The sequence below is a fragment of the Corynebacterium sp. H130 genome, from assembly GCF_037572395.1.
Taxonomy (GTDB): domain Bacteria; phylum Actinomycetota; class Actinomycetes; order Mycobacteriales; family Mycobacteriaceae; genus Corynebacterium.
The window spans coordinates 518,040-630,267 of sequence record NZ_JBBHLA010000001.1 but is presented as its reverse complement, the minus strand read 5'-3'; the positions used below and the strand labels follow the sequence as shown (position 1 = coordinate 630,267).

General features: G+C 58.3%; 113 protein-coding genes and 2 tRNA genes (2 of these 115 only partly in view). 60 read left to right on the top strand and 55 right to left on the bottom strand.

The annotated features are described in order from the left end of the window. Positions 1 to 284 carry the 5' portion of an SAF domain-containing protein gene (locus tag WG939_RS03095; RefSeq protein WP_339982344.1) on the bottom strand. 343 nt of this gene lie to the left of the window's left edge, so only the first 284 of its 627 coding nucleotides appear in the window; its start codon is at positions 282 to 284; its stop codon lies beyond the left edge, outside the window. Between the two features lie 2 nt (positions 285 to 286). Then, positions 287 to 892 carry a 5-formyltetrahydrofolate cyclo-ligase gene (locus tag WG939_RS03090; protein ID WP_339982342.1) on the bottom strand — a complete coding sequence of 202 codons (606 nt, stop codon included), beginning with the start codon at positions 890 to 892 and terminating at the stop codon, positions 287 to 289. A gap of 74 nt (positions 893 to 966) precedes the next feature. Here WG939_RS03090 and WG939_RS03085 point away from each other — a divergent pair, with 74 nt between their 5' ends. The 6 genes from WG939_RS03085 to WG939_RS03060 all read left to right on the top strand — a co-directional run bounded on the left by WG939_RS03085 (position 967) and on the right by WG939_RS03060 (position 6,186). Continuing rightward, the gene (locus tag WG939_RS03085) at positions 967 to 1,878 is read left to right on the top strand and encodes a UTP--glucose-1-phosphate uridylyltransferase (RefSeq protein ID WP_339982339.1); all 912 of its coding nucleotides are present in this window, start codon (positions 967 to 969) and stop codon (positions 1,876 to 1,878) included. A gap of 33 nt (positions 1,879 to 1,911) precedes the next feature. Next, positions 1,912 to 3,198: a molybdotransferase-like divisome protein Glp gene (glp, locus tag WG939_RS03080; RefSeq protein WP_339982336.1), complete on the top strand. Its 1,287-nt coding sequence runs from the start codon at positions 1,912 to 1,914 to the stop codon at positions 3,196 to 3,198. A gap of 5 nt (positions 3,199 to 3,203) precedes the next feature. Continuing rightward, entirely contained in the window at positions 3,204 to 3,896 is a 693-nt protein-coding gene (locus WG939_RS03075) for a GNAT family N-acetyltransferase (protein WP_339982332.1), read from the top strand. A gap of 101 nt (positions 3,897 to 3,997) precedes the next feature. Further along, positions 3,998 to 5,053, top strand: a complete 1,056-nt coding sequence (sepX, locus tag WG939_RS03070; protein ID WP_339982330.1) for a divisome protein SepX/GlpR — start codon at positions 3,998 to 4,000, stop codon at positions 5,051 to 5,053. Positions 5,054 to 5,071: 18 nt separating this feature from the next. After that, positions 5,072 to 5,473 (top strand): DoxX family protein, encoded by a 402-nt coding sequence (locus WG939_RS03065; protein WP_339982328.1) that lies wholly within the window; start codon positions 5,072 to 5,074, stop codon positions 5,471 to 5,473. Continuing rightward, positions 5,473 to 6,186, top strand: a complete 714-nt coding sequence (locus tag WG939_RS03060) for a zf-HC2 domain-containing protein (RefSeq protein ID WP_339982325.1) — start codon at positions 5,473 to 5,475, stop codon at positions 6,184 to 6,186. The genes WG939_RS03065 and WG939_RS03060 overlap by 1 nt, the downstream gene beginning before the upstream one ends. 57 nt (positions 6,187 to 6,243) lie before the next feature. Here WG939_RS03060 and WG939_RS03055 read toward each other — a convergent pair whose 3' ends face one another. Beyond that, positions 6,244 to 7,782 carry a dolichyl-phosphate-mannose--protein mannosyltransferase gene (locus WG939_RS03055; RefSeq protein WP_339982641.1) on the bottom strand — a complete coding sequence of 513 codons (1,539 nt, stop codon included), beginning with the start codon at positions 7,780 to 7,782 and terminating at the stop codon, positions 6,244 to 6,246. Between the two features lie 92 nt (positions 7,783 to 7,874). On the opposite strand from WG939_RS03055, the gene rsmI reads away from it, so the two are divergent. From rsmI to WG939_RS03020, 7 genes are all read left to right on the top strand, one after another. After that, on the top strand, positions 7,875 to 8,717 hold the full coding sequence (rsmI, locus tag WG939_RS03050) for a 16S rRNA (cytidine(1402)-2'-O)-methyltransferase (RefSeq protein WP_339982322.1): 843 nt from the start codon (positions 7,875 to 7,877) through the stop codon (positions 8,715 to 8,717). A gap of 159 nt (positions 8,718 to 8,876) precedes the next feature. After that, positions 8,877 to 10,646, top strand: coding sequence for a BCCT family transporter (locus tag WG939_RS03045; protein WP_445227855.1), 1,770 nt, complete (start codon positions 8,877 to 8,879; stop codon positions 10,644 to 10,646). A 44-nt stretch (positions 10,647 to 10,690) separates the two neighbouring features. Then, positions 10,691 to 12,529, top strand: coding sequence for a methionine--tRNA ligase (gene metG, locus WG939_RS03040; protein ID WP_339982320.1), 1,839 nt, complete (start codon positions 10,691 to 10,693; stop codon positions 12,527 to 12,529). A 307-nt stretch (positions 12,530 to 12,836) separates the two neighbouring features. Next, the gene (locus WG939_RS03035; protein ID WP_339982318.1) at positions 12,837 to 13,676 is read left to right on the top strand and encodes a TatD family hydrolase; all 840 of its coding nucleotides are present in this window, start codon (positions 12,837 to 12,839) and stop codon (positions 13,674 to 13,676) included. Positions 13,677 to 13,872: 196 nt separating this feature from the next. After that, positions 13,873 to 15,015, top strand: a complete 1,143-nt coding sequence (locus tag WG939_RS03030; RefSeq protein WP_339982315.1) for a transglycosylase family protein — start codon at positions 13,873 to 13,875, stop codon at positions 15,013 to 15,015. 36 nt (positions 15,016 to 15,051) lie between these two features. Beyond that, positions 15,052 to 15,924, top strand: a complete 873-nt coding sequence (gene rsmA, locus WG939_RS03025) for a 16S rRNA (adenine(1518)-N(6)/adenine(1519)-N(6))-dimethyltransferase RsmA (protein WP_339982312.1) — start codon at positions 15,052 to 15,054, stop codon at positions 15,922 to 15,924. Further along, positions 15,925 to 16,845 (top strand): 4-(cytidine 5'-diphospho)-2-C-methyl-D-erythritol kinase, encoded by a 921-nt coding sequence (locus WG939_RS03020; RefSeq protein ID WP_339982309.1) that lies wholly within the window; start codon positions 15,925 to 15,927, stop codon positions 16,843 to 16,845. Here WG939_RS03020 and WG939_RS03015 read toward each other — a convergent pair. After that, the gene (locus tag WG939_RS03015) at positions 16,842 to 18,107 is read right to left on the bottom strand and encodes a hypothetical protein (RefSeq protein WP_339982306.1); all 1,266 of its coding nucleotides are present in this window, start codon (positions 18,105 to 18,107) and stop codon (positions 16,842 to 16,844) included. The two genes, WG939_RS03020 and WG939_RS03015, sit on opposite strands and share 4 nt — an antisense overlap. 64 nt (positions 18,108 to 18,171) lie before the next feature. Between WG939_RS03015 and WG939_RS03010 the strand changes: the two genes are divergently transcribed. Further along, positions 18,172 to 19,965, top strand: a complete 1,794-nt coding sequence (locus WG939_RS03010; protein ID WP_339982304.1) for an ABC-F family ATP-binding cassette domain-containing protein — start codon at positions 18,172 to 18,174, stop codon at positions 19,963 to 19,965. 62 nt (positions 19,966 to 20,027) lie between these two features. Here WG939_RS03010 and WG939_RS03005 read toward each other — a convergent pair whose 3' ends face one another. Both WG939_RS03005 and WG939_RS03000 read right to left on the bottom strand, forming a co-directional pair. Further along, on the bottom strand, positions 20,028 to 20,225 hold the full coding sequence (locus WG939_RS03005) for a hypothetical protein (protein WP_339982302.1): 198 nt from the start codon (positions 20,223 to 20,225) through the stop codon (positions 20,028 to 20,030). A gap of 86 nt (positions 20,226 to 20,311) precedes the next feature. Next, complete coding sequence (locus tag WG939_RS03000) at positions 20,312 to 21,046, bottom strand: Ltp family lipoprotein (protein WP_339982300.1); 735 nt, start codon at positions 21,044 to 21,046, stop codon at positions 20,312 to 20,314. A gap of 202 nt (positions 21,047 to 21,248) precedes the next feature. Here WG939_RS03000 and WG939_RS02995 point away from each other — a divergent pair, with 202 nt between their 5' ends. The 4 genes from WG939_RS02995 to WG939_RS02980 all read left to right on the top strand — a co-directional run bounded on the left by WG939_RS02995 (position 21,249) and on the right by WG939_RS02980 (position 24,700). Continuing rightward, the gene (locus WG939_RS02995) at positions 21,249 to 21,575 is read left to right on the top strand and encodes a putative quinol monooxygenase (protein ID WP_339982298.1); all 327 of its coding nucleotides are present in this window, start codon (positions 21,249 to 21,251) and stop codon (positions 21,573 to 21,575) included. 36 nt (positions 21,576 to 21,611) lie between these two features. Then, positions 21,612 to 22,463, top strand: coding sequence for a polyphosphate kinase 2 (gene ppk2 / locus WG939_RS02990; protein ID WP_339982296.1), 852 nt, complete (start codon positions 21,612 to 21,614; stop codon positions 22,461 to 22,463). Positions 22,464 to 22,579: 116 nt separating this feature from the next. Beyond that, positions 22,580 to 23,641 (top strand): 3-hydroxyisobutyryl-CoA hydrolase, encoded by a 1,062-nt coding sequence (locus tag WG939_RS02985; protein WP_339982293.1) that lies wholly within the window; start codon positions 22,580 to 22,582, stop codon positions 23,639 to 23,641. Between the two features lie 21 nt (positions 23,642 to 23,662). Next, the gene (locus WG939_RS02980) at positions 23,663 to 24,700 is read left to right on the top strand and encodes a 3-hydroxyisobutyryl-CoA hydrolase (RefSeq protein ID WP_339982290.1); all 1,038 of its coding nucleotides are present in this window, start codon (positions 23,663 to 23,665) and stop codon (positions 24,698 to 24,700) included. On the opposite strand, the gene WG939_RS02975 is transcribed toward WG939_RS02980, so the two are convergent. Next, positions 24,686 to 25,726: a DUF6882 domain-containing protein gene (locus WG939_RS02975; protein ID WP_339982287.1), complete on the bottom strand. Its 1,041-nt coding sequence runs from the start codon at positions 25,724 to 25,726 to the stop codon at positions 24,686 to 24,688. The genes WG939_RS02980 and WG939_RS02975 overlap by 15 nt on opposite strands. 56 nt (positions 25,727 to 25,782) lie before the next feature. Between WG939_RS02975 and WG939_RS02970 the strand changes: the two genes are divergently transcribed. Next, positions 25,783 to 26,499 carry a DUF1648 domain-containing protein gene (locus WG939_RS02970; RefSeq protein WP_339982284.1) on the top strand — a complete coding sequence of 239 codons (717 nt, stop codon included), beginning with the start codon at positions 25,783 to 25,785 and terminating at the stop codon, positions 26,497 to 26,499. Between the two features lie 15 nt (positions 26,500 to 26,514). Next, positions 26,515 to 27,168, top strand: coding sequence for a hypothetical protein (locus tag WG939_RS02965; RefSeq protein WP_339982282.1), 654 nt, complete (start codon positions 26,515 to 26,517; stop codon positions 27,166 to 27,168). 8 nt (positions 27,169 to 27,176) lie between these two features. Here WG939_RS02965 and WG939_RS02960 read toward each other — a convergent pair whose 3' ends face one another. Continuing rightward, positions 27,177 to 29,348 carry an MMPL family transporter gene (locus WG939_RS02960; protein ID WP_339982279.1) on the bottom strand — a complete coding sequence of 724 codons (2,172 nt, stop codon included), beginning with the start codon at positions 29,346 to 29,348 and terminating at the stop codon, positions 27,177 to 27,179. Between the two features lie 77 nt (positions 29,349 to 29,425). Further along, positions 29,426 to 31,060: a peptide chain release factor 3 gene (locus WG939_RS02955; RefSeq protein WP_339982276.1), complete on the bottom strand. Its 1,635-nt coding sequence runs from the start codon at positions 31,058 to 31,060 to the stop codon at positions 29,426 to 29,428. Positions 31,061 to 31,080: 20 nt separating this feature from the next. Between WG939_RS02955 and WG939_RS02950 the strand changes: the two genes are divergently transcribed. Then, the gene (locus tag WG939_RS02950; protein WP_339982273.1) at positions 31,081 to 32,070 is read left to right on the top strand and encodes an NAD(P)H-dependent flavin oxidoreductase; all 990 of its coding nucleotides are present in this window, start codon (positions 31,081 to 31,083) and stop codon (positions 32,068 to 32,070) included. A gap of 69 nt (positions 32,071 to 32,139) precedes the next feature. Continuing rightward, positions 32,140 to 33,591 carry a glyceraldehyde-3-phosphate dehydrogenase gene (locus WG939_RS02945; RefSeq protein WP_339982270.1) on the top strand — a complete coding sequence of 484 codons (1,452 nt, stop codon included), beginning with the start codon at positions 32,140 to 32,142 and terminating at the stop codon, positions 33,589 to 33,591. 130 nt (positions 33,592 to 33,721) lie between these two features. On the opposite strand, the gene pth is transcribed toward WG939_RS02945, so the two are convergent. From pth to WG939_RS02895, 10 genes are all read right to left on the bottom strand, one after another. Continuing rightward, positions 33,722 to 34,300: an aminoacyl-tRNA hydrolase gene (gene pth, locus WG939_RS02940; RefSeq protein WP_339982267.1), complete on the bottom strand. Its 579-nt coding sequence runs from the start codon at positions 34,298 to 34,300 to the stop codon at positions 33,722 to 33,724. Between the two features lie 223 nt (positions 34,301 to 34,523). Continuing rightward, positions 34,524 to 35,159, bottom strand: a complete 636-nt coding sequence (locus WG939_RS02935) for a 50S ribosomal protein L25/general stress protein Ctc (protein ID WP_339982264.1) — start codon at positions 35,157 to 35,159, stop codon at positions 34,524 to 34,526. 156 nt (positions 35,160 to 35,315) lie between these two features. Then, positions 35,316 to 36,287 carry an LLM class flavin-dependent oxidoreductase gene (locus WG939_RS02930; RefSeq protein ID WP_339982636.1) on the bottom strand — a complete coding sequence of 324 codons (972 nt, stop codon included), beginning with the start codon at positions 36,285 to 36,287 and terminating at the stop codon, positions 35,316 to 35,318. Positions 36,288 to 36,488: 201 nt separating this feature from the next. After that, entirely contained in the window at positions 36,489 to 37,466 is a 978-nt protein-coding gene (locus WG939_RS02925; RefSeq protein WP_339982261.1) for a ribose-phosphate diphosphokinase, read from the bottom strand. An 11-nt stretch (positions 37,467 to 37,477) separates the two neighbouring features. Beyond that, positions 37,478 to 38,932 carry a bifunctional UDP-N-acetylglucosamine diphosphorylase/glucosamine-1-phosphate N-acetyltransferase GlmU gene (glmU, locus tag WG939_RS02920; RefSeq protein ID WP_339982259.1) on the bottom strand — a complete coding sequence of 485 codons (1,455 nt, stop codon included), beginning with the start codon at positions 38,930 to 38,932 and terminating at the stop codon, positions 37,478 to 37,480. Positions 38,933 to 39,038: 106 nt separating this feature from the next. Then, a complete protein-coding gene (locus WG939_RS02915; protein ID WP_339982257.1) occupies positions 39,039 to 39,308 on the bottom strand; it encodes a hypothetical protein in 270 nt (89 codons plus the stop codon). 156 nt (positions 39,309 to 39,464) lie between these two features. Then, entirely contained in the window at positions 39,465 to 40,673 is a 1,209-nt protein-coding gene (locus tag WG939_RS02910; RefSeq protein WP_339982254.1) for an MFS transporter, read from the bottom strand. Positions 40,674 to 40,746: 73 nt separating this feature from the next. Further along, entirely contained in the window at positions 40,747 to 41,547 is an 801-nt protein-coding gene (locus WG939_RS02905) for a carboxypeptidase-like regulatory domain-containing protein (RefSeq protein WP_339982251.1), read from the bottom strand. Positions 41,548 to 41,811: 264 nt separating this feature from the next. Then, positions 41,812 to 42,516: a hypothetical protein gene (locus WG939_RS02900; RefSeq protein ID WP_339982249.1), complete on the bottom strand. Its 705-nt coding sequence runs from the start codon at positions 42,514 to 42,516 to the stop codon at positions 41,812 to 41,814. Positions 42,517 to 43,049: 533 nt separating this feature from the next. After that, positions 43,050 to 43,121, bottom strand: a tRNA-Gln gene (locus WG939_RS02895). Positions 43,122 to 43,200: 79 nt separating this feature from the next. On the opposite strand from WG939_RS02895, the gene WG939_RS02890 reads away from it, so the two are divergent. Together WG939_RS02890 and mfd are read left to right on the top strand one after the other, a co-directional pair. Continuing rightward, positions 43,201 to 43,806, top strand: a complete 606-nt coding sequence (locus tag WG939_RS02890; protein WP_339982247.1) for a TetR/AcrR family transcriptional regulator — start codon at positions 43,201 to 43,203, stop codon at positions 43,804 to 43,806. A gap of 17 nt (positions 43,807 to 43,823) precedes the next feature. Further along, a complete protein-coding gene (gene mfd / locus WG939_RS02885) occupies positions 43,824 to 47,411 on the top strand; it encodes a transcription-repair coupling factor (protein WP_339982634.1) in 3,588 nt (1,195 codons plus the stop codon). Between the two features lie 25 nt (positions 47,412 to 47,436). Here mfd and WG939_RS02880 read toward each other — a convergent pair whose 3' ends face one another. After that, complete coding sequence (locus WG939_RS02880; RefSeq protein WP_339982244.1) at positions 47,437 to 47,862, bottom strand: hypothetical protein; 426 nt, start codon at positions 47,860 to 47,862, stop codon at positions 47,437 to 47,439. Positions 47,863 to 47,910: 48 nt separating this feature from the next. After that, positions 47,911 to 49,434 carry an amino acid permease gene (locus WG939_RS02875; RefSeq protein ID WP_339982242.1) on the bottom strand — a complete coding sequence of 508 codons (1,524 nt, stop codon included), beginning with the start codon at positions 49,432 to 49,434 and terminating at the stop codon, positions 47,911 to 47,913. 154 nt (positions 49,435 to 49,588) lie between these two features. Between WG939_RS02875 and WG939_RS02870 the strand changes: the two genes are divergently transcribed. Next, on the top strand, positions 49,589 to 50,023 hold the full coding sequence (locus WG939_RS02870) for a MazG nucleotide pyrophosphohydrolase domain-containing protein (RefSeq protein WP_339982240.1): 435 nt from the start codon (positions 49,589 to 49,591) through the stop codon (positions 50,021 to 50,023). A gap of 25 nt (positions 50,024 to 50,048) precedes the next feature. Here the strand turns inward: WG939_RS02870 and WG939_RS02865 are convergent, their stop codons facing one another. Next, a complete protein-coding gene (locus WG939_RS02865) occupies positions 50,049 to 50,429 on the bottom strand; it encodes a hypothetical protein (RefSeq protein ID WP_339982237.1) in 381 nt (126 codons plus the stop codon). A gap of 126 nt (positions 50,430 to 50,555) precedes the next feature. Between WG939_RS02865 and WG939_RS02860 the strand changes: the two genes are divergently transcribed. The 6 genes from WG939_RS02860 (at position 50,556) to WG939_RS02835 (ending at position 55,408) form a co-directional block, all read left to right on the top strand. After that, complete coding sequence (locus WG939_RS02860) at positions 50,556 to 51,344, top strand: lytic transglycosylase domain-containing protein (protein WP_339982234.1); 789 nt, start codon at positions 50,556 to 50,558, stop codon at positions 51,342 to 51,344. Between the two features lie 113 nt (positions 51,345 to 51,457). Then, positions 51,458 to 52,732, top strand: coding sequence for a phosphopyruvate hydratase (eno, locus tag WG939_RS02855; protein ID WP_339982231.1), 1,275 nt, complete (start codon positions 51,458 to 51,460; stop codon positions 52,730 to 52,732). A gap of 464 nt (positions 52,733 to 53,196) precedes the next feature. Then, positions 53,197 to 53,736, top strand: a complete 540-nt coding sequence (locus WG939_RS02850; protein ID WP_339982229.1) for an FtsB family cell division protein — start codon at positions 53,197 to 53,199, stop codon at positions 53,734 to 53,736. Positions 53,737 to 53,748: 12 nt separating this feature from the next. Continuing rightward, entirely contained in the window at positions 53,749 to 54,303 is a 555-nt protein-coding gene (locus tag WG939_RS02845) for a DUF501 domain-containing protein (protein ID WP_339982227.1), read from the top strand. After that, a complete protein-coding gene (locus WG939_RS02840) occupies positions 54,304 to 55,254 on the top strand; it encodes a Ppx/GppA phosphatase family protein (RefSeq protein ID WP_339982225.1) in 951 nt (316 codons plus the stop codon). A gap of 80 nt (positions 55,255 to 55,334) precedes the next feature. Further along, a tRNA-Leu gene (locus tag WG939_RS02835) sits at positions 55,335 to 55,408 on the top strand. 27 nt (positions 55,409 to 55,435) lie between these two features. Here the strand turns inward: WG939_RS02835 and WG939_RS02830 are convergent. Both WG939_RS02830 and WG939_RS02825 read right to left on the bottom strand, forming a co-directional pair. After that, on the bottom strand, positions 55,436 to 55,981 hold the full coding sequence (locus WG939_RS02830; RefSeq protein ID WP_339982222.1) for a hypothetical protein: 546 nt from the start codon (positions 55,979 to 55,981) through the stop codon (positions 55,436 to 55,438). A gap of 197 nt (positions 55,982 to 56,178) precedes the next feature. Beyond that, positions 56,179 to 56,490 (bottom strand): TM2 domain-containing protein, encoded by a 312-nt coding sequence (locus WG939_RS02825; protein ID WP_339982220.1) that lies wholly within the window; start codon positions 56,488 to 56,490, stop codon positions 56,179 to 56,181. Between the two features lie 176 nt (positions 56,491 to 56,666). Between WG939_RS02825 and WG939_RS02820 the strand changes: the two genes are divergently transcribed. Then, positions 56,667 to 57,503: a Bax inhibitor-1/YccA family protein gene (locus tag WG939_RS02820; RefSeq protein WP_339982217.1), complete on the top strand. Its 837-nt coding sequence runs from the start codon at positions 56,667 to 56,669 to the stop codon at positions 57,501 to 57,503. A gap of 51 nt (positions 57,504 to 57,554) precedes the next feature. Here WG939_RS02820 and WG939_RS02815 read toward each other — a convergent pair whose 3' ends face one another. Genes WG939_RS02815 through WG939_RS02805 form a run of 3 tightly spaced genes read right to left on the bottom strand, consistent with a single transcriptional unit; the run spans position 57,555 to position 58,932 of the window. Then, positions 57,555 to 57,935 carry a hypothetical protein gene (locus WG939_RS02815; protein WP_339982214.1) on the bottom strand — a complete coding sequence of 127 codons (381 nt, stop codon included), beginning with the start codon at positions 57,933 to 57,935 and terminating at the stop codon, positions 57,555 to 57,557. Positions 57,936 to 57,941: 6 nt separating this feature from the next. Continuing rightward, positions 57,942 to 58,466 carry a transcription elongation factor GreA gene (greA, locus tag WG939_RS02810; protein ID WP_339982212.1) on the bottom strand — a complete coding sequence of 175 codons (525 nt, stop codon included), beginning with the start codon at positions 58,464 to 58,466 and terminating at the stop codon, positions 57,942 to 57,944. A gap of 52 nt (positions 58,467 to 58,518) precedes the next feature. Then, entirely contained in the window at positions 58,519 to 58,932 is a 414-nt protein-coding gene (locus WG939_RS02805) for a DUF4307 domain-containing protein (protein WP_339982210.1), read from the bottom strand. Between the two features lie 131 nt (positions 58,933 to 59,063). Between WG939_RS02805 and mca the strand changes: the two genes are divergently transcribed. From mca to WG939_RS02775, 6 genes are all read left to right on the top strand, one after another. Next, a complete protein-coding gene (mca, locus tag WG939_RS02800) occupies positions 59,064 to 59,927 on the top strand; it encodes a mycothiol conjugate amidase Mca (RefSeq protein WP_339982632.1) in 864 nt (287 codons plus the stop codon). Between the two features lie 27 nt (positions 59,928 to 59,954). Then, the gene (locus tag WG939_RS02795; RefSeq protein ID WP_339982630.1) at positions 59,955 to 60,206 is read left to right on the top strand and encodes a hypothetical protein; all 252 of its coding nucleotides are present in this window, start codon (positions 59,955 to 59,957) and stop codon (positions 60,204 to 60,206) included. A 244-nt stretch (positions 60,207 to 60,450) separates the two neighbouring features. Continuing rightward, complete coding sequence (locus WG939_RS02790) at positions 60,451 to 61,497, top strand: YibE/F family protein (protein ID WP_339982208.1); 1,047 nt, start codon at positions 60,451 to 60,453, stop codon at positions 61,495 to 61,497. 197 nt (positions 61,498 to 61,694) lie between these two features. Next, positions 61,695 to 62,798: a 3-deoxy-7-phosphoheptulonate synthase gene (locus WG939_RS02785; protein WP_339982206.1), complete on the top strand. Its 1,104-nt coding sequence runs from the start codon at positions 61,695 to 61,697 to the stop codon at positions 62,796 to 62,798. A gap of 5 nt (positions 62,799 to 62,803) precedes the next feature. Next, positions 62,804 to 63,574 (top strand): isoprenyl transferase, encoded by a 771-nt coding sequence (locus WG939_RS02780; protein ID WP_339982204.1) that lies wholly within the window; start codon positions 62,804 to 62,806, stop codon positions 63,572 to 63,574. 6 nt (positions 63,575 to 63,580) lie between these two features. Further along, complete coding sequence (locus WG939_RS02775; protein WP_339982201.1) at positions 63,581 to 64,087, top strand: flavodoxin domain-containing protein; 507 nt, start codon at positions 63,581 to 63,583, stop codon at positions 64,085 to 64,087. On the opposite strand, the gene coaA is transcribed toward WG939_RS02775, so the two are convergent. Further along, on the bottom strand, positions 64,084 to 65,028 hold the full coding sequence (gene coaA, locus WG939_RS02770) for a type I pantothenate kinase (RefSeq protein WP_339982199.1): 945 nt from the start codon (positions 65,026 to 65,028) through the stop codon (positions 64,084 to 64,086). The genes WG939_RS02775 and coaA overlap by 4 nt on opposite strands. Positions 65,029 to 65,177: 149 nt before the next feature. Here coaA and glyA point away from each other — a divergent pair, with 149 nt between their 5' ends. Then, positions 65,178 to 66,476, top strand: a complete 1,299-nt coding sequence (glyA, locus tag WG939_RS02765) for a serine hydroxymethyltransferase (RefSeq protein WP_339982196.1) — start codon at positions 65,178 to 65,180, stop codon at positions 66,474 to 66,476. Between the two features lie 188 nt (positions 66,477 to 66,664). On the opposite strand, the gene WG939_RS02760 is transcribed toward glyA, so the two are convergent. Then, a complete protein-coding gene (locus WG939_RS02760; RefSeq protein WP_339982194.1) occupies positions 66,665 to 67,033 on the bottom strand; it encodes a DUF5997 family protein in 369 nt (122 codons plus the stop codon). 24 nt (positions 67,034 to 67,057) lie between these two features. Here WG939_RS02760 and WG939_RS02755 point away from each other — a divergent pair, with 24 nt between their 5' ends. The 5 genes from WG939_RS02755 (at position 67,058) to WG939_RS02735 (ending at position 73,028) form a co-directional block, all read left to right on the top strand. Continuing rightward, complete coding sequence (locus WG939_RS02755) at positions 67,058 to 67,717, top strand: substrate-binding domain-containing protein (RefSeq protein ID WP_339982191.1); 660 nt, start codon at positions 67,058 to 67,060, stop codon at positions 67,715 to 67,717. A gap of 216 nt (positions 67,718 to 67,933) precedes the next feature. Next, a complete protein-coding gene (locus WG939_RS02750) occupies positions 67,934 to 69,301 on the top strand; it encodes a PhoH family protein (RefSeq protein WP_339982188.1) in 1,368 nt (455 codons plus the stop codon). 136 nt (positions 69,302 to 69,437) lie between these two features. Next, complete coding sequence (locus tag WG939_RS02745) at positions 69,438 to 71,027, top strand: HlyD family efflux transporter periplasmic adaptor subunit (protein ID WP_339982186.1); 1,590 nt, start codon at positions 69,438 to 69,440, stop codon at positions 71,025 to 71,027. Positions 71,028 to 71,031: 4 nt separating this feature from the next. Beyond that, positions 71,032 to 71,721, top strand: coding sequence for an ABC transporter ATP-binding protein (locus WG939_RS02740; RefSeq protein WP_339982184.1), 690 nt, complete (start codon positions 71,032 to 71,034; stop codon positions 71,719 to 71,721). Further along, a complete protein-coding gene (locus tag WG939_RS02735) occupies positions 71,718 to 73,028 on the top strand; it encodes an ABC transporter permease (protein ID WP_339982182.1) in 1,311 nt (436 codons plus the stop codon). The genes WG939_RS02740 and WG939_RS02735 overlap by 4 nt, the downstream gene beginning before the upstream one ends. 43 nt (positions 73,029 to 73,071) lie before the next feature. Here WG939_RS02735 and WG939_RS02730 read toward each other — a convergent pair whose 3' ends face one another. The 7 genes from WG939_RS02730 to WG939_RS02700 all read right to left on the bottom strand — a co-directional run bounded on the left by WG939_RS02730 (position 73,072) and on the right by WG939_RS02700 (position 80,386). Next, positions 73,072 to 74,637, bottom strand: coding sequence for an MDR family MFS transporter (locus tag WG939_RS02730; RefSeq protein ID WP_339982180.1), 1,566 nt, complete (start codon positions 74,635 to 74,637; stop codon positions 73,072 to 73,074). Beyond that, a complete protein-coding gene (locus WG939_RS02725) occupies positions 74,638 to 76,167 on the bottom strand; it encodes an MDR family MFS transporter (protein WP_339982178.1) in 1,530 nt (509 codons plus the stop codon). Next, the gene (locus tag WG939_RS02720) at positions 76,164 to 76,811 is read right to left on the bottom strand and encodes a TetR family transcriptional regulator (protein WP_339982176.1); all 648 of its coding nucleotides are present in this window, start codon (positions 76,809 to 76,811) and stop codon (positions 76,164 to 76,166) included. Before WG939_RS02720 ends, WG939_RS02725 begins: the two co-directional genes overlap by 4 nt. Positions 76,812 to 76,900: 89 nt before the next feature. Next, positions 76,901 to 77,782, bottom strand: a complete 882-nt coding sequence (locus tag WG939_RS02715; protein ID WP_339982174.1) for a 5-oxoprolinase subunit C family protein — start codon at positions 77,780 to 77,782, stop codon at positions 76,901 to 76,903. Then, positions 77,782 to 78,405, bottom strand: a complete 624-nt coding sequence (locus WG939_RS02710; protein WP_339982172.1) for a 5-oxoprolinase subunit B family protein — start codon at positions 78,403 to 78,405, stop codon at positions 77,782 to 77,784. Before WG939_RS02710 ends, WG939_RS02715 begins: the two co-directional genes overlap by 1 nt. Beyond that, complete coding sequence (locus WG939_RS02705) at positions 78,395 to 79,147, bottom strand: LamB/YcsF family protein (RefSeq protein ID WP_339982169.1); 753 nt, start codon at positions 79,145 to 79,147, stop codon at positions 78,395 to 78,397. The genes WG939_RS02710 and WG939_RS02705 overlap by 11 nt, the downstream gene beginning before the upstream one ends. A 27-nt stretch (positions 79,148 to 79,174) precedes the next feature. After that, positions 79,175 to 80,386 (bottom strand): NRAMP family divalent metal transporter, encoded by a 1,212-nt coding sequence (locus tag WG939_RS02700; RefSeq protein ID WP_339982167.1) that lies wholly within the window; start codon positions 80,384 to 80,386, stop codon positions 79,175 to 79,177. Positions 80,387 to 80,533: 147 nt separating this feature from the next. On the opposite strand from WG939_RS02700, the gene WG939_RS02695 reads away from it, so the two are divergent. Next, positions 80,534 to 81,196 (top strand): GntR family transcriptional regulator, encoded by a 663-nt coding sequence (locus WG939_RS02695; RefSeq protein ID WP_339982165.1) that lies wholly within the window; start codon positions 80,534 to 80,536, stop codon positions 81,194 to 81,196. A 50-nt stretch (positions 81,197 to 81,246) separates the two neighbouring features. Here WG939_RS02695 and WG939_RS02690 read toward each other — a convergent pair whose 3' ends face one another. Continuing rightward, positions 81,247 to 82,653 carry a class II fumarate hydratase gene (locus WG939_RS02690; protein ID WP_339982163.1) on the bottom strand — a complete coding sequence of 469 codons (1,407 nt, stop codon included), beginning with the start codon at positions 82,651 to 82,653 and terminating at the stop codon, positions 81,247 to 81,249. 434 nt (positions 82,654 to 83,087) lie between these two features. Beyond that, the gene (gene glpX, locus WG939_RS02685; RefSeq protein WP_339982160.1) at positions 83,088 to 84,086 is read right to left on the bottom strand and encodes a class II fructose-bisphosphatase; all 999 of its coding nucleotides are present in this window, start codon (positions 84,084 to 84,086) and stop codon (positions 83,088 to 83,090) included. A gap of 222 nt (positions 84,087 to 84,308) precedes the next feature. Here glpX and WG939_RS02680 point away from each other — a divergent pair, with 222 nt between their 5' ends. After that, entirely contained in the window at positions 84,309 to 84,884 is a 576-nt protein-coding gene (locus WG939_RS02680; RefSeq protein ID WP_339982157.1) for a DUF4245 domain-containing protein, read from the top strand. Here WG939_RS02680 and WG939_RS02675 read toward each other — a convergent pair. Both WG939_RS02675 and xseA read right to left on the bottom strand, forming a co-directional pair. Continuing rightward, positions 84,881 to 85,129 carry an exodeoxyribonuclease VII small subunit gene (locus WG939_RS02675; protein WP_339982155.1) on the bottom strand — a complete coding sequence of 83 codons (249 nt, stop codon included), beginning with the start codon at positions 85,127 to 85,129 and terminating at the stop codon, positions 84,881 to 84,883. The genes WG939_RS02680 and WG939_RS02675 overlap by 4 nt on opposite strands. A gap of 18 nt (positions 85,130 to 85,147) precedes the next feature. Beyond that, positions 85,148 to 86,386, bottom strand: a complete 1,239-nt coding sequence (gene xseA, locus WG939_RS02670; RefSeq protein ID WP_339982153.1) for an exodeoxyribonuclease VII large subunit — start codon at positions 86,384 to 86,386, stop codon at positions 85,148 to 85,150. Positions 86,387 to 86,461: 75 nt separating this feature from the next. Between xseA and WG939_RS02665 the strand changes: the two genes are divergently transcribed. Then, positions 86,462 to 87,424, top strand: coding sequence for a 4-hydroxy-3-methylbut-2-enyl diphosphate reductase (locus WG939_RS02665; protein ID WP_339982151.1), 963 nt, complete (start codon positions 86,462 to 86,464; stop codon positions 87,422 to 87,424). Here the strand turns inward: WG939_RS02665 and WG939_RS02660 are convergent. The 3 genes from WG939_RS02660 to WG939_RS02650 are packed head-to-tail and all read right to left on the bottom strand — an operon-like array spanning position 87,421 to position 90,684. After that, positions 87,421 to 88,164 carry a DUF6542 domain-containing protein gene (locus tag WG939_RS02660; protein WP_339982149.1) on the bottom strand — a complete coding sequence of 248 codons (744 nt, stop codon included), beginning with the start codon at positions 88,162 to 88,164 and terminating at the stop codon, positions 87,421 to 87,423. The two genes, WG939_RS02665 and WG939_RS02660, sit on opposite strands and share 4 nt — an antisense overlap. A 53-nt stretch (positions 88,165 to 88,217) precedes the next feature. Next, entirely contained in the window at positions 88,218 to 89,279 is a 1,062-nt protein-coding gene (locus tag WG939_RS02655) for a DNA recombination protein RmuC (protein ID WP_339982146.1), read from the bottom strand. 34 nt (positions 89,280 to 89,313) lie between these two features. Beyond that, positions 89,314 to 90,684, bottom strand: a complete 1,371-nt coding sequence (locus WG939_RS02650; protein WP_445227854.1) for an AI-2E family transporter — start codon at positions 90,682 to 90,684, stop codon at positions 89,314 to 89,316. A gap of 103 nt (positions 90,685 to 90,787) precedes the next feature. Here WG939_RS02650 and ychF point away from each other — a divergent pair, with 103 nt between their 5' ends. Next, positions 90,788 to 91,873, top strand: coding sequence for a redox-regulated ATPase YchF (gene ychF / locus WG939_RS02645; protein WP_339982143.1), 1,086 nt, complete (start codon positions 90,788 to 90,790; stop codon positions 91,871 to 91,873). A gap of 15 nt (positions 91,874 to 91,888) precedes the next feature. Here the strand turns inward: ychF and WG939_RS02640 are convergent, their stop codons facing one another. Both WG939_RS02640 and WG939_RS02635 read right to left on the bottom strand, forming a co-directional pair. Further along, positions 91,889 to 92,446, bottom strand: a complete 558-nt coding sequence (locus tag WG939_RS02640; RefSeq protein WP_339982141.1) for a hypothetical protein — start codon at positions 92,444 to 92,446, stop codon at positions 91,889 to 91,891. A 108-nt stretch (positions 92,447 to 92,554) separates the two neighbouring features. Then, a complete protein-coding gene (locus tag WG939_RS02635; RefSeq protein ID WP_339982139.1) occupies positions 92,555 to 92,938 on the bottom strand; it encodes a hypothetical protein in 384 nt (127 codons plus the stop codon). 91 nt (positions 92,939 to 93,029) lie between these two features. Between WG939_RS02635 and WG939_RS02630 the strand changes: the two genes are divergently transcribed. Together WG939_RS02630 and WG939_RS02625 are read left to right on the top strand one after the other, a co-directional pair. Continuing rightward, positions 93,030 to 93,440, top strand: coding sequence for a hypothetical protein (locus tag WG939_RS02630; RefSeq protein ID WP_339982137.1), 411 nt, complete (start codon positions 93,030 to 93,032; stop codon positions 93,438 to 93,440). Between the two features lie 9 nt (positions 93,441 to 93,449). Further along, a complete protein-coding gene (locus tag WG939_RS02625) occupies positions 93,450 to 94,133 on the top strand; it encodes a DUF1963 domain-containing protein (protein WP_339982135.1) in 684 nt (227 codons plus the stop codon). A gap of 2 nt (positions 94,134 to 94,135) precedes the next feature. Here the strand turns inward: WG939_RS02625 and WG939_RS02620 are convergent, their stop codons facing one another. From WG939_RS02620 to WG939_RS02595, 6 genes are read right to left on the bottom strand one after another with little or no spacing between them, the layout of a single operon-like run. After that, a complete protein-coding gene (locus tag WG939_RS02620; RefSeq protein WP_339982132.1) occupies positions 94,136 to 94,978 on the bottom strand; it encodes a MurR/RpiR family transcriptional regulator in 843 nt (280 codons plus the stop codon). An 11-nt stretch (positions 94,979 to 94,989) separates the two neighbouring features. Then, complete coding sequence (phnE, locus tag WG939_RS02615; protein ID WP_339982129.1) at positions 94,990 to 95,778, bottom strand: phosphonate ABC transporter, permease protein PhnE; 789 nt, start codon at positions 95,776 to 95,778, stop codon at positions 94,990 to 94,992. Beyond that, positions 95,775 to 96,572 (bottom strand): phosphonate ABC transporter, permease protein PhnE, encoded by a 798-nt coding sequence (phnE, locus tag WG939_RS02610; RefSeq protein ID WP_339982127.1) that lies wholly within the window; start codon positions 96,570 to 96,572, stop codon positions 95,775 to 95,777. Before phnE (WG939_RS02610) ends, phnE (WG939_RS02615) begins: the two co-directional genes overlap by 4 nt. A 3-nt stretch (positions 96,573 to 96,575) precedes the next feature. Further along, positions 96,576 to 97,367, bottom strand: a complete 792-nt coding sequence (gene phnC / locus WG939_RS02605) for a phosphonate ABC transporter ATP-binding protein (RefSeq protein WP_339982123.1) — start codon at positions 97,365 to 97,367, stop codon at positions 96,576 to 96,578. Positions 97,368 to 97,388: 21 nt separating this feature from the next. After that, a complete protein-coding gene (locus WG939_RS02600; RefSeq protein WP_339982121.1) occupies positions 97,389 to 98,375 on the bottom strand; it encodes a phosphate/phosphite/phosphonate ABC transporter substrate-binding protein in 987 nt (328 codons plus the stop codon). A gap of 8 nt (positions 98,376 to 98,383) precedes the next feature. After that, a complete protein-coding gene (locus tag WG939_RS02595) occupies positions 98,384 to 99,058 on the bottom strand; it encodes an HAD family hydrolase (RefSeq protein ID WP_339982119.1) in 675 nt (224 codons plus the stop codon). A 383-nt stretch (positions 99,059 to 99,441) separates the two neighbouring features. Between WG939_RS02595 and zupT the strand changes: the two genes are divergently transcribed. Further along, positions 99,442 to 100,230 carry a zinc transporter ZupT gene (gene zupT, locus WG939_RS02590; RefSeq protein WP_339982117.1) on the top strand — a complete coding sequence of 263 codons (789 nt, stop codon included), beginning with the start codon at positions 99,442 to 99,444 and terminating at the stop codon, positions 100,228 to 100,230. Between the two features lie 8 nt (positions 100,231 to 100,238). On the opposite strand, the gene WG939_RS02585 is transcribed toward zupT, so the two are convergent. Then, a complete protein-coding gene (locus WG939_RS02585; protein ID WP_339982115.1) occupies positions 100,239 to 101,153 on the bottom strand; it encodes a DUF808 domain-containing protein in 915 nt (304 codons plus the stop codon). A gap of 37 nt (positions 101,154 to 101,190) precedes the next feature. Continuing rightward, entirely contained in the window at positions 101,191 to 102,090 is a 900-nt protein-coding gene (locus tag WG939_RS02580; protein ID WP_339982112.1) for a patatin-like phospholipase family protein, read from the bottom strand. 72 nt (positions 102,091 to 102,162) lie between these two features. Here WG939_RS02580 and WG939_RS02575 point away from each other — a divergent pair, with 72 nt between their 5' ends. The 9 genes from WG939_RS02575 (at position 102,163) to WG939_RS02535 (ending at position 111,576) form a co-directional block, all read left to right on the top strand. Beyond that, complete coding sequence (locus tag WG939_RS02575; RefSeq protein WP_339982110.1) at positions 102,163 to 102,510, top strand: DUF2218 domain-containing protein; 348 nt, start codon at positions 102,163 to 102,165, stop codon at positions 102,508 to 102,510. 131 nt (positions 102,511 to 102,641) lie between these two features. Continuing rightward, entirely contained in the window at positions 102,642 to 103,223 is a 582-nt protein-coding gene (locus tag WG939_RS02570) for an ECF transporter S component (RefSeq protein WP_339982108.1), read from the top strand. Further along, positions 103,224 to 104,693 (top strand): ABC transporter ATP-binding protein, encoded by a 1,470-nt coding sequence (locus WG939_RS02565; RefSeq protein WP_339982105.1) that lies wholly within the window; start codon positions 103,224 to 103,226, stop codon positions 104,691 to 104,693. It begins immediately after the preceding gene. Next, complete coding sequence (locus WG939_RS02560; protein ID WP_339982103.1) at positions 104,690 to 105,445, top strand: energy-coupling factor transporter transmembrane component T family protein; 756 nt, start codon at positions 104,690 to 104,692, stop codon at positions 105,443 to 105,445. The genes WG939_RS02565 and WG939_RS02560 overlap by 4 nt, the downstream gene beginning before the upstream one ends. Then, positions 105,430 to 105,948 (top strand): hypothetical protein, encoded by a 519-nt coding sequence (locus WG939_RS02555; protein WP_339982625.1) that lies wholly within the window; start codon positions 105,430 to 105,432, stop codon positions 105,946 to 105,948. Before WG939_RS02560 ends, WG939_RS02555 begins: the two co-directional genes overlap by 16 nt. 324 nt (positions 105,949 to 106,272) lie before the next feature. After that, positions 106,273 to 107,850, top strand: coding sequence for a peptide ABC transporter substrate-binding protein (locus WG939_RS02550; RefSeq protein WP_339982100.1), 1,578 nt, complete (start codon positions 106,273 to 106,275; stop codon positions 107,848 to 107,850). A gap of 154 nt (positions 107,851 to 108,004) precedes the next feature. Beyond that, positions 108,005 to 108,931, top strand: a complete 927-nt coding sequence (locus tag WG939_RS02545) for an ABC transporter permease (RefSeq protein ID WP_339982098.1) — start codon at positions 108,005 to 108,007, stop codon at positions 108,929 to 108,931. Further along, positions 108,924 to 109,883: an ABC transporter permease gene (locus WG939_RS02540; protein WP_339982096.1), complete on the top strand. Its 960-nt coding sequence runs from the start codon at positions 108,924 to 108,926 to the stop codon at positions 109,881 to 109,883. The genes WG939_RS02545 and WG939_RS02540 overlap by 8 nt, the downstream gene beginning before the upstream one ends. A 13-nt stretch (positions 109,884 to 109,896) precedes the next feature. Then, on the top strand, positions 109,897 to 111,576 hold the full coding sequence (locus tag WG939_RS02535; RefSeq protein ID WP_339982093.1) for an ABC transporter ATP-binding protein: 1,680 nt from the start codon (positions 109,897 to 109,899) through the stop codon (positions 111,574 to 111,576). A gap of 47 nt (positions 111,577 to 111,623) precedes the next feature. Here WG939_RS02535 and arsC read toward each other — a convergent pair whose 3' ends face one another. Both arsC and WG939_RS02525 read right to left on the bottom strand, forming a co-directional pair. Then, positions 111,624 to 111,968: an arsenate reductase (glutaredoxin) gene (gene arsC / locus WG939_RS02530; protein WP_339982090.1), complete on the bottom strand. Its 345-nt coding sequence runs from the start codon at positions 111,966 to 111,968 to the stop codon at positions 111,624 to 111,626. A gap of 11 nt (positions 111,969 to 111,979) precedes the next feature. Further along, a protein-coding gene (locus WG939_RS02525) for a DUF402 domain-containing protein (RefSeq protein WP_339982088.1) crosses the window boundary here: on the bottom strand, positions 111,980 to 112,228 show its 3' end. It continues 285 nt past the right edge of the window; 249 of the gene's 534 nt are visible here — the last part of the coding sequence; its start codon lies off the right edge, out of view; it ends in the stop codon at positions 111,980 to 111,982.

Genomic DNA, 112,228 nt, shown 5'->3' with positions numbered 1-112,228 from the left:
GCCACGACCCTCCCGATGGCTGCTTCAGCGTCGGCAAGCGGTGCCGTAACGCCGACATCGACGGGCAGACTTCGGCGCTCTATATGCTCGGAGGTAATCACGGTGCCGGGCGAGAGCTCTGCCTTAACGACGACATAGCTGTGCGTCGTGGTCGTCCGCTCGGCAATCAGTAACACGCCGGCGAGGAGGAATAATGCTCCTGCCAGCAGTTTTCTAATGGTTTGGCTGCGGCGGTAGCTCGGGCTCCGCCAGGAAATTGGAATTCGTTGAGTAAAAGTGTCCACACTTATTTAGACGGATCGTCGGGCCCAAATGGTTCCATAATCCGTAAAATTTGTGTGGGGGTGATGATGGCAGCGGTTCTGGCATCGTGCTCTTCGAGTGGGATCACGTCGAGCACTTCGTGGTCGAACAGGATCGAAACGGTGGCCGGTTGCGACAATTCCGACAGTGCGCGGTCATAGTATCCGCCGCCTTTGCCGAGTCGGTATCCCGAGAAGTTGGCGGCGAGAGCTGGGACAATGATGACATCGACATCCGCCAGGGGCTGCCCTTGAAGTGCCGGGCCGGTGGGTTCCGAAATCCCAAAAGCTCCGCTGACGAATTCGGTATCGTCGTCGACGCGGACCCAGCTCAACGTAGAGTCTTTTCCTGAAATCGGAATCAGGACCTCAAGACCTGCTTTTCGCAGTACCGGGACCAGATCGGTTCCACCTGGTTCGCTTGGGGTGGGCATGTAGGCAGCCACTGAAGTTGCGCCGTGGACCTGGAGAAATGTCAATAATTCCTGCTGGATTGCCATATTTGCGATGTTGCGTTCGTCGGAGGGGAGAGTGCGGCGGGCGTCGAAAAGCTGCGTGCGAAGAGCGCGCTTGGCATCGGGCTGTGTCATACCTGCCACACTAGTGAAACTCATACCTGCGTCGGTGCCGGAATTCCGAAAGGATCGCGGTACGCTTTGAATTTATGACCCTTCCGATCCATGAGCACAAACATGCAGTGAAGACTGTGATCGTTCCTGCAGCGGGTATGGGCACCCGTTTCCTGCCTGCCACCAAGACGGTGCCGAAGGAGCTGTTGCCGGTGGTTGATACCCCTGGCATCGAGATGATTGCCGAGGAAGCAGCCAGCCTGGGTGCCACGAAGCTCGCCATCATTACCGCTCCGAAGAAGCAGGGCGTTCTCGCGCACTTCGATTCCCACCCTGAACTCGAAGAGACGCTGTCCGAGCGCGGTAAAGAGGAGCAACTCGCCAAGGTGCGACGTGCCGCAGGCCTAATCAAGGCTGTTCCTGTGGAGCAAGAGCGCCCACTGGGCCTTGGACACGCTGTCGGTCTGGCTGAATCAGTGCTAGATGATGATGAAGATGTCGTGGCAGTCATGCTTCCGGACGATCTCGTCCTGCCGATGGGCGCAATGGAAAAGATGGCCGAAGTACGCGCCAAGTTCGGTGGCAGCGTGCTCTGTGCTGTGGAAGTTCCTCGCGACGAGGTGTCCAACTACGGCGTTTTCGACATCGAAGAGTCCGATACTCAGGACGTGAAAAAGGTCCGCGGCATGGTGGAAAAGCCAGACGCCGAGGACGCGCCGTCCAACTTTGTCGCAACTGGTCGCTACCTGCTTGACCGCGAAATTTTCGTCGCGCTGCGCAAGATCAAGCCAGGTAAGGGTGGGGAACTGCAGCTTACCGACGCCATCGAGATGCTCATCGAGGCAGGACATCCGGTACACATTCTGGTCCACGACGGCACCCGACATGATCTCGGAAATCCTGGTGGCTACATTCGTGCCTGCGTAGACTTTGGACTGAAGCACCCGGTCTACGGCAGCGGTCTGCGGAAGTACATCACCGAGTTGCTTGCCGAAGGTGAGAACTAGTCCCGGATCCCGCCTGAAAGGAACTTTCGACGCGTGCGCTCTGTAGAACAGCAACTGGCTATGGTCACCGAAGCGGTGGTCTCTCCTCAACCTGTCCGCATCGCCATCGCGGAGGCTCTCGGCCTCATGTGTGCGGAGGAAGTTCAAGCTGCGAGACCACTTCCGGGGTTCCCGCAGGCAGCGATCGACGGCTACGCGGTTCGCGCAGTCGATGTCGGAGGTGCCCGGGCGCTGGGGCGTCGCACCCCTGCAGCAGACGATGAGGCACCGCAGCCCGTTGTAGTTGCGGAGAAATCCCTTCCTGTTGTTGGTGAAGTAGCGGCCGGCTCCCAGCAGCCACTTCGACTCCAACCGAAGCAGGCCGTTCGCGTGCACACCGGCGCTCCCTTGCCTGCGCTCGCAGATGCCGTGCTGCCACTCGAGTGGTCGGATCGAGGCACTAAGCGCGTGATTGCGCACCGGCCAGTGAAGTCGGGCGAATTCGTCCGACGAGTAGGCGACGACATCCAACCAGGTGACGTCGCAGTGACCCCTGGCGCGATTCTGGGTGCCGCCCACATTGGTTTGCTGGCGGCCGTCGGCAAGAGCAAAGTCCTGGTGTACCCGCGCCCACGTGTGTCCATCATTTCTATCGGGCCTGAGCTGGTCGACATTGACCGCGAGCCAACGCTCGGCCAGGTCTACGACGTCAACTCCTATTCTTTGGCTGCTGCCGCCCGCGAGGCTGGTGCCGAAGTACACCGCGTTGGTGTGGCCGCTGGAGAGCCCCGGCGTCTTCGTGAAATCATCGAAGGTCAGCTGATGCGCAGCGAACTCGTGGTCATCTCCGGTGCAGTAGGCGGCGCCGCCTCCCAGCGCGCCCGTGATTTGCTGGCAGAACTGGGCGACGTCGACATCACCCGCGTCGCCATGCACCCCGGCTCCGTCCAAGGTTTCGGCTTGCTGGGCGATGCTCAAATTCCAACTTTCTTGCTGCCGAGCAATCCCGTCTCTGCATTGGTTAGCTTTGAAGTCTTCGTTCGGCCTTGCATCCGCGCAGCACTGGGTAAGAGCGCTACCAGGCGTCGACACGTGCGGGCACGCGCGCTCGCCCCGATCGCGTCCAAGGAGGGCCGCCGCGGATATGTGCGTGCTCGTTTGATGCGCGACGCGGAAACACAGGATTACCTAGTCGAGGGCCTGAGCGGTGCTACTGGCGCTCCAGCCCACTTGCTGGCAGGAATGTCAGAGGCCAATGCCTTGATTAGGATTCCCGAGTCCGTTGCTGAGGTTCGCCCGGGCGACGTCGTTGACGTGCTGTTCCTGGGGCAGGGAACCTAACTTCTATGGTTGCCCCTTTTCTTGGTTTTCCGGAAATTCGTGTTCGCGAGGCCCACGAGCCCAGCGACCCCATTCATCCCGGCTGGCCGGAATGTACCGAAACCGTCACGCTTGCGCATGGCGGTATGGTCAGGCTTCGTCCGATTTTGAAAAGCGACGGCTCCAAATGGCGCGAGCTGAGGCTCTCCAATCAACAGTTCCTGCAGCCCGTCGAACCGACGGTTCCGAATACCTGGGAGTCTGCTCATTCGGCTGCTTCCTGGCGTCGCACCTTCAACTATTTTCGGCGCGAGGCACTCAATGGAGCCATGATTCCCATGGCAATCGAACTTGATGGCAAGTTCATCGGACAGCTCACCCTCGGCAACATCCAACGGGGCGTCGCCTCCGAATGCTGGGTGGGGTACTGGATTGATTACACCGTAACGGGGCGTGGCATTGCGAAGGTAGCCACAGCTCTTGGCTGCGACTTCGCATTCACGCGAGTTGGCCTGCACCGGGTCACCGCCACCTATCTGCCCACAAACCCCGCGTCCGGCGCCGTACTTACGGCCAACGGTTTCAAGGAAGAGGGCCTGCTGCGGCGCAACTTGCATATCGACGGCAGCTGGCAGGACCACTATTTGATGGGGCTTGTGGTGGATGATTTTGCAGCATCGGCCGTCGAAAGGCTCCGGGCGGCCGGCGTGCTGGTATAAAAAATGCGTTGCCGCGGCGTGGCACAGCGGACCCTGGGATTTAGCTGGATAACCTCAATTGGGTATAGATTCCCCAAGGTTGAAAGGCAGGGTGCTTCCACGTGTCCGGAACTCTTCCCATCGTTCTGATCGTGGTGGTGTGGCTGTTTGTCCTGGCCCCAATCGCACTGCGTGGTCGCAAGCCCATCCGTCACACGAATGAAGCCTTTGAGGAAACCCGAGTAATTCACTCGGGAGGCGAAGAGCTGCCTACGCAGCGTCGTCGCCCACGGCTTACTCCTGCTGATGTGCACGCTTCGGAGCAGGACGAAGACCTGGAATACGTTGAGCCAGACGACGTTCTGATCGAAAGCGATGACGAGGCGCCACGCCTGAGCGATCGCATCGGCCAGACGTTCAGCCGGTTCAGCATGGCTCGCAAGGTAGGCCGCGATGAGGTTGTGGAAGGTACCGTTGTTCCGGAGCTTCCTGAGGTGGAAGAGCCGGAAGCTGTTGATGAGCTTGAATCTGACGTCGAATTCGACGAATACAGCGAGTACGAAGACGACACCTACCCATACGACGACGCCTACTACTCTCCAGCTGACTACCTGCACGCTGACGCAGACTACGAAGAAGCGGAACCATACGAAGGTGCCATGGATTCGGACGTCGAAGATTCCTACGAGGAAGATGAGCTGTCGGCCGCTGACCTTGAGTTCGCTGCGCGCCGTCGCGGTCGCGGTGGCTATGACCCGGAGGCAGACGCCGAGGCTACCGCGCAGCGCTACCAGCGTCGTCGCCGTACCTTGCTCGCTCTGGTAGCTATCGCGGTTGTGAGCCTTGTCGTGGCCGGATTTGTTGGTGGCGCTGCCTGGATCGCGCCAGTTGTTGCAGTCGCTGTGATCGCCCTCTACCTGTTCGCGCTTCGTCGCCAGGTACAGCAGGAGCAGGCACTGCGCGCACGTCGCATCAAGCACATGCGTCGCGCCCGCCTGGGTGTCCGCTCTGCAGAGAGTGAAGAACTGGGGCTGCCAGCACGACTGCGTCGACCAGGCGCCGTTGTTCTCGAACTGGACGACGACAGCGCTGACTTCGCAGAACTCCCGGTTGCAACCGCAACCTTCGAGCATGAACTCGATGAAACCATGAACCCGGAGCCACGCCGAGTTTCCTAAGGCACTACGCTTAAGCCCATGGATAAGCCGGTAGTCCGAGACATCACGCTATTACTGCTTCGTGTGGTCCTCGGGTTTGTGTTCATTGCCCATGGGTGGGACAAGTTCTTCATCACGGGCATGGTGGAAACCACGGGCCAATTCAGCGCCTTCGGTATCCCACAAGCCAAAATGTCCGCCTACCTGGTTGCGGCGACAGAACTCGTCGGCGGGGCTCTACTGGTAGTCGGCTTACTCACCACCTTCATTGCTGGCGCGCTCGCCCTGATGATGGCAGCTGCGCTTTACTTCGTGCACCTGAATAATGGTGTGTTCGTCGCCGACGGTGGCATTGAATACACCGCCGTTTTGGTTGTCGCGCTCCTCGTGATCGTCGTGTTCGGTTCGGGCCGCGCCAGCATCGATGGGGCGTTGTCCTAATGCTGAGCTGTTCGGAAGTTCAAGCTGCCCTTTCAGCACGACTAGACGGTGAGCCTAGTGGCGTCGATGACGACATCGTCGACGCCCACCTCTCCGGCTGCCCACATTGCCAAGAGTTTTTCGAGTCAGCTGCGACCCTCAGCAGGATGCTCACTTTCCACGATGCCGGTCGCTCAGGCGATATGCGGGCACCGGACCTATCTGACGCCATCTTGGCTGGAGTAGAGCCGGTACGACGTCGACAAGCTGCCCGCATCGCACTCCGCGCAGTAACCGTTCGTGTCTTGCTCGTCGTCCTCGGAGTCACGTACGTGGCCTGGGCGGTTGCGCTGCTCACCGGCGTGATGGCGCTGGCCACCGGCGGTCTGCCGTCCGGAACGCTGCTCGCATCCGACGACCCGATGGTGGCTGGTTTGCTTGTCGACGCCGCAGCCTTCCGCATCGCCATGGCCTTCGGCCTGTTTTACGCGGCGTGGCGTCCACAAGCAGCGACGGGCTTGTTTCCGATCTTTGGCGGGTTGTTCATGTTCAGTCTGGGCTTTGGCATGCGCGACCTGATTTTGGGCTATGCCACCGGCAGCGACGTGTTCGGTATCGCGCTGATGTTTGTCACTGCTGTGGTGGTGTTGATCGCCTGGATCACAACCCTGCAGCAGGGAACCGTCGACCGGTTGCTGCGTTCAGTGACCGCAACACCGCTCGCAGATCATTAAAAAACGGGCGCATCCCTTCCGATTGAGAAAGGATGCGCCCGTCTTCTTTGGGATTGCTTAGCGCCAGCTGCGGAGCCACATGATCGAGTTGTAGTGGTCCTCCGTCATCAGGGTGCCGTAGTAAATCGGGTTGAAGTAGAAGAACCCAACGATGACCAGCCCGAGGTAGACCAGCACTACAGCCGTGCCCACCTTCACCGGTGATGCGATTCCTGGAACCTTGAATGTGCTGCTGGTTTGAGCGATCTGGCCCAAAGTGAGCGCCAGCAAGATGATTGTGAATGGAACCAGCGGGATCGCGTAGAAGAAGTACATCTGACGGTCGTAGGCGATGAGCCATGGAATGAAGCTGGCGGCAAAACCAACAAGTGGAACGAAGAAGCGACGGTCGCGCCTGATAACCAAGCTCCACAAACCCCACAGCACAACCGGCACGGTGAGCCACCAGATGGCTGGGGCGCCGAAGAGATAGATCATGCGGCGGCAGGTCTCACCGTCGCCACAAGCCTGGCCGGTCTGGGAGTAGTAAAGCACCGGACGGGAAGCAACCAGCCACGACCATGGCTTGGAATCCCATGGGTGCGAGTGTCCACTGGAGCTGGTCAGGGAGGCGTGGAACTTCAGTACGGAATCGTGGTAGTAGAACCAGTTCGCAACCGAATCTGGCAGGTTGTAGTACCACTTTTCTGGCTTCAGCGTGCCGTTTGCCTTGGCATGGCGGTACACCGAGGTTTCATCAGCAAACCATGCTCGCCAGGACCATACGTACAAAGCGACAGGGAGGATGACGATGCTCGCGAAGGCCGGGATGCAGTCGCGCAGCAGAGTGCCCAGAAGTGGCTTCTCCACGCGGTACTGGTGACGAAGCATGAGGTCGAGAGCCACGGTCATGATGCCGAAGAAAGCCATGTAGTAAAGGCCGGACCATTTCACGGCGAGCGCAAGGCCAAGGAAGACACCTGCAGTAAAGCGCCACCAGCGGTAGCCCAAACGTGGTCCGTAAGGGCTGGTGTAGACCTTGTCATCCATGTAAGCCCGGTACATGCGCTGGCGCATCTGCTGGTAGTCGCGCACCAGGCAGTAGGCGGCGAGGACGACGAAGAGGCAAAGGAAAATGTCAAGCATGCCGAATCGGCCAGCCACGAGGAGCACACCGTCGGAAAGCGCCAAAATGCCGGCGAAAGCTGCGACCACAGGGGAGTGGCTGAGGCGACGAGCGATGGCGACGATGGCCAGGATCGTCATGGTGGAGAACAGCGCCGTCACCACGCGCCAGCCCAGCGGCGTGTAACCGAAGAAGGATTCGCCGATAGCCAAGAGTTGCTTAGCTAGTGGTGGGTGCACCACGAGGCCGTAGGCCGGGTTCGATTCAATGCCGCCGATGATCGGGTTGGTGGCCGATGTGACGATGTCCCAAGCTTGCGGAACATAGTGCTTCTCGTCGAAGACGGGAGTGCCGTTATCGGTGGCGTCAGTGAGTTTGATGAATCGCGAGATGAAGGCAAGCACGGCGATGATCGCAAAGGTGATGGTGTCCGTGCCGGTCCACTGGAAGCGCAAAGGCTCCGCGATACTCGGTGAGTGGCCACGAGAAATCGGGCGGGCGAGAGGTCGAGATTGCTTGACTATGTGGGTCACCCACTACATATTAGGCAATCACGTGCAGTTTTGTGCAATGCTTGACGGTTATGGAGCCTCTTCACGATCTTCCTCAAGGAATCATCATTGCTGCGACCCCGCTGGGAAACCCGCACGACGCATCCCCGCGCCTCATTCATGCACTGAGCCATGCCGATGTGATCGCAGCCGAGGATACCCGCCGCACCCGGAATTTGGCTTCGGCGCTCGGAGTGGAGATCAGGGGACAGGTGGTTTCGAACTTCGACCACAACGAAGAAAGCCGTGTTACCCAACTCATCGAAGCCGCCCGCACCGGCAGCGTCCTGGTTGTCACTGATGCGGGGATGCCGTCAGTGTCCGATCCCGGTTTCCCGTTGGTGGAAGCAGCACACGATGCTGGTGTGCCAGTGACCTGCTTCCCAGGCCCGTCCGCTGTTCCGACTGCGCTCGCCCTCTCCGGACTGCCCGTCGGGCGTTTCGCCTTCGATGGGTTTGCGCCCCGCAAACAGGGCGCCCGCAAAGCCTGGCTCGAAACGCTCAAGACCGAACCCCGCGCGGTCTGCTTTTTTGAATCTCCGCATCGCATCGCCGACACGCTTGCCGACGCCGCAGAGGTGCTCGGCCCGAACCGTCGTGCCGCGGTGTGCCGCGAGCTCACCAAGACGTTTGAAGAGGTACGCCGAGGCACCCTGTCTGAACTTGCTGAGTGGGCAGCCGAAGGCGTCAAAGGGGAGATTTCGGTGGTGATCGAGGGGGCTACCGAGGTGGAGGTGGACATGGAGACGTTGGTGGCAATAGCACTAGAGCGGGTAGCAGCTGGGGAGCGAGTCAAGGCCGTCGCCGCCGAATTGGCGTCCCAGCATGGCGTGTCCAAGAAGGACATTTATGACGCCGTCATCGCCCAAAAATAGAATTGTTACCAATATGTAGTGCTTTGAACGGTTTTGTGGGGTGCCCTCGGCAGATGTCGGTCACAATCACATAACACGGCCAATATTGTGGTGGTTGAAGCTGCAGAAACCGCGTATGTGAAGTTGTGCTTCTAACAAAGCGCGTTCGATGGTGAAACAATGACACCGCCAAAAACCGAAGATGTGAAGATTATTGAATCGACGCAGCCCGAAGCTCAGGACGCTTCCGCTACGGGTCTGCTAGCCGAAATGATCGATCGTGATAATTGGGACGAATCGGTTCTCGACCAGGACATTGACTATGCCTTTGAGGACGAATCCGCGGGCATCAACTGGCCGGTCACCATCGCAGCCGCAGTCTTTGCCATCGCAGCGATCGCATGGGGCCTGGCGTTCCCAGATCAATTGGCAAACTTCGCCTCAGATGGTCTCAGCTTCGTAGTAACCAATTTTGGCTGGGCTTTCGTGCTTTTCGGCACGGTTTTTGTCATTTTCACTTTCGTTCTCGCCATGTCGAAGTTCGGCCGAATCAAACTTGGCCGAGACGACGAGGAACCGGAGTTTTCCACTCCCTCGTGGATCGCCATGATGTTCGCAGCAGGCATGGGAATCGGCCTGATGTTCTTCGGCGCAGCCGAACCGCTGACCTTCTATCGTTCGGGCGTACCTGGCCATGAGCCGCGAGAGGTGGGCACCGCCTTCGCGACCACCCTCTTCCACTGGACCCTCCACCCATGGGCTCTCTATGCCATCGTCGGCCTCTCTTTGGCGTACGCAACGTTCCGCATGGGAAACAAACAGCTTCTGAGCTCCGCGTTCATTCCGCTGATTGGCAAGCGCCGAGCAGAAGGATTTTGGGGCAAGCTTATCGACGTCCTCGCCATCATTGCCACCTTGTTCGGTACCGCGTGCTCCCTCGGTATTGGTGCAACTCAGATCGGAGCCGGTCTGAGGGCGAGCGGTGTGATTGAAAACCCGAGCCAGCAAGTAGTTATTGGAATTGTCCTCGTACTGACACTGGCGTTCCTGCTCTCTGCAATGTCTGGAGTGGGACGAGGAATTCAGCTGCTATCCAACACAAACATGGTGCTTGCAGCTGCATTGGCAATCTTCGTCTTTGTCATGGGGCCGACGGTATCCATTCTCAACTTGATCCCAGGCAGCATCGGCAATTACCTCGCCTCCTTCTTCGAGATGGCAGCGCGCACCGCAGAATCCGCTGATGGCACTGCGGGCGATTGGCTCAGTGGTTGGACGATCTTCTACTGGGTGTGGTGGATGTCCTGGAGCCCATTCGTAGGCATGTTCATCGCCCGCATCTCCCGAGGACGCACCATTCGTGAGTTCATCATCGGTGTCCTGCTCATCCCATCCGCTGTGACGGTGGTGTGGTTCGCGATCTTTGGTGGTACCGCAGTCACGTTTGAGCGCGATGGCCGCTCCATCTGGGGCGAGGGAGACTCCGAGCGCATGCTCTTTGACATGCTGCATCAGCTTCCAGGTGGCCAGATCGCTGGTTTCGTTGCGATGATTCTCCTCGCAGTATTCTTCATTACCTCCGCAGACTCCGCTTCTACCGTCATGGGTTCGATGAGCCAGAACGGCCGACTGGAAGCATCCCCATGGATCACCGGTCTCTGGGGTGTGCTGACCGCAGTGATCGGCCTGACCATGTTGCTGGCCGGTGGCAGCGATGCGCTGTCGAATCTGCAGAGCATCACCATTGTGGTCGCCAGCCCATTCCTCATCGTGCTGGTGCTGCTGATGGTCTCCGTTGTCAAGGGATTGTCAGAAGATCCGCTGTACTTGGAAGGAAAGGAACACGCGAAGTTCCAACGCCGCCTCGCACGTGAGCACCGCATTCACCGGGAAATGGAGCTGCGGAAGCGTCGCAAGGCCGAAAAGCAGGCACAGCAGCGCCGTCGATAAGCCTTGTTGTACCTCGGTGCGGGCTGACCAGTAATGTAGTGGGCATGACAAAGTCTGTGCTCGTAGCTGTTGCCTGGCCGTACGCAAATGGACCCCGTCACATTGGACATGTGGCGGGTTTCGGCGTTCCATCTGACGTTTTCGCTCGCTTCCAGCGAATGCGTGGCGCGGACGTGCTGATGATTTCGGGTACCGACGAGCACGGCACTCCGCTGCTGGTGCAGGCAGAGAAGGAAGGCGTAACGGTTCAGGAGCTGGCCGACCGCTACAACCGTCAGATCGTTGAGGACCTGGCAGGCCTGGGACTCACCTACGACCTGTTCACCCGCACCACCACTCGCAACCACTACGCGGTAGTACAGGAGCTGTTCCGCGGCCTGCACGACAACGGCTACATGATCAAGCAGACGACCATGGGCGCGATCAGCCCATCCACCGGTCGCACCCTGCCGGACCGCTACATTGAGGGCACCTGCCCGATCTGTGGTGCTGGCGGCGCCCGTGGCGATCAGTGCGACAACTGTGGCAACCAGCTCGATCCTGCTGACCTGATCGATCCGGTGTCCAAGATCAACGGTGAAACCCCGCAGTTCATCGAGACCGAGCACTTCTTGCTCGACCTGCCTGCTCTGGCCGAGTCCCTAGCCGAGTGGCTGAAGGGTCGCGAGGATTGGCGTCCGAACGTCCTCAAGTTCTCCCTGAACCTGCTTGAAGACATTCGTCCGCGTGCGATGTCCCGCGACATCGACTGGGGCGTGCCAATCCCGCTGGACGGCTGGCAGGACAACAACGCCAAGAAGCTCTACGTGTGGTTCGACGCCGTGGTCGGCTACCTGTCTGCTTCCATCGAGTGGGCGCACCGCGTTGGCCGCCCTGAGGCGTGGCGCGAGTGGTGGACCGCGGAAGAGGCACAGTCCTTCTACTTCATGGGCAAGGACAACATCACCTTCCACTCTCAGATCTGGCCTGCGGAGCTGCTCGGCTACCGTGGCCTAGGCTCCCGCGAGGGTGCCGCTGGCGAGCTGGGCGAGCTGCAGCTTCCAACCGAGGTCGTTTCTTCTGAGTACCTGACCATGTCCGGTTCGAAGTTCTCCTCCTCCAAGGGCGTTGTTATTTACGTCAAGGACTTCCTGAAGGAATTCGGCCCAGATCCGCTGCGCTACTTCATCGCCGTGGCAGGCCCAGAGAACAACGACACCGACTTCACCTGGGACGAGTTCGTCCGTCGCGTGAACAACGAGCTGGCCAACGGCTGGGGCAACCTGGTCAACCGCACGGTGTCCATGGCGCACAAGAACTTCGGCGAGGTGCCACAGCCGGGCGAGCTGACCGAGGCTGATCGTCGCATTCTTGACTTGGCTTCCGACGCCTTTGACGTGGTCGGCGACGCTCTCGAGCACAACAAATTCAAGGTCGGAATCACCCACGCCATGCACGTGGTGGGTGAGGCCAACGCCTACATCGCTGAGATGGAGCCGTGGAAGCTAGCCAAGGATGAGTCTCAGCGTGAGCGCCTGGCCACCGTCCTGTGGGTTGCTCTCCAGGTTGTGTCGGACTGCAACACTCTCCTCACCCCATACCTGCCACACATCGCGCAGGCTGTCCACGAGACCCTGGGCCGTGAAGGCGTGTGGGCCGCGACGCCATCCATCGTGGAAGTTCAGGACGACATGCCGGTCAATCCAGTGGGCGTCAACCTGCCAGCTGAGGGCCGTACCTATCCGGTCATCATGGGCGACTACGTGAATCAGCAGGCAGTATGGGAGCGCGTTCAGGTGGAGCCTGGCACGGCGCTTTCCAAGCCGAAGCCACTGATCGCGAAGCTGGATCCCGAGCTGGGGGAGACCGGCCCTGAATGGGCACCGGTTCAGGCGAAGCAGTAGTCGGGTAGGGGTACTCAGGACGTAGTTCTACTACTTTTTACGGTGGATTAGGAGCTGAATTTACCTTGCTCCGGTAGTAGTACTACATCGGAAGTACGCATTTGGGGCCCGAACTTTTCATGGGGCCTTTGGAGTACCTGCGGGGCAATCATTTGTGCGTTTTGGGGTACTCAAGACGTAGTACTACTGCGAAGGCGGGTGGTTTTCGGCGGTAAAAGGCCTGCAACAAGTAGTAGTACTACATTTAAAGTACCCAAACCCGACTTCCTATACACGCGCACACCGCGGAAAGCTACACTAGGTAGCCGTGTCTAAGAAGAAGCCTCGTCCCGTTCCCGTCCCCGCTCCATTTCTTCCTGGTCTAATCGATGCGCACACACACCTGGCATCGTGTGGCGCCACCACGGAAGATGAGATTCACGCGATCGTGGACCGTGCGGTCGAGGCAGGCGTTGATCGTATCTGCACCGTGGGGGACGGCCTAGCTGAGGCCGAAGCAGCGCTCAGTGCCGCGCAACTCAACGAGCGTGTGTACGCTGCCTGCGCGATCCACCCAACACGCGCCCTCGAGCTTGACGACGCTGCGAAAGCGCGCCTTTCCCAGATGGCTGCCGAACCCCGCTGCGTAGCAATCGGAGAAACTGGCCTCGATACCTATTGGATTGGCAAGTCCGACACTTGTGCGCCTCTGGAAGCTCAGGAGGAGGCCCTGCGTTGGCACATTGACCTAGCAGTGGAGCACGGCAAGGCCTTGATGATCCACAATCGCGAGGCAGACGAGGACCTCATGCGGGTGTTGGCTGATGCGCCACAGCCGGTGGAGACGATTTTGCACTGCTTTTCTTCGCCTTTGGTCGTCGCAAAGCAGGCGCTTGAGCGTGGGTACGTGCTGAGCTTCGCAGGAAACGTCACCTTTAAGCGAAACGACGAGCTGCGGGAGGCCGCACGGATTGCGCCGCGAGGGCAGTTCCTCATTGAGACGGACGCTCCTTATATGACGGCCGAGCCGTTTCGTGGTGCGCGGAATGAGCCTGCGTTGGTGGGGCACACCGCGTACTGCTTGGCGGAGGTTCGTGGTGAGGATCCGAAGGAGCTGGTGCAGGCGCTGAATGAGACCTTTGATCGGGTTTATGGACTCGTGCCTTAGAAATTTTGGGGACACGAAAACTATTAGCTATTTCACAGCATTTTAAAGCTGCAGGTCGCGTGTGAAATGTGTTGCTCACTGTCAAGAAGAGACAGCTAATGTCACGTTCGTGGTTTGTGTGAACACTGGACTTAACCGAACCGTTACCGTACCGTGACGACAAAAGAATCCGATCTGAATGTGAGTGGTAGTTAACGTGGGTCAGCACCAAAAGTCTCGAATCAACCGACTGAACTCGGCGCATTCTGTTCCGCTGCGTCTGGCCACCGGCGGTATGCTCGCGACTCTGTTGGTTGGTGGCGCGTCGGCAGTTGCCATGAAGAAGGACGTCGTTCTCGATGTCAACGGTGAAGAAATCGCCCTCACCACCTACTCTGGTGACGTTGCAGGCGCCTTGGAGCAGGCCGGCGTGAAGATTCAGGCTCAGGACTTCGTAGCGCCAAGCCCGAACGAAGCTCTCGCCAGCGGTGAGCGCGTCACCGTGCGTTCTGCCAAGCAGGTCGCAGTTGTCATTGACGGCAAGCCAACCCGCGTCACCTCAACCGCACTCACCGTGGACGAGCTCGTCCAGGAATTCGGTGGCGTTTCCGCGGGCGACAAAATCTCGGTTCCTGTTGATCACAAGATTCCTCTCGACGGCTTCACCCTCGACGTTGTGACCCCGAAGATCGTTAAGGTTGAACACGAGGGGCGCGTGACCTATACCCAGCTTGCTGCTGAGACTGTTGCCGATGTGCTGGCAAACGAGGGCATTGCGGTAGACGGCGACGACAAGGTTTCTCCAGCTCTCGATGAGCGAGTAACCCAGGATTCCGTCATTCAGGTGACCAAGGTGGACATCGAAAACGTCACCAAGACCGAAGACTTCATCCCTGAGCCTCATTACATTGATGACCCTGAGATGACCAAGGGTGAGGAAAAGGAAGAAAAGCCTGCTGTCCCTGGTAAGAAGGACGTTTCCAAGCAAATTCGCAAGGAAAACGGCAAGGTCGTTTCCGAGACCATCATCAAGGAAACAGAGCTTTCCCCGGCAACCCCAGCTACCGTCAAGCGCGGCACTAAGGAAAAGCCATCCGCACCAGCTGTTCCAAACGGTTCAGTCTGGGATGCCCTGGCGCAGTGTGAAGCTACTGGCAACTGGTCCATCAACACCGGCAACGGCTTCTCCGGTGGCCTGCAGTTCACCCCATCCACCTGGCTCGCATTTGGTGGCGGACAGTACGCACCTGAGGCGTACATGGCTACTCGCGAACAGCAGATCGCCGTCGCGGAAAAGGTCCAGGCTGCACAGGGCTGGGGCGCATGGCCTGCGTGTACCGCAAAGATGGGGCTTCGCTAAAGCGGACTAGTTTCCGCTGTGCGTTATCCTGACTCTATGGATTCTCAGCTCTTAGGCCCAGTGGAAATTCGGCAGCTTGCCGAAAAACTGGACGTCACCCCAACCAAGAAGTTGGGACAAAACTTCGTGCACGATCCGAACACTGTTCGCATGATCGTGGCAGCAGCCGACGTGAACGAGAGTGATCACGTGGTGGAAGTGGGGCCAGGGCTGGGTTCATTGACCTTGGCATTGCTTGATACCGTCGCCGATGTGACGGCTGTGGAGATCGATCCACGCCTTGCGGGCGAGCTGCCAAGCACTGTCCAGTGGCGCGCACCCGATCATGCTGACAAGCTGCGCATCATCCTGAAGGATGCACTCCAGGTCTCCCGTTTCGATTTTGAAGAGGCAGGGGCTCCGGCCCCAACTGCCTTGGTGGCGAATCTGCCGTACAACGTGTCGGTGCCCGTGCTGCTGCACTTGCTGGCCGAGTTTCCCACGATCAAGCGGGTACTGGTGATGGTCCAGGCCGAGGTTGCTGACCGCCTCGCAGCGAAGCCAGGCTCCAAGATTTATGGTGTCCCGAGCATAAAAGCGGCCTTCTATGGAGACGTGCGCCGCGCCGGATCCATCGGTAAAAATGTGTTCTGGCCAGCGCCGAAGATTGAATCCGGCCTAGTTCGCATTGATCGCTTCGCAGCCGGCGCTGAACCGTGGCCACTCGACGACGCCACCCGCGCCAAAGTATTCCCGCTTATCGACGCCGCTTTCGCCCAGCGTCGCAAGACCTTGCGAGCTGCCCTGTCTGGTCATTTCGGTGGCGGTGCAACTGCCGAGGAGGCCCTGGTGGCCGCGGGAATCAGTCCAAGCGAGCGTGGCGAGAAGCTGTCGGTGACGGACTTCGTCAGGTTGGCAGGGGTGAACTAGATGATCACCGCCCGCGCACATTCCAAAGTGAATCTGTACCTGGGCGTCGGCGATGCCCGCGAGGACGGCTACCACGAGCTGGAGACTGTGTTTCAGTCACTGTCGCTGCAGGACACACTTGAATTCACACCTGCTGAAGAATCCGCTGACAGTGCCGTCAATGCCTTGACCGTGTCTGGCCTGGGGGCGGGGCAGGTCCCGACCACTCCCGACAACTTGGTGTGGAAAGCCGTCGATCTTATGGTCGCCGAGCATCGTCGCTGCGGTGGTTCTTCACTTCCCACCATGGACATTCATTTGCGCAAAGGCATCCCGACTGCAGGTGGAATGGCCGGTGGCTCGGCCGACGCTGCTGCCGCATTACGGGCCATGAACACCCTGACTGGTTTCGATGAAGCCACTCTTCTGGATATGGCGGCCGAGCTCGGTTCCGATGTCCCGTTCACTCTGCTCGGGGGCACCATGCTCGGCACGGGGCGCGGCGAACAACTCGTCCCAGTGCTCTCCCGGGGAACGTACCATTGGGCGCTTGCATTCAATAGCGCGGGCTTGTCGACGCCAAAGGTCTTCCATACCCTCGACGCCATGCGCGAGAAGAATCCAGATCTTCCTCGGGCGACAGGTATCGCAGATCTTTCGGCCGCGTTGTTGAGCGGGGATCCGAAGCAGGTAGCGCAGCACTTGGCTAACGATCTGCAGGCACCGGCGCTGTCGCTTATGCCTGCATTAAGGAAAACCCTGCTTGCTGGTGAGCAAGCAGGGGCGTTGCGGGCGATGGTTTCGGGATCGGGCCCGACCGTCGCCTACCTGTGTGAGTCGGCCGAGCATGCGGCAGAAGTTGCCGAGTTTGTGCTTGATGCCGGGGTTGCCACCGCAACGGCGGTGGCGCACGGCCCGGTTGGGGGAGCTACAGCTAACTAGTGGCTGTGTTCGTGCTCGTGAGGGTGGCTGGCCTCGCCGGTGACGATTTCCATCTCGACAGGTTCGACCTCGAGCTGGATTTCGTCTTCGACCTTGCCTGAAGCAATATCGATGACCTTAATCTTCTTGTTCTTGGCGTCGCTCACGTAAGCCTTGTCGCCAGCAACCTTGAGGATAGGCCCTGGCTCCTGCCACTTTTCCTTCTCTTCCCACGCTTCGATGGCATTTACCTTGTGCTTGGTTTCACCGGTGGTGGCGTCGATAATGTGCACGCTGCCGTCGTAGGTGAGGACAAGTGCCTCGCCGTGCGGACCACGGGCAAGCGAGCGGAACCAGTAGGAAGATCCGAGGTCGATGGAACGGTACTCGCCAGTCTCTGAGTTGATGAGTGCGACCTTAGTGGGGCGTTCCTGCTTGGCTTCCTTGTCGAGTTTCTCGTCGCCGAGGACGATCGGAGACGCTGGGCTGCCGGCCAGGTTGCCATTGCGCTGGTATGGCACCTTTGCCGCTACCTTGTGGAACTGGCCGTCCCGGAAGATGACAGGTCCGTTGGTGCAGCCGAAGACGACGGTATCGCCCTGAGCGGCTGCTTCGCCGTGGATATTCGGGCAATCCTCGGTTTTTGCAAGCTCTTTTTGGCCATCGGTGTGGACGATGGTGTGGCGATCCTTCTCATTGCCCTTGGTGGTGAGGAAGGTGCCGTCGGAAAGCGGTACGGCGACGCCGTGGTGGGCTTCGCCAGCCGAGAACGTAGTGAGCTTTGGCATTCCCTTTTCAAGTTCTGCGTTCTTAAACAGCTGGATGTCGCCGGTGCCATCGGCGAATAGGGCAGTGGTGTCGCCGTGGACTACAACGTGCCCAGCGTGGTCGGCGGACACTGCGGCGTCGGTAAGCCCCGGCTCGCCACGGAAGTTGTGGGAGTGGTCGCCGTGGGGCTGCGAGGAAATACCGGCGTCGAAGATCTTGAACTGGTTGTCATCGGTGACCATGACGTGGCGTCCGTCGCCGGCACCTGCGAGTCGGTAGAAGCCTGGGACGTTGTATTCGTTCAGTGGCTTCTTTGTCTTTTCGTCGAGGGTGAGGAGGCCGTTTTCATGGCTGATGACGATGCGGGGGCTAATCGTGGCGGCTTCGCTGAGCTTCTGGCCGAGGGCAATGGTGGTGGGTTCTGCGGGCTTCGTCTCATCTTGGCTGCTGCATCCGACGAGGGCAGTTGCAATAACGGCCACGCTAATGAAAATGCTATTCGTTTTGATGGTCATGGAGATTTACACTAATCCACCGTGACTAGATGTCACAAGCGTTCGGCTAGAATTAGCATTCACCATGGCAAACCTGATTAATCTCGAAAACGTCACCAAGTCCTTCGGCCTCAAGACCTTGCTCGATGAGGTGTCACTTGGCGTGCAAACTGGCGATCGTATCGGAGTCGTCGGCCTCAACGGTGGCGGAAAAACCACGCTGTTGGAGGTGCTGACGGGGATTGAACCGCCTGATCAGGGACGCGTGTCGCACAATAGTGATCTACGCATGGCCGTCGTGACGCAGCGCGCCGAGCTGGACCCTGCGCACACTGTGGCCGACGTTGTACTAAAGCCGCTGGGATTGCAGACCTTTGAGTGGGCATCCAACGCGGCAGTGCGTGAAGTGCTCGGTGGCCTCGGAATTGTTGACCTGGGGTTAGACACCCTGGTGTCGCAACTGTCTGGTGGCGAGCGTCGCCGCGTGAACCTGGCTGCGGCGCTGGTGCAGGAACTTGACCTCATCGTTCTTGACGAGCCCACCAACCACCTCGATGTTGAGGGCGTGCAATGGCTCGCTTCCTACCTGCTCAAATCCAAAATGGCGCTGGTGGTGGTCACCCACGACCGCTGGTTCCTGGACACCGTGGCTACTAAGACCTGGGAAGTCCACGATGGCGTCGTCGACACCTACGACGGCGGCTACAACGACTGGACCTTCGCCCGCGCCGAGCGTGCACGCCAGGCTGACGCCATTGAGCAGCGCCGCCAGAACTTGGCCCGAAAGGAGCTTGCCTGGCTGCGTCGTGGCGCCCCGGCCCGCACCTCCAAGCCTCGCTACCGCATCGAAGCCGCCGAAGCGCTCATCGCCGATGTGCCCGCCCCACGCGACTCCGTCGAGCTCATGGCGTTTTCCCGCAAGCGCCAGGGCAAGGTGGTCATCGAACTCGAGGACGCAAGCTTCTCGACGCCCGATGGTCGCACTCTCGTAGAAGACCTCACGTGGCGCCTGGCTCCCGGAGAACGCATTGGCTTGGTTGGCGTGAATGGCTCGGGAAAGACCACCCTGCTGCGCACCCTGGCAGGGGAGCACCCGTTGGATGCCGGCCGACGCATCGAGGGAAAGACGGTCTCTCTTGGCTGGTTGCGCCAGGAATTGGATGACCTGGACCCGTCGCTCCGCTTGCTCGATGCGGTGGAGCAGGTGGCGAACTATGTGCAGCTTGGAAAGAAGGAATTGTCCGCTTCGCAGCTCGCGGAGCGACTCGGTTTTTCCGCCAAGCGTCAGCGAACTCCGGTTGGTGACCTGTCGGGTGGCGAGCGCCGTCGCCTCCAGCTCACCCGCGTGCTCATGGCCGAGCCGAACGTGTTGCTGCTCGACGAGCCGACCAACGACCTCGACATTGATACCCTGCAGGAACTGGAATCCCTGCTGGATGGGTGGCCTGGAACTCTCGTGGTTATTTCCCACGACCGCTACCTCATTGAGCGCGTGTGCGACTCGACCTGGGCGCTGTTTGGGGACGGCAAGCTAACGAATCTCCCGGGTGGCATCGAAGAATACCTTCAGCGTCGTTCAGCGCTAGCTGAGTCTGAAGGTGGTGTCATTGATCTCGGCGAGAAGTCTGACGTGGTTAAGGAGGCCCCCAAGATTGATTCGGCTACGCAGCGCAAGATTCAAAAGGAAATGAATGCGCTCGAGCGCAAAATGGATAAGCTGCGTGCGCGCGTAGCAAAGGTGAACGAAGAAATGGCTGCTGCAGCGGAAGCAATGGATACTTCGGCGCTGACCACACTCAATGAAGAGCTCACTAGCCTCAACGAGGAACTTGAGGGATTGGAACTCGAGTGGATGGAACTCGGGGAAGAACTCGAATAAGGGCGCAAAAGCCGGGCCATGGGAACTACCCACGGCCCGGCCTTTTGGGATCGAGCTTGGTCTTAGGCTTTGATCAATCCGACATCGCTAGAGGCAACGCCCCAGGCGGTGGAAGCCAGGTCGATGACCTCAGTGATGGTTGCTGGACGGTCAGCCACTGGGTGGCCGAGCTGAGCAACGAGATTGCTGCGAAGTTCGTCGAGGGAGCCTTCGCTAACCTTGATGTTTTCGACGAGTTCGTCGCGAGTCAGGATGTACATAACGCAAGATACTAAGACCGAATCTAGGGAATTTCTCAAGTTTCTCCTTCGGATCCACTGTGATGATTCCTGGGAATTGCTGTGGCCTATGGCTCCAGGTTATCTACTGCGAACTGCGCTTCCTCTGGGGTGAACTTCTCGCCATACTCGCTAATCAGCTGGTCATAGATAGCGTCCGGGGACATAGACATAGAATTTTGGTAGCTCTTCGCCTTCTCGAGTGCATTTTGCTTGTAGTCCGCCTTCAAGTTGTCGATCGCGTACTGAGCAGCTTCCGCACTGAATTTCTCGCCGTACTCGCTGGTGAGCTGTTCGTAGATACCACGCTTGGACATGTGCATCAGTTTCGAATAGCTCTCAGCCTTCCTTAAGGCCGAGCGCTGTTCTGTCGTGATTTTCTTAGAATCTTGCTTTGGTGACTCCTGACTTGGAGTCTGCTGTTTTGGTGCCTCCTGTTGTGGGCCCTTTTCTTGTGGAGTCTCCTGCTGTGGCGCTTGGGAAGGAATTGCGGCAGCTGGCTGCTCGAATTCGGTGCGTGTGGAGGTTGTCGTTGTTGTAGTTGGCTTCTCGGAGCCGCTTCCGCCGGCAAACAGTGCGGAGCAAGCAACCATGGAAATCAAAACGCCCCCGATGATTGCGCCCCACTTCATGCAGCCACCCTTCTTCTTGGTTGGTGGCTGTTGTGGTGGGAACCCTGGCTGGGCGAAGCCTTGCTGGTTCGGAAAGCCTTGCTGCGGAAAGCCTTGAGGAGGCATTGCTTCGGTAGGGAAGTTGCCGTTTGAGTTGTGCTGTGGCGGGAATGGCTGCTGAGGGGTGGACATGTAGCTTCTCCAATCTGTATGGGCAGTGTGTGCTGCGTTCTGGTCGAACAACTTGGAGGCTATTGGTGCTGCCGGACGCCAATGTTGGGCATTCGAAAATTCGCCTCAAACTTGCGGGGCGTTTTCAATGAAGCTGCAGGTAGCAGATCTAATACCCCTGGGGGTGCTGCGAACATGTGTACGTGTGTATACGCTGGGGCCCATGATTCTGATCAACGTTAAGTACAAAGTCCGCCCAGAGTTCGTCGAGACCTTCCGCGAGGAGGTTGCAGCCTTCACCAATGCCACCCGCGCGGAGGATGGCTGCCTGTTCTTCGAGTGGTACAAGTCCACCGACGAGGATGACGTATTCATCCTGGTTGAAGGCTTCAAGGACGACGCTGCGGAGGCGCACGTTGGGTCCGATCACTTCAAGCAGGCGTGCATCGACATGCCGAAGCTGCTCGTGGAGACCCCGACCATCATCAACACGCTCATTCCGGGTAAGACGGAATGGGATGAAATGGCGGAGTTTAAAGTAGAAAGCTAATTTTAGGTCAAGACGCCTGCGCGATACTCTAGAGGTATGGGTAAAAAGGACGTCGTTAAACCACCAAAGCTTTCCAAAGAGGCCTATGAGGCCGAGCTCAAGCGCCTGCAGGCGGAGCTCGTCGACATGCAGCAGTGGGTTGTCGAGACCGGCGCGCGCGTGGTCATCATTATGGAGGGGCGCGACGCAGCTGGCAAGGGGTCTGCCATCAAGCGCATCACCCAGTACCTTAACCCACGCACCTGTCGCATTGAGGCTCTGCCTGCTCCGAACTCGCGTGAGCAGGGGCAGTGGTACTTCCAGCGCTACGTTGAGAAGCTGCCAACCGCCGGCGAAATCGTCATCTTCGACCGCTCCTGGTACAACCGCGGTGGCGTCGAGCGCGTCATGGGCTTTTGTACCTCCCAGGAATACCGACGCTTCCTGCACCAGGCTCCAATCTTCGAGCGGCTCCTCGTTGAAGACGGCATCATGCTGCGTAAATACTGGTTCTCCGTCTCTGATGAAGAACAGGTCAAGCGTTTCAAGTCTCGTCGCAATGATCCGCTGCGTCGCTGGAAGCTGTCCCCAATGGACCTGCAGTCCATCACCAAGTGGGAGGACTACTCGCGGGCCAAGGATGAAATGTTCATCCACACCGACATTCCGTCCGCACCGTGGTACACCGTGGAATCCGAGGACAAGAAGCGCTCCCGCATTAACGTGATCAACCACCTGCTGTCGACGATCCCTTACGAGAAGATCGAGCGTCCACTTCCGGAGATCCCCGAGCGTCCAGAGTCCACCAATGACTACGTGCGCCCACCGCGCTCCGACTTCCGTTACGTCCCAGATGTGGCAGCTCACCTGGAAGAAAAGCCAAAGAAGAAGAGCAAGAAGAAAAAGTAATACTGGATTTGGTAGGGCAGACTGCAAAAACGACCGGGTTTTTGCAGTCTGCTTCACCATTTTCAGCAGGTGTAACCTCTAAGCACGCATCCAAGTGGTGTGGCACACTACTTTATGTGAAAAATGTAGCGCAGAACACACCTGTCTTGGCTCGGGTCGAAGGATCCGCGGGAATCCTTGAACTCAATCGCACCCGGCAACTCAATGCGATCAGCGGCGAGATGGTCGACATCATCTCCGCAGCTCTCGAGCAGTGGGCTCAGGACGACGCCGTCACACACGTCGTCCTATTCACCAAAGGTGTGCGCGTGTTCTGCGCGGGAGGCGACATCCGTGCCGTGCGTGACGATGCTGCGGCTGGCAAACACGAACGCGGAGACCACTACCTGACCCGCGAATATCGCCTCAATCTGCAGATAGCAGACTTTCCCAAGCCGTACATCTCCTTCGTTGATGGCTCCGTCCTTGGCGGAGGCGTGGGCCTGGCCATGCTCGGCAGCCACCGAGTCATTACCGAAAGATCCCTGGCCGCGATGCCTGAAATGGCGATCGGCTGGGTACCGGATGTGGGCACCACGTACTTCATGGCACACATGGTGGGCGAGTTGGGGCGCCCAATTCCTGCGCTTGCGTCCTTCATCGGCCTGACGAGTTACCCGATGTCCCCGGCAGACATGCTCTTTACTGGCCTAGCCACTCATTTTGTGCCTAGCGTTGCGCTTGAGGACGCCATTGCTGAAGTCATTGCACACGGGCCAGAAGCTTTGGATCGCTTTACCACGTCCTTTAACCAGGAATCGAACGTGCGTAATTACTTGCCTCTCATCGAGGATGTCTTTGGTCGCGAGACGTGGCCGGAAATTAACGCAGGTATTGACGCATTGCCCAGCCACCTGCGAGACAGCATCCGCGATCTCATGCATGCCGCCAGCCCAACAGCCGTCGTGGCGGCAGCGGAGACATACGCTGCGAATCGTCGGGCAACTTCTCTCCGGGAAGGCATCAATAATGAGTATGCGATCGGGGAGGTACTGCGCAGGGATCCGAATTTCTGGGAGGGCGTTCGAGCTGTGTTGATTGACAAAGATGCCGCCCCAAACTTCGCGCCTGCGAGCGCCCTCGACGTGAATCCCGGGCCTTATCGAGAAGCCCTCAAAAATGCTCGCCAGGCCGTGTAACCTGTGGCACACTAGGGGAGTATGACCGCACCATACGTTTTGACATCCACCCAGGCTTCCACGGGCATCCTTGAGCTCAATCGTCCCAAGGCCCTCAACGCCCTGGATCCTGACATGATCGCCATCATCACCGCAGCGTTGGAAGAATGGCGCGACGATCCGGAAATCCACCGGGTTGTAATCGTCTCCAATTCCGAAAAGGGCTTTTGCGCAGGCGGTGACATCAAGGTTGTCCGCGAACACGCGATTAACGATGATCACGAATTCGGTGATCAGTTCCTCCAGGCCGAGTACACGATGAACGCGATGATCGCTAACTATCCGAAGCCTTATGTGGCGATCATCGATGGTGTGGTCATGGGCGGTGGCCTCGGCGTCAGCGCACACGGCAGTCACCGCATCATCTCGGAGAAGGCTTTTGCTGCGATGCCTGAAACCGCTATCGGTTTTGTTCCCGATGTGGGAATTTCCTGGATGAGCACGCACGTGGAAAGCGCCCTCGAAAGGCCACTGCCAGCGGTTGCGAAATTCGTTGGAATCACCGGCTACCGCATGCAACCTGCCGACATGCTGTTCACTGGCCTGGCCACTCACCTCGTGCCAAGTGAGAAGATCAGCGAATTCACCGAAATGCTGATCGCAGAATCCATCGACGAGGCATTGGAGAAGTTTGCCGAGGATTTCACAGAGGAATCCTTCCTGCAGCAAAAGCTTGCAGTTATCGAGGAAACCTTCGGTCACGACACCTGGCAGGGCATCGAAGCAGCGCTTGGTACCTGCGAAGACAGCCAATTCGTGGACCTGGTGTGGGATTTGCTTAGCGGTTCCAACCCTAGCTCCGTGGTGGCAACGGCAGAGCTCTACACGGCCAACTCCGAGGTTGCCACTGTAGAAAAAGGCCTGGCCAACGAATACGCCATCGGCTCCGTGCTACGTCGCCAGCCTAATTTCGCGGAAGGCGTCCGCGCAGTGCTTGTGGACAAGGACCGTAACCCATCGTTCGATCCGGAATCGCTAGCGGACGTTGATCCGCTGCAATACCGCTCAGTTTTGGGGTAGGTCAGTCCTGCGCAGCCCTCGCGCTGCGCAGTAGAAACCGAGGGCGCGCTCTCGGTTAAGCTCCGCTTCCAGTGGGCTGTCTAGAACATGAGACAACACCTCTGGCGTGCTCGGTGGCAACTGCAGCGCAGGGTGCTGCAAGTACACCAACGCGTAGGCGTCAGCTGAGAACGGAATGAAGGTGTGCGTCCAGATATTGAGCACTGGCTTCATCACACGTTCCAAATTCCATTTCCGCGCCAGCTCAACTGGAAGCGTCGGAGTGCACAGCGCCGGAAGCTGATTTGCTAGCCCAAACTGACGAATCGCCATGAGCCCCGGATTCCAAGTCCACGTATCTGTGGTGATCGTCGCCATGACCGTTGCACGCGCAGTCAAGGGACCTCGTGGCGTTTGAAACATCGCCACACCGTCGCCGAGGACACCTGGTTGCGCGGGCACGAGCGCTTCGAAAAACAGCTGGTGTTCGGCGGAGAGGAAGTGGGAATCGGAGCGGATGTCGTCGAGAAGCATGCCGGTGGGCAGGTCGTAGAGGACGTCGTCGCGGACGATTATGTCGGGTGCACCGTTCATCGCGCAGTAACCTTCGAGCGCGCGACCGCCGGTCCCCGCCGCGCCGAGGAGCGCATTACCTGCAGCAACCGGAATGTGCACCACCAGAATGCTGTCCAGTGCGCGCAGCACCGGCGCCCCATCGTGCAGCGTGCGCACCGCGGCCTCAAAGTCGGGCTGCTCCGGGTGAGTGCCCCACAGCTCAGCGATACCGAAGAGTCCCGCGGCCTCCCGCATGCTTTCCGACGTCCATTCCCAGCCTTCCCCAGTCACTCGAGCAACTCGAGTAGCAGGAAATGTCAGATCGGGTCCTTGGCGACGCCCGTGGCGCACCTCAAACCTGTCCCCGTCAATGTGAGCAACTTCCGTGGCGGTGATGTCGCGGAAAAGGTCGGCAAGCTGGGAATCGACCCACTTTCGCCGGATGAGCCCATCCTGGGCGACGTCGCTGACGCTGGTGGGGGAGCTAAGCACTTGATTTGTAACCTTTCCCTGGAGCTGAATGACAAACTCCAGGGTAGTGTAGGCGCATGGGCCATGAGAGCGACGTCATCGAGATCCCGCCGATTTCCCGTGCAGGCTACTGGCTCGGGCTCCTCACCATCGCCCTCACCGCTGGCTACATCGCGGCGCACTGGTCAGAGATTCCAGATACCTTTGCCACTCACTACTCCGGATCCTTGGAACCGGATGCTTGGTCGGACAAAAGCGTCCTGTCGGTCTTCTTTCTGACCTTTCTCGGCCTGTGGCTCCTCGCTGTTCTCGTCGCTTGCACGTTTCCGTTCGCTCATTTCCCCATCCACGCGCGTCATGACCGCAGCGAAGCAGGAAAGAAGGCGACTGGAGCTGCAATTTCTGCGCTCCTTTCCGCAATGGGGTGGTTCATTTTCGCCCTCATGCTGTGCCTGAACATGGTGCAACTGGCGATTGTCCTGCCTGCCTGGAAATCCCTGCTGAACGTAGCGTTCCTTGCGACGTTATTCGTTGCCCTCGGTGGCAGCATTGCCATGATTGCCTACGCCATGTCGAAGGCGAATAAGGCCAGAGGAGGGCAAAAGCGGGATTGGCGCCATAGCTCGAATTACCAAGGCGGGATGTTTTACAACAACCCGGATGATCCGGCGGTGCTCGTCGATAAGCGTGACGGTATCGGCGCCGACTTCAACTACGCCCACGCGCCGGGCAAGATCTACATCGCAGCACTGCTGCTCCTGAGCTTCGCACCGCTGCTGCTAGTGTTTTTGTAAAACCTAGGAGGCTTCATGTGGCATGCGGTCAGCTTCGCGCTGATGGACTCGATCAACGTCCTGCTCATTGGCGTGATCGTGACGATCGGCGTCCTCCTGCCCCCACGCGCGCCTTATCGACGCATCGCAGCGCTCCTTGTCGGTGGCGACTGGCTGGGCGTGTTCCTGCTGTCCATCCCAACGCTGGCAGTCTTCGACTCGATTAAAGACAAAGTACATACTGCCCTGGAATCCCCAGTGTTCGGCATAATTTTGATTGCAGTCGGTGTGCTGGGTGCCGTCATGACTTTCCGTGGCGGAGACAATACTGCACTAGTGAACAAGATCATGCAGCCATTGCAGGTGCCGACCTGGCGAACCGCTGGGATGGGTTTCCTTCTTGGGGTGGTGCAGTCGGCGACCTCGTTGCCGTTTTTTGCAGGCCTCGCTTACCTCAGTACTGGCGGCTTCAGCTTCGGATTCCGCTACACAGCATTGTTTCTCTACGCCACGCTTGCGCTGAGTCTGCCGTTCGTTGTGGCTGTTTTGGTAGGTTTTGTGCGCGCATTTCCGGAGAGCCCAGCCGGACGCGGATTCGAATGGGCTCGTGCTAACACAGCAGTACTCACACCAATCGCAGGGTATACGGTGTCGCTGATTCTCGTGGTCATGGGAGTTTTGCACCTGTAGGTCGAATTCTACCTACGGCCGAATGCTCGCTTATCTAGCAAGTACAGGAACGCCGGGATGATCGTCATTCGGACGAGGAAGGCATCAAAGAACACCGCGGTGGCCAGAGCGAAGCCAAGGGTCTTGATAAAAACTTCGTCGTGGATCAGGAAAGACGCAAATACGGCGATCATGATGAGTGCCGCTGCTGAAATTACTCGGGCGCTGTGCAAGAAACCGTGAGTGATCGCCTCGCTCGCTGGCATGCCCTGTAGTCGTGCTTCACGCATCCGCGAGACCAAGAACACGTGGTAGTCCATGGCGAGGCCGAATACCAGGCCAATCAAGATGATCGGCAGGAAGGAAACCAATGGTTGGGGATCATCAAAGATACCCAATGCGCCCTCTTGGAAGAGCGCCACGCTAACGCCAAAAGTGGCGCCAATCGAGAGCAAGAACCCGACTGTGGCCAGCACAGGCACCCAAAATGACCTGAACACGGCAGTGAGCACGATCAAGGCCAGCACCATCACGAGCGTGATGTAAGGCAGTAGTGCGTTGGTGAGGCGGTTGGAAAGGTCGATGAAGATGGGGGTCATGCCGGTGATGCCATATTTCAGGCCAGAGGACGCTTCGACTTTGCTCGAATGCTCTCGCAATCGCTCGACTGTCTCGGCCGCTCGCTCATCGGTGGCGGTGTAATCAGTGGTGATGAGCAATTCCACGGTATCGAGGTTGTCTGTCGCCCTCGTGGGTTGAACATGTGCGACGCCGTCGATCTTGCTCATTTCTTGCGCAGCCTTGAAGATGACCTTCTTCCGATCGCCTTCTTTTACCTGAGAGGCATCGACGACGGCCGCCAGTGGATAATTACGTCCCGGCCCGAAGCCCTTCTCGATCATGTCTGCAGACGTGCGCTTATGCGTTCCTAGTGGGGCGGAAGAATCTGTTGGCATTGCCACCTGCAAATCCTTCGCAGGAATAGCGCACAGGGCGAGGAACAGAATCGTCGGAATCAGGACCAGCACAGGGTGCGTACGAAGAAGCGTCGCCCAGCGTCCCGCAAGAGAGGACGTCCGCTTGGCTGCGAAACGTGGGCGAGGGAAAAGACGCTGTCCGAGAAGACCAGAGAGGGCCGGCAGGAGAGTGAGCGCAAGGGCAACAGCAACCAGAACGGTTCCGGCTGCAGCGTGGGCTAATGCAGTGAGGAAAGGGATGCGGAAGATGGTTAGCCCGACCAGAGCAATGATCACCGTCAATCCTGCAAAACACACGGAGTGACCAGCAGTTGAGATCGCAATGCCCATCGATTCGGCGCGGGGACGCTCGGGGTTCTTATCCACTTCGCTGCGGAAACGAGCAAGGATGAAGAGGGAATAGTCAATTCCCACTGCCAGGCCAATCATGACGGCAAAGCTCGGGGCCATGAAGTTCACGGCTTCAGAGAATCGAGTGGCAAAGAGCGTGCCAGCGATGCTAATTCCGATTCCACTGAGGGCGGATACGATCGGCATTCCGGCTGCTACCAAGGAGCCGAAAGTCAGCAGCAAAACGAGGAGCGCCACCAGGACACCTAGGATTTCGGCGCCGAACGACAGGGAGTTTGAGCGGTCGAAGGCTGGGCCGAAGTAGGAGACTTTCCAGTCGCCAGCATCGTAGTAGTGGAGCGTTTCTTCGACGAAAAGCAGGTCTGCATCGCGATTGAAACGGACCTCGAAAATTCCCGTATCTTGCGCTGCGTTTAGTGGGCTGACGGCCCGGATATCCCCCTCCATAACACTGGTGGGGAAGCCGTATTTGGATTCTTCTTTGTAGATCTTCTGGCGAAGCTCCTTCTCAGCTTCCATCGGATCTTTAATGTCCTGATTGGGAGCAACTCCAGGCTTTTGCTGCAGAGTTCGGATGAGTTCTTCGAGTTTTGCCGCATGCTGGGGATCGCTGAGTTTTTCGCCCTCGGGCACCTGCACAACAATCTTGCCCACCGGCAGCATGTCCGCCTGTGAGACGGGCGGAAAGCGCTCGTCCATTAAGTTTCTGGCGGACAAACTGGGAAGATCCGGGATCGAAAATTCTTTGGACAGCGGGGTGGAATACACCGAGGCTGCTGTTGCGGCACCGACGAATACGACGAGCCAGACCAGCAGTGGCACCCACCATTTCCGATACACGAAATGGCCGAGTGAGAAGAGTTTCCCCGACATCTCCCTGACGCAGTCCTTAAAGTCTCGATTGTTGACAACCAATCAAAGATACCGCGACAGGGGAAATAGCGCATTTGCTAATCAGCGACGAGTGGCTCCATGGTGAGCTCCGGGTGCTCCTTCTCGATGAAAGCGAGCTTCCATTTATCGCCGAAGAGGGCGATGAGTTCGCCGTCGGTACGAGTGAAGATTTCCACGCCACGCTGACGGCCCAACTCAGGGGCAGATTCGGCGTCGGTGCGACGAGCCACGGAGTAAGGGATCGGATCGGTTTCTGTCTCGACGTTGTATTCGTTTTCCATGCGGGCCTGCATAACCTCGAACTGCATCGGACCGACAGCAGCCATAACCGGGTTGGCGTCGCCACGCGCATCGTTGCGCAGAATCTGGACCACGCCTTCGGCAGCGAGCTGATCGAGCGCTTTACGGAACTGCTTGTACTTGCCCAGGGACTTAGCGCGCAACGTGCGGAAGTGCTCCGGTGCGAACTGCGGCATCGGTGGGAATTGGACTTTGTTGCCCTCGTAGATGGTGTCGCCAGGGGCAAGGGAACCGGCGTTGACCAGGCCGACGATGTCGCCAGGGTAGGCCGTCTCCACGGTGGAACGGGTACGACCAAACACGGTCAGGGCGTACTTAGTGGAGAAGGAACGACCAGACTGGGCGTGAGTGACCTGCATGCCGCGATCGAATTCACCAGATACGATGCGCATGAACGCCAGGGAGTCGCGGTGGTTCTTGTCCATGCCAGCCTGCACCTTGAACACGACGCCGGAGAAGGAATCGTCAATTTCGCGCGCAGCATCGAAGGTGCCCGTAGCTGCTTCGACAGCCTTCGGGTCGGACTTGCGGCCACGTGGCGATGGCGCCAGCGCGCACAGGGTGTCCAGGATCTGGTGCACGCCGAAGTTCAGCATCGCGGAGGCGAAGATGGTGGGGGAAGTGGTGCAGGATTCGAAGAGTTCCTGATCGTGGACGGCGCCGTCCATTGTCATGAGCTCGACTTCCTCCACGCAGGTATCCCAGGCATCGCCCTCGCGTTCTGCTGCCTCTTCCGGCGTGTAGTGCTCTTCCGGCGCGATGGTGGAACCACCGGCGGTGCGCAGGAAGTGGATGTATTCGTCTACCTCTCCGTCCGGGGTGATGCGCGCGAGGCCACGGAAATCGCCAGCTTCGCCGACCGGCCAGAACATCGGAGTTGGCTGCAGCTGGATTTCGGTGACGATTTCGTCGACAAGCTCCAGCGGGGAGCGACCCACGCGGTCCCACTTGTTGATCACGGTGATGATCGGCAAGCCGCGGGACTTACACACCTTGAACAGCTTCAGGGTCTGTGGTTCGAGGCCCTTGGAGGCGTCGACGAGCATGACGGCGGCATCGACGGCGGTGAGCACGCGATAAGTGTCCTCGGAGAAGTCGGCGTGACCTGGGGTGTCGACGAGGTTGATCATGTATGGCTCGCCCTCGTGGCCCTCCGGGGCGTATTCAAACTGCAACGCGGAGGAGCCGATGGAAATGCCGCGTTCCTTTTCCATATCCATCCAGTCCGAGACCGTCGATTTGCGGCCGGCCTTGCCGTGCACGGCGCCCGCCTCGGTGATCACGTGGGCGTGCAGCGCCAGCGCCTCCGTCAGCGTGGATTTACCCGCGTCCGGGTGGGCGATCACGGCGAAAGTACGGCGGCGGGAAGCCTCGGTTGCAATGGAACTCATGGACAACAAGGATAGCGGTCATGAGCGTGCTATCCCAACTGACCAAACCCATCGTCGCAGCTCCCATGGCGGGTGGCCCCTCCACGCCCGCGCTTGTCGACGCCATAGCCCGCGAAGGCGGCCTCGGGTTCCTCGCAGCTGGTTACCTGAGCCCGGAGAAGCTGCGCTCGCAGATGGAGTCTGTCACCGCTGATATCTATGGCGTGAACCTGTTCTATCCGCAGGAGCCTGCTAAAGATCTGGCACCTGTAGACGCCTACGCCGAGAAGCTCGCGCCAGTTTTCGCTGCGCACAATGCGCAGGTGCCGGACTACGCCAGCGCGGACCCAACGGATGCCTTCGCAGCAAAGCTGGATCTCGTGTGCGAGCTGAAGCCGACAGTGGTGAGCTGCACCTTTGGCCTGTTTACTCCCGAGGAAGTCGCACGACTGCACCACAACGGGATCGAAGTGTGGATGACGGTGACCAATCCTGAGGATGCCGACGAGGCTGCACGTAGGGGAGCGGATGCCCTGGTGGTGCAGGGGCCTGAAGCAGGCGGGCACCGATCCACTCTGACTGTTGCGGAGGAGCCGGATGGGCGTCCGTTGCTGGAGCTGTTGGCGGCGGTGCGCGTCGATAAGCCCGTTGTGGCGGCGGGCGGGTTCACCACGGCGAGCTCGGTTCGGCACGCCTTGCAATACGCGGATGCGGTCGCGTGTGGCACAGCATTTTTGCTGGCAGATGAGGCCGGCACTTCTGAATTGCACCGGCAGCAGGTGGCCTCAGGTGGTCCGACCGCAACCACGCGGGCGTTCTCGGGGCGTGTGGCGCGAGGGATCGAAACGCAATTTATGCGCGAGAACACCGATGCCCCCGCTGTTTACCCCCATGTGAACACCTTGATGAAGCCGATTCGCAGCGTAACCTCCGACACAAACTACGTGGCTGCTTGGGCAGGTACGCAGGCAAAATACGCCCGATCGGGGTCAGTGGTAGATATCGTCCGTGCCCTTACTGAGGGGCATTGAGACAACAAAACTAAAACACGGTAACTTCGAATATGTATGTCATTTTAACTATTAACCGTGGAGGACCACATGTCGGAGCAGACCCCGATTTCTCAAGCTGACTGGAACGAGCGCGTTGAGCTCGCCGAGAAGATGATCCCGCTGATCGGCAAGCTGCGTCGCGAGCACAACGTTGTCGTATCGATCTTCGGCCGACTGCTGGTCACCGCAACGGAAATCGACATCATCAAGTCCCACCGATACGCTCGTCGCATCACCGAGCAGGAACTGCCACTGTCCCAGACCCTCCCAATCCTCGAAGAGCTCGTGAAGATGGACCTCGGCACCGTCTCCATCGACCTCGGCGCGCTGGCCACCAAGTTCGAGGCTGAGGGCGGCGACCTGCGCACCTTCCTCGAGCGCGAGCTTAACGACGTCATCGGCACCGCAGACGAGACCCCGAAGACTGACGTTGTCCTGTACGGCTTCGGACGTATCGGTCGTCTGCTTGCGCGCATCCTGCTGGCTCGCCAGGCCATGTACAACGGCCCACGTCTGCGCGCCATTGTCGTCCGCAAGAACTCTGAAAATGACCTCGAGAAGCGTGCCTCCCTCCTGCGTCGCGACTCCGTCCACGGCGCCTTCGAAGGCTCCATCTCGATCGACACCGAGAAGAACATCATCTGGGCCAACGGCACCCCAATCCAGGTCATTTACTCCTCCGACCCTGCATCCGTTGACTACACCGAATATGGCATCAACGACGCCATCGTTGTGGACAACACCGGCCGCTGGCGCGACCGTGAGGGCCTCGAGCAGCACCTCAAGTCCAAGGGCGTTGCTAAGGTCCTGCTGACCGCACCGGGCAAGGGCGACATCAAGAACATCGTTTACGGTGTCAACCAGGCTGATATCACCGCTGATGACCAGGTTCTTTCCGCAGCATCCTGCACCACGAACGCCATCACCCCAGTACTGAAGGTTGTTAACGACAAGTGGGGCGTCGAGTTCGGCCACGTGGAGACCGTTCACTCCTTCACCAACGACCAGAACCTCATCGACAACTTCCACAAGGGCGCCCGCCGTGGCCGCGCCGCTACCCTGAACATGGTTCTCACCGAGACCGGCGCTGCAAAAGCCGTCTCCAAGGCTCTGCCAGAGTTCGAGGGCAAGCTCACCGGTAACGCTATCCGCGTTCCTACCCCAGACGTCTCCATGGCAGTGCTCAACCTGCACATGAAGTCTGACGTCACCGTCGACGAGGTCAATGACTACCTGCGCCAGGTGTCCCTCGTTTCCGAGCTGCGTCAGCAGATCGACTACATCAAGTCCCCTGAGGTTGTTTCCACCGACTTCGTTGGCTCCACCCACGCTGGTGTTGTCGACGGCCTGGCAACCATCGCCAAGGGCAAGCAGCTCGTTCTTTACGTTTGGTACGACAACGAGTTCGGCTACTCCAACCAGGTCATTCGCATCGTCGAGGAAATCGCCGGTGCACGTCCAAAGGTTCGCCCACAGCGCCTCGCGCTGACTGAGGTCTAAGCCTCCTAGATAGCGAAAGCCCGCCAGTTGGCGGGCTTTTGTTTTGCTGTTGGTCGTAACAGGTTGGTCGTAGAACTTTGGATAGCGGTTTTTCGTCTTAACCGGCCACTTTGATTCTACGACCTGGTTGCTACGACTTACTGTGGATCTTGTTCTGTGCAGCCTCGAGGCCTTGAGTGACGATCAGCTCTGCACCTTCGGCAGCATCGGCACAAATGGCGCCCATGTCTGCGAACTCCTGGGCGCTGAATGGCTTGAGTACGTAGTCAGCAGGCGCCTGACGTCCTGGAGGGCGTCCGATGCCAACCCGAATGCGGTAGTAGTCCTTGGTGCCCAGCGTTTGGGTTGTGCTGCGCAGGCCGTTGTGGCCATTCTCGCCGCCACCTTTTTTCAGTCGAACCGTGCCGAAATCTAGGTCCAGCTCATCGTGGATGACGATGACGTTTGCAGCCGGGATCTTGAAAAAGTCGCATAGAGCGCGAATAGGGCCACCGGAGAGGTTCATGAACGTCCGAGGCTTGGCCAGCACTACCTTCGTATCACCGATACGGGTTTCTAGAATGTCCGAATTGGACTTCTTGTGGGTGCTGAAGGATCCCATGTGGTCTTCGGCGATCTGGTCGACGGCAATGAATCCCACATTGTGGCGCGTGGTTTCGTAGCGAGCGCCCGGATTACCCAGGCCAACGATGAGGTACGGGTCAGACATGGCTTTTATGCTACTAGAAACCGGATGCCGGATTTGGCGGAGCAAACCGTAGGAATTGGGGTCAAACAGTCGATCTGGTCCACCAAATCCGACAGGTGGGTATGAAAAACCGGCCGGGTATGTCACCCAGGCCGGTTTTGCGTTTTAACGTGTTGAATTTGGTAGAGCAAAGGGCCTAAAACAGGCTGAAAACTACAGTTTGCCTTACCAAATCCGACTGGAATTACTCTGCGGAATCCTCAGCAGGAGCCTCTGGAGCATCCTCAACAACGCCAGCTGCCTCTGCAGCCTCGTCTGCCTCAGCCTCGTTGTCTTCAGGAGCAACGAAGTTGATCATGAGGAGCTCTGCGTCGTCGGCAAGCTCGCAGCCCTCAGGCAGTGCGATGTCGCCAGCGAGGATCTGGTCGCCAACAGCCTTGCCAGCAACGGAGACGACGATCTCTTCTGGGATGGACATAACGTCTGCGAGAACGCGGATGGTGTCGGTTTCCTGCATGAGCATGGTGCCGGAAGCTGGGTTGCCCTCGTGAACGACTGGAACCTCAACCTCAACGGTCTCGCCCTTCTTGATGGCGAGGAGGTCAGCGTGGTCGATCTCCCAGGTCAGAACGTTCTGGTCGACGTGCTTGATCATGGCAAGCTGCTTCTCGCCCTCGATGTCTACGGAAATGACAGCGTTGACGCCGTGGTTACGAACGATCTTGGTGAACTCGATGCGGTTCATGGTGATGTGAACTGGCTCGAAGCCCTTTGCGTAGATAACAGCAGGAACGAGACCTGCAACGCGAGCGCGGCGAGCGAAACCCTTGCCGAACTCCTTACGTGGTGCAGCTGCAATTGCGATTGCCTGGTTAGACATAGTGCCTCCAAATAGTTGTGTAGAAGGCCGCAATAGCAAAAGCCTGCGGCCAACTCGCGGACAGTGTCATCGTCGAGTTTTCGCAGGCTTGAAGTGAAAACCATCGCGTCGATAACGGCCCAAATTAGGTGCCCTCGCCGAGACGGAAGAATGTTATCACGCCAGTTCCTTGCCAAGCAAAGTTGCCGTGCGGAGCTGACCTTCCAAGTTCGGGGAAGCAAGCGTAGTGATCAGCTCATCGGCTTGGTATTCGGCGGCGAAGTCGCGGAAGTACTGCGCTACTTCCGCGGGCTTGCCGACGGCCGTGTACTGCAACATACTCCGGACCTGATCGGCCGCTGGGGACTGAATAAGCAGCTGCTTGTCCGTCTCGCTGAACTTCCGATTCCTACCCACCAGCGCCTGAACGCGCAGCTCAAAGGTCTCGTTTGCTTCCTCGATGGCCTCGCCGGCGTCCTCGCTCGCGATGGCGTTAAGTGCCGCGATGAAATACGGCTCAGGATTGCGTTCCGACGGCTGGTAGTTGTCGCGGTAAACCATCGCAGCCTGCTTCAAATGGGTTGGGGCGAAGTGGGACGCGAAGGCGTACGGCAGGCCGAGTTTGGCTGCCAACTGCGCGCCAAACAGGGAAGACCCGAGGATATAGAGAGGCACGTTGGTGCCGCGGCCTGGGTAGGCGTTGATCTGCTGGTTTCCGGTACCGAGGAATTCTTGTAGCTCGACCACGTCTGCGGGGAAGTTCTCGGCAGCCGCCGGACTCCTACGCAAGGCGCGCAAGGTCATCTGGTCGGTGCCAGGGGCGCGGCCAAGACCCAAGTCAATGCGATTACCGTGAATCGTGGCGAGAGTGCCGAACTGCTCCGCGATCACGAGAGGGGAGTGATTCGGGAGCATGACGCCGCCGGAGCCCAAGCGGATTGACTTCGTGTGGTCGGCGACATGGCCGATGAGCACACTCGTTGCCGATGATGCGATGGTCGGCATGTTGTGGTGCTCGGCGTACCAGACTCGTTTGAAACCTTGCTTCTCGGCTTCTTGCGCGATGCGCACCGAGTTGGCAATGGCTTCCTTGATATCAGTGCCTGGGCGGACGTGGACAAGATCGAGGATCGATACGGGGAGCGTCATATCTGGTACAACCACGGTTGGTGAGTAAAAATTCCGCGAAGGGTGAGTTTAGGAACCCGAGTTTCGGAGCGAAAACGACGAAACCTAGCCGTTCCTACCCGAAACTCGGGTTCCTAAACTCGGTTTTTGCGGCGCGAGAGCCCCTTCAAAGCGAAAACCCGGCGGCGCAACAGCGTCAGCCGGGTTCTAAAAGCGGAAAGCCTAGGCCTGTCCCTCGAAGAGGGTGGTCACGGAGCCGTTTTCGAAGATCTCCTTGATGGTGCGTGCCAGCAATGGAGCGATCGACAGGACGGTCAGGTTGTCCCAGCCCTCGGTGGACTGTGGCAGGGTGTCCGTGGTGATGACTTCCTTAGCACCACACTGGGAGAGGCGCTCGCGAGCTGGGTCGGAGAAAACACCGTGGGTGCAGGCGATGATGACGTCGCCAGCACCAGCTTCGCGGAGGACTCCGACGGCGCCGGCGATCGTTCCACCGGTGTCGATCATGTCGTCCAGGAGAACACAGGTCTTGCCAGCGACATCGCCGACTACGCGGTTAGCGACGACCTGGTTTGCCACCTCAGTGGAGCGGGTCTTGTGGACGAAAGCCAGTGGCGCGTCGCCAAGCGTGTTGGCCCACTTTTCGGCTACCTTCACGCGACCAGCGTCAGGGGAGACCACGCAGATGTTTTCAAGGGAGTAGTTGTCCTTGATGTAATCCGTGAGGATTGGCATGGCGTGCATGTGGTCGACTGGGCCGTCGAAGAAGCCCTGGATCTGGTCGGTGTGCAGGTCCACGGACACGATGCGGTCTGCGCCGGCAGCCTTGAGCAGGTCTGCGACGAGGCGGGCGGAGATAGGCTCGCGGCCGCGGTGCTTCTTGTCCTGACGGGCGTATGGGTAGAACGGCAGGATCGCGGTGATACGCTTGGCGGAGCCGCGCTTCAGAGCGTCGATCATGATGAGCTGTTCCATCAGCCACTTGTTCAGTGGCTGAGTGTGGGACTGGATGACGAACGCGTCGGAGCCGCGCACGGACTCTTCGAAGCGGACGAAGATCTCGCCGTTAGCGAAATCGCGTGCGGTCATAGGGGTGAGCTCAACGCCCAATTCTTCAGCCACAGCCTCGCCGAGTTCTGGGTGCGCACGACCCGTGAACAGCATGAGGTTCTTCTGGCTTTCGGTCCAGTGTGCAGTCATATTGCCGCAGCCTAGCCTTCCTGCTCGTTAGTGTTTTTCTCGCGCAGTGCCGCTTCAGCCGCCTCAGCTGCAGCGGTGCCCGGGCGCTTCTGCTGGACCCAACCTTCAATGTTGCGCTGGCGTCCACCGGAAACGACGAGAGCTCCTGGCGGGACATCGTCCTTAATCACTGTACCCGCACCGGAGTACGCGCCATCACCCACGGTCACTGGAGCGATGAACATGGTGTCAGAACCAGTACGAACGTGGCTGCCGACGGTGGTGTGGTGCTTGTTCACGCCGTCGTAGTTGACGAACACGGAGGAAGCGCCAATGTTGGAGTATTCGCCGATGGTGGCGTCGCCAACGTAAGTCAGGTGAGGCACCTTGGAGCCCTTGCCGATGGTGGCCTTCTTGGTCTCCACGAAGCCACCGAGCTTGCCTTCCTCACCCAAAACAGTGCCTGGGCGCAGGTAGGTGAATGGGCCAACGCTCGCACGAGGGCCGATCTCGGAGTCGAAAGCGTGGGTGCGGACGACGGAAGCGCCGTCACCTACCGTGACGTTGACCAGGGTGGTGTCCGGGCCGACCTCAACGTTGTTGCCGATCACCGTCTTGCCACGCAGCTGGGTACCTGGGTGAATGACAACATCCTGACCGATCTGTACGTCTACGTCGATGAAAGTGGATGCTGGGTCGATGAGGGTGGCGCCACCGCGCATCGCAGCCTCGCGCAGGCGCTTGTTCATCTCGGCGTTCATGTTTGCCAGCTGCACGCGGTCGTTCACGCCGGCGATGAGCATGGCGTCGTCGATCATGTGACCACGGGCGATCTTGCCTTGGCGACGAGCAATGCCGACCACATCGGTGAGGTAGAACTCGCCCTGAGCGTTGTTGGTATCGAGCTGGGTGACAGCCTCGCGCAGTAGAGCTGCGTCGAAGGCGTAAACGCCGGAGTTGATCTCGGTGATGAGGCGCTGCTCGTCGGAGGCGTCCTTTTCCTCCACGATCGCGGTGACGCCCTCTGCATCGCGGACAATGCGACCGTAGCCCTTTGGTTCGTCGATATTCGCCGTCAGCACCGTAACAGCAGCGTCGGCGCCGTGCTTTTCGACGAGTCCCTGGAGGACATCGCCGCTAAGCATAGGCACGTCCGAGGTGGTGACAACGACGGTGCCCTCGAAATCAGCTGGGAGTGCTTCCAGTCCACAAGCAACTGCGTGACCGGTACCGTTTTGTTCCTCTTGAACAGCGGTCTTGATCTCGTGACCGAGAACCTCCGACTCTGCGGCAACAGCAGGGATAACCTGGTCGCGGCAGTGGCCGACAACGGCGATCAAGTGAGCTGGGTCCAACTCAGACGCAGCATGCAGAGCATGGGCGAGCATGGTGCGACCTGCAACTTCGTGCAGCATCTTTGGCTTGGCGGACTTCATGCGCGTTCCTGCACCAGCAGCGAGAATGACAACGGCAACAGCGTTGGCCATGGATCTCCGATCTTCGACGACGGCGTATTTTGTACTCCTACAAATTTACCGCAGCCGAGTTGTAGCCGGTGGTGTAGGCCAGCCGAAAGTTAAAGATATGCTGAAACTACAGCCCCAAAGCCTTGAAAAGGGCCTGGAAAATGTCTGCCAGGGCGCTAAATAGTGTGCTGAGGAACGAGGTGTCTTTCGGAGGAAGGGGAGGCTCGTTCATGTAGCTGCCCTCGTTGACATGCAGTGGTACAACTGGCGCCTGCGCGCTGGTTGGCCCGTTCGCCACGACGGACACCGTGAAATCACCAGAAACGCTGGCGGAACCAGGGATGGTTCGAGTAGCTGAGTCATAGGCCAGGCCATCAGGAAGGCCGGTCACCGTCACTTCTGAGTAAGGATCAAACTTCGAAAGACACGGGCGCAAATGCGGGAGAAAGGGTTCCGTACACAAGGAAAGCCGACAGGATTGTGCCGGCCGTTCGGTTCTTAAAAGTCACTCGTTAAAGTGTGGATGAAGGTGCGGACAATCGAAGGCTTTATTTCACGCGGATGGTGGGTGACTGACGTCGGCAAGCTGGCGGGCCATGATCGCGCCGGCGATACCCAACGCGGCGAGGAAGACAAGCGCGGCGTGCGGGCCAAAGTGGGCGATGGCGCCCGAGACAACGCCGGTGATCAGCAAAATCACGCCCATCGCTGTGTTTGCGACGGCCACGTAGCGGGTGCGCTTTTCGCCCTCCGCCATATCGACGACGTAGGTCTTGCGGCCAACGCGGATCGCGGTGTGGATCAGGTGGATGGCGAAGAATTCGATCGGAAGAAGCCAGGCATTGAGGTCATCGGAAAGCCAGCGGGCGTTGCCTACGGCCAGCAGGATGACGATCGATGCGGTGAGGGCGCTGTGGCGCATCAGGTCCTTGGACGACTGGTCGGCCCACTTGCCGGAGATCCTGCCGGCGACGATCGATGCGATGCCGGTGGCGAGGAGGAAGGAGCCCAGGCTGCTGGGTGCGAGCATCACCAGGAAGGTTGGGGAAAGCGCGGAGACGAGGAGAAGGGACCTGACGATGACGAAGGTGCGGAAGGGCTTGTCCTCTTTAATCAGCGACCATGAGTCCTTGACCCAGTTGTTGGGCGCCGATTCTTTTTCTTCGGGAATCGGTTCGCGGATCGTCCCGAAGATGAGGCCAGCGGCAATCCAGGCCACCGCAGAGGCGAAAATCAACCCGATCAGCACCGGAACGGGAGGATTCTTGCCCAGCGCCATCAGGGTCGCGCCAATGGCGACCACGGAGATTCCGCCAACCATAGTCGCTGTGCCGGTGATCTGACCTCGGCGTCCCTTTGAAATGGTGAGGCCCTGCACATCCTTCGAGGCGATCGAGCACAGCGCGCGGCCACCTGCCAACACGCCGAGCAGCGTGACGACGGCAATGCCCAGCGCCACCGATTTCAAGGTGAGTACGGCTGCACCGATTCCCGCAGAGGCCAAGCCCTGAACGATGGATCCGATGACCCAAATCCGGGTACGGCTCTTTTGACGAACAACCCACGGCGTGAGCGCCGCCTGGGGCAGCATGGAACCCGATTCTCGGATCGGGACGAGGAAAGCGCTAAAGAACGCAGGTGTACCTGCAATATGTAATAGGTAGGGGAGAACGGTCTTGGCTGCGACTACTTGATCGCCGATAGCTTGCAAACCGTTGGCGCCAATAAACCTGCGGGCATTGAAATCTTCGTGAGGATTCATTTGCCCTCCACCATAGCGCTATGCAGAAAGCCCCAGCTGGGTGAGCTGGGGCTTTCCTTTGAGTGTTCCTATACTATGCCTGACGGCGTGCTGCGAAGATTGCGCCTGCAGCGATGGTCAGCAGTACGGCGATTGCGCCGAGGGTTGCTGGGTAGGTGGTGCCGGTGGAGGCGAGCATGCCACGGTCCTTGGCCTTAGTTGGGGCCTGTGCCGGAGCCTTAGCTGGGTCGATACCCTTCTGTGGAGCGTTAGGGTCGATGCCCTTCTGAGGTGCGTTTGGATCGATGCCCTTCTGTGGAGCGCCAGCCTCTGGAGCCTTAGGAGCCTCAGGCTTCTTCTCCTCAGACTGCTGAGCGCCACCCTCAGAGGAACCGCCGGAGCTCAGGGCTGCAGAGCCGAGAGCGAGGGCGCCGACGCCGACGAGTGCGGCCAGCTTGGAACCGCCGTCAGAGGAACCTGGGAGGCCAGCCTCGGTGGTAGTGGTTGGAGCGGCGGTGGTGGTTGGAGCGGCGGTGCCGGTTGGGACAACGTTCGGGCAGCCGTCTGCTGGTACATCGGCGACGATGAGTTCGATGGTGCCGGTCCGCACACCTGGGGCAGAGGCAGTAACGGTGTACTTGGTGCCCGGGGTGAGTGGCTTGGTGACCTCGTAGGTGATCGTGGTCGCGGTGCGGCTCTTCTCAACCAATCCGTCTGGAACGTTGGTCAGGGTCACAGTGGTTGCATCAACGCCGGAGACGGTCACAACGTATTCGGAGCCAGCACATGCTGGGATCGGATCGAAACCTGGGGTCTGAGCGGCAGCAGGGGAGATGGATGCAGTCGCGATGGACAGTGCCGCGAAGGCAGCCATTGCAGTGTTACGGATCTTCAAGGTGACTCCTACCAATTGATTAGAGAACGTGAAATATCAGGAACAAGTCTGACATTCTGACCGTTTACTGTCAGTGCTTATCAATAAGTTCACGTCAACAAACCTTTTGGCTGCAAAAGTGATGCCGGTCATAACCTCTAGTTTTGTTGCGATTGTCACATTTGTCGCAAAATTGCGTGGGGGTAGGTTTCGGGGGGGGATTCTAAAAGGTTGATGGGAATGCAAAAGCCCCAGCCGTTTGGCTGGGGCTGGCCTCGATAAGCCTTAAGCTTCGCGACGGCGGATCGCAACGATCGAGCCTGCAGCGATGGTCAGCAGTACGGCGATTGCGCCGAGGGTTGCTGGGTAGGTGGCGCCGGTAGAGGCGAGCATGCCACGATTCTTCTCGCCCTTTGCGGGGGCCTTTTCAGCCTTAGGGGCTTTAGCTGGGTCGATGCCCTTCTGTGGAGCGTCAGAATCGATGCCCTTTTGCGGTGTGCCTGCTTCGGTGGTCTTTGGAGCTTCTGGCTTCTTCTCTTCGGACTTCTGGGAGGAGCCCTCGGAAGAGCCGCCGGAGCTCAGTGCAACTGCACCAAGTGCCAAGGCCGCGAGTCCAGCAGCGCCAGCGAGTTCAGAGTCCTTATCGGTCAGGGAAGAACCTGGAGCTGGGGTAACGGTCTCGGTCACCGTGGAGGTGGTTGGGGCGGTGGTGCAAGAAGGGGTGACAGTGATGGTGTACTCAACGCCGGAAATGGAGATCGTTGCGGATGTGGTGGTTTCGGTGACTGGCGTCAGGATCTTGATTTCACCTGCAACCCAAAGGGCTGCCAGCTCTTCGATGGTCTTGCCGGTTTGTGACGTCAGTGCGGCGAGGGCCTGCTCCTCGGAGACGGTGCAGGTAACGGTCTGAGCTACTGCGGGGGTGACGGTGCCGGAGGTAGCGATTGCGAATGCGACTGCGGTAGCAGCGATGCGGCGGTTGAGCTTCACGGAAGTTCTCCTAAATGGGTGATAGGGAGTCAAAAAGCGAATTGTCTATTCAGAATGAAATCACATATGTGTGAATTTGTCATTACTGGCTTATTTAATTCACAGTTTGTACTTCAGGAGGATTGAATCAGTTGGACGTGGCATTGTCTGAACAGTGAAAACAATCCCGCTCTTTCTGTGGTTTGACTTAAAGAAGTAGTTTTTGGAGCCTGGGAGGGGGAATTTGATGTCAGGAACAGATTTCTCCGGGATTTGGAACTAAAACCACAGGTCGTCTTGTCGTTGAGGTGAGGAATTTTGAATCGGAGGCACATTCCCCCGGGTGTTGCTGGAGTCAGCCTGTCGCTATCGGTCAACTCCGTGTTTTGCCCGGAGGGATTGATAACCCGACTGCGAATCCCTCCGTGTTTTGACTCTGAACTTGCAGGTCGGTGACGAAAAGACCGGAGGAATCTGTATCAAGGGCCAACTTCCTCCGGAACAAAGAGACAAAAACAACCAAAAGACCCGTCCAAAGACGGGCCTTCAAAAAGCTTCCCCACCAGGACTCGAACCTAGAATGACGGTACCAAAAACCGGAGTGTTGCCAATTACACCATGGGGAACCACAGCGCAGCTGTGTAAAGAGACTTTACATGAAAGCTGTCGGAAACAAATAACAGGGTGTCAACTATGGTTTAGAGCATGAGTGTCAAGCGCATGACGGGGAAGCAGCGTCGCGAGCAGCTGGTTGAAATCGGCAGGTCAGTGTTCGCCGAAAAGGGGTTCGGGGCCTCCAGTGTGGAGGAAATTGCTGCCCGCGCGGGCGTGTCTAAGCCTGTGGTGTATGAGCACTTTGGTGGCAAAGAGGGCCTGTATGCGGTGGTGATTGATCGGGATATGCAGGCGCTAGAGCAGACGATTACGAGCTCCTTGGCGTCGGGAAGCTATCGGGTGCGCATTGAGCAGGCGGTGCTGGCGTTGCTGAGCTTTATTGAGGAGCACCCGGACGGCTTCCAGATCTTGGTGCGAGACATGACACCGGGCAAAACTCGCACCTATTCCACCCTTCTTAATGACACAGTCGCTCAGGTCTCCCACATCCTGGGCAAAGCCTTCGAGAAGAGTGGCTATGAGCCAGAGTTTGCGGTGCTGTACGGTCAGGCGCTGGTCGGCATGATTTCGGGCACGGCCCAGTGGTGGCTGGACGTTCGCGAGCCGAGTAAAGAGGTAGTGGCCAGCCACATCGTTAATCTGTGCTGGAATGGTTTAGCACGTTTGGAAAAGCACCCAACCCTAGGAGAGCAGTGAACAAGTCCGAAGCGCCAATGCTGGCTGGACTACTAAAAACCGCAGGTCGCGACCCAAAAATCAAGGGCTTGCTGGAAAATGTGGGGGAGCCGCGCCTGCACATCACTGCCCTCGACCAGGCTCGCCCCTGGGCGATCGGCGCGCTCGCCCAGCGCACCCCGGTGCTCGCCGTGGTTGCCACTGGCCGCGAGGCTGAAGACCTCACCGCCGAGTTGAAGGCGATGCTGGGGGATAAAGTGGCGTGGTTCCCGAGCTGGGAAACCCTGCCGCACGAACGCCTGAGCCCCGGCCTCGACACCGTGGGTAAGCGCGCAGAAGTGCTGCACAACCTGGACAAACTGCAGGTCGTGGTCACTGCGGCGCGTGGTTACTGCCAACCGCTCTTATCGACGGCCGAAGGCCGCGAAGCGCTCACCATTGAGAAAGGTCAAGACTACGACTTTTCTGAACTGAGCGAAGCGCTCGTATTCCGCGCCTACAACCACGTGGACATGGTTGCTCGCAAGGGTGATTTCGCGACCCGTGGTGGCATCATCGACGTCTTCCCAACGACCGCGGAGCACCCCGTTCGCCTCGAATTCTGGGGTGACGAAGTCACAGATATTCGCGCGTTCGCGGTTGCCGATCAACGCGCAATCCCTGAGATGGATTTTGAATCTGTCGATATTTTCCCTGCTCGTGAGTTGTTGATTACCGATGACGTCGCAAAGCGGGCAGCCGACCTGGCCGTGCAACACACTGGCAACGCGGCGCTCGCGGAGCTGCTGACCAAGATCAGCGAGAAGCAGCCTGCAGACGGGATGGAGGCGCTGATTCCGGCGCTGGTCGATACGCCGCTCACCACGTTGCCAGAGCTCATGCCCACGGAAACGCACGTGGTGCTGATGAATCCGGAGAAAATTCGCACGCGAATTTCGGATCTGCAAGCAACCGATGCGGAATTCTTGGCTGCAGGTTGGGAAGCTGCCGCGATGGGGGCGGATGGGCCTATCGCAGGTCAGGGCCTTGATCTGGACGCTAGCTCCTACCGATCCTTCGAATCGCTCCTCACAAGGGACCGCGTGTGGACCTTTGCACCCCCGGGCATGCTTTTCGCTTCAGATGAGGAAACCCTGCCGCTTGAGTTTGAGGCAGCCCCAGCACCGCGCGGTGATCTGAAAGAGATTGACCAGCTCATGGCGCTGCTGCTTGCGCATGTCAACGGTGGGGGACGGGCTGCCTATGTTGCCCCAGCGGCTGGCGCGATCAAGCGCATGTCGGAGCGCTTCAAGGAAAAAGGCATCCCTACCAAGGTGGCCACACCTGGCTGGCAGCCATCTGAGGGCGAGGTGACGCTGTACCAGGCGCTCGCGCACAATGGTCTCGTTTTCCCTGGTCCTCAGCTGGTTGTAGTGACGGAAACTGACCTCACTGGTAACCGCGTCGGTGATATTGCGGGCGCCAAGCGTCGACCTGCCCGCAAGCGCAACCGCGTTGACCCACTGGCCCTCAAACCCGGTGACCTGGTGGTTCACGAGACGCACGGCATCGGTCGCTTCCTGAAGATGACCGAACGTACCATCAAGGCCGGCGATGAAACCTCACGCCGCGAATACCTGGTGCTGGAATACGCGCCTTCCCGACGTGGCGGCCCCGCCGACCAACTTTATGTTCCGATGGACGCGCTCGACATGCTGTCCAAGTACGTGGGTGGCGAGAAACCGACCCTGTCCAAGATGGGCGGTTCCGATTGGAAGAACACCAAGAAGAAGGCCCGCGCCGCTGTGCGGGAAATCGCCGGTGAGCTGGTGGAACTCTACGCCAAGCGACAGTCCGCACCAGGCCACGCGTTCGCGCCGGATTCGCCGTGGCAACACGAAATGGAAGACAACTTCCCCTTCGTGGAAACCGAAGATCAGATGCTCGCCATCGATGCGGTGAAGGCGGATATGGAAAAGCCGGTGCCGATGGACCGCGTGATCGTTGGCGACGTCGGATACGGCAAAACCGAAGTGGCTGTGCGTGCCGCGTTCAAAGCCGTTCAGGACGGTAAACAAGTTACCGTGCTGGTTCCAACCACGCTGCTCGCACAGCAGCACTTGGCCACATTCGAAGAGCGCATGGATGGTTTTCCAGTCACCATCCGTGGGTTGTCCCGCTTCACGCCGGGGCGCGAGTCCAAGGAAACCCTGGCAGGTTTGCTCTCCGGTGAGGTGGATATCGTCATCGGCACGCACCGTCTCCTGCAAACAGGCGTGCAGTGGAAGAACCTCGGACTTGTGATTGTGGACGAGGAGCAGCGCTTCGGCGTGGAGCACAAGGAGCATATCAAGGCCCTCCGCACCGCCGTCGACGTGCTCACCATGTCCGCGACACCGATCCCACGCACCCTGGAAATGTCCATGGCGGGCATCCGCGAAATGTCCACCATCCTCACCCCGCCGGAGGACCGTCACCCGGTACTCACGTATGTGGGCGCGCAGGAAGACAAGCAGGTCGCGGCGGCTATTAGGCGCGAGCTGCTTCGCGACGGACAAGTCTTCTATGTCCACAACAAGGTCTCTTCCATTGAGAAGAAAGCCCGGGAAATCCGAGACCTGGTACCCGAGGCTCGTGTCGTTGTCGCGCATGGCCAGATGTCCGAAGAGCTTTTGGAACAAACAGTGCAGGGATTCTGGGACCGCGAATACGACGTCCTCGTGTGCACGACCATCGTGGAGACGGGCCTGGACATCTCCAACGCCAACACACTGATCGTGGAAAATGCACACCACATGGGCCTGTCGCAGCTTCACCAGCTGCGCGGACGTGTGGGACGTTCCCGTGAACGCGGCTACGCATACTTCCTTTATCCGAAGGGCTCCACTCTCACCGAAACGTCCTATGACCGCCTCGCCACGATCGCTCAAAACAACGATCTTGGTGCCGGTATGGCCGTGGCCATGAAAGACCTGGAAATGCGCGGTGCCGGCAACGTCCTGGGTGCTGAGCAGTCTGGTCATATCGCGGGCGTGGGCTTTGACCTATACGTTCGCCTCGTCGGCGAAGCAGTGGAAGCGTTCCGAGCCATGGCCGACGGCAAGGTGCTAGACGCGACGGACAAGGAGCCTCGCGAAATCCGCGTCGACCTGCCGGTCGACGCACACATCCCGGAGGGATACATCAACTCCGAGCGCCTGCGTCTTGAGGTCTACCGCAAGCTTGCGACTTCCACTTCCGAGTCGGACCTGGTGCTCGCGGTGGAGGAAATGGAAGACCGCTACGGTCCGATCCCAGTCGAGGTGTCTCGACTCCTGGCTGTGGCACGCCTGCGTCACGTGATGCGCTCGGCCGGACTCACCGACATTGCAGTTCAAGGCACCCGCATCAAGGTCCACCCCGTGGAACTGCCGGACTCGAAGCAGGTTCGTCTCAAGCGTCTTTTCCCGGGCGCGACGTATCGTGCGGCAGCTCAGGCGATCCAGATTTCCTTCCCGAAGGCGGGGAAGCGAATCTCCGACCCACAACTTCGCGATATTGAGCTCGTCCAATGGCTCGCCGACTTCGTTGCCCAAATGTTCGACGTAGCGCCAGTTTCGGTTACCGGCGGAAAGTCGGAAAACAAGCGGGTGATTTCAATTAGTTAATGCCGCTGTGGACTAACGCGGTGAGCTAAAAGTGCCCAGTCTGGCGGAACTGGTTGTTAAGAGCGCCAGCGAGCCCAGGGTTCGGCAGGATGCAACCCATGGCCGCTAGGAAGCGGACATAGCTGTTGTTGCTTGACATGGAAACGGCGTCTGCGCATCGGGCGGCATCGGCGGCGGCTCCGGAATACTGCCAGGCAGGGGAGAGGTTTCCGGTGGAGTAGAAGGACGCGAAGGCTGCAGCTCCCACTTGAGCATGAAGTGCATTGGTCGACAAGGAAGAACTCTGATACAACGCCGCGCCAAGCGGATCCTCGATGATCTGGCGTTGTTCATTCTCGGGCAGATGGCTGGAGATTCCACCTGGCAAGATGGCATCGGCATGAGCACTTGGAGCGAGGGCCAGTGAGACAACGGCCGACGCAAACATCGCAAAAACCTGGTTCTTCTTCATGCTTTGAAAGCTACATGAAGCGGAACCAGGTTTCAGGGAATTCAAGACTTAGGAGGAGGCGAAGCTCAAAGATCCAGTGCTCAGGCCAAAGACGGCGTAGATGGAGCCGAGGATCACCATGGCCACGATGACCCATTCGAAGGTGTTGAACCACTTATCGCCGTTCTTGATGCGCTGGTACACGTAAGGGAACAGGCCTGGGATGACGAGCAGCGCGCCCAGCAACAGGTAGCGTGGGTCGGCTGCGTAGAACAGCCACAGGGAGTAGATGAACGCGACGATGGCGATGAACAGGTGCTTGCGGTTTTCCTGTTGGGTGACTTCCGGGCCGGAGTCGTCGAAACGCGTGCCCGCGTGTGGGTGCGTGATTCCCTTGCCTCGGGTTGCCAGAAGGAGCAGGTAGAGGGAGGAGAAGACGTAAGGCAGCATGTACATGATCGTCGCGAGCTGGACCATGAAGGTGTAGGTGGTCTCGTTCATGAAGAACACGATGACGCAGGCCTGGATCACGATCGTGGAGATGAGCTGAGCTGCGAATGGCGCGCCGTTGCTGTTGATTTGGCCCATCTTCCTAGGCAACAAGCCGTCGAAGGCCATCAGTGCGATCGGCTCGGCGCAGAGCATCTGCCAGGAAACGTAGGCGCCGAGGACAGAGATGCACAGGCCGGCGGAGACGAGCATGCCACCCCAAGGACCCACAGTGGCTTCGAGGACGGCTGCCAGGGAGTCGTCGCCAAGCGCTGCGAGCTCTTCCTGGGTGAGGACGCCGTAGGACAGCGTCGTCACGGAGACGAGGAGAGCGAGGACCGAGAAGAAGCCGATCAGGGTGGCGCGGCCGACGTCCTTACGGGTGCGGGCCTGCTTGGAGTAGACGGAGGCGCCTTCGACGCCGATGAAGGTCCATACGGTGAAGAGCATCATGCCCTTAACCTGGTCGATGACGGAGCCGGTGCCCGAGTTCTCGCCCCAGAAATCAAAGGTCAGCTTGTCCCAGCTGAATCCGACGAAAGCAACGAGGATTAAGAAGGCGAAAATTGGGAGCAGCTTTGCCACGGTGGTCACGACGTTCATGATTGCCGCCTGCTTCACGCCACGGGTGAGCATGAAGAAGATGACCCACGTCAGAACAGACACGGCGATAGCGCTGGTCAGGCGGTTGTCCGAGCTGAAGAAAGGGACATAGTGCCCCAGGGTGGAGAAGAAGAGCGTGGCGTAGCCGACCTGAGCAATCACAGATCCGAGCCAATATCCCCATGCGGAGGCGAAGCCGACGAAGTCACCGAGGCCAGCGCGGACATAGGAGTAGACGCCCGAATCCAGATGTGGTTTGCGAACCGCAAGGGCCTGGAATACGAAGGCGATGGAGAGCATGCCGACACCGGCGATGGCCCAGCCAATGAGCATTGGGCCAGGAGCCGCCACGGAGGCCGCTTGCTGCGGCAGCGCGAAAATACCCGCGCCGACCGTGGACCCGATGATGAGGGACACGAGGGTCCACATCCGGACCGTATTGTTATTGGTATCAGTGTTGTTCACTGTTGTTTGTGCTTTCGTCGTGGTAGTCACCGGCATAGAGTAGCCCGAGCCGATGAAGATCTTCTACTTGTAATTAAGCAGATCTTTCTGACTTCAAGCCGTATTAAATTCAATTCGGTTATGTCTATAAGGCTTTTCTAAGGCTTTCCGCCTGCTGGGATCAACCGCCAGGAAAAGGAGTGTGGATTTAATGGAAGGCGTTTTCCCTGAATCGGGTACCCAAATTCGGGGGCAATCTCTGCTTGAGGCGCAATGGGTCATGGCGCGTGCGCTGCAAATTGGCGAGTGGGAACGCAGTATGGATCATCGCTCACTGCTGCCGTACTTGCGTGAGGAGGTTGTCGAATTTGAACAAGCGGTCCGCGAGCTTGACGACGACGCAAGCGAAGATAATCTCCTCAAAGAACTTTCCGACATTTTGCTCCAGGTCCTCTTTCATGCGGAGCTTGCGCGCAGACGGGACTCATTCGATCTTGATGACGTGGCGGCAGCCTTCGTTTCCAAAATGAGAAGCCGTGCCCCATATCTCTTTGAAGAAGGCGATGGCATCATTTCGATTGCCGAGCAGGAGCGTTTGTGGGCCGAGGGGAAAGCCCAAGAAAAAGCACAACGGCCCCGCGAGTAGTCAGCGAGGCCGTCGGCGTGGTCTGTTAATTCGAAAGCATAATCTTTAAATCTGCCAGCTGGGTTGGGATTTCAATTGATCCCATGACCTTTGGATCCTCAGAAACGATTCCGCACTCCAGGGCGCGGTTGGAAACGTCGACCGCAGTCTTGCTGGCGAGCATTTGGGCATCCGCGCCGGTCATTCCTAGTCCAGCGAGAACGTCGATGCTGGAAACCTTCACCTTTTCCGCAAGCTGGGACTTAGTGGTTGGTCCCACAACCAAGTTGAGGCTGGTAAGCGTGGTCTTCAGAGTGCCGCAGTCTGCGGTGGCTAGGTAATTAATGCTGAGTGGGGACGCCTGGGCGGTGGTGCTGAGTCCGGCCGTGAGTGCGACGGTGATAATTCCGGCGAGAAGCTTGCGCATGTTGTCCTCATTTTCGGGGGCCAAAGTTTACCTAAGATGGTACGAAAGTGACTGAAGTTGCGCAAGGGGTAAATGGGGAAGTGTCGGAACGGCTAGCATCGCCATCGGGCGTTAACATTGTCAGCTATGGGTTCTGGAGCGCGTAAAGCATTTGGGTGCGGATGTGCCACACTCCTGGCGATCATCATGGTGATCGCCCTGGTTGGGTGGGTACTTTCGGCAATGCATGCCCCGAATCCGCTGCGCCCCCGCGTCGCTGTGCCGGATGATGTTCCCCCGGCTGGCGCTGCTGAAGTCCCACACATCGACGTCAACGCGCCAGGCCGAACCTCCCTCAAACTCGGATTCTGGGCCGAGCCACTATCCAAGCAACTAGATGTCTCCCCAGCAGCGCTGCAGGCATATGGCAACGCCGAGCTCATTGCACAGCAAAGCTGGCCAAACTGCCATCTGCGGTGGAACACCATCGCTGGACTTGCCCAAGTGGAAACCCGCCACGGCACCTACACGGGAAAGATTTTCGAAGGAGCCTCGATTGACTCCGACGGCGTCGTCAAGCCCCCAATTTACGGTGTGAAGCTGGATGGCTCGCCCGGTTTCGCCAACATCGGCGACACCGACGGCGGGCTTATCGACGGCGATAGCGAGCATGATCGTGCGGTGGGCCCCCTACAATTCATCCCAGAATCCTGGAAGCGCTTCGGCCTTGATGCCAGTGGCGACGGCAAAGCCGACCCTCACAACATCGACGATGCCGCGCTCTCGGCAGCAAATTTGCTGTGCTCAAATGGTCGTGACCTGGCAACTCCTGAGGGGTGGACGAAGGCGATTCACTCCTACAACCAATCGGACAAATACATTGCCGATGTCCGCGACGCTGCGGCCGCATATGCGCTGAACCAGCCGGCCTATTAGGCATTTAGGGGTGTTCGTGGCTGGCATCGGAAATTCGTGCCACAATTGAAGACAAGGAGTGACTAGTTCACTGCCGACAACAGATTTTCCTTAAAGCACTTAGGAGGCCAACAGTGGCTGAGATCATGCACGTTTTCGCTCGTGAAATCATGGATTCCCGTGGCAACCCAACCGTCGAAGCAGAGGTCATCCTCGATGACATGGCACACGGCCAGGCAGGTGTTCCATCTGGTGCATCCACCGGTGCTCACGAGGCTCACGAACTGCGTGATGGCGGCGACCGCTACCAGGGCAAGGGTGTCCTGAAGGCTGTTGAGGCTGTCAACGAAGAGATCGCTGACGAACTCGCTGCCTTCGAGGCTGACGACCAGCGCGCCATCGACCAGGCCATGATCGACCTCGACGGCACCCCAAACAAGTCCCGTCTCGGCGCAAACGCAATCCTCGGCGTCTCCATGGCAGTTGCTAAGGCTGCAGCTGACTCCGCTGGCCTGCCACTGTTCCGCTACATCGGCGGCCCTAACGCACACGTCCTGCCAGTACCAATGATGAACATCCTCAACGGTGGCGCACACGCTGACTCCGGCGTTGACGTCCAGGAGTTCATGATCGCCCCAATCGGTGCCGAGACCTTCGCAGAGGCACTCCGTATGGGCGCTGAGGTGTACCACACCCTCAAGTCCGTCATCAAGGAAAAGGGCCTGTCCACCGGCCTCGGCGACGAAGGCGGCTTCGCTCCTTCCGTTGAGTCCACCAAGGCTGCACTTGACCTCATCGTTGAGGCAATCGAGAAGGCTGGCTACAAGGTCGGCGAAGATGTCGCCCTGGCACTCGACGTTGCATCCTCCGAGTTCTTCAAGGACGGCAAGTACCACTTCGAGGGTGGCGAGCACACCGCTGAGGAGATGGCAAAGGTCTACGAGCAGCTCATCGCCGAGTACCCAATCGTCTCCATCGAGGACCCACTGCAGGAAGACGACTGGGAGGGCTACGTCGCCCTCACCGCTGCCATCGGCGACAAGGTTCAGATCGTTGGCGACGACTTCTTCGTCACCAACCCTGAGCGCCTGGCCAAGGGCATCGAGATGAAGGCAGCTAACGCTCTGCTGGTGAAGGTCAACCAGATCGGCACCCTGACCGAGACCTTCGACGCAGTCGAGCTCGCTCACCGCAACGGCTACCGCACCATGATGTCCCACCGCTCCGGCGAGACCGAGGACACCACCATTGCTGACCTCGCAGTTGCACTCAACTGTGGCCAGATCAAGACCGGTGCACCAGCTCGTTCCGAGCGCGTTGCCAAGTACAACCAGCTCCTCCGCATCGAGCAGATGCTCGGCGAGGCTGCTGTATACGCAGGTCGCTCCGCATTCCCTCGCTTCAAGTAAGCGCTAGCTAGACATTTAAGCCCGGCCCCGTTGGGGTTGGGCTTTTTGCTTTTGATGGAGGCGATGTCGAATCTGCACCCTGGTAGGCCTGTTTTGGGTTGCTTTGGAGCGTTTGGAGGGGGCAGATTTGGCTGCCGGGAGGAATTTGCACCCTGGTAGGCCTGTTTCAAGCCACCTAAGCCCGTTTGGAGGGCGCAGATTTGGCAGCCGGGAGGAATTTGCACCCTGGTAGGCCTGTTTCCAGCCACCTAAGCCCGTTTGGAGGGTGCAGATTTGGCTGCCGGGAAGAATTTGCACCCTGGTAGGCCTGTTTCAAGCCACCTAAGCCCGTTTGGAGGGGGGGCAGATTTGGCTGCCACCAAGCATCAACTTCCTCGAAGCATCAGTTCAAAACACAAAACCTGCCACCCGATGTAGCGTGGCCCCAAAACTTGTGTGGCGCAAGGGGTTAAAGTAGTTAAGCAATGGCACTGACATCAAAGAGCTCGAAGAATCGCGTCCCGGTGAAAAACCGCCGGTCGAACGTGAAAGTTTCGTCTGCCAATTTTCCGAATCTGAAGAATGCTCGGGTAGGAACTGTTGAGCTGATTGTGCTCGCGGTAGTTTTCATCGTGTTGCTGCTGTCTATTGCGCTTCCGCTACGTAATTACTTCGAGCAGCGCAATGAGATCAAGGAAGTCAATCAGGCGATTGCTCAGAAGCAGCAGCGCAAAGAAGAGCTGTTGGGCGAGCTTGATCGGTATAAGAACAAGGCGTATTTGAACGAGCAGGCGCGTAACCGTTTGGGTGTAATCGCGCCTGGAGAGGTGCCGTTCCGCATCCTTGATCCAGGGATGAGCAAGGAAGATTCCCTCACCACTAAGTCGACGGAGACTACGCAGGAGCCACAGGCGTGGTACGACACCATGTGGGGAGCGGTGGTTTCGCCGGTCCAAGAGGTTGAGGAAACGCCACAAACTCCTGAAATGAAGCTGCCAGTGGAGCCGGCTCCTCCCCAGCCATGACACAATAGCTTCATGACTGTATCTGAAGCTCAACTTGCAGCCGTCGCCGAGCAGCTCGGTAGGGAACCTCGCGGTGTCGTTGAAATCTCTTACACGACGCCGGATGGTCAGCCTGCCGTCGTGAAGACGCGCCCGCGACTCGAGGATGGCACTCCCTTCCCAACGCTTTACTACTTGACGGAGCCGCGTCTGACGGCTGAAGCTTCACGACTCGAAGTCGCCCACGTGATGAAGTGGATGCAGGAGCGCCTCGCCCAGGATGAGGAACTGCAGGAGGATTACCGCCAGGCCCACGAGCATTTCCTCGCGGAGCGAAACAAAATGGAAGACCTGGGCACCGAGTTTTCCGGAGGCGGAATGCCTGATCGCGTCAAGTGCCTGCACGTTTTGATGGCGTACGCACTGGCAGAAGGCCCGGACCGCGTGCGATTCGGAACTGAAGCAGTTGCGATGGCTGCCGAGCACGCTCACCTGCGTGGCACCGCGATCCCGGAGGATTGGCCGACCTGCGAGCAGCTCGGAATCGACCTCGCTAACTTTGATTTCACCCACGCGGAGGTCAAGTAGATGGCGCGCGTTGCTGCCGTCGACTGCGGCACGAACTCGATCCGTTTGTTGGTATCTGACTACTCTGACGGCGAGTTCACGGACATCTACCGTGGCATGAAGATCGTGCGCCTCGGCCAGGGCGTTGACGCCACGGGACGGATCTCCGATGATGCGATCGTTCGTGCACGCGTCGCGCTTGCGGAATTCGTGGAAATTATGAAGCGTGAAGGTGTAGTCGCACTGCGTATGGTCGCTACCTCGGCTACCCGTGATGCTGCGAACCGCCAAGACTTCATCGACATGACCGCTGAATTGCTCGGCGAGGTCATCCCCGGTGCCAAAGCCGAGGAGATCAGTGGGGAAGAGGAGGCGCAGCTGTCCTTCCGTGGCGCTGTCGCTGACCTCCCCGCTTCCTGCGAAACCGTATGCGTCATAGACCTAGGTGGCGGGTCAACGGAATTCGTCGTCGGCAAGCGCGACGGCACCATCCTTGGAGCGCACTCGGCGCAGATGGGCTGCGTGCGCCTCACCGAACGCATCATGACCTCCGACCCCGCGACCCCAGAGCAGGTGCAGGCGGCGCGCGAGTACGTTGCTGAGCGCCTTATCGACGTCCAAGCCAACGTCCCCATCGCCGCAGCCGATACGTTCGTGGGAGTTGCCGGCACATTCACCACGATCTCGGCGATCGCACAAGGTCTGGAAACCTACGACCCATCCCACATCCATGGCTCGGAGCTGCGCTTGGAAGCCTCACGAGTGCTGACCAGCTCGCTCATCGCAAACTCTGCAGCTGAGCGTGCAGCGCACCCGGTCATGCACCCTGGGCGTGCCGACGTCATCGGCGGAGGATCCGTAGTCGTTGAGGGGATCATGGACATGATTTCCGACCTCACCGACGTGCGAACCCTCATCATTTCCGAAAAAGACATCCTCGACGGCATCGTCGCAGGGCTAGTGGCACCCTAATTAATTGCCACGCCCTAGAGTCGATTACTCTAGTTGGGTAACTCTTGGATCGAGCGCTTAAGCTCCTGGGGGTTACGCCAGCCCCTATAGCCCAATTGGCAGAGGCAGTGGACTTAAAATCCATTCAGTGTCGGTTCGAGTCCGACTGGGGGCACAACTATTTGCCTAGTTAAAGGCACCTCTATGGCACCTTGATATGGGCCACTGCAGCGCAGAGTTCTGGGTCTGTGATGTATCCCTTATCGCACCCGTCTTTTGCTTGGATTTCGCCACTCGAAGGGTTGCGATTTCCGTATTCGTCATGGCCATAGCCACAAATTGCGGCCGGGCAAGTGCCGCCGTCTGCATACGGGATGGTGGCTGGGTTGGGGAGGCCTGCATTGCTTTCAGCCTCGGCGTATGCGGCGCCGCCACGAGTTTCCCAGCACCACTGACTGTGGCGCATCGTACCGTCAGACCATCGAGCAGGACCTGGGACACCTTCGAGGCATTCGACAACGTATGGTTCTTGCTGCGCAACAGGTACCGCCTGCTCTACAGAGCTCGATGTCTGGACGGTCTCGGGTGCTGCGCTGGTTGTGGATTCCGAGGCCGAAGGAGTTGTTGTAGCTGAAGATTCAGCGCTCGATGAGGTCACAGTGACCGTAGTTGGTGCTGGCTGTGAATCAGTGCTGCTGCAGCCCACGAGGAGCAGGGGGAGTGCTGCGACAGACCAAAGTCGTTTCATGTCGGGATCCGTTCGTAGATGTACCGCTTTGACTCGGCAATGAAAATTAGATTTCAAGGAGTTAATTTATCGGCGATTGAGATGCTACTTAGCTGAACAAACATACCCTAGATTGGTAGAGGTTCTGAAGCACGTTTCTGCCCCCCTGAAAGTCCCCCTTTTGCCTACGTCTAACGGATTGATCGACCAGTGGAATGCTAAAAGTGCGAAGCGCTTGCTGGCACTGGCTTTTCTGAAATCTGGAAGCCACGGGCGATCAGGTTCCAGCGGATCCGGTTTTGTTTGCGTAGGGCTTCATTGAGGAAGAAGGCGTCGATGAGCGACCATATGAGGCCGAGGCCGGTGAGTAGGGTGAGTGCTGCGATAGCGAGACCGATTGACGTGTGGCCCATGTAAAAGCGGTGTCCACCGAAGCCTCCAAGGAAGAACCATAGGGTCCAAGCTATCCAGCCTTTGAGGCGGTCTTTTTCGTAAACTTCGTACGCTGCTGCGCGGGTCTCTAGGCTCATGACACATTCTCCTTATTTCTGTTGATGAAAAGAATATGTTGAAGTGATAGTTCCCGCTCGTTAAAGAAAATTCCCGTGCGGGAACTTTCTTGCTACCAACTGCGTTGTATTAATCGAGTGCTCCGCTCATGCGGAGTGACGACTTTGAAAGAATTAGTGTGAAAGGACTGGGTTAAGTGCGAAGCAGCAACCCTGTTTTTAGTTCCCTGACCAAGACCAAGACTGCAGCTGGCCAGCAGTACGGCCAGGCCGGTTATGGCCAGTACGGCCAGAATAACTATGGACAGGCTGGCTACGGCGCCCCTTATGGCACGCCGATGGGTGGCGTTGCACCTGCTGGTGACCGCGCCCTGACTGTTGACGATGTCATTTCCAAGACCAGCATCGTCTTGGGCATCATCGCCGTGCTCGCCGCTGCGGTTTACGGAATCGGCCTGTTTGTTTCCCCAATGATCGCTTTCGTAGCAATGATGGTGGGCATGATCGGTGGGCTGGTAACCGTACTGATCGCAACTTTTGGCAAGAAGTGGGGTTCCGCTCCGCTTACTATTTCCTACGCGGTTTTTGAGGGACTGTTCGTCGGTGGCCTCACCCTCATGTTCGCTGGCACCAACGCTGGCATGGTTGGCCAAGCTGTGTTGGCTACGATCGGTGTGTTCGTTGGCATGCTGTGGGTCTACAAGGCTGGCGTCATCCGCGTGACCCCGAAGTTCACCCGCTTCATGACCGCCGCCCTCGTGGGTGTCCTGTTCCTCTCCCTGGGCAACCTCGTCTCCGCGATCTTCTTCGACTTCAACCCGCTGCGTGGCGACGGCCCAATGGCGATTGGCTTCTCCCTCATCTGCATCGTGCTCGCATCCCTGAGCTTCCTGCAGGACTTCGATGCTGCTGACCAGATGGTTCGCGCTGGCGCTCCTGCCAAGATGGCGTGGGGTATCGCTCTCGGCCTGGCAGTGACCCTAGTGTGGCTGTACACCGAGATCCTGCGCCTGCTGTCCATCCTGCGCGACTAATCGTTCCCTTGAAACACCAATGGCCCCTCCTCGTGAGGGGCCATTTTCGTCTTAGGGATAAGCGAGCTCTTCATCAACATAAAGGTCAGTGAAAGATTCACCCACTGGTGACTCCAGGACCACGCTCACCTGGCGAGGCTCATCAAAAGGGGAGTGTAGCGTCCCGGAACCCCGCGCACCTTCCTCATCCCAGGACTCCCACGTGATGTCTTCGAGGCGGGATACGTCGTGAATACAGTCCAAGGACAGCCTGCTTGGCTGGACGGTAGGGGTGCCGAAACAATCAATGTAGCCAGGCTTTGCGACGGCTGTCGCAGTCACCTCAACTGCCGTGTCAATCTTCTTGTCGGAATCATTCTCCAACGAGGGGCTGCAAGCAGAAAGTGCCACCGCGGATGACACAACCGCGATGGCACGAAGCCACGTATGCACGAGGAATTAGTTCTTCTCAGCGCGCAGGCGAGTAGCCTTTTCAGAGTTGTAAGGCTCAGCAGAAACCAGGGTCACGGAGATGGTTGCGCCGTTTGGAGCCTGGTATTCGCGGGTCTCGCCTTCCTTAGCGCCGAGGATGCAGGCGCCCAGTGGAGACTGCTCGGAGTAGGTCTCCAGGTCTGGGTTCTCGGAAGCAGCGGCGCGGGTACCGATCAGGAAGGTTTCCTTCTCGTTCTTGTCGCCGTTGTAGTAGACGTGAACAACGGAACCGACGTGGGCGACGCCCTCTTCGATGCCTGCGCGCTCGGTGGTGGAGTTAGCGAGGATCTCGGAGATCTGCTTGATGCGGGCCTCTTCCTGGTCCTGCATTTCACGAGCTGCGTCGTAGCCCGCGTTCTCCTTGAGGTCGCCTTCTTCGCGACGCTCATTAATTTCAGCTGCCACCACTGGGCGGTGCGCGATAAGAGCGTTCAGCTCTTCTTCCAGCTTTGCCTTGGTTTCCGGAGTGATGTACTGCTTGTTCTCAGCCATGGTGGAAGCCCCTTCTTAAGATTCGTTAGTGCCCGAATTTTAGCACAGCGGATTACTGCGCCAGGTGGGCAGGTAGTTTGCTAGAACACCCGTATACCTTGCCAGCCACTGGCACATCGCGCGACGGGATGTCTACTTCAAAGCGCTGCGTCGAAGCACCGCCAGGTTCAATGACGAATTCGCGTCGACCGACTTCAGCTTTGTCGTAGTTCATCGAGGTAATGATGCAGTAGGCCTGCTTCTCCGGGTCGTCCCGAGAAACGTCGACCTTCACGCGGAGGGTTTGGTCGTCGACAAGCTCGTAACCCGCGGTGGTGGCGGAGACGTCGACGGCGTTGATCTTCTGGAAGTACTGGAATGCCACCACTGCCAGGGCGATGACGAAGAGCACTGCGCCGATCGCAATGATGGGGCCAACCACGCCACGCTTGGTCGGTTCGCCGTACGTCGCGGAAGGAGTAGCCATGAATACCTCACTTGAGAAGAAAAACGTCGATGCCTCACATAAGGATACAGGCGGACTTGGCGATTCTTAACCTCGCAGGACTACGATGAAAGCGGACACGGCCACAAAGGAAGATGAAGGACGAACGCTTAGTGAGTGCGCTCAGGTTAATTGCTATCCATGCCCACCCCGACGACGAAGCCAGCAAGGGTGCCGCAACGATGGCGCGCTACGCGGCTGAAGGTCACGAAGTGATGGTCGTAACCTGTACTGGTGGTGAACGTGGAAGCATCCTGAACCCCGCCATGGAAAAGCCGGGCATCCTCGAAAACCTGCCAGCAGTGCGAAGGGAGGAAATGGCCGCCTCGATGAAGGCCCTGGGCACGCAGCACCGCTGGCTCGGTTACGTTGACTCCGGCCTTCCCGAGGGCGAGCCGCTGCCACCGCTGCCGGAAGGCTGCTTCGCGCTCGCCGACACCGACACCGTCGTGCAAGAAATAGTGCAGATCCTGCGTGAATTCCGCCCACACGTCATCATCACCTACGACGAAAACGGTGGCTACCCGCATCCCGACCACCTTAAGGTCCACGAGGTTTCCATGCTTGCCTGGGAAAAGTCCGGCGATGCAAACTACCACCCTGGACTCGGCGAACCCTGGGAACCGCTCAAGCTGTACTACACCCACGGCTTCATCCGTCAGCGCATGCAAATGTTCCACGACCTCCTCATCGCCGACGGAAAACCAAGCCCATATACCCCGTTCCTCGAACGCTGGGAAGCACACAAGGGTGACATCATGCTGCGGGTCACCACGCAGGTGCTTTGCGACGACTATTTTGAGCAGCGCGACCGCGCGCTGCTCGCGCACGCCACGCAAATTGACCCAGCAGGAACCTTCTTTGGCACCCCGATTGACGTGCAGCGTAAGCTGTGGCCAACAGAGGAATTCGAATTGGCGCAAACCCGCGTCAAGACGTCTATCCCGGAAGACGACCTGTTCGCAGGAATTGACTAAGGAGTAACCCTCGTGGACCTTCTCATCATGGCGCAGCAGCAGAGCACGCCACTTGGCCCCGAATTCGGCAAAGCCTCACCAATCGGCCTCCTGATCATCGTGGCGCTACTCGTCGTAGTGATCTACCTCGGCTGGGCGTTTTCCCGCAGGCAGCGTCGACTCGTGCGTCGCCAGGCATTTGCCGAAGCGCGTGGCCTCAACGTCTTCGATGAGAAAGCCATCGACGAGGCCATGGCAGCCGAAGGTCTGCTCGGAAGCGACAAAAAGCACTGGATCTGACAACCATAGTTGTTCCTAGGCGTGCCACCCCGTAACCTACCTTCGTATTGAATCACTGTTTCGATTGGGGGTTGTGATGGGACGGCATGCGCAGAGGAATCATTCGCCCCGACTGTCGCATTTGGGCATCGGGGTATTTTTGCTGTTTTGTGCAGTAGCGACGCTAATAGGGCTCGTAAGTCTCTGGCCGTCAGACGCAAAACCTCAGATCAGCGAAACATTCAGCAATTCTTCAGTGCTTGCGATGCCTCGGGTAGAAGCCAAAGTAATTTCCTCAGAACCTGGTATCTGTGACAGCCCGTCCTACAACATCGCCTTTGACGGTGAGCCAATGACCGCAATCAATAGGGGTGAGCTGTGTCCACGTGCCGTGTTGAATATCAAAACAGGTGAAAACGCGGGTAAAAACACCTTGATCAAGACAGACGGCTTCGAATTGCATGCCGGTCAAGAGGTATACCTGACGGAAACACCTGGACCGAACGGAACACTCATCTACGCATTTGCTGATTTTGGTCGCTCTACTTCGTTGATGTGGTGGGCAATTGGGATCGTTGCCGTTATTGTCGCTGTGGCAACGTTGCGCGGTTTCTTGGCACTATTGGGACTTGCAGTCACATTCGTAGCTGTTGCCGGGTTCCTGATTCCCGGCCTATTGCAGGGAGAATCGCCAGTAGCCCTAGCGCTAACCTGCGGCTCAGCGATCTTGTTTGTGACGCTGTTTTTGGTTCATGGCGTCAATTGGAAGACGGCTTCCGCGCTGTGCGGAACCTTGACCGCCGTCGGCTTGGCTGCTGCCACCTCGCAGTGGGCCATTAACAGCTTGCATTTGCAAGGGCTTGGAAACGAAGAGAATCTACTTATTCAGCTCTATTTGCCACAGCTTTCAGTTCGCGGTCTCATGCTGTGCGGATTCATTATTGGCGCTTTGGGAGTGCTCAATGACGTCACTATCGCACAAGCCTCCACAGTGCAGGAGATCTACGATTCTGCTCCGCAATCGTCCGTCTACGAAGTCTTCCGAGCTGCAATGCGCGTCGGGAAAGACCACATTGCATCAATGGTGTATACGCTGGTCCTTTCGTATACCGGTGCCGCCTTGCCGATGTTGCTTTTGCTACATATTGCAGGACGCCCATTGGTGCACACGCTGACAGGTGATCTGATGGCCACGGAGTTGATGAGGTCCGGGGTTGGAGCTCTAGCGCTGGTCTGCGCAGTACCGATAACCACAGCAATTGCCGCCTTTGCCGTGCGCAATACCCCTGAACAGGGTACAGCCCTCCCGTAATGTGGTACAGTTCGTCCCATGTTCATGTGGCGATTTTATTTTGACCAGGCTTGCGGGAGATTAACCGCACGACCTGCGTTGTCGTGATCGCCACCTGAATTTTCTCTCGCAAGCCTAAGCAGTCCCGCTTTTCTGACGAAAAGCACCGGGGCTGCTTTTTTGTTTCCCTTTTTAAGAATTTTGAAAGGCCCGAATAGATGAGTTCCCCGGTTTCTTTGGTCAATGCGGCGTCGACAAGCAATAGGCGCGTGGTTGCGTTCCATGATCTGCCGACGCCAGAGGCGCTGCTCGCGCGCCTGCCACTGGCGGCCGAGATGGCTGCGAAGGTGGAGAAGGATAGGCAAGAGATCGCGGATATTTTCGCAGGTGAGGACGATCGTCTGGTAGTTGTGGTGGGGCCGTGTTCGGTGCATGATCCGCAGGCGGCGTTGGATTACGCGTGTCGATTGGCTCCGTTGGCACAGCGCCTGAGTGAGGAATTGAAGGTTGTGATGCGGGTGTACTTCGAGAAGCCTCGCACCACGGTGGGCTGGAAGGGCCTGATCAATGATCCACACTTGGACGGCTCTTTCGACATCGCGCATGGCCTGGAGGTTGCTCGAAATGTTGTGCTGGAAGTAGTTGATACTGGTTTGCCGGTCGGTTGCGAGTTCCTTGAGCCTAATAGCCCGCAGTACTACGCAGATGCTGTGGCGTGGGGTGCTATCGGTGCGCGCACTACTGAGTCTCAGGTGCACCGCCAATTGGCCTCTGGTTTGTCGATGCCGATCGGATTCAAGAACGGCACGGATGGCAGTGTTCAGGTAGCGGTGGACGCGGTTGAGGCGGCGTCGCACCCGCACTTCTTCTTCGGAACTTCCGACGACGGTCGGTCGGCTGTAGTTGAGACCGCTGGTAATGACAATTGCCACATTATTCTGCGCGGTGGAAGCAAGGGGCCAAATTACAGTCCCGAGGATGTCAGCGCTGCCCTCGAGCGCAATGGCGGGCGCAGCATCATGATTGACGCCTCGCATGCAAACTCGGGTAAAGATGATCGCCGGCAACTCGAAGTAATTCGGGAAATCGCAGCTCAGATTGCTGAGGGGCAGCACAAGATCGCTGGCATCATGATCGAGTCCTTCCTGGTTGCCGGCGCGCAAAAGCTGGATCCGGAGAAGCTGCGTCGCAATGGGGGAGAGGGCCTGGTGTACGGCCAATCAGTGACCGATAAGTGCATCGGTATTGATGACACCGTCGACCTTCTCGCCGAGCTTGCCGCAGCGGTGCGTGCCCGTCGCGCTGCTAGGTCGCTAGACTAAGTGATGTGAAAATTCTGCCGAGTTTGCTGTACCCGTTGTACGAGAATCACCTGCGACGGGAGCTGAAAGGGCGCAAGCAGCCCAAGCACGTAGCCATCATGTGCGATGGCAACCGTCGTTGGGCTCGGCAAGCTGGTTTTACCGACGTCAGTCACGGGCACCGCGTTGGCGCGAAGAAGATCGGTGAAATGGTCGGCTGGTGCCGGGACACTGACGTTGAATTGGTCACTGTGTACCTGCTCTCGACAGAAAACCTGGGCAGGGAAAGCAGCGAACTGCAACTGCTGTTCGACATCATCAGTGACGTCGTCGAGGAGCTCGCAGCGCCGGGGCTGAACTGTCGGGTCCGACTCGTTGGGCACCTTGATTTGCTGCCGGAGCACGTTTCCCAGCGCCTTCGCCAAGCAGCGGAGGGCACGGAGAACAACAGCGGCGTTGCTGTGAACGTTGCTGTGGGCTATGGCGGCCGTCAAGAAATCGTCGATGCGGTCCACGACTTCATCACCGAAGAGATCGCCGCTGGCACCGACCCGCACCAACTTGCCGACAAAGTGTCCGTCGAGTCCATTTCCCAGCACCTGTACACCTCCGGCCAGCCTGATCCCGATCTGGTGATTCGCACCAGTGGCGAGCAGCGTCTTTCCGGCTTCCTGCTGTGGCAAGCCGCCTACTCCGAAATCTGGTTCACCGACACCTATTGGCCGGCCTTCCGCCGCATCGATTTTCTTCGTGCGCTGCGTGACTATTCTTCGCGCAGCCGACGTTTTGGAAAGTAGCCTGTCATGTCTCTCGCTGTCCTCTACAACTCCACCTATGGCTCCACCGAGCGCTACGCCCGCGAATTTGCGCAGCGCCACGGCGTCCAAGCTCAGGAGCTCGCTCAGGTTGACCTCGCGCCAGAAGTCACAGACATCGTGGTCTTTTCGCCGAACTATGCAGGCCAGGTCAGTGGCGCGAAGTGGTTAGCAGGGCAGGAGCTCGCAGGAAAACGTTCAGCGCTGGCCATCGTGGGCATGACGCTTATCGACGAAGCTCGCGCAAAAGATGGCGTCGCAGGAGCCCTCGGGGACAAAGCAGATCAGATCACCCGCTTTTATCTGCCGGGCTGCCTGGCGTACTCCAAGCTCAGTCGCGTTCATAAGGCCACGATGTGGACTATGAACAAGATGTTGAAGGCAAAGAAGGACCGCAGCGAGAACGAAGAAGCAATGCTGCGGGGCTACAACACTGATGAGGACCGCGTAGATTTTGCGGAACTCGATGCCATCGATCGGTGGCTGAACGCTTAGATCTTGCGCATGCGCACGCGTTCCACTTCGTGGTTGACGTCCTTGAACAGTTGCAGGGAGGCCCTCACTCGGGTGGGGAGAATGTTTTCCACCAGGTTGGGTAGGTTCACCGACTGCCAAATTTCGCGGGCTTCGGCGCGGGCTATGTCGTCGTTAAGCGTGGCGTAGTGGGAGAAGTGCGCGCCGGGCTTGTTGAAGGACACCTCGCGAAGTTTGAGAAAGCGCTCGATGTACCAGCGTTCGATGTGTTCGGTGCGGGCGTGAACGTACACGCTGAAGTCGAAGAGGTCGGAGACCATGAGGGTCGGACCGGTTTGGAGTACGTTGAGCCCCTCGAGAATGAGGATGTCGGGTTTGTCGACGACCACGTATTCGCCGGGGACGCGGTCGTACAGAGTGTGCGAGTAGACCGGGGCTTTGACCTCGCGTTTCCCGGACTTGACGTCGGTGACAAAACGCATGAGTGCCCGTTGGTCGTAGCTTTCCGGGAAACCCTTGCGATTCATGATGCGGCGTCGGTGCAGCTCCTCGCTGGGGAAGAGGAAACCGTCGGTGGTGACCAGGTCAACGCGAGGGCTGGATTCCCAGCGCTGGAGAAGAACCTGCAGGAGACGCGCAGTGGTGGATTTACCTACGGCCACCGATCCCGCGATGCCAATGATGAATGGCACGTTTTCCGCAGGAGACTTGAGGAAGGTCTCCGTTGCCGCCATGAGCCCCTTGCGGGCCTTTACCTGCAGATAGATCAGGCGGGATAGCGGAAGGTAGACTTCCTCGACCTCTTTAAGGTCAATGCTTTCGCCGAGACCACGGAGCTTGACCACTTCGTCGTTTGTGAGCACCTGGGGCATGTTGTTGCGGAGGCTGCGCCATTCAGCTCGATCAAATTCGAGGAAAGGGCTGCCGTCCATTGACCTAGGTAACCTAGACATAAAGACCATTGTGCACCCTTTTGGGGTGGATTGTGAAATCCAACACCCAAGGATTCGGGCAGGGGGATAGGTCATTTCCGAGTGAAACAAAACTCCGTTAAGCTGGGTGGCACATCCGAATAATATCTCCCCCCGAGGAAAGGCTCAGTGGCTCCGCTATGACCTCTGTTTCCGAAAACGTGATGACTCAATCCCTCGATCAACTCGACCCTGATGTGCACGCTGCCATTGCTGCCGAGCTTGGCCGCCAGCGCGACACCCTGGAGATGATCGCCTCCGAAAACTTCGTGCCACGTGCAGTGCTGCAGGCACAGGGCTCCGTACTCACCAACAAGTACGCCGAGGGCTACCCAGGTCGCCGCTACTACGGTGGCTGTGAGCATGTCGACGTCATCGAGGACCTTGCGCGGGGTCGTGCGAAGGAAGTCTTTGGAGCAGAATTCGCAAACGTCCAGCCACACGCTGGCGCTCAGGCCAACGCAGCCGTCCTGATGTCCCTGGCTAACCCTGGCGACAAGATCATGGGCCTTTCCCTGGCTCACGGTGGTCACCTCACCCACGGCATGAAGCTGAACTTCTCCGGCAAGCTCTACGACGTCGTCGCATACGGCGTTGATGATGAGACCATGCGCGTCGATATGGATCAGGTCCGCGAGCTCGCGCTGAAGGAGAAGCCACAGGTCATCATCGGTGGTTGGTCTGCATACCCTCGCCACCTCGACTTCGAGGCATTCCGTTCCATCGCCGATGAAGTCGGCGCAAAGCTGTGGGTCGACATGGCTCACTTCGCAGGCCTTGTTGCTGCTGGCCTGCACCCATCCCCAGTGCCACACTCTGACGTTGTGTCCACCACCGTGCACAAGACCCTCGGTGGCCCACGCTCCGGCATGATCCTGGCTAAGCAGGAGTACGCAAAGGCCATCAACTCCGCCGTATTCCCAGGTCAGCAGGGTGGCCCTCTGATGCACGCGGTTGCGGCAAAGGCTATCGCTATGAAGATCGCCGGCTCTGACATCTTCAAGGAGCGCCAGCAGCGCACTCTGGACGGTGCGAAGATCATCGCAGAGCGCCTGACCGGCGCTGACTGCAAGGCAGCTGGCGTCGACGTCTTGACCGGTGGCACGGACGTCCACCTCGTGCTCGTTGACCTGCGCAACTCCCAGATGGACGGCCAGCAGGCTGAGGACCTCCTCCACGAAGTCGGCATCACCGTTAACCGCAACGCTGTGCCAAACGATCCTCGTCCACCAATGGTCACCTCCGGCCTGCGCATCGGTACCCCTGCGCTGGCAACCCGTGGCTTCGACGCTGCAGCTTTCACCGAGGTCGCAGACATCATCGGCACCGCTCTCGCAGCTGGCCAGTCCGCCGATGTGGCTGCCCTGCGTGGCCGCGTGGCAAAGCTCGCCGAGCAGTACCCACTGTACGAGGGCCTGGAAGAGTGGAAGCTCTTCTAATTTCGACCTAGAAAATCCCGGCTCCTGTCACTGTGAACAGGGGCCGGGATTTTGCATATGCGTCTGCGGAAGTTGGTCGTAAAGAGTTGGTCGTAAAACCGGCAAAATGGGCACGTTATGACGTGAATTTAAGTGGTTTTACGACCAAGTTGCTACGACGAATGATCGTAGCGATAAGACTTCGCAAACTAGCTGGCGTCAGATTCCGCAGTCTTGGTCTCGCGCTGCTCTGCCAAAGTAGTGCGAGCCTTGCGCAGCCACTCCGGTTGGTCAGCGAGCAACTCCTTGATCTCCGCGGTGGTCAGTGGCTTGTCCATGTCGTTGTTCTTCAGCGCCGTGATCGTGATGCCAAGCTTGCGGGCAACCTCCGGGCGAGGGTGTGGTCCCTCGCGACGCAGCTCCTGGAGCCACTCAGGTGGGTTGGTCTGCAGCTCCACGAACTCCGCGTGCGTCAGAGCATTGTTTTGGAAGGACTCTGGGGTGGCCGGCAAGTAAATGCCAAGCTTCTTGGCTGCGGTTGCCGGCTTCATGGCGGTTGCGGATGGTTCACGGTTCATACCTGTCACGGTAGCATTTAGCGCATGACCAACGCACAGCCACTTGCCATCGCCTTCATCAAAGGCACCGCCCCGTCAAAGTGGTTTGATCGCTTCAATGAGCGCACCGAGTACCCCGACCTCATCACGATGGAGTCCGACGACGCTTTCGGCGCGCTTCTCGACGGCCGTTGCACCGCAGCCCTCATCCGCCTGCCGGAATCCCGGCTCAGCGATGACTTTCACAAGGTCGACCTGTATGAGGAGCAGCCGGGCATTTGCGTTCCGAAGGATAACGAGCTGACTCTGCTGGAGAAGATCTCCCGTGCAGATATCGCCGAAGAGATCATTAACTATGAGCCAGGGGAGACCGTTGACATCCAGGCTGTGCGCGACAACGTTCAGGTGGTGGCCGCAAACGTGGGCGTAGTAATCGCGCCTCGCCCGTTGCTGCGCAGTATCAGCTCCAAACAAACGGAGCACCGCGAGTTCACCGATGGCGTACCGACCCAAATTTCTCTCGTGTGGCGCAAGGACGATGACAGCCAGATGATCCAAGACTTCGTGGGGATCACCAAGGGAAGGACAGTCAACAGTTCTCGTCAGGCTGCTCCAGCAAAGAAGAAGCCGGCGAAAAAGAAATCCGTGCCGAAGCCGAAACAGAAGTCGGTAGCGAAAAAGAGGGCAAGCAGGGGCCGTCGATAAGCGTGGGGCGGATGGGACGAACGTTTACCGAGCATTCATCTCACAACCATGTAACTTAAACCTTCGCGGGTTAGCCTGAGGGGGACCGGTCAGTGGGGAAGCTGACTGGCCACCACCTTCCGGTAGCTGGTACCGGCGATGCCGGCAGGGGTGCCGAAACCGCATGTCACAGCCCGCGCGGGTACCCGGCGGGAGGTGAAGGGAGCCTTCGACGCTATGCGAGAGAACGTCGCAACCACGACCATCGATCCAGCTCGCGATGGACACCAGCCCACCCCAACACGGACGTACGTAATCGATACGTCCGTTTTGCTTTCTGACCCCTGGGCCTTAAGAAAGTTCGCCGAACATCACGTTGTCCTGCCACTCGTGGTGGTGAGCGAATTGGAGGGCAAGCGACACCACCCAGAACTGGGCTGGTTTGCTCGCGAAGCACTGCGCTACCTCGAAGACCTGCGCCAAACCTATGGTCGCCTGGACACGCCAGTGCCCGTCAACACCGACGGCGGCACTGTCCAGATCGAACTCAACCACTCCGACATGAGCGTGCTGCCCGTCGCGTTCCAAGACTCCATCAGTGACCACCGCATCCTTGCCTGTGCGCTGAACTTCCAGAAGGAAGGCCGCGACTGCGTCCTAGTGACCAAGGACATCCCACTGCGCGTCAAAGCCGGTTCTGTCGGCCTGCCCGCGGATGAATATCACGCGCAGGACGTGGTCCTTACCGGTTACTCCGGAATGGAACACGTGGATATCGACTCCACCACCATCGACGAGCTCTACCGCGACGGCGAAGTTGACCTGGCGGGCGAGCTCACCCGGCGCGGCACGGCAGTGGAAGACCTGCCGATTCACTGCGGTCTCACCCTCACCTCACCATCGCAGTCGGCGCTTGCTCGCGTGCGCCGCGACGGCTACGTGACCCTCGTTCGCGGTGACCGTCAGGCGTTTGGCGTGCAGGGACGCTCTGCGGAGCAGCGAATCGCACTCGACCTGCTGCTCGATTCCGAGGTTGGCATCATCTCCATCGGCGGTAAGGCGGGCACCGGTAAGTCCGCGCTGGCACTGTGCGCTGGACTCGAAGCTGTACTGGAGCGTGGTGAGCACAAGCGCATCGTGGTCTTCCGCCCAATTTACGCTGTTGGTGGCCAGGATCTGGGCTACCTCCCGGGTTCCGAATCCGAGAAAATGAATCCGTGGGCGCAGGCAGTGTACGACACCTTGGAGGGCCTGGTCAGCGACAACGTCATGGAAGAAGTCATGGCTCGCGACCTCATTGAGGTCCTCCCGCTGACTCACATTCGTGGTCGCTCGCTCCACGATTCCTTCGTGATCGTCGACGAAGCACAGTCTCTCGAGCGCAACGTACTGCTCACTGTCCTATCCCGTCTGGGTAAGAACTCGCGCGTGATTCTGACCCACGATGTTGCGCAGCGCGACAACCTACGCGTTGGCCGTCACGACGGCGTGCAGGCAGTGATCGAAAAGCTCAAGGGCAACGAGCTGTTTGCGCACGTTACCCTGCAGCGTTCCGAGCGCTCTCGCATCGCTGAGCTGGTCACCAGCATGCTGGAGACGAACTAGCAAATGGGGGCACAAGGCACCCCTAAGGGTTCCCCCTGACCCTGGCCGGGGGCGAGTTCTTAACGGTAGTTGCCTTCAGTTAGGTGGCGTTTGTAGGTTCATTGTTAGAAGCAAACATACTGACAGGATTTGACCTATGACCCCATTGTCTCGCCCGAAAAAACGCACAGCGATCATCGCTGGAGCCACTGCCGCTGCGCTCGTCACAGCAGGAGGTGGCGCCTACGCGATGTTCGGTTCGGGTGGGAAAGACGACATCGTCATGGCGTCTGACACCGTGCAAATCGAGCAACGCGACGTGGAAGAAAAGGTCCATGCCAGCGGTGATCTCGTTGCCCATCGCTCCACGTCCATCACCTCCCGTCTTACCGGGCCGGTGAAGAACCTCAAGGTCAAGCTGGGCGACCATGTCCAAGCTGAACAACTGCTGGCAGAAATGGACACCACGGGCCTGCAGCGCCAGCTCGAATTGGAACTAGCTAACCGCGAGGCCACTGCGACTGCTAATTCGAATGCTCTGCAGGCGGAGCAGCAGGCATATGACCAGTTGCGACAGCAATATGATCAGGGTGCGACCCCGGAGATCACCGCGGCAATTACCGCCCAACGACAGGCTGAAAGTGCACTGCACACGGCAACCCAGGCGTTTGAAAACAAGCGCAAAGATTCTGTCGCCGGGACCGATCCCGCGCTGCGGGAACAATACAAGGCCCTACAAACCGCCCGAGATGAACAACACGACGCCGCGCTCAACCTGGCGAAGGTCAACGCCGCCACGCTATTCGGGGTCGTGGTCAGCGATGTGACGGGCCCGGATGGGCTTTTCGACGCTGTCGCCACCCAAGATCGCCTGAACCGGGCGGACCGCGACCTCGCCGAAAAACAACGTGACTACGAGCAAAGCCTCGTTGAGGTCGATAGGGAATTGGCGGAACTACAAACCAAGGTGCGCGATGCCGAGGCAGCGCACTCCGATGCAGTGATCGGCACGGAATCAGCGCGACTCATCGCTTTGCATAACATCGATAAGCAGCGTGGCGCAGTGGAACGGGCACAGGCAACGGTCAACACCGGCACTGCTGCTTCTGACCTCACTGCCCAGCACCTGTCGGTTGATCTGTCCCAGGCTGAAATTCGCAGCCCACACGGCGGCGTGGTCACCGAACTGACCGCCAAGGAAGGTGCGCCCTCTGAAGGCGTCCTCATGACCGTCGCCGATGATTCTCGACTCTTGATCACCACGAAGATCAAGGAAGCTGATCGCGGCAAGATCAAGCCAGGCACAGAAGTTTCCTTCACCACGCCAAGCGACAAAGACAAGACCTTCAAGGGGCGAGTCAGCCACGTGGCAGCAGTTGCTACCAACCAAGCTGAGGAAGGCGGGAAAAGCAAGCGCGAGTTCCCCGTTGAAATCACCGTGGAGGGCGACACCGAAGGCTTGAACATCGGAGCCACGGCAAAGATCGAATTCCTGGTGAACAAGGAAGCATCGGCGCTTGCTGTGCCACGCGAATCCGTGCTCAAGTCTCCGGAAGGCTACGCCGTGATTGCGCTGGTCCCGGATGGGGACAAACACCGCGTCACAAAGATCTCCGTCACCGTGAAAGCCCAGAACGACTTCGACGCTGCCATCGCAGCGCTCGACGTGGAAGAAGGCACCAAGATCATGACTGACCCCACGAAGCATGTCGATGACGTCGATAAGCTCGTGCGTGTGAAGGGCTAGCACCGTGCCCAGCCTCATTGACCTTCGCGGCATTGTCCGCACTTTTAACATCGGCCAACCAAGCGAGCTCACTGTGCTCCGGGGCATCGATATGCAGATCGACCGGGGCGAATTCGTCTCGGTGATCGGTGCATCGGGATCGGGAAAATCAACCCTGATGAACATCATGGGGTTGCTTGACCGGCCGACGGAGGGCTCGTACCTCCTCGACGGTATCGACGTGCTCAGCAGCGAAGACGACGAACTTGCCCTTCTCCGAAGCACCCGCATCGGGTTCGTGTTTCAGAACTTCAATCTGATCGCTCGCGTAGACGCTCTGAGCAATGTGGAAATGCCCATGATGTACGCCGGAGTACCCGCGCGGGAGCGCAAGGAACGGGCAGCGGAGCTGCTGGAACTAGTCGGGATGGGGGATCGCATGCACCACCAGCCCAATGAGCTGTCTGGTGGCCAAAAACAGCGCGTGGCTATCGCGCGTTCGCTGGCAAATGACCCCGACCTCATCCTCGCTGACGAGCCCACCGGCGCACTCGATACCGCCACGGGACGCATGGTCATGGACCTGTTTCACGACCTCAACCGTGAACGCGGCGCCACCATCGCCCTTATTACCCACAACCCCGAGCTAGCGGAGGAAACCTCCCGCATCGTTACTATGCGAGACGGGCTGATCACGGAAGGAGAACTCGCGTGAACCTTCGCGAAGCAATCATTCTCGCCACCGGCAGCCTCAAAACCGGCAAAATGCGCTCGATGCTCACCCTCCTCGGCATCATCATCGGCATCGCCTCCGTCATCACCATCCTTACTCTCGGCCACGCCCTCAAAACCCAAACTATGGGCAGCCTGGACAGCATGGGCATCAACAACCTGATGGTCCAAGTCCAAAACCGCGAGGAAGCCAAAGACGCAGGCAGGGACTACCTCTGGTCCGCCAGCCCCGTCGACGACCCCGAATCCCTCATCTCCGACGAGCACATTCAACAAATCCGCAGTCGCTTTGGCTCAGACATCACAGGCATCGGCTATGCCGGCAGCGCAGGTGGGGCAGGGGACTTGCACATCTCCAATGCCGCATTCGGCACGCTTGCCGACGACAGCATGCGCGCTTCCGTGTCGCCGGTGAATGCCGACTACTTCAAACTCAACTCCATCGACATCGACCACGGCCGTGGCCTCAGCGAACAAGACATCACAGAAGCCCGGCACGTCACCGTCATTTCTCCCGACATCTTCGACGAACTCTTCGACAATGACCCAGATCGGGCACTAGGCGCAGAACTGCGCTTTAACAACCAGTCGGGATCCGCGAGCTTCATGGTGGTGGGCGTTTCTGCCAAGCCCAAGGGAGGCCTCCTGGTTGGCACTGGTTCGGACACCCGGATTCTCGTTCCATTCCCGCTGAAAGACCTGTTCCCGCAAGAAAACGACAAAACTGCAGGATTTCCTGGCCACGAACAGATCGATATCCAGGTCGCGCCGGGCGTCGACCGGGACGGTGTGAAAGATGACCTCCAGAAATTCTTTGATGCCGAGTATCAGGCGAACGATGTCTATCAAGTGAAGGTCAGTGACAACTCCAAGGACATGGAGACCATCCAAACGGTGCTGAGTTCCATCAGCGTCGCGGTCGCTGCGATCGGCGGAATTTCCCTGCTCGTTGGTGGTATCGGCGTCATGAACGTCATGCTCATCACCGTTACTGAGCGAACCCGAGAAATTGGTGTCCGAAAGGCTCTGGGAGCGCGCAGTCGAGACATCAAGCTGCAGTTCGTTATCGAGGCGATGATTGTCTGCCTGATCGGAGGTTTGATCGGCGTGGCCCTTGGATCGATCTTCGGCATGATCGGAGCAACTCTGCTCAAGACATTCGTGTTCCCACCGCTCGCAGCGATTGTCGTATCCCTGTTGTTCTCTATGGGAATCGGATTGTTCTTCGGGTACTACCCGGCGGCGAAGGCAGCGAAGATGAATCCAATCGAAGCACTGCGCTACGAATAACAAAAGTCCCGGCTCTCGCACAGAGAACCGGGATCTTTGTTCGTTAGGAAGGAGTTTCTTCAGAGAGCACCGTGGTGCGCAGCGGCTCGTGCTTGATGAACAGCAACAGGACGAACGACAGTCCCACGAGCGGCAAAACGTAGATGAACACTGGGGTCAGCGCGTCGTTGTAGGCGCTGACGAAGGCGTCGCGAAGCACTGAAGGCAGCTGGTGAATCAGCGCTGGGGTGATGGAGTTGGAGTCCATCTGCGCGGCCCCCGCAGCCTCTGGTGGCAACTGCGCCATTGCAGGCGGAATGCGCTCGCCCATGAGCTCTTCCAGGTGCCCCACGAAGAGCCCGCCAACCAAAGCGGAACCCAGCGAAGCGCCGATCTGGCGGAAGTAGTTATTCACCGCGGTAGCCGAACCCACCACCTCAAGTGGCAGCGTGTTCTGGACGATTAGGACGAGCACCTGCATAGCAAGGCCCAGGCCGGTGCCCAGCAGGAACAGGTAAATTCCAATTTCCCACAGGGAGGTCTCCGGGGTGAGGCGGTGGAAGAGCAGCAGGGATGCAGCGGTGACCACCATGCCTACCAGCGGATACATGCGGTAAGTGCCCGTGGAGGAAATGCGATTGCCGGACCAGATGGAAAAGCCCATCATGCCAACCATCATCGGAATCATCATGTAGCCCGCCTCGGTGGCGTTGATTTCGTGCACCATCTGCAGGTACGTAGGGAGGTAGCCAAGAACGCCGAACATCGTGACACCGAGGACCATGCCGACGGCCGTCGTCAAGGCAAAGTTGCGGTTAGCAAAGAAATCCATTGGGATCAGTGGATCTTCGGCGCGCAGCTCGACGATGACCAGCAAAAGCCCGGTGATCACGAACAATGCGATCAAACCGAGGATGATCGGGTCGGACCATTCGTAGCGAGAACCGCCCCAAGTGGTGAACAGGACCAGGGCAGTGGTGGCGATGATAGCGAGGACCGTGCCCGCGTAATCCCACTTGAACGGAACCTTCTTTGCCGGAATACGCAGCATCCACATTGCGATGCCGATGGCAACGGCGCCAAGTGGGAGGTTCATCCAGAACGCCCATCGCCAGCCAGGACCCTCAGTGAACCAGCCGCCGAGCAGTGGGCCAAGGACTGCGGACAAGCCGAACACGCCACCCATGACACCCATGTAGCGGCCACGCTCGCGAGCAGGAATAACGTCCGCGATGATTGCCTGCGAGAGGATCATCAGGCCACCGCCGCCGATGCCCTGGACGGCGCGACCGATGATGAGCCACAGCATGGAATTCGCCAGGCCACCGATGACGGAGCCGAGCAGGAAGATGGACAGGGCACCGATCATGAGGCCCTTGCGTCCCAGGAGATCGCCGAGTTTGCCGTAGATCGGCAGCATGATGGTTTCAGCCAGCAGGTAGGCGGTGATGACCCACATCATGTGGTCGACGCCGCCCAGTTCGCCGACGATGGTCGGCAGGGCGGTGGAGAAAATCATTTGGTCTAGGGATGCAAGCAGCATCGAGACCATCAGCGCCGTCATCACCCAGCGGGCAGTTTTCTGCTGCTCCGGGGTCATTGTCGAAGGGACTTTTTCACGTTTCTTCATTTAGATGGTCTCTTTCAAGGTGTCTTCGCGCACTGCGATGAGGATGAGCGCGGCGAGGATCGCCAGCGGCATGAGGATAAAGAAGATAGGGGTCAGGGCGTCGTTGTAGGCGACCTGGATGGCGGACTTGAGGAGATCAGGTAGCTGTACCACTGCGGCTGGAGTGAGTCGTTGGTTGCCACCAGCTGCCCCAAATTGCTCTGCGTACGGGGCCGCAGCGGGACCCAATTGCTGCAAAGCTTCTGGGATACTGGCGTGCAGCTCGTCGCTAAGCTTGCCGACGAACAGGCCACCCACCAGCGCCGCACCCAACGACCCACCAATTTGGCGGAAGAAGTTTGTGGCGCCCGTCGCGGTACCAACGAGAGCGATGGGGAAGGAGTTCTGCACAATGAGCACCAGAATCTGCATGGCGGCGCCCAGTCCCACGCCGAAAACGAAGAAGTACGCACCTACCGTAACCAAGGATGAGTCAGCCTTCAGTGTGGAGAGCAAATACATTCCCACGGCCACGATGAGTAGGCCGATGATCGGGTAGTTCTTGTACTTTCCGGTGCGGGACACCCAGTTGCCCACGGTGATGGAGGTGCCCATCATGCCGACCATCATCGGGATCATCATCAGGCCCGCGATGGTTGGGGTGAGTTCGTGCACCATTTGGAGGTAGGTCGGCAGATAGCCGAGCGCACCGAACATGAAAATGCCGATGCCCAGGCCTGACAGGGTAGTGAGGACGAAGTTGCGGTTGGTAAACAGATTCATCGGAACGATCGGTTCCGCAACCTTCAGCTCAGCCCAGACGAACAGCGCGCCGAAGATGATGGTGCCGGCGATCAGGGCCTTGATGGTGGTGGAGTTCCACTCGTATTCGTTGCCACCCCAGGTGACGAAGAGGATCAGGCAGGTGGTTGCGATGATCATCAGGATGGAGCCAATGATGTCGAAGCGTCCGCGGCGTTCCCGGTGTGGGAGGTGCAGGTAGCGAATCGCGCCGATCAGTGCGAAGAGGCCGAGTGGGATGTTGAGCCAGAGGCCCCAGCGCCAACCTGGGCCGTCGGTGAACCAACCGCCAAGGACAGGGCCGAGGACAGAGGAAAGACCAAAGACGGAGCCCATGATGCCCATGTAGCGGCCGCGTTCACGTGCGCTGACTACCTCGGCGGTGATGGACTGCGACAGGATCATCAGGCCACCACCAGCGATGCCCTGGATTGCGCGGGCTGCGATGAGCACGCTCATCGACGTTGCGAGGCCGCCGATCAACGAGCCGAGCATGAACAGTGCTACTACGAAGACGTACAAGCCCTTGCGGCCGATTTGATCGCCAAGCTTGCCAAAGATAGGCAAAGCAACCGTTTGTCCCAGCAGGAAGGCGGTGATGACCCAGGACATGTGGTTGACGCCACCGAGATCACCGACGATGGTGGGAAGCGCGGTTGCAAAGATCATCTGGCCGAGCGAGCTCATCAGCATGCCGACCATCAGTGCACCCATGATCAGTGGAATGCGTGGTGCGGTGTCCTGTTTCATTTGTCGCCTCCTTCTGTGCGAGCGAGTCGTCTCATGTCTGCTAGCGCCTGCTTGCAGAGGTCAGGCAGTTGGGTAAGTGTGGCGTCTGGGGTGGCAAACCACGTTTTGAAGCCGACTTCCATGGCAGTGCCGGTGATGCCTACAACGAGTCGGGCCTCAGTAATCGGCGTGAGATGCCTCAGCTGCCGGGCCGAATCGTGCTGTTCAAGGTAGGTTGCGGCCGTTCGCACAATGCTGTCGTGCAGCAGGTTGAACGTGGCCATTCTGCTTAGCCACAGCTCGGGGTTTGCGCGCAAAATTGCTTTGCGACGTCTAAAGAGCTCTCCCGCATCGACACCTGGGGAGATGGCTGCGGCAAAGTTATCCAGACTCAGCTGCAGGAGTGCTGACAACAGGTCAGGGTGCTCTTGTTTAACGAATGTTGCTGTGCATTCCTCGGCGATTGGGGTGGGGAGGGCTCCCAGAACAGCGACTTCCTTGGATTCGACGTAGTTGAAGAACGTCCGTTTCGAGATGTGTGCCGCTTGGCAAATGTCGTCGATGGTGACGTTGTCGAAGCCGTTGTCGGCTACAAGTTTGCTCGCGTGTTCTTCGATGGCGGCGAGGGTGGCGCGCCGCTTTTGCTCTCGAAGGTTTGGTGACATGCCAGCAATACTAACTAAAAAAGTTCACCGAGTGCACATTTGCATTCAGTGAACTTTGTTTGTTTGTATCCGGTTTGTGAGCTTTTGCACTATTTGAACTTGCTGAACCGGACTTTGTCGCCCGGCGCGCATTGTGCTGAATAGTCAGAAGAGCGCCTAGTGAGCACGCCGATGACGGGATAACCGCCGGTCACAGGGTAATCCGGTCCGAAGATGACGGGCATGCCGTTGGGTGGAACCTGGATGCTGCCTCGGACCATGCCCTCGCTCGGTAACTCCTCATTTCGGGCACGCTCGAGAGGAGTGTCAGCAGTGAGGCGTAGTCCGATGCGGTTTGATTGATCGCTGACTTCGTAGACCTGACCGAAGAAGGCTTCGATCGAGCTCGGGGTGAACCAATCCGCGCGGGGACCGAGCACCACTGTCAGCTCGTGCACCTTCTCTTGGGGCCAAAGTGCAGGCAGTTCTCTCAATTTCGGCCACCACGCGTGCTCCGCGATGTCGTCGCTGACCAGCAAGATGTCTCCTGGGGCTACTGGGGCAGGGCCCAGGCCTGACATGATATCGGTGGACCTGGATCCCAATACTGGGGTGGGATTGAAGCCACCGCGGACAGCGAGATAGCCCCGCATTCCGTGGTGGGCCATGCCGATGCAGATTCGATCGCCCGGGACGACGTCGATGATGTTATTTGAGTATTGAGCTCGTTTGGTGCCGTCCTCGCTAATGATGTCGATGGGACAGCGCATACCGGTCATGACGAAATTGACGTCGTCCAAGGCTAGAAGTTCGACCCCGCCCAACAGAATCTCGAGTACGGCGGCGTTGTCGGAATTGCCCATGGCGTGATTTGCGCGCACCGCACTCATGCGATCAAAAGTGCCGGATGGGGCAACACCGCTTCCGGCCATGTGAAAGCGCCCCAGGTCCTGGAAGAGTAGCTGCGGGCCGGTGGATACTACCTTGAGCATTAATTCTCCTCCACAAATCGGACGATGTCCCCAGGCATGATGAGCGCGGGCCTTTCATCGTTTGTCGGGTCCCACAACACTTCATTGGTGGAGCCAATCAACTGCCAACCACCTGGAGAATTCTGTGGGTAGATTCCCGAAAACTCGCCTGCCAGGCCCACTGAACCTGCCGGGATGGCTGGGCGCGGCGAATCGAGGCGCGGAACGGATGGGAACGGATCCGCAGGTACCAAATACATGAAGCCTGGGGCAAAACCGCCAAAGGCTGCGGTCCATTGGGCGTGGGTGTGGCGTTTCACCAGTTCTTCCGGGGACCAGCCAAGCTTTTCGCTGAGGGGGGCTAGGTCTGGGCCGTCGTAACGCACAGGAACGATCACCGTGTGAGGTGAGGTTCGCTCGGCGCTCTGGGCGTCGTTCGGATCGTAGGTAGCGAGGCGGGAGGCGACATCCTTCGGGGTGAGCTGCGCCGTATCGATCATGATGAGGAGCGTGGTCGCGGCGGGCACGAGGTCCACAATGCCTTCGAGTTGCCAGGACGTCACGGTGCGGTGTAGCGCCAGCACCTCATTGAGGCTAGACATTTCCACCAGGACTGCCTGCTCGCCACATGCCTTAATGTGCATGACCAACCTCGATTCCGTTGTCGGCCAGCGTGGATCGAATCTGCTTGACCAGCTCTAGCGCCTCCGGATTGTCGCCGTGGACGCACAGGGACTGGGCTGAGACCTGCACCTTCGACCCGTCGATCGCAGTGATTGCTTCGCCACGAGCAAACGCGAGGGCTTGGGCGGCAGCAGCTGTAGGGTCGTGCAATACCGCGCCGGGCTGGGATCGGGGGACCAGGGTGCCTTCTGAGGTGTAAGCACGATCGGCAAAGGCCTCGGCAATGGTTTCCAGCCCGGCTTCCTGCGCCCAGGTGAGCACGGGCGCGCCGGCTAGGCCCATCAGCTTGAGTGATGGATCCGCAGCCTTGATGCCAGCGATCACTGCTTCGGCTTGAGTGCGATCGTGGGCGATCGTGTTGTACAGCGCGCCATGAGGTTTCACGTACTCGACCTGCGCTCCCGCAGCTCGAGCGATCGCTTGCAGTGCGCCGATTTGGTAGATGGTTTCAGCCGTGAGCACGTCGGATTCGTAAGCCATGGCTCGACGGCCAAAGCCAGCCAGGTCGCGGTAACCGATGTGGGCACCAATGCGCACCTGCTTTTCGACGGCCATTGCCACCGTTTTCTGCATCACGAGGGGATCGCCTGCATGAAATCCCGTAGCGATATTGGCGCTTGATACGAGGGCGAGGACGGCGTCGTCATTGCCAATGCGGTACGACCCGAAGCTTTCACCGAGGTCGCTGTTGAGGTCGAACATGTCACACTCCTTTTGTGCAAGCGGGTCTTACTTCAGCAATGAGAAGACGGCGCCGAACGAGGTCCAGGCGAGCCACCATGCGACGATGAGCCCCAGTACGCCGAGGACGACCAGCCACATTGGGTATCGGTACCCCTTCAAAAGGTCTTTTTGGCGGAAGATCGCGACGTACAGGATCATCGTGAAGCCGATGGGGAGGACCAGCCCGTTGAACGCGCCAGCGAAGACCATCAGTGTGGCAGGGGCTGTGTTGAGGGCGATGTAGGCTGCGCAGCTGATGATGATGAATACGATCGTGATGATGTTCTGCAGCTTCTTCTTGTCTTCTGCGCGGGACGTAAGGAAGGTTGCGGAAGTGTAGGACGCTCCGATGATGGAGGACAGAGCTGCTGCCCACAGCACCACGCCGAAGAATCGCAATCCCAGTTCGCCTGCTGCGGCCTGGAAAGCCTCTGCGGCTGGGTTGCCCTTGACATTGAGGACGACGCCACCAGCAACCACACCGAGCACTGCCAGGAAGAGCAGCACGCGCATGATTCCGGTAAGGATGATGCCAGTGACAGACGACTTTGAGACGCTTGCGACGTGCTCGACGCCAGAGTTTCCGGAATCAAGCATGCGGTGCGCACCCGCGAACGTAATGTATCCGCCTACCGTGCCACCAACTAGAGTGGTGATGGTGAGGAAATCGATTTCCTCAGGCAGAACTGTATTTTTCAAGGCTGCGCCCACCGGTGGGTCGGACACGATTGCCACGTACAACGTCAGCAGCATCATGACAACGCCCAAACCGACAAGAATCTTGTCGAGAGCTGCGCCGAGCTGTTTGAACAGGAAAATCGCGATGGCGAGCGCTGCGGTGAGCACACCGCCGACCTTGGGGTCCATGCCCATCATTGCGTTGAATCCGAGGCCCGAACCACCGATATTTCCGATGTTGAATACGATGCCGCCAATGGCGATGCACACCGCGAGGAACCAGCCAAGCCCCGGAAGAACGGTGTTGCCGAGCTCTTGAGCACGCAGGCCACTGACGCCGATGACGCGCCAGACGTTCATTTGCACCGCGATATCGATGATGATCGAAATCAAAATGGCGAAGGCGAATGCCGCGCCGTGCTTTGCGGTAAAAACTGCTGTTTGGGTGAGGAATCCTGGGCCGATCGCGCTCGTAGCCATGAGGAAAATTGCTCCGAGAATCGCGCTGCGATTGAGCGCTGAGGCGGTTGCCGAGCTCATTAGCTACACCTACCGATCTTCAAATACTTGTTCAACAATGCCTGGGTAAGTGTAACTAAAAGTGGTGCAGGACACAATAGGGGTACGTGGTGAGCTCAATCTGAGAAAACTGTGACCGGATTCGCAAAACACCGTTAACATAGGTTTATGACTGCGACTCCAATCCAGCTGGCACAGCGCATTACCGACAAAATCCTTTCCGGCGAATTCGAGCCTGGTGGAAAGATCCGCGAGATTCCTCTCGCCGCTGACCTTGGGGTTTCGCGCAACACCCTCCGCGAGGCCTTCCGCCTCCTCGCCCGTGACGGCCTCATCGAGCAGATCCCTCACCGTGGCGTGTTCGTGAGGTCTATGGAGCCCGCTGACATCGTTGAGCTGTTTGCTTATCGACGCTTCATTGAACTCGGCGCCCTACAGTACTTCGGCCTCGATGTTCCGCGAACTGAAGCAGCTTTGCGAGGCATGAACAAGGCTATTAACGATGCCGAATCCGCTGCGGCAGGTGGCCGTTGGTCCGAGGTGGGAAATTACAACAATGCCTTCCATGATCATTTGGTGTCGCTGGCGGGTATCCCTCGTCTCAACGAGAACCTGACGCTGGTCATGGCGCAAGCCCGATTGGCTTTCATGGTCGTTGCCAGCGTGGAGGACATGCATCGTCCATTTATCCAGCGCAACCGCGATATTCTGAGCGCGTTGGTCAAGGGGGAAGTGGACAAGGCGACGTCGGTGCTCACTCGCTACTTGAAGGAATCCGAGGCGAAGATTCTCGCCGAAATGACCTTCGGAGTTGCAGCCGATAACCGATAGCAAAAGACCCGCTTTTAGGACTTAACTAAAAGCGGGTCTTTACAGTTGGACTAGAACTGATCGCGGTCAGTGTTGGCCATCTTGAGGACGTCCAGACGCTTATCCAGCTCTTCCTCGGTCAGCTTCTCGCCGTCGACGAAGCCGAGGTCGATGACGGTCTGGCGGATGGTCTTGCCTTCCTTCAGCGCGGTCTTTGCGACCTTTGCGGCAGCCTCGTAACCAATTGCGGAGTTCAGCGGGGTCACGATGGATGGGGAGGACTCAGCCAGGGTGCGCATGCGCTCGACGTTTGGCTCGATGCCGTCGACAAGGCGCTCAGCGAACACGCGGGAGGTGTTGGCCAGCAGGCGAGCGGACTCGAGAACGTTGCGGGCCATCATTGGGATGAACACGTTGAGCTCGAATGCGCCCTGTGCGCCACCGAATGCGATGGCAGCGTCGTTGCCTACGACCTGAGCGGCGACCTGGGTTGCGGTCTCGCAGAGAACTGGGTTGACCTTGCCCGGCATGATGGAGGAGCCTGGCTGCAGGTCAGGGAGGTGGATTTCGCCGAGACCGGTCAGTGGGCCGGAGCCCATCCAGCGGATGTCGTTGGCGATCTTGGTCAGGGAAACAGCGATGGTGCGCATAGCGCCAGAGAACTCAACGAGTGCGTCGCGGTTAGCCTGAGCCTCGAAGTGGTTCTTAGCCTCACGCAGCTCCTGAACGCCGGTCAGCTTCTTGAGCTCTTCGGTGACCAGTGCGCCGAAGTCAGCAGCAGTGTTCAGGCCGGTGCCGGTTGCGGTGCCGCCGATTGCCAGTTCGCCGAGGCGTGGGAGGGTAGCTTCAACGCGCTCGATGCCAGCTTCGATCTGACGAGCGTAGCCGGAGAACTCCTGGCCGAGAGTCACTGGGACAGCGTCCATCAGATGGGTGCGGCCGGACTTTACGACGTCCTTCCACTCGTGAGCCTTCTTGGCGAGGGAAGCATGCAGCACCTTGAGAGCTGGGATGAGGTCGTTGACAGCAGCTTCGGTTGCAGCAACGTGGGTTGCGGTTGGGAAGGTGTCGTTGGAGGACTGGCCCATGTTGACGTGGTCATTAGGGTGGATCTCCACGCCATTGCGCTTTGCGATGGAAGCGATGACCTCGTTGGTGTTCATGTTGGACGAGGTGCCCGAACCGGTCTGGAAGACATCGATTGGGAACTCAGCGTCGTGCTTACCCTCAGCGATTTCCTTACCAGCAGCGATGATCGCATCGGCCATCTCAGGGGCGAGAACGCCCTTGTCCTTGTTGACCTGCGCGCAAGCAGCCTTCAGCAGACCCATTGCGCGAATCTGTGCAGACTCAAGTCCGCGGCCAGAGATAGGGAAGTTCTCGACAGCACGCTGGGTCTGTGCACGCCACAGAGCGTTCACAGGGACCTTGACTTCACCCATGGTGTCGTGTTCGATGCGAAATTCCTGCTCAGACATATGTTTCACCTTTTGTAGATGGGATATCTTTAGGCTCAGCACCGGGGTGCTCGAGCCACCTTCTCCAGTATGGCGCAAAACAGATGATTCGTGTGCAATTGCCCTGAAGTAATCGTGAATTATGAACTGTGTCTCAGTGGTGTGGAATCTGCACCCTGGTGTGTGGGTTTTGGTGCTTGTGTTTTGTGTTAGAGGGTGCAGATTTGTTGGCGGGGATGGATCTGCACCCTGATATGCGTCGAAAGGTGCCCATTTCTTGTGTTAGAGGGTGCAGATTTGTTGGCGGGGATGGATCTGCACCCTGATATGCGTCGAAAGGTGCCCATTTCTTGTGTTACAGGGTGCAGATTTGACGACAGAAATGAATCTGCCCCCAGACACAACAGAAACCCCGCCGATGCCGGGCTGGCGTCGACGGGGCTGAAAGAAATCGCTTACTTAGCGGCGTAATCCACTACGGAGTATTCCTGCAGCTTCTGCAGCTGGTGGACGGACTCGATGAAGCGGATGGTGCCGGACTTGGAGCGCATGACCAGGGATCGGGTGGTTGCGCCGTTTGCACGGTAGGAAACACCACGGAGCATGTCGCCGTTGGTGACGCCGGTTGCTACGAAGTAGCAGTTGTCGGAGGACACGAGATCGTTGGTCAGCAGGACGCGGTCGAGGTCGTGGCCTGCTGCGATGGCCTTTTCGCGCTCTGTATCATCCTTAGGCGCGAGCATGCCCTGGATTTCGCCGCCCATGCACTTCATTGCACATGCCGCGATGATGCCCTCTGGGGTGCCGCCGGTGCCCATCATCATGTCGACGGAGTTGGAGTTCTGGGCTGCAGCCACAGCGCCAGCGACGTCGCCGTCGGAAATGAGGCGGACCTTTGCGCCTGCTTCGCGGATTTCCTTGATCAGGTCCACGTGGCGTGGGCGGTCGAGGACTACGACGGTGACGTCGGACTTTGCGATGCCCTTTGCCTTTGCGACGACTTCGATGTTGTGAGCTGCAGGCGCGGTGATATCGATCTTGCCCGCGGCCTCAGGGCCAACGGCAATCTTGCGCATGTAGAACACTGCGGATGGGTCGTACATGGTGCCACGCTCAGCAGCTGCCAGCACGGAAATTGCGTTTGGTCGGCCTTCAGCCATCAGGGTGGTGCCGTCCACTGGGTCGACAGCGATATCGACTTCAGCGCCGAAGCCGGTGCCGACTTCTTCACCGTTGAACAGCATTGGGGCTTCGTCCTTTTCGCCCTCGCCGATAACAACGACACCCCTCATGTTCACCGAGTTGATGAGCTGACGCATTGCATCAACAGCGGCACCATCGCCCTCGTTCTTCATTCCGCGACCAACCCAGCGGCCGGACGCGAGCGCAGCAGCTTCGGTGACGCGAACGAGCTCCATGGCTAGGTTACGATCCGGGGTTTCCTGATTCTTCATTGTTTGAGAGCCTCCAGGTGGCAATGTGGGGTAGTTATCGAAGTCTTTTGTTAAGCACCAGTGACACTAGTTGTCATAACAAAGGGCCTTATGTCCTATTCTTCCAAATAATCCTTCTGTTGTGTTTGCTTTGCACCACCGAATGTGGGGAGGCAAGAATCACGCGCTGTGGGGTGGACATCGGTTCACGTCTAGGACTATGCATCTGCCATACTGTTGGGCGTGGCTGACAAGAAACCTCGGATTTTTCAAGATTCTCGCGACATTCTGCTGTCGCTTCTCGTCGTTGTGGGATTGATGGTCCCTACGGTGGCGTTCACAGGAATGTGCAGCTTCAATCCGGGTGCGCCGGAAAACGGCCCTGTGCAGAAGGTAGATGCGCAGCAGATTGTGAGCATGGAAGCTAAGGCGATGAACTTTCCTCTGCGCTTGCCTGAGACTCCTGAAGGTTGGACCACTAATTCGGCAAGGCGCACAACTGTGAATCGTCAGCCGGCAACGGTCATCGGTTGGGTGACCAAAGAAGGCGCGTATGTGCAGCTCACGCAGACTGATCAGCCTCTAGATAAGGCGGTTAAGGACGTCGATGAGCACGGGCGCACGCAGCAGTCGCCGCGCACCATCGACGGCAAGCAGTTTGAGATCTACACCAGCGCCGAGCGCAACGTTCGTGACGTGTGGGCCGCGGACCTCGGCGACGTTCGGTTGATTTTCTCTGGCACGGCTGGGGAAGCGGAGATGGAGCAGATCGCTAAGAATGCATTGCGAGCCACCCCGCTGCCAGGAAAGAACGGCTAGGAATCGGCCTGGCCGATCGCCTCTTCCACTCGCTTAGCGGCGCCGGCGAGGTGCTCTTCGCAGCGTTTTGCGAGGGCTTCCCCTCGCTCCCAGAACTTCAGGGATTCATCAAGTCCCATTTGTCCGCGTTCCAAAATGCCAACGATCTCGACTAGTTCGTCGCGGGCGCGTTCGTAGCTCAGCGACTCCACCGGTGGGAACGCATCATCACGGACCTGTCCGGATCCAATCACATCAGAGTTCACGTCTATTGTCCTTTACGTTTAGTTAGCTGGTTTAGCGCTCATAGCTGCGGCGGTGATCGAACCGTCGCCCACACGGATTCGCAATTGGCTGCCCGGTGGAGATTGCGCCACAGTGGTGACTACCTCTGGTTCCGAGCCATCCCGCGGGACGACTTGCACAACCGCATATCCGCGCGCAAGAGTCGCCGCGGGCCCAAGGGTGCTGATACGGGAGCGCAGTGAAGACGTCTCAGCCTGCGCCGAATCAATCATGATTCGTACCTCGCGACGCAAATACTTCAGCGCCCGCTCAATTTCTTCCCGGCGCTGCTCAATAGGTAAATGCGGATTAGCGAGCACTGGGCGAGAGCGCAGGCCCGCCAATTGACTGCGTTCCCGGTCAACCCAACCTCGCAAGGCGGAGCGGAGGCGGCCGCGGAGCTCGTCGATAAGCGCGCGTTCGGCGGCGACATCAGGGACCACCTTCTTGGCAGCGTCGGTTGGGGTGGCGGCGCGCAGGTCGGCGATGTTATCGAGCACGGGGTTGTCTGGCTCGTGACCGATCGCGGACACAACGGGGGTATGCGCCTTTGCGACGGCGCGTTGCAAAGCTTCCTCAGAGAAAGGCAACAGGTCTTCTACCGAGCCTCCGCCACGGGCAATGATGATGACGTCGACTTCAGGATTCGCATCGAGTTGCTCGAGCGCTGCAATGATTTCGGGTACCGCATTGGCGCCCTGAACGGCGGTGTTGATGATCTCGAAGCGCACTTCCGGCCATCGTGCCTGGGATACCGCCAACACGTCGCGTTCGGCGGCGGAGCCTCGTCCGGTGATCAGGCCAACTTTGTTGGGGAGGAAGGGGAGAGGCTTTTTTCGGGCGGGGTCGAATAGTCCTTCCGCAGCCAATTGGGCGCGGAGCTTTTCAATGCGGGCGAGCAGTTCGCCGATTCCGACCGATCTGATGTCGGTGACCCATAGGGAGAATTCGCCACGACCCGCGTAGTAGGCGGGCTTGCCATAAACGACCACCCGGTCGCCGTCCTGGGGAAGCGAAGGCAAGTTCTGGAGCAGGGAGGTACTGCACGTGAGACGGACACTGGATTCAGCCTCCGGGTCGCGCAACGTCAGATAAGACAGCTTCCAGGTGGGCTTGAAATTCACCTGGGTGAGCTGACCCTCAACCCAAATGTGGCCGAGCCGTTCGATCCACGATTTCACCTTAGCGTTGACTTCGCGGACTGGCCACGGATTCTCAGGCGACGTTGCCGAACTCATATGCCCCCTTCACGTTGATACCGTATCTCCTGCGATTCTAGGCGTTCCGCCCCTTGCCTGGGTACGCTAGGCAGCATGACACAGACTTTGACCAAGAAAGTATTGCTTGCGGCGCCTCGTGGCTACTGCGCTGGCGTTGATCGTGCGGTGGAAACTGTCGAGCGTGCGCTGGATAAATACGGCGCTCCCGTGTACGTCCGCAAGGAAATTGTGCATAACCGCTACGTTGTGGATACCTTGGCCGAACGTGGTGCGATTTTCGTCGACGAAACCACCGAGGTGCCTGAGGGGGCGCACCTGGTGTTCTCTGCGCACGGCGTGAGCCCTGCCGTGCATGAGGAAGCACGTCAGCTCAGCCTCAACACCCTCGATGCGACCTGCCCTCTGGTAACCAAGGTTCACAATGAGGTCAAGCGCTTTGCTCGCGATGGTTTCCAGATCCTCCTCATCGGTCATGAAGGCCATGAGGAAGTTGAGGGCACCGCTGGCGAGGCCCCTGACGTGGTGCACCTCGTTGATGGCGTCGAGGGAGTGGACAAGCTCGAATTCTCCGAAGACGAGAAGCTAGTGTGGCTTTCCCAGACCACTCTTTCGGTCGACGAGACGATGGAGATCGTCACCCGCCTGAAGCAGAAGTTCCCCAATCTCATCGATCCACCGAGCGATGACATTTGCTACGCCACCCAGAACCGTCAGGTGGCGGTGAAGGCCATTGCACCTAAGTGTGACCTAGTCATCGTGGTTGGTTCCCAGAACTCTTCGAACTCCAAGCGACTCGTCGAGGTGGCTTTGCAGCACGGCGCGAAGGCGTCTCACCTCGTTGATTATGCCTCCCAGGTAGATGACAAGTGGCTCGAAGGTGTCAGCACCATTGGCATTACGTCCGGTGCGTCTGTTCCTGAGATTTTGGTCCGCGACGTCCTGGAGAAGCTCGAAGGATACGGCTTCACCGACGTGGAAGAAGTAGTCACCGCTGCAGAGAAGATCGTGTTCTCCCTGCCTCGTGACCTGAGGCCAGCAAACCGCGAAAAGCGTTAGCTGTACAGGTCGTCATTGAACGACCGACGAGCCGGCCGTTCCTGCGGATTCTCGCGGGGGCGAGCCGGCTTTTCGACGCGCACCTTTCGGGCGGACTGCCGATCAGCGCGACGGCGGTCTGCGCGGGAATTAACATCCTTGATGAGCTCGGAAAACGGTACTCGTTCCGCTTCAGGATCCTCGGTGCGTCGCGGCCGGTAGGACATCTCTCGCACGCGAGTGGTGGTTTGGCGATTCATGCGCTCACTACGTGCAGCGCGCCTACGCTGACGCTCGAGCATCTGCAGTTGCTGCTCGTAGGACGACTTTGCGCCGCGCCAGCGAACGAGGGCAACAACGATCGTCACCAGCGTGATGATCGCTAAGTGGGGGAAATACTGCGCCAGCGGATACAGCGCCGAAAGGATCATGGTCTTTGACCACTGATCTGCGCCACCGGATAGGTTGCTCTTCGCGATCCACCAAGCAGTCAACGGGGTGAAAAGCCCGAAGAGAATCGGGTGAGTCGCCACGTTGAGGAACAGGCCACCCAATCGCACAAAGAGCGTGGTGATGATTGCGCCAAGGCCGTAACAAAGGACGAAGATCCAGTTGAACTGCCCTTGGCTCACGCTGAGCAGCAGTCCTGTCAGCAAAGCTGCAACATTGATGGACAAAGCCGTCCCCAAAGACAGACCCCGGGCGCGGGTTGGTGAAACGGCGCGACGGGTTCGTGGGGTCGAAGTGGTTGGCTTTGGCACGATGATTCATGTTACCGAGGAAGTGGGCCAAAATTCCAACACAACACTGCTTTCTAGGTGCCGGAAATGTCACTGCCTTCGGATTGGTAACGCGGAATTCGAGGGCGAGTGTCAATGGGGGATACTGGGACGACTGATGACCTGCCGTGCGGAAGGGCGTCGAGGTCGTCGAGTTTGCGGGCGGTGACGAAGACTCGACTATCCAGTGAGGCGATAGTGGAATTGAAACTCGTAACGGCTTTGTCCAGCGACGATCCCAACCTATTCATGTGCTCGCTCACGGTTCCCAATCGCTGATAGAGTTCGCTGCCCAGGCGCTGAATTTCTGATGCTTTCTCGCTAAGGGAGTTGTGTTGCCAACCCAGGCCCACGGTGCGTAAAAGCGCAATGAGCGTGGTTGGGGTGGCCAGTACGACATTCTTGGAAAAGGCAAATTCCAAAAGTTCGTTGTCGATCCGCAGCGCAGCGTCGAGAAACGGATCCGCGGGAACGAACAGAACCACAAACTCAGGGGATTCTGGGAAACTTTTCTGATAGTCCTTCGTTGATAACTGGGTGACGTGCTGGCGAAGATGATGCGCGTGACGACGCAAATGCGCCTCGTGCTCCTCGGGATCAGTGGTGTCCAGGGCGTCCAGATAAGCGAGGAAAGGCGCTTTCGCGTCGACGACGATATTCCGGCCGTCGCTGAGACGGACAACCATGTCTGGCCTGATGGAGCCGTGGGATACTTGAGTGTCGAAATCGCAGTGCTTGACCATTCCGGACAGCTCAACCACCCGTTCCAATTGCATCTCTCCCCAGCGCCCGCGTACCTGTGGTGCGCGAAGGGCGGTGACGAGTTTGTCCGTGCGATCAGTGAGCATCAGGGACGTCCGGCTCATCGCTTGGATTTGGGCGGACAATTGGCCAAGTGATTCCGCTCTTTCAATCTCCATTTCACGCATGTGTCCCGTGAGCTGGGCCATTGCCTTTTCCAATGGGGTGAGTTGGCTTCGGACTAGCTCGGCAGATTGGCCGGGGCTGTCAGTTTGTGCTCGGCGATTCCAGCCAAGGAAGTATCCAAGGATCAAACCCATCAAAAGGAACAAGGCAAGAGCAGCTGCATTGGTCATGTGACCACAATGGCATAGGGCTCAGACGCGACGGTTATTTCCCACCAATTTTGGGGAACGTTTGTGCTAATTTCTTGAGGGAGGACGAGGTTTTGCTCAGTAAAGAGTCCTGCTCAGCAGCGGTATCTTTCTCAATCTTAGTGGCGTTCGCCTGACGGTTTGGCAGCATCTTTTGAAGGCCGGAATCGCGGAACAGTCGCCCAAACTCCTCGCTCCACTTCACCTGCATGTCTTTGTCCTGGGTGGCGAATTCGATTTCATCGGTTGTCTTTTCGCCTGCACGCAGGGCAATGATGTCGTTGAGGTAGCGGAAAAAGACCGCAATCATGGCTGCCACCGGAACCGCCAGGAATGCGCCGATGATGCCGAACAAGCTGCCGCCGATGGTGACCGAAACCAAGACGATCACCGGGTGCAGATTCATTGCCTTCGACTGCAGCAGTGGCGATAGGATGTTGCCTTCCAGCTGCTGTACTGCAACGACGAGCACGAGCACGATGACGGCCTTGGTAAGGCCTAGCGACACCAGTGCAATGAGCACAGCCAATGCTCCCGCGACAAAGGCTCCCACGATCGGGATGAAACCCGCGAAGAAGGTCAGGGTTGCTAGGGCAAGCGCCATTGGAACACCAATGATGATCAACCCTGCGCCGATGCAAACGGCGTCGACAAGCGACACGGCTGCCTGGGCGCGGATGAAGCCCGACAACGTTTGCCACATGCGCGACAACAGCTCGGTGAGGTGCAGACCCGCGCGCTCGCCGGTGACCCCACGGAGCCAGGGGAGGAAGCGGTCGCCGTCTTTGAGGAAGAAGAAGGTCAGCACGAGAACCACGCCGAGCGTAACGACGACCACTGACATGGTTCCCAGTCCAGAAAAGACTTCGGTGGCAATGGTGCCCGATTGGTTCTGGAGCCATGTAACGGCATTGGAAAATAGCTCGTTGAGGTCCTCGGATTCCAAATTAAATGGTGGATTCTGCAAGGTGAGCTGGGCTCGCAGCAACATCTCATAGGTCTGCAGATAAAGAGTTTGTGATTGGCGGCCAATGCTCGGAGCCATCGCCACAATGATCCCCGAGAACACAGCAATAGTGCCCAAAATAGTCACAAGCGCGGCGATGCCAGGGGGCAGGCCTAGAGACCGAAGTCGTTTGGTGGGAGGCCACAGCACCGAGGACACGATCAGAGCCAGGGTGATGGGAAGCAGGCCCTGCCACACTTGTTTGCCGATGAACCACACCACGTAGGTGGCTGCGGCGATGATGAGAAGTCGCAGGCACCAGCTGGCAAACTCTTTGAGACCTTCAGCAATAACCAAGGAGCGGTCAATGTGAGCTTCGGAGGCGAGCTCGTCAAAGGACCACGTGGCATCATCGTTATGGCTAAGCTCCGGCTCGCTCACGTAGGCCTCCTTGTCTGGTTGCAGGTCGGTCGTCTACATACGAAACTTTAGCGGATAGGGCGCTCAGCCCTCCACGAACGCGCAGTTGATAGGATGGGAACCCGTGAGCCTTACTCTTGGAATTGTTGGTCTGCCAAACGTTGGCAAGTCCACCCTCTTTAATGCCCTTACCCGCAATGACGTTCTGGCAGCGAATTACCCGTTCGCCACGATCGAACCAAACGTTGGCTTGGTTGAGCTGCCGGATCCACGTCTGACTCGCCTGGCCGAAATCTTCGGTTCTGAGCGAATCCTGCCGGCAACCGTGTCGTTTGTGGACATCGCCGGAATCGTGAAGGGTGCTTCCGAGGGTGAGGGCATGGGCAATGCCTTCCTTGCTAACATTCGCGAAGCCGATGCCATCTGTCAGGTGGTCCGCGCCTTCAGCGACGACAATGTCATCCACGTCGATGGCCGCGTCGATCCTTCGTCGGACATTTCCGTGATCAACACCGAATTGATCCTGGCTGACCTGCAGACTATCGAGAAGGCTATTCCGCGCTTGGAAAAGGAAGTCCGCAAGGACAAGTCCCTGACGGAGGCCGTCGAGGCAACAAAGAAGGCACAGGAAATCCTGGAAGATGACCGCACTCTGTTCGCCGCTGCCAAGAACGGCGAAATCGACCTCGCGCTGGTTCGGGATCTTCACTTGATGACCGCCAAGCCTTTCCTTTATGTCTTTAACTCCGATGAGGACGTGCTTACCGACGACGCCCGCAAGGACGAACTTCGTGCGCTTGTGGCACCTGCGGAGGCAGTCTTCCTTGACGCAAAGACCGAAACCGACCTGCTGGAACTCGATGAAGAAGAGGCTCTCGAGCTGCTCGAGTCCGTTGGCCAGGAAGAACCAGGCCTGGCGACTCTCGCCAAAGCTGGCTTTGCCACCCTTGGACTGCAAACCTATCTGACTGCAGGTCCAAAGGAATCGCGCGCTTGGACGATCAAACAGGGTTCCCTTGCTCCGCAGGCCGCTGGCGTTATTCACACCGATTTTGAAAAGAAGTTCATCAAGGCTGAAATCGTGTCCTTCGATGACCTCGACGCCTGCGGATCCTTGGCCGAAGCCAAGGCCCAGGGCAAGATGCGCATGGAAGGCAAAGACTACGTCATGCAAGATGGCGACGTCTGTGACTTCAAGATCGGTGGCTAGTAGCCACCGAGTGGATTACTTGTTTGGGTAGTAGGCGTTCGCTTCGACCTGGTTGTTGGAGAAAGTAAATTCCAACTCAGAGAAGCGATCTTCCTTCGGCGTGCCCGAAAGCTGCTCAAACACCTTTTCCGCCTCGGCCTTGGCTGCAGGGTCAGGCGTGATGGACTTGTCATTCAGCTTGAACAAGGTAAATGAGGTTGGCTTCATGTCCTTGTCAAAGCGAATCTTGCCCGTCATCTTGTCAGTGTTCGGGTCAGTAACGTGCGCCTTGACCAGTGGGGTGAGGGCATCAAAGATGATGTTCTGCTGTTCCTGAGGGATCTCGACCGTACGAGTCTTTTCGGTAGAAGACTTGGTTGAAGAGCTCTTCGTAGAAGAAGTCTTGGTCGACGAGCTCTTCGTGGACGAGCTCTTGCTAGAGGTGCTGGTGGTCGGAGCAGCTGCCTCCGATGACGTTGACGAGGAAGATTCGTCGTCCTTGCCCTTGACCAATTCCACGACCGCTGGCAGGCCACAACCGCTCAAGCTCACAACAGTGACGGTACTCAACATTGCCAGTGCAATACGACGCATAATTCCTCCATTGTTTTGGGACTATCGATAGGTAAAACTACAAAACAAGGGAGGAACGGGCAGCGCAACTACAGCATTCGAACTACTTTGCAACGATTTCGTTATAAATTAGTCCGGGTAAATCATCCGCATGTCGATGGCACCGGCATTGCATTCGAACTCGATGCCGTGAAAACGCATCTGCTCAGGTAGCTGCGACAATGGGGCAAAATGATTGTTCGCCTCTTCGATAACGTTCGGAGTGACAGCAATAGGAGCGCCATTACGAGTGAGGCCTTCGATGCCCATGACGCGCATGTTCTGATCAAGGCGAATCGTGCCAGAAACGTGGTCATTGTCGTCCTGCATTGTGCCGTTGACAACGGCGAGAACACCAGGATTTACATGATTTTGCATCATCGCCAGCTGGTCAATGCCAGCGGCAGGAGAGTCATTTGCCGGCGCTTCAGGCTGAGACTTCTTGCCGAAGCCGAGCTTTTCCAAGAAACCCATTACGATAATCCAATCTATGTGAGGAATTAGTGCCAGATCAGCCTATAATGAGGGTGGTTAGCTTGCAGGGTGAAGAGTAAAATTGTCAATTATGAAAACCCTCTTACGGCGCGGGTTCGGCATCGTATTTGCAGCTGGGACTGCGATTCACCTCTACGTTGGATCCCGTCAGCCCGAGGCTTATAGCGCTTTCGCAAACTCCGCCTGGCCACCACTTGACGTTGCCTGGAGTTCATTCGTGATGCCCCATATTCGGGAACTCACGCTCTTAATGGCAGCAATCGAAGGTGGAATCGCCATCGGATTGTTGTGGCAGCGCAAATACGAAAAGCTCGCTGTCTGGACAGCGATCGCCTTCTTCACATTCCTGATTCCGCTCGGGTATGCCTGGGAGACAAATAGCTGGGGAGAAGACCTTCTCAAAAACCGTCTCGGCAGCGTCATTATGATCTTGGCCATTGCTCCGCTGCTTCGCGAGAAGTCTGCCAAGGATCGTCGATAAGCTAAAGCCATGTATGCAATTGAGGCATTAAGGGCAGCGCTCGGCGACGACATTGCAAGTTGGGCCGAATCGAGGCAAAAGCCCCTCGTGGTCATGCGCCACGACAGTAGCCAGGTAGTGAGTTCCCGAGTCGGCGGGGAACCAGACCTGGCTGAAAGCGAAGAGTGGCCGGTGTTCGGGGAACCTGCAGTATTTGTGTGCCAGATTGACTTCTCCGAAATGCCCGTCGACATCCGAGAGCACATCGACATGCCTGAGTCGGGGCTGCTGAGGGTTTTCGCTCCGACGGAATCGGATCAAGAAACTGGCAATTATCCGCTGATAGCAGCGCTGTTTACGCAGGAAGACACGATTGCAAAGGAAGGCGAAGAAGGACAAGCTGTGGTGCTCACCGCAGGCGTGGACTATCCTAACGACTCCTCGCAAACAGACAATTGGCCTTGGCTCGAACCCACCTACGATGAAGACACCTACAGCGAAATCATCGAGGAACAGCACGGATACCAGTACCTATTCGGCTACCCGTGGACCGGGGAAAACGCCGGCCCGGCAGACCACTTGCCATTGTTGACACTCTTCGACGAGCAAGCGCTTTGGCTTGACGGCGAAGTGCTGCAGCTCTTCATCAAGCCAGCTGATCTTGCACAAGGAAACTTCTCCGCGATGCAGGCAGAAATCCGAATGCCTTACTAGGGTCAGCCTTCTAGGGACTTGCCCACGATGGAATAGACCGCTTCGCGCGCAGAGCTGTTCTTGGACTGCAGGTGCGATGCCACCCATTCGGTGAGAAGTTCCAGAATGAGCTGGTAGGACACCCGTGAGGTGTGCTCGAGCTCGTCCCGGAACGAACCATCCTCGGTCGGAATCGGCAGGGTAATAGTGGCCAATTCGTCGAGCGCTGATCCCAGAAAGGAAGTCACGCCGACGACCGTTGCCCCTGCCTCGGCTGCTGCTCGTGCGGATTCCAACGACAAGCGATTCGCACCAGATCCAGACAGCACGACGCACACACTAGAAGAATCCAGTTGGCGCGCCGTGATCTGCTCGGCCAATGCATCTGCGACGAACTCAGCAGGGCGGCCTTGTCCAGACAATCTGCCCGCAAAGTCCTGGGCCAACGAGGACGACAGCCCATTGCCCACGACGAGAACCCGATTCGCTGTCACAAGGGCTTGAATGGTCTTTTCCAGTGCGTCTTCACTCAGTAATGAGGTGAGCTGAGCGAGATGTTGCGCATAGCGATCAATCCGCGCCTGCATCTGAACAACCAAGGATGCTGAAGAAGTAACCGGAGCCTCAACGAGCGTGGCGAGTTCCTGAGTCATCGCGACCCTAAGCTGCTGATAACCCTCATAACCCAACGCCTGCGCAGTGCGGACAACTGACGTGCGCCCGACCCCAGCTCGTTCAGCGAGCTGGCCAGCAGTGGCTTCCACTGACCAGGACATGTCCTCCAAGATCACCGCAGCAACGCGCTGTTCAGTGGGCTGCAAATTAGGCAGTTGGGAACGAATACGGATTGACGGGGCGGCGTTCATATTGACCTAATCTAGTTGCTGGAAGCGACCAGTCGGCGACGGATCGCGCCGGAAATGGCGTCGATAAGCATGGTGACCACGATGACCACGATGAGCAACACACCAACAATGTCCCATTGGCGGTATTGGGTGTAGCCGGTCAGCATGTCGCCGATGCCACCCACACCAATGAGGCCCAGGACGGCGGAGGTACGGACGTTGATCTCGAAGCGGTACAAGGCCAGGGAAAACAGCTCCGGCGCAACGATAGGCCATTGACCCCAACGGATGGTTTCCAGCAAGTTGCCACCGGAAGCACGAACCGCCTCCGCGACGTCCTGTGGAGCAGTCTCGAAGGTTTCATACGTCCACTTCGCATGCGTGCCAATACCGCCGATAGCCAGGGCAAGTGCGCCCGTGAATGGGGTGAAGCCAGTGACCGTCAACAGGATGATCGCGATGATCACCTCGGGAATTGCTCGAATGACTGCAAACAGCCAACGCAGTGGCTGGGATACCCAGGACGGCGACACCGTATTTGCTGCTGGGATGCCAAGCAGAGTGGACAGGATGACGCCGAGTACAGCGCCAACCCACGCCATGGCCACAGACTTCCAGGTTTGACTAAGTGCCTCGCCAAGCTTCGACCAATCGGGGTCGGAAAACATCAAGGACGTGTAGTGAAGGAATTGCTTCGGAAAGTCACCGAGATCCTTTAGCTCGATGTTGACGAAGTCGAACGACAGCGCCACAATCGCTGCAAGGACGCTCCACGCAAGATAGAAGGACAACGGACGGTGGTGCTTAGGCAACGCTGTCATCGGAGCCTCCGGCGCAAATTAACGGACACAATTTCGAGGACGATAATCACAATGAGCAGCTCGATGATGATGGCGGCCAGCGCATCATAGCGGTAGTAACCGCGCACCTCATCGATCACCAGGCCAATACCTCCCGCACCGACCAGGCCCAAAATCGCGGAAATACGAACGTTCAACTCGAGTGCATAAATGAGCTGGCTGACAAAGACGGGCCAGGTTTGGGGAAGCGCGGAGACAGCGCCAATTTGTGTTGGGGTTCCGCCGGCAGCAGTACCGGCCTCGATGTAGTCAGAATCTGCGGAATCGATGGACTCTGACACAAGTTTGACGACGATTCCGACGTCGAAAAGCACCAGGCTGATTACGCCCGGCAGCGTGCCGACGCCCACCATCGCCACCAAAATCGTGGCGTACACCAGGTTCGGGATGGAGCGCACTACGTTGAGAACCGCGCGGATCGCAATACGAGTGGGCGTGTTTGGATTTGTCGGCCTCGCAGCCCACAACGACAGCGGCAGGGCGATGACCGCGGTGAGGGCAGCTCCTACAACGGCCATGCTCAGGGTTTCCAGCATCGGGTCAAGCGTGCGGGGCAGAATCGTCCAGTCCGGGTGCAGCATTTTGGCCAGACGCGTGGCGCCCTTTTCCCAGTTGCGGGAGATGGCATTGAGATCAATTTTCACGCCACCGAGGCTGGGCTGACATGCGAGTACCGTGAGCATGACGACGGCCGTCGCTGCTAATCCCGGCGCAAGGAAATTGCGCGGGCGTGGGGGCAGAGTAGGAGCAGTCATGGACTATTCACCTATGCCCAAGGTGTCTTGCGGATTGATCTTGCGCCCGTAGATTTCTTCGAAGTCTGAAACTTTTGCCTCGCTGGCTGGGCCGTCGTACACAATTTCGCCGGCGCGCAAGCCAATTACACGGGTGGTGTATGTGAGGGCGAGATCGATGAGGTGGAGATTCGCCAGGACAGTGATGCCACTTTCCTCGTTGATGTGGCGCAGGTCAGCCATCACGGAATGCGCGGTAGGTGGGTCAAGGGAGGCGACGGGTTCGTCCGCCAGGATGAGGGATGGCTGCTGCGCCAGGGTACGGGCAATCGCGACGCGTTGTTTCTGCCCTCCGGACAAAGCGCCTGCTTTCACCCAGGTCTTTTCGAGCATCCCCACTGAATCAAGCGCGCTCGCGATGATGTCTTTGTCATCCCTCGAAGTGATCCCGAGAAGGGTTTTCCACGTCGGGGTGTGGGCGAAACGTCCGACGCGCACATTGTTAAAAACAGTGGCGCGGTCGGCCAGGTTGAAGCCCTGGAAAATCATTCCGATGTGTCCGCGGATCAACCGCAGATCTTTGCCACTTGCCGCGGTGACGTTGTGCTGGCCGACCGTCACTGTGCCTTCGGTTGGTTGCACGAGTCCGTTGATCGTTCGGATGAAGGTGGACTTTCCAGAGCCGGACAGCCCCACGACGGCCACCATTTCTCCTGGTTCGATGGTGATGGAGATGTTCTTCAGTCCGACGGTTCCGTTGGGGTAGGTGACGGTGACGTCGTCGAAGATAATTGGCCAGGCTTCTGTGGTGGTCATGGGGCTGTCCTTTGGGCGTTGTTACTTCTTGAAGCGGTCGTTGACCTTGCGGGCCATGTCGATAGCCGCTGGGTCAGCTGGTACCCAGTCGGTGATGTCGAAGATGGACTTCATGGTCTTTGGGTCGACCTCAGAGAACTTGTCCATGATGTCGGTGATTTCCTTGCGCATGTCCTCAGGGAGGTCATCGGAGACGACGACGCCACCGTTCGGGTACATCTCGGTGTATCCGAAGACGACGAGCTTGTCGGCAAGGTCAGGAACTTCTTCCTTCTTCACGGTGGAGCGAGCGTCCCAGAAGGAGAAGCCAACTTCGGCGTCGCCGTTGTAGACAGCCATGACAGAAGCGTCATTAGAGGTCACAGGGACCTTCTTTAGCTCGTCGACCTTGATGCCCTGGGATTCCATCGCCATCACTGGCAGCTGGTAGCCGGCAGGGGAGGTGGTGCCCAGCATGGCGACCGGGGTGTCCTTATCGATCTTCTTCAGCGCCTCAAGGCCCTTAGGGCCCTGGCCCTTGTTGTTGTCAGGGGTAGCAGTGCCGTTGCAGTAGAGGTACTCCTGGTCATTGGCAGCGTACTTTGCCTTCACTGGCTTGTCGGCGCAGTACTTGTCAGGGTTGTTGGTGATGAACTGGCCAGCGTAGGTGGATGCTCCGAAGCGAACGTCCTGGAGGACAGCGTGAGCGCCGTACATGTCTTCAGCTGCGGCGAGCTGAGCTGCGGAAGCGATGGCGATGTGGGCCTGGCCGGAGCCGATGGCCTCAACTGCTGCCTGGTAGTCCTTGGTAACAACGCCGTTGACCTTGACGCCAAGCTTCTGCGACAGGTGGTCAGTTAGTGGCTTTGCGGTGGTAACCAGGTCATTGACCTTCTCATTTGGGATCAGTGCCAGGGTGATTTCTTCCGGGCGCTCCGGTGCCTTGTTTTCGGAGTCGGAAGAGGAGCAGCCGGCGAGGGAGAACGCAGTGAGGGTGGCGATAGCCACGGTGGAGAGAACGCGACGCATGGTGCGAATTACCTTTCGATGAGTGAGTGAAGGGTCGAAACTAGGTCAGCAGGGTCGGAAACCATGACCGAGGGGGTGCAGCTACGCGGTTGCCGGAACTGGCTTTTCATCAGAACGGTGGTTCCGCCACGAGCATGAATTGGGGCGAGATCAAAGTCCCAGATGTCACCGACACCGATGACATCCGTGCCGGAAGCAAACTGGTCGAGCACAGCGTCCAAACCCATTGGCTTGCCAACTGAATTGATGACGTGATCAAAACTGTGGTTAAGGCCAAGCTTCTCCAACGCGGCAGCGATGCCTGTTGTTGGAGAATTGGACGCGAGCACTGTGGTCCAGCTGGTGTCACGGAGAAACTCGATCAAGCTAGGGACTCCGTGAATTTCAGTGGATTCAAGCTGTGTGCGTGACTTTTGGTATGCCTGTTCAAGCTGACTATCCGTGACACCGTAGTAGCGCGCCAGGGATTGGACTGCGTCGTAACCGTCCCGCGGAAAATAGTCGTCAATGTGGACTTCGTCGAGCTGAAACAGACGATTGATGGCTGGAAGGAATTCGGGAATGTCCGCGTTCTGGGCAATCGCCTCCGCGTAGGCGAGCACGGGGCCGTGGCCTAGGGAAACGGTGCCATCGAAATCAAAAATGATGGCGCCTGGGGAGGGTGAAAGTTCAGTGCTGGACATGGTGTCCACAATAAAAGGACAAAATGGACGGAATGTCCACACTGGTTGAACAGTAGGTGAATTTTGGGGCGTTGGAGGGTGTAGACTTTGTTCGCGTTTCGAATCTGCACCCTGCTATGGCCTTTTCGGCTGCTCAATCCTGCTTTGGAGGGTGTAGATTTTGTTCGCGTTTCGAATCTGCACCCTGCTATGGCCTTTTCAACCACACAATCTTGCGTTGGAGGGTGTAGATTTTGTTCGCGTTTCGAATCTGCACCCTGCTATGGCCTTTTCAACCACTCAATCCTGTTTCAGAGGGTGCAGATTTGCACGCAATCTCAACACAGCACCATCGTGAATCTAAATTTGCCTCACTCTAACGCAATCTGGTTTCATTTACCTGCATGACGACGAGTTCACTTCTCCTTGCATCCACGCTCACCATCGCAGCTGGCTTATCGACGTCCATCGGCGGGCTCGTCGTCTTGAAAAAGAAGGATCCCTCCGCCACTTTCCTCGCTGCTGCCTTGGGTTTTTCAGCGGGCGTGATGCTCTGGGTGTCGTTCCTAGAGATTCTCCCCGAGGCCTCTGACCAGATGGTTGAGCGGCTTGGGGACAAGCCGGGGCAGTGGGCTGCGGTTGGCGCTTTCTTTCTTGGCGTTTTGATCATTGGTGTCATTGACCGTCTGGTGCCTACTGCGGTGAATCCTCATGAGTCGCACGAGGTCGGCGGCGTGGATGTGGCGAAGTTACGGAAGATGGGTGTGCTCATGGCGGTGGCCATTGGCATTCACAATTTTCCGGAGGGTTTTGCCACGTTTTTGTCCGCGTTGGAGAGTCCGCACATTGCTATTCCAGTGGCGGTTGCGATTGCGATCCACAACATTCCGGAAGGAATTTCGGTTGCGATCCCGTTGTGGCAGGCGACTGGATCGCGTTTTCAGGGTTTCAAGTGGGCGACACTGACGGGTATCGCCGAACCGTTGGGCGCGCTGGTGGGGTTCTTGCTGCTCATGCCGGTGATGGGGCCACTGACCTTGGGGATTGCTTTTGGTGCGGTCGCGGGAATCATGGTGTTCATTTCGCTCGATGAGCTACTTCCCACCGCTGTTTCAACCGGCAAGCATCATGCAGCGGTATACGGCCTGCTAGCTGGCATGCTCGTGATGGCAGTGTCGCTGGTGCTGGTCTAAGAGCCCAACTAGTGCCCGCGCTTTAGAGGCGTGAAGTGGATGATGCCGGCAATGATGCCGCCCCAAATTGCACCAATGATGAGGGAGAAGAAGGTGTTCACGCACCAGCCGAGGAATCCCTCGGGAACCATGGTTTCCATGTGGTGGACGAAGTCATATGGAGCGGACCATCCGAGTTCATGCAGGCCAACCATGACGATGTGGCCGCCGACCCACAGCATGGCGAAAGTGCCGATGATTGCGATGAGCGCTAGAACCTTGGGCATGGCGTCGACAAGCGCGCGGCCCATCTTTTGCGAGCCCGCGTTGTTCTTGCTCGCCATGTGGAGTCCGATATCGTCCATCTTCACCAACAGGCCGACGGCGCCGTACACCAGAACCGTGATGCCGATGGCGACGCAAACCAAGACGGCGGTGCGCATCGCGAAGGGGAGATCGGTGACCGAGTTCAGGGAAATCACCATGATTTCCGCGGAAAGGATGAGATCTGTGGTGATGGCGCTGCGGACCAGCTTGTTCTCGTCCTGAGGCTCCTTCTCCACGACAGCTTCCGATTCTTCAGAGGAACCCGTGAGCTTCTCGATGACCTTCTCCATGCCCTCAAAGCACAGGAAAGACCCACCGAGCATGAGGATCGGGGTCAGTGCCCAAGGCGCCCACACCGAAAGCGCGAGGGCAATCGGAAGAATGAAAACCAGCTTGTTAATCAGCGAACCCTTGGCGATGCGCCAAATGATGGGGAGCTCTCGAGCCGGAGTTACGCCACTGACATATTGCGGAGTTACGGCCGCATCGTCGACGACAACGCCCGCGGCCTTCGCGCTGGTCTTTGCAGTTGCAGCAGCGATGTCATCCGCATTTGCCGCAGCTACCTTCGCGATGGCAGCAACGTCATCTAGCAGGGCAGCTAACCCACCGGCCATGAAAAATCCCCTTTGGTCGAAAAACTATTGCCTTAGCTTACCCCGGCAGCGACGAATTGGTTTGCTGGAGGAAACGCGAGATTGCAGGCCAGTCCCGTTCCACTTGCGCCTGGCCTGCAGCGAAAGATGCTTCCAGCTTGGCAAGGTTTCGCTCCCTGTTATGAACCGACAAATGCGTGGGGAAGAAAAGATACGCCTTGCCTTCTGTTTCCAGTCGGAGGAGCTCCTCGCGAGTGCGGTTGTAGCGACCCGGCCTGGCGATCATCGCGTCTGCTACCGCTGGGTAATTGCGGAAGAGACGTCGCAAAGCTGCTGGCCTAGTCACCGCGGGTTTTGTGTAATCCCGCGGGCGGGACAGCAGGACAAAGAATGTGGTGAAGCCGTCCTTGCGTGCAGCGTCGATCGGGATTCCGCCAGTGGGGCCAAGGGCGCCGTCGACGTAGCGGATGCCGTCGATGAGCGGCATCGGCATGAAGACTGGCATTGTGGAAGAAGCGCGCACTCGGAGTGTGAAGTCCGCAAGGCTGTGAATGTCTTGCTTGCCCCAATAGACCATCTCGCCGGTGTCAGCGCGCACGGCACCAATGCGAAAAGGAGTGGGATTAGTGGAGATGGCGTCGTAGTCGATGGCGAAACGCTCGCCTGCAACAGTGGACTTTTCGTAGATGTACTCCGCGTCGAAATAGCCTCGTCCACGGAGGAAGGAGCCCCAGCCACCGGCCTCCCGAGCTGCGGGAACATCGACGAAAGCTTCTTTGACTGACTTTCGTGATCCGCTGAGCATGCCACCGGTCAGAGAACTGCCTGCGGAAACGCCACCGACCCAGCCGAAGGAAAAGCCCTCGGCTAGAAACTTGTCAATGACGGCTGCCGTATACGAATTACGGGTGCCGCCACCTTCGATGACGAGGGCGACGTGGGGGAAGTGCTGGGCCATGTCCTTAACGATACAAGCAAAAGAGGGGTCTCCTGCACCTGCACGTGAGCTAGGACACTATAGTGAGTGCACATGACAAGCATGGACATTGGCAGTTCCACCGCGCGCGTGGCTACTGATCGGCCAGCTCGCTACGCAAAACAGCTGGTCTCGCACTTTAGTGCGCATAACGACGGCCATTGGGACAGCAATGATGGTCGTGGAGAATTTACCTTTGTCGGGGAAGGCTCGGGATCGGAAAACCCGAAGAAAGCGTTCGACGGCAAAGTCCATGTGGGACTAGTCGCCGCGGAGGCAGTCCTGCTCATTCACGTGGAAGGACCTGCTGAGTTGATACCTCGCTTTGAGCAGGTTGTTGGCTCGCATTTGGAACGATTCGGACAGAAGGACGGGCTTGAAGTCTCCTGGCGACGTAGCTGAAGCTAGGATTGATGCACAAGAAAAACACGGGTGCTTGAATGAACAATCAATTCGGGCTGAGACGCACACTCGGTGCGAACCGTTGCACCTGATCCGGGTAATGCCGGCGAAAGGGAGAAGGGCAGATCATAATGAAGTCGTGGCGTGTGGTCGATATTTTGGTGGCCGTCGTCTTGGGTGTGGCTTGTGGCCTCATCTTTTTTGTGTGGAATTCCATCGGATATGCCTGGTACGAGGCGATGAACGCGCTCACCCCAGGCTTCGGCGGAATCGCCGTCGGCATCTGGCTGCTCGGCGGTGTCCTTGGAGGTTTGATCATCCGCAAGCCAGGAGCAGCAATCTTTGTTGAGGTCCTGGCTGCCATTGTGTCTGCGCTCATGGGCAATCAGTGGGGCATTGAGACGCTGTACTCCGGTCTGGCGCAGGGCCTTGGCGCTGAGCTGATCTTCCTCATCTTTGCGTATAAGCGCTATGGCATTGTCAACGCTATTTCTGCCGGCATCGGCGCTGCGTGGGGTGCGTTCCTCATCGAACTCGTTGCATTCGGCAATCTGGCAAAGGGAATAACGTTCAATCTCATCTACTGGGGCGCACTGACAGTGTCCGGCGCAATTTTGGCTGGTGTCGTGGGGTATCTACTCACCAAGGCGCTCGCTGCTACGGGTGCGTTGGATCGCTTCGCATCTGGTCGAGAGCACCGCACCCTCGTATAAATGAGTGGCGCAGCCGTCGAGGCGCGGGGATTTGGCTGGCGCCACGCCAGTCGAAAGAAACCCGCGCTCAGCGACATCACCTTCCATATTGACCCAGGTGAGAAAGTGCTCATCCTTGGGGAGTCGGGTGCTGGCAAATCTACGCTGCTAGCCGCCATCGCCGGTGTGCTAGGCGATGAAGACGAAGGTGACTGGTCAGGTTCCCTCACTGTTGCAGGACGTGACTCCCGGGCCTGCCGTGGTCTCGTCGGCATGGTGCTGCAAGATCCCGATTCGCAGGTAATTGCCGCGCGAGTTGGGGATGATGTGGCCTTTGGCTGTGAAAACCTCGGGGTGGATCGCGAAGAGACATGGCGTCGAGTTTCCGAAGCACTCGAGCTAGTGGGGCTGGATCTACCTCTAGACCACCCCACCTCGCACCTGTCTGGTGGCCAGAAGCAACGCCTCGCCCTCGCCGGGATCATCGCTATGGGCGCGCAGGTCATCGTCCTGGACGAGCCGACCGCCAATTTGGACCCGGAAGGCGTACGCGAGGTCACGGCGGCCATCGAAAAGGTCACTGCCAGGACCGGTGCCACGCTCATCGTGGTGGAACATCGCGTCGATACCTGGATTGACCTGGTCGATCGCGGCATCGTCATCAGCGCCGACGGTACGCTGCTTCACGACGCTCCGATCAGCGCACTCCTCCGAGTCGAAGCATCCTCGCTGGCAGCGAAGGGCATGTGGGTCCCGGAGCTCAGCCTTCCCATGGAAGAACGCATCGCCACGCCGGGACTTCCCAATGCGCTGGGGGAAACAATTCTTGAAACCCACGAACTGCGTTCCGGCTGGGACCGCCCGTTGGGGCCACCACGAAACTTGAGCATTCCGGCAGCTGCCGGCACGGTCGTCACCGGCCCCAATGGCGCTGGTAAGACGACGCTTGCCCTCACGATGGCGGGCCTATTGTCACCCTGCGCCGGAAGCGTCACTCTCTGCGGAAGGAAAGATCCGCACACCTGGTCCTCGTCCGATTTAGCACGGCATATTGGCGTGGTGTTCCAGGATCCAGAGCACCAATTCCTTACCTCTACGGTGTTGGATGAGATGTTGCTGTCCTCCCGGGTACGTAAGAGGCAGCGCCGCCGCGCTTTGCTCTGGACAGGGCTTCCGGAGGCCGATGGCGTCGCAAAGCAGCGCGCGCAGGATCTGCTTGATCGGCTGGGCCTTGCGCACCTCGCCGCAGCGAACCCTTTCACGCTGTCAGGCGGGCAGAAGCGACGACTGTCGGTAGCGACGGCACTGATCGACACCCCGGATGTGCTGTTGCTCGATGAGCCAACGTTTGGCCAGGACCGGCGTACATTCCTAGACCTCACAGCCCTGCTCCGAGACCTCACCCGAGAGGGCGTGGCCGTCGTGGCGATCACTCACGACCATCACTTTGTGGCCCTGCTCGGCGACCACCACGTGGAGGTGACGGCATGAATCTGTTGCGGGGAACCAACCCTGTCACGCGCATCGGCGCCCTGATCGCTTTCACCACGCCGTTGCTGCTCAGTGTCGACTGGGTTTCGGCGACAGTGGCCCTTGCACTCATCCTGCTACTTTCACCACTGTGCGGAGTTTCCTGGGTCGAGCTGGTGCGCAAAGCTGTTCCCATCCTGCTAGTCACCCCCATCGCAGGTCTTTCCATGGCGCTGTATGGCAGGCCGGAAGGTCGGGAGTATTTCAGCTTTGCCTTCGCGCACGTCACCGACAACTCCCTTCAGCTTGCCGTTGCCATCATGTTGCGAGTGCTGGCTGTGGCGCTGCCGGTCATCGTGCTGTGCCGGGGCATTGACCCGACCGAGCTTGGCGACGGGCTCGCGCAAGTCCTCCACTTTCCGGAAAGATTCGTGATTGGCAGCGTTGCGGGCGTGCGCCTCATGACGCTGTTTCAGCGTGACTGGGATGCTCTGGGTAGGGCGCGCCGGGCTCGTGGCGTGGCCGACATTGGCAGAATCCGCGGGTTCGTAGGAATGGCGTTTTCACTCCTCGTCCTGGCGATTCGTCGCGGAACCAAGTTGGCTACGGCCATGGAAGCTCGCGGTTTTGGTGGCGAGGAGCCTCGTAGTTGGGCGCGCCCGTCAAAGGCCGGCATGCGCGATGCATTGCTCCTAATTGGCGCCACATTCTGTGGCGTGTTAGCCATTGTCATTTCAGTGTGGGTGGGTGAGTTCCGATTCCTCGGCGCTTAGTAGAAATCCCAGAGGGGACCCGCACGATCCTCATTGACGGCAGGTCCGGGGCTGGAAAGACCACCTTCGCCCATAAGCTGGGTGCCAAACTCGGCTGGCCTGTGGTGCACATGGATGACTTCTATCCAGGGTGGCACGGGCTTGCCGACGGCGCAGCTATGGTCGCCTCAGACGTGCTGCATCCGTATCGCCCCGGCTTTCGCAGGTGGGATTGGGAAAGAGACGAGCCAGGGGAGTGGGTCGCTCTTGACCCTGCTTCGCCCCTCATTGTGGAAGGCGTAGGAGCGATAACGACCAACTCGGTGGCTGCTGCGCTCAAACGAGGTCCAGTGGAACTCATTCGGGTGACGTGTCCTGATGAGCTTCGGAAAGAGCGCGCGCTGAAGCGGGATCCAGGCTTTGCCCCCTGGTGGGAGATGTGGGCCACTCAAGAGGATGCTTTGTATTCGACCTTACCCCCATTTGACGCAATTCTTGTTGAACAAGGTTCGGGTCAATCATGAATATTATGCGGGGTTTTTTGGGGGTGGCTGCAGGGGTGGAGCCGTATTTTCTGAGCAAACGCTGAACTAGATTAGCTGCAGCTTATTGGCTGGGTGCGATCCTGTACTGAATAAATGCACTAAGTCTTAAATTTCCAGCTTGCACTTAAAAGTGTTGATGTGGCAAAGTTCTGTCAAGGAGTTGTGTTGGCTTGGTTAATTCGCTAAACAGATATGAACTGCATCACATAACAATTGGTGCAGGGTTATCTGAGTCGGGAACCTAACAAACCAACTCGGATTGGCTCTCGAGCCTCGAGGCCACGTCACCATGGAGGAAAACTCATGATCTTGAAGAAGTCATTGGCTGCGGTATCCGCAGCAGCCCTTGCTTTTGGTCTGGCCGCATGCGGTTCCGGTTCTGATTCCGGATCCACCGACGGCATCATCCTTGCCAACGGCAATGAGCCACAGAACCCACTTCTGCCAGCCAACACCACCGAAACTGGTGGTGGACGCGTGGTCGATATGATCTACGCCGGTCTCGTGTACTACGACACCGACGGCAAGACCCACAACGAGATGGCTGAGAAGATCGAGAAGGTTGACGAGACCAACTACAAGATCACTTTGAAGCCTGATCTGAAGTTCTCCGACGGTTCCCCAATCAAGGCCGCCAACTTTGTTAAGGCCTGGAACTACGCTGTCGAAAACGACCAGCAGGGCGCATCCTTCTTCGAGCCAATCAAGGGCTACAAGGAAGGCGTCAAGGAGATGGAAGGCCTGAAGGTTGTCGACGACAAGACCTTCACCGTCCAGCTTTCCGAGCCAACCTCCGACTTCGAGCTGCGCCTCGGTTACTCCTCCTTCTTCCCACTGCCAGATTCTGCCTTCAACGACATGGCAGCACAGGGCGAGAAGCCAGTCTCCAACGGCCCATACAAGCTGGAAAAATGGGAGCACAACGAGGCAATCACCATCGTTCCAAACGAGAACTACAACGGAGGCCGCAAGGCGCAGAACAAGGGCGTGAAGTTCACCTTCTACCCTAAGCAGGATGCTGCATACGCTGACCTGCTCTCCGGTAACCTTGATGTTCTGGACGCAGTTCCAGACTCCGCATTCAGCAAGTTCGAGTCTGAACTGGACGGCCGTGGCGTGAACCAGCCAGCAGCTGTGTTCCAGTCCTTCACTATCCCAAGCAAGCTGGAGCACTTCTCCGGTGAGGAAGGCGAGCTGCGTCGACAGGCAATCTCTCACGCCATCAACCGTGAAGAGATTACCGAGAAGATCTTCCTGAAGACCCGTACCCCAGCCACCGACTTCACCTCCCCGGTCATCGACGGACACTCCGACACCGTTCAGGGTGCAGAGGTGCTGAAGTACGACCCAGCAAAGGCAAAGGAACTGTGGGCAAAGGCTGACGCTATCTCCCCATGGACCGGCCAGTTTGCAATCGCTTACAACGCTGATGGTGGCCACCAGGCATGGGTTGACGCTACCGCCAACTCCATCAAGAACACCCTCGGTATCGACGCTGTAGGCGCCCCATACCCAGACTTCAAGTCTCTGCGTGACCAGGTCAAGCACCGCACCATTGCCACTGCGTTCCGCACCGGCTGGCAGGCAGACTACCCAGGTCTGAACAACTTCCTGAGCCCAATGTACGCAACCAAGGCATCCTCCAACGATGGTGACTACTCCAACCCAGAGGTTGATCGTCTGCTGAAGGAAGCTGCCGCTGCACCAACCGTTGACGAAGCTAACAAGAAGTACAACGAGGTTCAGCAGATTCTGTTCAAGGAACTGCCTGCAATCCCACTGTGGTACTCCAACGTCACCGGTGGTTACGGCAAGGACGTTGAAAATGTGAAGTTCAACTGGAAGTCCGTCCCTGAGTACTACGCAGTCACCAAGAAGTAAACACCTTCTTTTATTGACTCATTCATCCATGAGCTCCGAGTGATACTTTTCAGTGTGACTCGGAGCTCATGGTACTTTAAGTAAAGCTTTAGAACACAAGCTTTAGCCTTTCTTATTTTTGCGAACCTGCCCCCATTACCCAAGGAAACTCCCTATGTTGCGTTACGTCGGGCGACGTTTGCTCCAGATGATTCCGGTCTTTTTCGGAGCGACACTGCTGATTTACGCCCTCGTCTTCCTGATGCCTGGAGACCCAGTCCAGGCGCTTGGCGGTGACCGCGGCCTTACCGAGGCAGCGGCAGCCAAGATCCGAGCGGATTACAACCTCGATAAGCCGTTCTTGATTCAATACTTGCTCTACATCAAGGGCATTTTCATGTTCGACTTCGGCACTACCTTCTCCGGTCGTCCGGTTTCCGAAGCAATGGCAAATGCTTTCCCTGTGACCATCAAGCTCGCAATCATGGCGCTCGCATTTGAAGCCATCCTTGGCATCGGTTTTGGTGTCATCGCAGGTATGCGCCGCGGCGGTATCTTTGACTCCACCGTTCTCGTGCTTTCCCTGCTCGTGATCGCAGTGCCATCCTTCGTCATTGGTTTCGTGTTCCAGTTTGTCGTCGGCGTGAAGCTGCAATTGCTGCCTGCAACGGTCGGCTCGAAGGAAGATTTTGTTTCGCTGCTGATGCCAGCAATCGTGTTGGGTGCAGTGTCATTCGCTTACGTTCTCAGGCTTACTCGCCAGTCTGTGTCTGAAAATCTCAGCGCAGACTACGTGCGCACCGCTCGTGCGAAGGGCCTCAAGAGCGGCGATGTTACCCGTCGCCACGTGCTCCGCAATTCCTTGATCCCAGTGGCAACGTTCCTGGGCGCGGACCTGGGGTCCCTCATGGGTGGCGCCATCATTACCGAAGGCATCTTCGGCATCAACGGCGTCGGTGGCACGATCTACCAGGCGATTATCAAGGGCGAACCAGCGACAGTCGTGTCCTTCACCACCGTCCTGGTGATCGTCTACATCTTCGCCAACCTCCTTGTTGACTTGATCTACGCCGTGCTCGACCCAAGGATCCGCTATGCCTAATACCGACAACACCTCTATCCGCCGCGGTCAAGAGCACTTCGTTGCCGAAACTGACGAGACCGGACTCGGCGCTGTCGACGCAGTCGCCGACGAATCCGCCCCTTCCTCCATGTGGGGCGAGGCGTGGCGCCAGCTACGTAAGCGCCCATTGTTCTGGGTCTCTGCTGCTCTCATATTCACCGCCGTGCTACTCGCACTGCTGCCACAGCTATTCACGACGACCGACCCAGCCATGTGTGAACTTGGCAAGTCGCTCGGTGGCCCAGAATCTGGTCACCCATTCGGTTTCGATCGTCAGGGCTGTGACATTTACTCCCGCATGATTTACGGCGCACGCGCGTCGGTAAGCGTTGGCGTCCTCACCACCTTGCTGGTTGTGCTGATCGGCACGACGATCGGCGCACTGGCCGGCTACTTCGGTGGCATCCTGGACACCCTGCTTTCCCGCGTCACCGACATCTTCTACGCCATCCCACTGGTACTGGCTGCCATCGTCGTAATGCAGATGTTCAAGGAACACCGCACGATTTTCACCGTCGTCGTGGTTCTGGCGCTCTTCGGCTGGACCAATATCGCCCGCATCACCCGTGGCGCTGTCATGAGCGTGAAGAACGAAGAATTCGTCACTGCAGCTCGCGCAGTCGGTGCGTCTCGCTGGAAGATCCTGACCAGCCACGTTCTTCCGAACGCCGCAGCTCCAATCATCGTCTACGCAACCGTGGCTCTGGGCACCTTCATTGTTGCTGAAGCAACCCTGTCCTTCCTGGGTATTGGTCTGCCTCCGAACATCGTTTCCTGGGGTGGCGACATCTCCAAGGCACAGGCCTCGCTGCGCACTGAGCCAATGGTGTTGTTCTGGCCAGCATCCGCTCTGGCGCTGACCGTGCTGTCCTTCATCATGATGGGCGACGTTGTTCGCGACGCCCTCGATCCAAAGAACCGCAAGAAGTAGGGGAGAGACAACAATGACTAATTCTGAATCCCCATTGCTGGAACTCAAGGATCTGCAGATCTCGTTCACCTCGTCCACCGGCACTGTCGAAGCCGTCCGTGGCGTCAACATGACGATCTACCCAGGCCAGTCCGTCGCCATCGTGGGTGAATCCGGCTCCGGCAAGTCCACCACGGCTATGTCCATCATCGGCCTGCTGCCGGGCACCGGTCGCGTCACCGGCGGTCAGATCCTCTTCGAAGGCAAGGACCTCGCCCCACTGAGCTCCAAGCAGATGGAAGAGTACCGAGGCTCCGAAATCGGCCTGGTCCCGCAGGACCCGATGTCCAACCTCAACCCAGTGTGGAAGATCGGCACCCAGATCAAGGAATCCCTCAAGGCCAACAACGTTGTGCCGGGCTCCGAGATGGATGCGCGCGTCACCCAGCTGCTCGAGGAAGCCGGGCTTCCCGACGCCGAGCGCCGTGCGAAGCAGTACCCGCACGAATTCTCCGGCGGCATGCGCCAGCGCGCCCTCATCGCCATTGGTATGGCAGCGCGTCCGAAGCTGCTGATCGCCGACGAACCAACCTCTGCACTCGACGTGACCGTTCAGAAGCGCATCCTTGATCACCTCGAAGGCCTGACCAAGGAACTGGGAACCGCAGTACTGTTCATCACCCACGACTTGGGCCTGGCAGCAGAACGCGCGGAACACCTCGTCGTGATGCACCGCGGTCGCATCGTGGAGTCTGGCCCATCGCTGCAGATTCTGCGCGACCCACAGCACCCATACACCAAGCGCCTGGTCAAGGCGGCACCTTCGCTGGCATCCGCACGAATCCGTGCTGCTCAGGAGCAGGGTATCGAGTCTGCCGAGTTGCTGGCCCCAAAGGTGTCCACCAACGAAGTTGTCATTCGCGTGGAAGACCTGTGTAAGGAATTCGACGTACGCGGCGCGAAGGGCGATAAGAAGAAGCTCAAGGCAGTCGACAACGTCTCCTTCGATCTCCGCAAGGGCACCACGTTGGCGCTGGTTGGCGAATCCGGTTCCGGTAAGTCGACCGTGGCAAACATGATCCTCAACCTGCTCGACCCAACCTCCGGCAAGGTGTACTACAAGGGCACCGACCTGTCGACGCTGGGCAACAAAGAGCTCTTCGACATGCGCAGCAAGCTGCAGGTCGTGTTCCAGAACCCATACGGCTCCCTCGACCCGATGTACTCGATCTACCGATGCATCGAAGAACCACTCGTGGTGCATGGCGTTGGCAACCGCAAAGAGCGCGAGAAGCGCGTCGCTGAGCTGCTCGACATGGTTGCGATGCCACGTTCGACGATGCGTCGATACCCGAACGAGCTGTCCGGTGGTCAGCGTCAGCGTATCGCCGTCGCGCGTGCACTTGCGCTCAAGCCGGAGGTAATTGTGCTCGACGAGGCTGTTTCTGCACTCGACGTGCTCGTGCAGAACCAGATCCTGCAGCTGCTGTCCCACCTGCAGGAAGAGCTGGATCTGAGCTACCTGTTCATCACCCACGACCTCGCTGTCGTGCGCCAGACTGCGGACGACGTCGCAGTGATGAAGCAGGGCAAGCTGGTCGAATTCGGCACCGCCGATGAGATCTTCGCTAACCCTCGCGAGGACTACACCCGCAACCTCATCGATTCCGTCCCAGGACTTGGCATCGAATTGGGAACCGGGGCAAACCTGTAGTTGCTCCTGGATATGAAAATGGCCCGCTCTCAAGCGGGCCATTTGGTTTAGAGAATCTCGGAAATCTTCTCTGTTGGGCGAGCAATGACGACGCCCTTATCGGTGACAACGATTGGTCGCTGGATGAGCCTAGGATGAGCCACCATCGCGGCCAACAATTCATCATCTGGGGTCTGTGGCGATAGACCCAGCTCTTTGTATTCGGACTCGTTCGTACGAATTGCCTCATGTGGGGACAGTCCTGCACGGTCAAGCAGGGACTTCAATGTGGCGACATCTGGGGGAGTGTCCAGGTATTTAATGACCTCAACGTCGACGCCACGGTCGGCGAGAAAGGTGCAGGCCTCGCGAGATTTTGAGCAGCGGGCGTTGTGATAGATAGTGGCTTTCATAGCCACCGATCTTATTCGGCAGGCACGAGCTCCACGTGATCAGCCCAGGTCAATTCCATGCCACGAGCTGCGAGCCATGCCATTGCGTCGTCGCCATTGCGGGTGATGCCGTCGACAGCGGTTAGCGTGGTTTCGATTGCCTTCTCGGCTTCCTCGGCGGTGATGATCCCGGCTGATGTGGCAGCTGCCAGCTCATCGATGTCAACGACCTCCACTGGGTCGCCGGTCAGGGATACCAGGTCGACGTAAAAGTCCCGGGT

What these genes read in the sequence shown, in the direction of transcription:
- WG939_RS02935 (WP_339982264.1), bottom strand. Translation starts at nt 35,159, where the DNA reads ATGTCTAACCAGGCAATCGCAATTGCAGCTGCACCACGTAAGGAGTTC.
- WG939_RS02570 (WP_339982108.1), top strand. Translation starts at nt 102,642, where the DNA reads ATGAAGTCGTGGCGTGTGGTCGATATTTTGGTGGCCGTCGTCTTGGGT.
- WG939_RS02720 (WP_339982176.1), bottom strand. Translation starts at nt 76,811, where the DNA reads ATGTCACCAAACCTTCGAGAGCAAAAGCGGCGCGCCACCCTCGCCGCC.
- WG939_RS02730 (WP_339982180.1), bottom strand. Translation starts at nt 74,637, where the DNA reads ATGAAGAAACGTGAAAAAGTCCCTTCGACAATGACCCCGGAGCAGCAG.
- WG939_RS03005 (WP_339982302.1), bottom strand. Translation starts at nt 20,225, where the DNA reads ATGTACATCCTGACTCGCGACGAACTCGTCGAAAACATCAAGGTTAGC.
- WG939_RS02550 (WP_339982100.1), top strand. Translation starts at nt 106,273, where the DNA reads ATGATCTTGAAGAAGTCATTGGCTGCGGTATCCGCAGCAGCCCTTGCT.
- WG939_RS03075 (WP_339982332.1), top strand. Translation starts at nt 3,204, where the DNA reads ATGGTTGCCCCTTTTCTTGGTTTTCCGGAAATTCGTGTTCGCGAGGCC.
- glyA (WP_339982196.1), top strand. Translation starts at nt 65,178, where the DNA reads ATGACCTCTGTTTCCGAAAACGTGATGACTCAATCCCTCGATCAACTC.
- WG939_RS02635 (WP_339982139.1), bottom strand. Translation starts at nt 92,938, where the DNA reads ATGGGTTTCTTGGAAAAGCTCGGCTTCGGCAAGAAGTCTCAGCCTGAA.
- WG939_RS02745 (WP_339982186.1), top strand. Translation starts at nt 69,438, where the DNA reads ATGACCCCATTGTCTCGCCCGAAAAAACGCACAGCGATCATCGCTGGA.
- WG939_RS03045 (WP_445227855.1), top strand. Translation starts at nt 8,877, where the DNA reads ATGACACCGCCAAAAACCGAAGATGTGAAGATTATTGAATCGACGCAG.
- WG939_RS02865 (WP_339982237.1), bottom strand. Translation starts at nt 50,429, where the DNA reads ATGCGCAAGCTTCTCGCCGGAATTATCACCGTCGCACTCACGGCCGGA.
- WG939_RS02710 (WP_339982172.1), bottom strand. Translation starts at nt 78,405, where the DNA reads ATGCACATTAAGGCATGTGGCGAGCAGGCAGTCCTGGTGGAAATGTCT.
- WG939_RS02995 (WP_339982298.1), top strand. Translation starts at nt 21,249, where the DNA reads ATGATTCTGATCAACGTTAAGTACAAAGTCCGCCCAGAGTTCGTCGAG.
- WG939_RS02875 (WP_339982242.1), bottom strand. Translation starts at nt 49,434, where the DNA reads ATGCCGGTGACTACCACGACGAAAGCACAAACAACAGTGAACAACACT.
- WG939_RS02565 (WP_339982105.1), top strand. Translation starts at nt 103,224, where the DNA reads ATGAGTGGCGCAGCCGTCGAGGCGCGGGGATTTGGCTGGCGCCACGCC.
- WG939_RS02910 (WP_339982254.1), bottom strand. Translation starts at nt 40,673, where the DNA reads ATGAATCCTCACGAAGATTTCAATGCCCGCAGGTTTATTGGCGCCAAC.
- rsmA (WP_339982312.1), top strand. Translation starts at nt 15,052, where the DNA reads ATGGATTCTCAGCTCTTAGGCCCAGTGGAAATTCGGCAGCTTGCCGAA.
- phnC (WP_339982123.1), bottom strand. Translation starts at nt 97,367, where the DNA reads ATGACCACCACAGAAGCCTGGCCAATTATCTTCGACGACGTCACCGTC.
- WG939_RS02595 (WP_339982119.1), bottom strand. Translation starts at nt 99,058, where the DNA reads ATGTCCAGCACTGAACTTTCACCCTCCCCAGGCGCCATCATTTTTGAT.
- WG939_RS02845 (WP_339982227.1), top strand. Translation starts at nt 53,749, where the DNA reads ATGACTGTATCTGAAGCTCAACTTGCAGCCGTCGCCGAGCAGCTCGGT.
- WG939_RS02790 (WP_339982208.1), top strand. Translation starts at nt 60,451, where the DNA reads ATGCCTCGGGTAGAAGCCAAAGTAATTTCCTCAGAACCTGGTATCTGT.
- WG939_RS02805 (WP_339982210.1), bottom strand. Translation starts at nt 58,932, where the DNA reads ATGGCTACTCCTTCCGCGACGTACGGCGAACCGACCAAGCGTGGCGTG.
- WG939_RS03000 (WP_339982300.1), bottom strand. Translation starts at nt 21,046, where the DNA reads ATGTCCACCCCTCAGCAGCCATTCCCGCCACAGCACAACTCAAACGGC.
- coaA (WP_339982199.1), bottom strand. Translation starts at nt 65,028, where the DNA reads ATGGTCTTTATGTCTAGGTTACCTAGGTCAATGGACGGCAGCCCTTTC.
- WG939_RS02965 (WP_339982282.1), top strand. Translation starts at nt 26,515, where the DNA reads ATGTGGCATGCGGTCAGCTTCGCGCTGATGGACTCGATCAACGTCCTG.
- WG939_RS02795 (WP_339982630.1), top strand. Translation starts at nt 59,955, where the DNA reads ATGGCGCAGCAGCAGAGCACGCCACTTGGCCCCGAATTCGGCAAAGCC.
- WG939_RS02655 (WP_339982146.1), bottom strand. Translation starts at nt 89,279, where the DNA reads ATGACCAATGCAGCTGCTCTTGCCTTGTTCCTTTTGATGGGTTTGATC.
- WG939_RS02620 (WP_339982132.1), bottom strand. Translation starts at nt 94,978, where the DNA reads ATGAACGCCGCCCCGTCAATCCGTATTCGTTCCCAACTGCCTAATTTG.
- WG939_RS02945 (WP_339982270.1), top strand. Translation starts at nt 32,140, where the DNA reads ATGTCGGAGCAGACCCCGATTTCTCAAGCTGACTGGAACGAGCGCGTT.
- WG939_RS02850 (WP_339982229.1), top strand. Translation starts at nt 53,197, where the DNA reads ATGGCACTGACATCAAAGAGCTCGAAGAATCGCGTCCCGGTGAAAAAC.
- WG939_RS02755 (WP_339982191.1), top strand. Translation starts at nt 67,058, where the DNA reads ATGACCAACGCACAGCCACTTGCCATCGCCTTCATCAAAGGCACCGCC.
- WG939_RS02560 (WP_339982103.1), top strand. Translation starts at nt 104,690, where the DNA reads ATGAATCTGTTGCGGGGAACCAACCCTGTCACGCGCATCGGCGCCCTG.
- WG939_RS02890 (WP_339982247.1), top strand. Translation starts at nt 43,201, where the DNA reads ATGAGTGTCAAGCGCATGACGGGGAAGCAGCGTCGCGAGCAGCTGGTT.
- zupT (WP_339982117.1), top strand. Translation starts at nt 99,442, where the DNA reads ATGACGACGAGTTCACTTCTCCTTGCATCCACGCTCACCATCGCAGCT.
- WG939_RS02540 (WP_339982096.1), top strand. Translation starts at nt 108,924, where the DNA reads ATGCCTAATACCGACAACACCTCTATCCGCCGCGGTCAAGAGCACTTC.
- WG939_RS02690 (WP_339982163.1), bottom strand. Translation starts at nt 82,653, where the DNA reads ATGTCTGAGCAGGAATTTCGCATCGAACACGACACCATGGGTGAAGTC.
- WG939_RS03020 (WP_339982309.1), top strand. Translation starts at nt 15,925, where the DNA reads ATGATCACCGCCCGCGCACATTCCAAAGTGAATCTGTACCTGGGCGTC.
- WG939_RS02545 (WP_339982098.1), top strand. Translation starts at nt 108,005, where the DNA reads ATGTTGCGTTACGTCGGGCGACGTTTGCTCCAGATGATTCCGGTCTTT.
- glmU (WP_339982259.1), bottom strand. Translation starts at nt 38,932, where the DNA reads ATGGCCAACGCTGTTGCCGTTGTCATTCTCGCTGCTGGTGCAGGAACG.
- WG939_RS02785 (WP_339982206.1), top strand. Translation starts at nt 61,695, where the DNA reads ATGAGTTCCCCGGTTTCTTTGGTCAATGCGGCGTCGACAAGCAATAGG.
- WG939_RS03085 (WP_339982339.1), top strand. Translation starts at nt 967, where the DNA reads ATGACCCTTCCGATCCATGAGCACAAACATGCAGTGAAGACTGTGATC.
- WG939_RS02630 (WP_339982137.1), top strand. Translation starts at nt 93,030, where the DNA reads ATGAAAACCCTCTTACGGCGCGGGTTCGGCATCGTATTTGCAGCTGGG.
- WG939_RS02535 (WP_339982093.1), top strand. Translation starts at nt 109,897, where the DNA reads ATGACTAATTCTGAATCCCCATTGCTGGAACTCAAGGATCTGCAGATC.
- WG939_RS02970 (WP_339982284.1), top strand. Translation starts at nt 25,783, where the DNA reads ATGGGCCATGAGAGCGACGTCATCGAGATCCCGCCGATTTCCCGTGCA.
- metG (WP_339982320.1), top strand. Translation starts at nt 10,691, where the DNA reads ATGACAAAGTCTGTGCTCGTAGCTGTTGCCTGGCCGTACGCAAATGGA.
- WG939_RS02600 (WP_339982121.1), bottom strand. Translation starts at nt 98,375, where the DNA reads ATGCGTCGCGTTCTCTCCACCGTGGCTATCGCCACCCTCACTGCGTTC.
- xseA (WP_339982153.1), bottom strand. Translation starts at nt 86,386, where the DNA reads ATGAGTTCGGCAACGTCGCCTGAGAATCCGTGGCCAGTCCGCGAAGTC.
- WG939_RS02750 (WP_339982188.1), top strand. Translation starts at nt 67,934, where the DNA reads ATGCGAGAGAACGTCGCAACCACGACCATCGATCCAGCTCGCGATGGA.
- WG939_RS03065 (WP_339982328.1), top strand. Translation starts at nt 5,072, where the DNA reads ATGGATAAGCCGGTAGTCCGAGACATCACGCTATTACTGCTTCGTGTG.
- WG939_RS02830 (WP_339982222.1), bottom strand. Translation starts at nt 55,981, where the DNA reads ATGAAACGACTTTGGTCTGTCGCAGCACTCCCCCTGCTCCTCGTGGGC.
- WG939_RS02960 (WP_339982279.1), bottom strand. Translation starts at nt 29,348, where the DNA reads ATGTCGGGGAAACTCTTCTCACTCGGCCATTTCGTGTATCGGAAATGG.
- WG939_RS02775 (WP_339982201.1), top strand. Translation starts at nt 63,581, where the DNA reads ATGTCTCTCGCTGTCCTCTACAACTCCACCTATGGCTCCACCGAGCGC.
- WG939_RS02955 (WP_339982276.1), bottom strand. Translation starts at nt 31,060, where the DNA reads ATGAGTTCCATTGCAACCGAGGCTTCCCGCCGCCGTACTTTCGCCGTG.
- rsmI (WP_339982322.1), top strand. Translation starts at nt 7,875, where the DNA reads ATGGAGCCTCTTCACGATCTTCCTCAAGGAATCATCATTGCTGCGACC.
- WG939_RS02575 (WP_339982110.1), top strand. Translation starts at nt 102,163, where the DNA reads ATGACAAGCATGGACATTGGCAGTTCCACCGCGCGCGTGGCTACTGAT.
- WG939_RS02665 (WP_339982151.1), top strand. Translation starts at nt 86,462, where the DNA reads ATGACACAGACTTTGACCAAGAAAGTATTGCTTGCGGCGCCTCGTGGC.
- WG939_RS02980 (WP_339982290.1), top strand. Translation starts at nt 23,663, where the DNA reads ATGACCGCACCATACGTTTTGACATCCACCCAGGCTTCCACGGGCATC.
- WG939_RS03060 (WP_339982325.1), top strand. Translation starts at nt 5,473, where the DNA reads ATGCTGAGCTGTTCGGAAGTTCAAGCTGCCCTTTCAGCACGACTAGAC.
- WG939_RS02930 (WP_339982636.1), bottom strand. Translation starts at nt 36,287, where the DNA reads ATGACGCTCCCCGTATCGATCCTCGATCTTGTCCACGTCCGCCCAGGC.
- WG939_RS02695 (WP_339982165.1), top strand. Translation starts at nt 80,534, where the DNA reads ATGACTGCGACTCCAATCCAGCTGGCACAGCGCATTACCGACAAAATC.
- phnE (WP_339982129.1), bottom strand. Translation starts at nt 95,778, where the DNA reads ATGACAGCGTTGCCTAAGCACCACCGTCCGTTGTCCTTCTATCTTGCG.
- WG939_RS02585 (WP_339982115.1), bottom strand. Translation starts at nt 101,153, where the DNA reads ATGGCCGGTGGGTTAGCTGCCCTGCTAGATGACGTTGCTGCCATCGCG.
- WG939_RS02925 (WP_339982261.1), bottom strand. Translation starts at nt 37,466, where the DNA reads ATGACTGCACACTGGACCGAAAGCCAGAAGAACCTCATGCTGTTCACG.
- WG939_RS02840 (WP_339982225.1), top strand. Translation starts at nt 54,304, where the DNA reads ATGGCGCGCGTTGCTGCCGTCGACTGCGGCACGAACTCGATCCGTTTG.
- WG939_RS02950 (WP_339982273.1), top strand. Translation starts at nt 31,081, where the DNA reads ATGAGCGTGCTATCCCAACTGACCAAACCCATCGTCGCAGCTCCCATG.
- WG939_RS02860 (WP_339982234.1), top strand. Translation starts at nt 50,556, where the DNA reads ATGGGTTCTGGAGCGCGTAAAGCATTTGGGTGCGGATGTGCCACACTC.
- ppk2 (WP_339982296.1), top strand. Translation starts at nt 21,612, where the DNA reads ATGGGTAAAAAGGACGTCGTTAAACCACCAAAGCTTTCCAAAGAGGCC.
- WG939_RS02580 (WP_339982112.1), bottom strand. Translation starts at nt 102,090, where the DNA reads ATGGCCCAGCACTTCCCCCACGTCGCCCTCGTCATCGAAGGTGGCGGC.
- WG939_RS02700 (WP_339982167.1), bottom strand. Translation starts at nt 80,386, where the DNA reads ATGAGCTCGGCAACCGCCTCAGCGCTCAATCGCAGCGCGATTCTCGGA.
- WG939_RS03090 (WP_339982342.1), bottom strand. Translation starts at nt 892, where the DNA reads ATGACACAGCCCGATGCCAAGCGCGCTCTTCGCACGCAGCTTTTCGAC.
- WG939_RS02640 (WP_339982141.1), bottom strand. Translation starts at nt 92,446, where the DNA reads ATGCGTCGTATTGCACTGGCAATGTTGAGTACCGTCACTGTTGTGAGC.
- WG939_RS02760 (WP_339982194.1), bottom strand. Translation starts at nt 67,033, where the DNA reads ATGAACCGTGAACCATCCGCAACCGCCATGAAGCCGGCAACCGCAGCC.
- WG939_RS02625 (WP_339982135.1), top strand. Translation starts at nt 93,450, where the DNA reads ATGTATGCAATTGAGGCATTAAGGGCAGCGCTCGGCGACGACATTGCA.
- greA (WP_339982212.1), bottom strand. Translation starts at nt 58,466, where the DNA reads ATGGCTGAGAACAAGCAGTACATCACTCCGGAAACCAAGGCAAAGCTG.
- arsC (WP_339982090.1), bottom strand. Translation starts at nt 111,968, where the DNA reads ATGAAAGCCACTATCTATCACAACGCCCGCTGCTCAAAATCTCGCGAG.
- WG939_RS03010 (WP_339982304.1), top strand. Translation starts at nt 18,172, where the DNA reads ATGGCAAACCTGATTAATCTCGAAAACGTCACCAAGTCCTTCGGCCTC.
- WG939_RS02715 (WP_339982174.1), bottom strand. Translation starts at nt 77,782, where the DNA reads ATGCTCAAGGTAGTATCCACCGGCCCGCAGCTACTCTTCCAGGACCTG.
- phnE (WP_339982127.1), bottom strand. Translation starts at nt 96,572, where the DNA reads ATGACTGCTCCTACTCTGCCCCCACGCCCGCGCAATTTCCTTGCGCCG.
- glpX (WP_339982160.1), bottom strand. Translation starts at nt 84,086, where the DNA reads ATGAAGAATCAGGAAACCCCGGATCGTAACCTAGCCATGGAGCTCGTT.
- WG939_RS02870 (WP_339982240.1), top strand. Translation starts at nt 49,589, where the DNA reads ATGGAAGGCGTTTTCCCTGAATCGGGTACCCAAATTCGGGGGCAATCT.
- WG939_RS02725 (WP_339982178.1), bottom strand. Translation starts at nt 76,167, where the DNA reads ATGAAACAGGACACCGCACCACGCATTCCACTGATCATGGGTGCACTG.
- WG939_RS02705 (WP_339982169.1), bottom strand. Translation starts at nt 79,147, where the DNA reads ATGTTCGACCTCAACAGCGACCTCGGTGAAAGCTTCGGGTCGTACCGC.
- WG939_RS02825 (WP_339982220.1), bottom strand. Translation starts at nt 56,490, where the DNA reads ATGAGCCTAGAGACCCGCGCAGCAGCGTACGAAGTTTACGAAAAAGAC.
- pth (WP_339982267.1), bottom strand. Translation starts at nt 34,300, where the DNA reads ATGTCTGACCCGTACCTCATCGTTGGCCTGGGTAATCCGGGCGCTCGC.
- WG939_RS02880 (WP_339982244.1), bottom strand. Translation starts at nt 47,862, where the DNA reads ATGAAGAAGAACCAGGTTTTTGCGATGTTTGCGTCGGCCGTTGTCTCA.
- mfd (WP_339982634.1), top strand. Translation starts at nt 43,824, where the DNA reads ATGCTGGCTGGACTACTAAAAACCGCAGGTCGCGACCCAAAAATCAAG.
- WG939_RS03015 (WP_339982306.1), bottom strand. Translation starts at nt 18,107, where the DNA reads ATGACCATCAAAACGAATAGCATTTTCATTAGCGTGGCCGTTATTGCA.